Here is a 115343-nt window from a genome sequence, read left to right on the forward strand (position 1 = left end):
ATGACAGTAGACGAAGCCAACCACGCCAATACTGTCGGAAGTTCCTGGCGTCGGGTTGTGAGCCTGCTCGAGCAGGACGACCGCGTTTCACCACGGCAGCGGGGCTTTGTCATCCTGGCGCAGGCCCAGGGCCTGATCGGATCCACCCTCTTGGTGGCCGTTCCCAACGAACTGACCCGTGAAGTCCTTCAGACCCAGGTCAAGGACGCCCTGGACGACGCCCTGCATAACGTCTTCTCCGAAGACATCCGCTGTGCGATCGACGTTGACACCGACCTGGTGCCTATCCACGCAGAGCCGGAACCCGTCGTCGAGCCTTCCTACTCGCCGGACCAGCTCATCGAACAGAAGCCGCAGCCCATGCTGCCGAGCACTTCCCACGAATTCGGCCGGCTGAACCCCAAGTACGTCTTCGATACTTTTGTGATCGGTTCGTCCAACCGCTTTGCCCACGCAGCAGCCGTGGCCGTGGCCGAAGCACCCGCCAAGGCCTACAACCCGCTGTTCATCTACGGCGATTCCGGGCTGGGCAAGACCCACCTCCTGCACGCCATCGGCCACTATGCCCGCCGCCTGTACAGCGGAATCCGGGTCCGGTACGTGAACTCCGAAGAGTTCACCAACGACTTCATCAACTCCATCCGCGACGACGAAGGCGCCAGCTTCAAGACCACATACCGCAACGTGGATGTGCTGCTGATCGATGACATCCAGTTCCTGGCCGGCAAGGACCGGACGCTGGAGGAGTTCTTCCACACGTTCAACTCGCTGCACAACAACAACAAGCAGGTGGTCATCACCTCGGATCTGCCGCCCAAGCAGCTGGCAGGATTCGAGGACCGGATGAAGTCCCGCTTCGAGTGGGGCCTCCTCACCGACATCCAGCCGCCCGAGCTCGAGACCCGCATCGCCATCCTTCGGAAGAAGGCCCTCAGCGAAGGCCTCTCCGCCCCGGACGATGCCTTGGAATACATCGCTTCCAAGATCTCCAGCAATATCCGCGAGCTCGAAGGCGCACTGATCCGGGTGACGGCCTTCGCCAGCCTGAACCGCCAGCCGGTCGATGTTGCCTTGGCGGAGATGGTCCTGAAGGACCTCATCACGGACGACGGCGCCCAGGAAATCACGTCGAGCCAGATCCTGATCCAGACGGCCGAGTACTTCAAGCTCACCATGGAGGAACTCTGCAGCAAGTCCCGGACGCGCACGCTGGTCACCGCCCGGCAGATCGCCATGTACCTCTGCCGCGAGCTCACGGACATGTCCCTGCCGAAGATCGGCCAGGAGCTCGGCGGCCGCGACCACACCACGGTGATCCACGCAGACCGCAAGATCCGTGAGCTGATGGCTGAGCGTCGTGTGATCTACAACCAGGTCACCGAACTCACCAACCGGATCAAGCAGCAGCAGCGCAACTCCTGAGCCGCCGCCTCTATACCTTATTAACAGGTGCATGTGGATAACCCTGTGGATACTTAAGGGGACAACCGAGCTTAATGGGCTTAAAACCCTTAAGGCGCCTGTGGATCAGCGAAAACCCAAAAATTGTTATCCCCATCCACAGCCTGTTTAAAACCTGCATCGCCCACAATCCATGAACAGGGCTTAACCGCTGGATTCTGCGGCCGGATCGAGTTATCCACAGTATCCACAGCAGTTATTAACACTACTAATCCCAAGAAATTGATTTCCCTCAAATAACAATCTCGATCCCCACCCCGAACCGGCCCAGGCCCAAGGGCCTCCGGACCCCAGGCGTCCTGGCCGGGGATGGGTTAATCAGCGATCTTCCGGCTAAGCTGTCAGCAGCGCTCCCATCCTCGGGTTTCTTTGTGGTTCAGCACTCGACGAACCATGCAGGTTCCGTAGTTGGGGCGCCACTACTTTCGGGCTCCCTGTGGGAGTTTTCGGTTCAGACAAGGCAGCAGCAATGAAAGGCGGCACCCTTCCGTGAAGTTCAGAGTCGAACGGGACGTCCTGGCAGAAGCCGTCACCTGGACAGCCCGGTCGTTGTCTCCGCGGCCGCCGGTTCCCGTGCTGTCCGGCCTGCTCCTCAAGGCTGAAGCCGGCACGGTCAGCCTCTCAAGCTTTGACTACGAGACCTCCGCACGGCTGGAAATCCCCGCGGACATAACGGCTGAGGGAACCATCCTCGTTTCCGGCCGCCTCCTGGCGGACATTTGCCGAAGCCTTCCTTCCGCTCCGGTGGTCGTGGAGACCGATGGCAACAAAGTCACGCTCACCTGCCGCCGGAGCAGCTTCCACCTGGCCACCATGCCCGAGGCCGAATACCCGCCGCTGCCTGCGTTGCCCGCCATCAGCGGCACCGTCCCGGGCGACGCTTTTGCCCAGGCTGTGTCCCAGGTGATCATTGCGGCCAGCAAGGATGACACCCTTCCCATCCTGACCGGCGTCCGGATGGAGATCGAGGACGACCTCATCACGCTTCTGGCCACCGACCGCTACCGCCTGGCCATGCGCGAAGTGCCGTGGAAGCCCACCACCCCAGGGATTTCCACCAGTGCACTGGTCAAGGCAAAAACCCTCAACGAAGTGGCCAAAACCCTTGGCAACAGCGGCGACATCAACCTCGCCCTTGCCGACGATGACAGCCGCCTGATCGGATTCGAAAGCGGCGGCCGCACCACCACGTCGCTGCTCGTCGATGGCGATTACCCCAAGATCCGCTCGCTGTTCCCGGATTCCACACCCATCCACGCCACCGTCCAGACGCAGGAACTTGTGGAAGCCGTCCGCCGTGTGTCGCTGGTGGCCGAGCGCAACACACCGGTCCGCCTCGCCTTCACCGAAGGACTGTTGCACCTGGACGCCGGCACCGGCGAAGATGCCCAGGCCTCCGAAGAGCTCGAAGCCCAGCTCTCCGGTGAAGACATCACCGTCGCCTTCAACCCGCACTACCTGGTGGAGGGCCTGAGCGTCATCGAAACGAAGTACGTCAGGTTCTCCTTCACCACGGCGCCGAAGCCTGCGATGATCACGGCCCAAGCAGACGCCGACGGTGAGGATCAGGACGACTACCGTTACCTGGTCATGCCCGTCCGCCTCCCCAACTAGGTAGCAGAAAGTGTCGTTATGAGCGCTCATAGCGACAGTTAGTGCGACCTAGTTGGGCTGCCCCGTCCAGCAACAGCCAACCCCGCGCAGAAAAGAGACCCCGTGCACATTGGACTGATCGGCCTTGGCAAAATGGGTTTCAACATGCGCGAACGCCTGCGCAAAGGTGGCATTGAGGTCACGGGTTTTGACCGCAACCCGGAGGTCACCGACGTTGCCTCCGTGGATGAGCTCATCGCTGCCGTTCCGGCCCCGCGGCTCATCTGGGTCATGGTCCCGTCAGGCGCTATCACCGATGACGTCATCACCGAACTCGGGGACAAGCTCGACGCCGGCGACCTGGTGATCGACGGCGGCAACTCCCGCTTCACGGAAGACCAGAAACATGGTGCCGCGCTGGCAGGGAAGGGCATCCGTTTCGCGGACTGCGGTGTTTCCGGCGGAGTGTGGGGTCTCCAGAACGGCTATGGGCTGATGGCCGGCGGCGACGCTGCCGATATTGAGCGGGCCCTGCCGGTTTTTGACGTGCTCCGTCCTGAAGGCGAGCGGGCGGACAGCTTTGTCCACGTCGGTGGGATCGGTGCCGGACACTACGCCAAGATGGTCCATAACGGCATCGAATACGGCCTGATGCAGGCTTACGCCGAAGGCTACGAACTGCTGGCCGCCAAGGATATTGTTGACGACCTCCCCGGTACGTTCCGCGCCTGGCAAAAGGGCACCGTGGTCCGGTCCTGGCTGCTGGACCTGATGGTCAAGGCGCTGGACGAGGACCCAGGACTGGAATCCATCGATGACTATGTCGAAGACTCCGGTGAGGGACGCTGGACCGTTGAGGAAGCCATCGCCAACGCTGTTCCGGCACCGGCCATCACGGCTGCACTTTTCGCACGCTTTTCCTCCCGCGAAGAAAACTCGCCCGCGATGAAGATGGTTTCAGCGTTGCGCCACCAGTTCGGCGGGCATGCCACCCGTCCCGCCAAGTAACACCCACCCCGGGACCTGCGGGTTCCGAGAATTGTCGAACACCGCGTGTACCTAGAACACCTTTCGCTCACTGACTTCCGCAGCTACGCCCAGGTTGACCTTCCCCTCGAACCGGGTGTCACCGTGCTCGTCGGGGCAAACGGTATCGGCAAAACCAACCTCATGGAGGCCATCGGGTACCTGGCCACCCTCAGCTCGCACCGGGTCAGTTCCGACGCTCCGCTGCTGCGGTTCGGCACGGACCGTGCGCTGGTCCGGGCCCGCCTGGTCCGCGGCCGGCAGACCACGGTGTTGGAACTTGAGATCAACGCCAGCCGCGCCAACCGGGGGCGGATCAACCGCAGCAATCCCGTCCGCGCCAGGGATCTCCTGGGAATCTGCCAGACGGTGCTTTTCGCCCCGGAGGACCTGGCGCTGGTCAAGGGAGATCCGTCCAACCGCCGCCGGTTCCTCGACGAGCTGCTGGTCAGCCTCATGCCCCGGCACTCGGCGACGCGCACGGACTATGACCGTGTCCTGAAGCAGCGCAACGCCCTGCTCAAATCCGCCCGAACCGGAAAATTCACTGCCGGACACGAGGCCACGCTCGATGTTTGGGACCAGCACATGGCCCGGGCGGGCGCCGAGCTGCTGCACGCGCGGCTGGAATTGGTTGAACTGCTGCGCCCGCATCTGGCCAAGGCTTATGCCCAGCTGACGGATGGCTCCAAGGAAGCCAACGCCGTCTACCGGTCCACACTGCAAAACCTGATGGACGACGACGGCGGCGCGGCACCGGGTGCCGGCGGCGGTTCGTTGACGGATGGGTCCGCCGCTGCCGAAGATCTGCGGAACCTCACCGTTGAGGACCTCACCGGGCGCTATGTCCAGGCCTTTGCGGCCTCCCGCCGCAAGGAACTTGAGCGCGGAATTTCCTTGGTGGGGCCGCACCGGGATGAGCTGGAACTGATCCTCGGAGAAGCGCCCGCCAAAGGGTACGCCTCGCATGGCGAAACCTGGTCCATGTGCCTCTCCCTCCGGCTCGCTTCCTACTACGTCATGCTCGACGACTCGATGACCGGCGGGTCTGCCCCGATCCTTATCCTCGACGACGTTTTCGCCGAGCTGGATGTGCAACGGCGGCGTAAACTGGCGGCAATAGTCTCCGGCGCGGAACAGGTCCTGGTGACCGCCGCCGTCGACGCCGATATCCCGGAGGAACTCTCCGGCCGGCGGGTGAAGGTCATTCCGGGAGGAATCGATGAATAAGGATGAAAAGGGCGGGCTGCAGCCCGGCCGGGATCCTGACAACATCGACGCGCCGCAGGCTGCGCTGAACCGCATGCGTGAGGCCGCGGCCGCACGCGGCGAAATCCGCCGAAAGGCACCCCCCAAGGCCGGCGCCGCCAAGACAAAGGGCGGGATCCGGGATACCCGGGGCTTCAGCCAGTTCCACTCCACCGGCCGTGACCCGCTGGGGCTCGGCAAAGTGGTGGGACGCCTCGTGGCCGAACGTGGCTGGAGCTCGCCGGTAGCGGTGGGTTCGGTTATGGCAGAGTGGGCCACGCTGGTTGGCCCGGAGATTTCGGCGCACTGCACCCCGGAGAGCTTCACCGACACCACCCTTCACGTCCGCTGCGACTCCACGGCCTGGTCCACCCAGCTGCGTCTGCTCAGCAACAGCCTGCTGGAGAAATTCCGCACGGAGCTGGGCGATGGCGTGGTCACCAGCATCCAGGTACTCGGACCGTCGGCACCCAGCTGGCGCAAGGGCGGACGTACCGTCAACGGCCGCGGGCCGCGCGATACGTACGGCTAGCCGCCGCCGTCGGCTCTTGAATATTGGTCCGGGGGCGTGTAGGGCGGTCTAACGCCCTTGGGGCGTATAGGCACCCGGAGGCGGGACCACGAGGGCGCCCAAGGCGGGGTCAATGGCCTCGCATCGGCACATCCCGGTCCCGCGACGCCTGCCGGAATGCGGGTTTGCAGCCCTTTTCACGATAGAATCACATCAGATAACTGGGCGCCGGTGAAACGTTGACTGAGTCCGTTTTCCGCACGCTCTCCGCAGGCGGACTTCGGTCCCGCACGTCGACGTGTCCGTTGGCGCCATCAGCTTGTGCCTGTTGGCGGATGCTTTCCCCTGGAAGGTCGCCGCCGGCCATCATCGAAAAAGAGGAGTCGACAGCACCTGTGGCTAACGACAATACAGATACCCAGGCAGTGGAACGCGCAGCGGAGGATGTCCCTACCCCCGACACGCCGGCGGAAGCCGTGACACCCCGGGAATACGGCGCAAGCGACATCACCGTACTTGAAGGCCTCGAGGCTGTCCGGAAACGCCCGGGCATGTACATCGGCTCCACCGGGCCTCGCGGCCTGCACCACCTGGTTTATGAAGTGGTGGACAACTCTGTTGACGAGGCGCTGGCCGGGTACTGCACGCACATTGAGGTGGTCCTGCAGGCCGACGGCGGTGTCAAGGTTGTTGATGATGGCCGCGGAATCCCGGTAGACATGCATCCCACCGAGCACAAGCCCACCGTTGAAGTTGTTATGACCATCCTGCACGCCGGCGGCAAGTTCGGCGGCGGCGGGTACGCCGTCTCGGGCGGCCTCCACGGCGTGGGTATCTCCGTGGTGAACGCGCTCTCCAGCAGGGTGGACACCGAAGTACGGCGCCAGGGCAGCGTGTGGCGGATGTCCTTCGCCGACGGCGGCAAGCCCCAGGGCAGCCTGGTCAAGGGTGAAGAAAGCTCAACGACCGGCACCACCCAGACCTTCTATCCGGACGCCGGAATTTTCGAATCCACGGAATTTGATTTCGAAACCCTGCGGGCACGCTTCCAGCAGATGGCGTTCCTGAACAAGGGCCTGCGCATCACCCTCACGGACGAGCGCGCCGCAGCGGGAAGCGCGGACGCCGACGACGATCTTAACCTTGATGTTGTGGTCACCGAAGGTGAAGTCACCGCTGAGCACCGCACCGTGGTGTACCAGTACAACGACGGCCTCCTGGACTACGTGAAGCACCTTAATTCGGGCAAAAAGGTTGATGTTGTCCACGAGGACGTCATCTCCTTCGAAACCGAGGACACGGAACGGCACATCGCGCTGGAAATGGCCATGCAGTGGACCAACGCGTATTCCGAGAGCGTGCATACCTACGCCAACACCATCAACACCCACGAGGGCGGAACCCACGAAGAGGGTTTCCGCGCCGCGATGACCTCCCTCATCAACCGCTACGCGCGGGAGAAGAGCATCATCAAGGAAAAGGACGACAACCTCACCGGTGACGATATCCGTGAAGGCCTCACGGCGGTCATCTCGGTGAAGCTGGCCGAGCCGCAGTTCGAGGGCCAGACCAAGACCAAGCTCGGCAACTCCGAGGTCAAGGGCTTCGTCCAGCGCGTTGTCACCGACGGCCTGGGCGACTGGCTGGAACGCAACCCCGGCCCCGCCCGCGACGTCATCCGCAAGGCCATTTCCGCGGCCCAGGCCCGCATGGCCGCCCGGAAGGCCCGTGACAACGCACGCCGCAAGAGCCCGCTGGAGTCCTTCGGCATGCCCGGCAAGCTCTCGGACTGCTCCTCGAAGGACCCCGCCCGTTGCGAGGTGTACATCGTGGAGGGCGACTCCGCCGGCGGCTCCGCCAAGCGCGGCCGCAACCCTGAAACGCAGGCCATCCTGCCGCTCCGCGGCAAGATCCTGAACGTGGAGCGGGCCCGGCTGGACAAGGCCCTGGGCAACGCCGAGGTCCAGTCCATGATCACCGCGTTCGGCACCGGCATTGGCGAGGACTTCGACCTCGCCAAGCTCCGGTACCACAAGATCGTGCTGATGGCCGATGCTGACGTTGACGGCCAGCACATCACCACGCTGCTCATGACGCTTCTGTTCCGCTACATGCGCCCGCTGATCGAAAACGGCTACGTATACCTGGCACAGCCCCCGCTGTACCGGATCAAGTGGTCCAACGCGCCGCACGACTACGTCTTCAGTGACAAGCAGCGCGATGCCAAGCTCCTTTCCGGGCAGGCCGCCGGCCGCCGTATCCCCAAGGACAACGGCATCCAGCGCTACAAGGGCCTGGGCGAGATGGACTACTCCGAGCTCTGGGACACCACCATGGACCCGGACCACCGGACCCTCCTGCAGGTCACCATGGACGATGCCCTGGCAGCGGACCAGACCTTCTCCACCCTGATGGGCGAAGACGTGGAATCCCGCCGAAATTTCATCCAGCAGAACGCCAAGGACGTCAGGTTCCTGGATATCTGACCGGTTCACCGAGTAGATATTCCAAACCTGACATATACCTGAAACGGAAAATATAAACGATGAGTGACGAGACACCCGAGAACCCGGCGGAATCCGCCGATCTTCCGGAAACCGTTCTTGAAGGCGATGTGCTGGTTGACCGTGTGGAGCAGGTGGACCTGCAGACCGAAATGCAGCGATCGTACCTGGACTACGCCATGGCCGTTATTGTGGGCCGCGCCCTGCCCGACGTGCGTGACGGCCTCAAGCCCGTGCACCGCCGTGTGCTGTACGCGATGTTTGACGGCGGCTACCGGCCGGACCGTTCCTTCAACAAGTGCGCCCGTGTGGTGGGCGAGGTTATGGGCCAGTACCACCCGCACGGCGACACCGCGATCTACGATGCGCTGGTCCGCCTGATCCAGGACTGGACCATGCGCTACCCGCTCGCCCTGGGCCAGGGCAACTTCGGTTCGCCGGGCAACGACGGTGCCGCAGCCCCGCGGTACACCGAAACCAAAATGGCCCAGCTGGCCATGGAGATGGTCCGGGACATCGATGAGGAAACCGTCGACTTCCAGGACAACTACGATGGCAAGAACCAGGAACCCACCATCCTGCCGGCGCGGTTCCCCAACCTGCTGGTCAATGGCTCCTCAGGCATCGCCGTGGGCATGGCGACGAACATCCCGCCGCACAACCTGCGCGAAGTGGCCGACGGCGTCCAGTGGTACCTGGCCAACCCCGCAGCCAGCCGCGAGGAACTCCTCGAAGAGCTCCTGCTGCGCATCAAAGGCCCGGATTTCCCCACCGGCGCCACCATCCTGGGCCATAAGGGCATCGAGGATGCCTACCGCACGGGCCGTGGCTCCATCACGATGCGCGCCGTGGTCAACGTCGAGGAACTCCAGGGCCGCACCTGCCTGGTGGTCACCGAGCTGCCCTACCAGGCGAACCCGGACAACCTGGCCATCAAGATCGCCGAACTCGTCAAGGATGGCAAGATCTCGGGCATCGCCGACCTCCGGGATGAGACCTCCGGCCGCACCGGCCAGCGCCTGGTGATTGTGCTCAAGCGCGACGCCGTGGCAAAGGTGGTGCTGAACAACCTCTACAAGCACACGCAGCTGCAGGACAACTTCGCGGCCAACATGCTGGCAATCGTCGACGGTGTGCCCCGCACCCTGAGCCTTGATGCGTTCATCCGCCACTGGGTGACCCACCAGATGGACGTCATCGCACGCCGGACCCGCTACCGCCTCCGCAAGGCCGAGGAAGAGGCGCACATCCTGCGTGCGCTCCTGAAGGCACTGGATGCCCTGGATGAAGTCATTGCGCTCATCCGCGCGTCCAACACCACCGAAGCCGCGCGCGACGGCCTGATGCAGCTGCTTGACATCGATGAGCTGCAGGCACGGGCCATCCTGGACATGCAGCTGCGCCGTCTGGCCGCCTTGGAACGCCAGAAAATCCAGGACCGGCACGCCGAACTCGAGGCCCTGATCGCAGAGTACAACTCGATCCTCGCCTCCGAGCAGCGCCAACGCGAAATCATCAGCACCGAACTGGCCGAGATCGTGGCCAAGCACGGCGATGACCGCCGCACCAAGATCCTGATGGGCTTCGACGGCGACATGTCCATCGAAGACCTGATCCCCGAAGAGGAAATGGTTGTCACCATCACCCGCGGCGGCTACGTCAAACGCACCCGCAGCGACAACTACCGCTCGCAACAGCGCGGAGGCAAGGGCATCAAGGGCGCCCAGCTCCGCGGCGATGACGTGGTGGAGCACTTCTTCGTGACCACCACCCACCACTGGCTCCTGTTCTTCACCAACCTCGGCCGGGTCTACCGGGCGAAAGCATACGAACTGGTGGAGGCCGGCCGTGATGCCAAGGGCCAACACGTCGCCAACCTGCTGGCCTTCCAGCCGGACGAGCACATCGCCCAGGTTCTGGACATCACGGACTACGAGCAGGCTCCTTACCTGGTGCTGGCCACCAAGCGGGGCCTGGTCAAGAAGACCCGGCTGGAGGACTACGACACCAACCGCTCCGCCGGCGTCATCGCGATCAACCTGCGCGACGAGGACGAACTGGTTTCCGCCCAGCTGGTCTCCGAAACGGATGACCTCATGCTGGTCTCCCGCATGGGCCAGTCCATCCGCTTCACCGCCACCGACGATGCCCTGCGTCCCATGGGCCGGGCCACGTCCGGTGTCACGGGCATGAAGTTCCGCGAGGACGATCAACTGCTGGCGGCCGACGTCGTCACGGACGGTTCGTTCGTCTTTATCGTCACCGAGGGCGGGTACGCCAAACGGACCGCGGTGGAGGAATACCGCCTGCAGGGCCGCGGCGGCCTCGGCATCAAGGTGGGCAAGTACCAGGAGGAGCGGGGTCACCTCGTGGGAGCCCTGATCGTCCAGGAAGAGGACGAGGTCCTGGTGGTCATGGAAGGCGGCAAGGTGGTCCGTTCATCAGTGGCCGGCGTACCTGCCAAGGGCCGAGACACCATGGGCGTTATCTTCGCGAAGCCGGACAAGAACGACCGCATCATTGAAGTGGCCAGGAACAGCGAACGCGGCCTCGAGGGCGAAGAATCCGTGGACGATGACGTAACGTTGGCTGAAGAGGCCGGGTTCCCCGAGGGATCCGCAGGGTCAGCAACAACGGCAGAAACATCACCGGCTGTTGAGTCAGAGGACGCCTCCGGCGACGCTGAGCCGAACGAAGACTACACCGGAGGTAACGAGTGAGTAATCCCGACTCATATCCCACACCGAGCAGCAACGTCCCCGGCGGAACGCCGCCACCCGCGGCCGCACCCCGGGTCAACGCCCCCGTCCGTCCGCAGCAGCGCCCGTCCGTTCCCGGCCAGCGCCCCGCGCAGGATCGGGTTGCCGCAGGCCAGACCGGCCAGCGTGCCGGGCAGGGCAGGCTTCCGGCCGCACAGACCAGCCAGCGTCCAGTGCAGGGCCGGTCTGCGCAGGGCCAGCCCGGCCTGGTGAAGCCTGCGCCCAAGGCCAAGGTCCGGCGTGCACGGCTGCTGGTCAGCAAGGTGGATCCCTGGTCGGTCCTGAAAATGGCCTTCCTCCTGTCGGTGGCGCTCGGAATCGTCACCGTCGTGGCCGCCATCGTCCTATGGACTGTTCTGGACCTCACCGGAATCTTTGACCAGGTGGACAGCCTTCTGGGCACACTCGCAGGCTCCGAAGGCGGCGGGTTCGAACTGAAGAAGGTCGCATCCCTGGGCCAGGTAGCCTCATTTGCCACGATTATCGCCGTGGTGAACGTTGTCCTGCTGACGGCGCTGTCCATGCTGTCTGCGGTGCTTTACAACATCTCCGCGACGCTTGTTGGCGGCATCGGCGTCACCCTCACGGACGACTGAAAACCCATGATTTCACCGGAAATTCTCCGGCGAAATGCCTCGATTTGAGATCGGGCCGGGATGTGCTGTAAAGTCATGTCTCGGCCCGATGAGGCATCGGGGCGTATAGCTCAGGCGGTTAGAGCGCTTCGCTGATAACGAAGAGGTCCCAGGTTCAAGTCCTGGTACGCCCACGGAACCTGTGCAGGTTCTATGGAAGGTGAGGTTTGCTGAGAGGCAGACGGAGCCGGAACGGGGTGCATGTGAAGAAGTTGCTGGTACTTGCAGCTGCGATCGCAGGCGTCTTGCTCTACAGGAAAGCACAGGAATCCGAGGCCCGGAAAACAGTCTGGAGCCAGTCGACCGACAAGGTCGAATAGGCCGGATTCCCGGACCGGAGCTGGCAAAAGGCTCCATGGTTCTAGGGTATGATTGACGGGTTGCTTCTTATGGGGGCATGGCGCAATTGGTAGCGCACCTGCTTTGCAAGCAGGGGGTTCGGGGTTCGAGTCCCCGTGCCTCCACCATAAGAAAGTCCCGGACAGCCGAAAAGCTGTCCGGGATTTTTTCGTTAAGGCGACACAGTGTTAAAGCAGAACAGTAGGGTTGAACGGTGAACTTCCTTCTTGCCGCCGTTGGCGTCATGGGCGTGGCATCGTCCGGGCCGTTGATCGCCGCGACCCTCGGTGCCACCACCGTCAGTGCCCTCGCCATCGCCTTCTGGCGCAACGCCATCGGGGCTGCCGTGATGGCCACCCCTACCCTGGTCCGCGAACCCCGGCAGTTCGGCCGGATCACCGGACCCGAGTTCCGCTGGTCACTGCTCGCCGCCGTCGCCCTGGCCCTGCACTTTGCCTGCTTCATCACGTCCCTCCAGCTCACGTCCGTGGCTGCCGCCACCGCCCTGGTCTGCCTCCAGTCGGCCTGGATCGCGATCTTCCAGCTCTTCCGTGGCACCAGGCACCGCTGGCAGGTGCTGGCAGGGCTGGGGATCGCCTTCGGTGGCGTTGTCACCATCACCGGGTTCGACATGGGATCCTCGCCCGACGCGCTTCTGGGCGACCTGCTGGCCGTGGCCGGCGGGGCCCTGGCCGGCCTTTACACGCTTGCCGGCGGCAAGGCCCGCCAGACCATGACCACGGGAACGTACACCACGCTCTGCTACGGGATGTGCGCGGCTATTGTGGCGGTGCTGGCGCTCTTCAGCGGCCAGCCGCTGGTAGGGTTCGACGCCGTTGGCTGGGTTGGGATCCTGGCCATCACCGTGTGTGCCCAACTGGTGGGCCACACAGCCTTTAATCACCTGCTGGCCACGATGAGCCCGCTCTTGGTGTCGATGATCATCCTGCTGGAGATCCCCGGCGCAGCCGTGCTGGCCGCGGTCTTCCTGCACGAGACGCTGCCCGCCGGCACGTACGGCGGGCTGGGGCTCATCCTGGTGGGCCTCGCCGTCGTGGTTCTGGGACAGCGGTCAGGCTTCGGGAAGCGGCGCGAAGGCACCGGCGCGCGTGCGGATGAACCGCCGTCGGACCGTCTGGCTGAACTCGGAACCGACTGACGCCGGGCCGTGAGGCGGGCTTATTGTCCGCCGCGGCGGACAGGCTGGACGGTGTTGACCGTGTGGATCGCCCGCAGGAGTTTCGCCGGGAAGTAAACCGAGAAGAACACCACCATGGGTGCCTTGAGGGCCATTTTCTTGACGTTGTGCGCCTTGTACGTACGGTCGAAGCGGGTCACGTAATACCGGTAGTCCCGCGGTGAATCCTCGAGCCGGCGCGCGGACATCCCGGACACCATCTGGGGCCAGTACTGGACTTTGAGTTCGTGGTCGGCGAGGTGCAGGGAGAGATCGATGTCCTCGTGCATCTCGTCCTTCTCGTCACGGCAGGATTCATCCCGGATGGTTTCCCATGCCGTAGCGCGCAGGGCCATGTTGGAACCGAACAGGAAGTGGTACTGGTGCTTGGCGAGCTTGAGCATCAGCTGGCGCATCTTGTCGTCTGCCTTGAGCCCGAACCGCCGCATCGGCATGTCGTAGTAGACCACCGGTCCGGTGGCTGCCTGCACTGACGGGTCAAGAAAGGCCTTCTGGACCTGCTCCACCCAGTCCGGCTCGACAACCGAATCGGCGTCGATGCGTCCTAGGACGTCGCCGGTGGCGTGGTTGAGGCCAAAGTTTCGGGTGGGAATCAGGCCCTGGTCCCGGTCCTGGCTGAGCAGGATGATGGGGCTTTCCGGATACTCCAGCTGCATCTGCGCCACGATGGCGGCGGTGCGGTCAGTGGAGAGGTTGTCCACCACGATGATCTCGTGGGCCGGCACCGACTGGTACACCGCGGCGATGAGACACTGCCGGATGACACTTTCCTCGTTGTAAGCCGGAATGACAATGGACACGCACGGCAGCTGTGCTGCGTCGTTCAAGGCATCCCCAGAGGATTTATCGGCTGACATCAGTCCAAATTTAGCACCGATCGGGATTTGTCCTGCCCGCGACTGGGCCCCGTCCGGACAAACACTGGGAAAACATTGAAGGGGCCCCGCGCCAGGCGGAGCCCCTTCAATGCACGGCGCGACGGCGCCGGAAAATGCTAGCTGTTGCCCTTGTCCGCGGAACCGTTCATGTTGGCCGCTATGTTCTTGATGGCGGTCTTGGCATCGGTGCCCGACTTGGCTGCGGCGTCTGCCGATCCCTCGGCGACGTGCTTGGCCTTCTCGGCTGCGTCCTCCGCAGTGTCCTTCGCGTCCGCGGCAACATCTTCTGCCTGGTCAGCCGCAGCGTCAGCGGCCGAAGCTGTGGTGGCTGCAGCCTTGGTGGCTGCGTCCTCGGCCGTGTCCTTGGCGTCGTTCACGGTGGTGGCAGGAACGGGCGCCGGAGTGGGCGTGACAGGTGAGGGAGTCTTCCACGGATCCTCCACGGGCTTGGAGGCCTTCCATGCGGCGACGGCGGCGGCGACGGCTGCAGCGATGATGCCGAACACGAGCCAGCCGCGCTTCTTGGGCTTCTTCGGCTGGGCGATCTGGACCCCTACAGCCTTACCCGCCTCGTGCGCGGCGGCCTTGAGCTGCGTGCCGGCCGTCTGTGCCTGCTCCTGGAGGGAATGCACTACGCCGGAATCGGCAAGCCGCTGGGCGACGGCGTCAACGTGGGACGGCGCGTTCTCCAAGGTGCGGTGCACGGCGTCGGACGCGTGGCCGATCTGGTCCGAAAGGCGCGGCAGGTATTCCACCACCACGCGGTCCCGGGCGTTCTGGATGACCGGAGTGGCCTTGTCCAGGGCTTCGTGCAGGCGCGGAGTGGCGACCTCAACGGCGTCGTGGATTTTCGGGGCGAGCTGGGCCAACCCTTCCTGGATGCGCGGTGTCACTATTGCGACGCCGTCGGCAAGGTTGTGGGCCGCGGTCTTGAGCCCTTCCTGAATCCTGGGAGAAGCGGTGTCCAGGCCGTGCTGCAGGCGGGGAACTGCCCAATCCACGGCTGCTTCCACGCGGGGGGATGCCCAGTCCTTGGCGTTCTCAACCGCGCTGTTGACTGACTGTTCAAGGTCACGGGCAATACGATCCGATTTCTTCACAACTACCTCCCGATTAATGTGACGGTTCTGGTGTTAGCCTACGTGCCTTGACCTGCACCGGCTATTCTTCCCGCGGAATTCCAGCTGATTTCACCCAGCGCGGAACTGCCGGTCCAGCCCCTTCCACGTTGACCTGCCGTGGAAGAATGGGCGGTATGACTGCAATCGCAACTGCAAAAGCAACCATCCACACCAGCCTCGGCGACATCGTCGTTAGTCTCTTCGGCAACCATGCGCCGAAGACGGTCAAGAACTTCGTTGGCCTGGCCACCGGTGAGCAGGCCTGGACCCACCCCGAGACCGGTGAGGACAAGACTGGCACGCCGCTGTACGACGGCACCATCTTCCACCGCATCATCAAGGACTTCATGATCCAGGCCGGCGATCCGCTGGGCCGCGGCGTGGGCGGACCTGGCTACAAGTTCGACGACGAGATCCACCCCGAACTCAGCTTCAACGCACCCTACAAGCTGGCCATGGCCAACGCCGGCATCCAGGCGGGCAAGGGCACCAACGGCTCACAGTTCTTCATCACCACCATCCCCACCGACTGGCTGCAGGGCAAGCACAGCATCTTCGGCGAGGTCGCTGACGAGGACTCCAAGAAGGTCGTGGACGCCATCGAGGGCGTCCGCACCGGCATGGGCGACCGCCCGGTTGAGGACGTCACCATCAACAGCATCGACATCGAGCAGCTCTAACCCATCACATGAGCTACGGAATTCCGGCGGCTGAGCCGTCCGCGCAGGTTCCCGTGTGCCCCAGGCACCCGGACCGGCCCTCCTATGTGCGCTGCCAGCGCTGCGGGCGCCCGGCGTGCCCGGACTGCCAGCGGGCGGCCGCCGTCGGATTCCAGTGTGTTGACTGCGTCAACGAAACAAAGCGGACGACGCCGGCAGTCAAGACTGTCTACGGCGGCGCCGTGGCAACCGGCAAACCCGTGGTGACGTTTGGAATTATCGCCCTGTGTGCGGTGATGTACGTTCTGCAATGGGTGGTTCCCGGCGAGTGGATCTACCAGAACCTGGCGTTCGCCAATGTTTTTGCCACTCCCGAATTTGGTGAGTTCGAACCGTGGCGGATGCTGACGGCGGCTTTCCTGCACTCCCAGGGATTCATCCTCCACATTGTGCTGAACATGTACATGCTGTGGATTTTCGGCCAGGCACTCGAACCACTCCTGGGCCGGGTCCGCTTCCTGGCGTTGTACCTCATCTCTGCCATCGGCGGCTCCGTCGGCTACCTCTTGCTGACCCCCGGTTATGTGCCCGGCGTGCCTCTTGCCGGAGTGGTGGGTGCCTCGGGTGCGATCTTTGGACTCTTCGGGGCGATGCTGCTGGTCCAGCGGCACCGCGGCGGGGATACGCGGCAACTGTGGGTCCTGATCGCCATCAACGGCGTGATCGGATTTGTGGTTCCCCAGATCGCCTGGCAGGCGCACCTGGGCGGACTCGTCACGGGCGCCCTCTGCGCTGCCGTGATTGCTTACACGCCCCGGGGCCCACGGCAGAGCCTGCTTCACGCGGCCGGACTGGCCGCCGTCGTTCTCCTGCTGGCCCTTGCGAGCTGGCTCCGCGTCACGGCCGGCTGACCGCCCCGCTGGTGCGCTGACACCGGTACGGCTCAGCCACCGTCCGGACGCCAGTACCGCAGCCCGCCGCTTGTGGCGCCGTCGCGGGCGACGTCGACCACGGCGTACGGGAACGCCCGACGGTCCGACTGGTCAGGTCCGCGACCGCGGACGTCCGAACACCACGTGCCGGTGTTGACGTATCGGGTGGGGCACGCCTCGAGCGCCGACTCGAGGGCCCGGTGGGTGTGGCCCGAGACGTACCAGGCCACTCCGGAACCGTGCGCCTCGAGGGTACGTGCAAACCGGCCCGCTGCAGCAGGAGCCTTCTCGCCGGTGACCCTGCGCCCGGTGGCCGAGAGTACTATGCGCGTCGCGGCGACCGGGAGCGCCGACACCGTCCGGAACCGGGACAGGCGCGCCAGGTCCCGAACGGCCACCCCGTCGAGCGCGAGCCGCAGTGACTCGGTCTGCAACAGCTCGTCGTACGCGAGCTCCCGGACGCGGCGTTCCGCCCGCTCGGACGCCAGGCAGGCCCGGGCAACTGCCCCGGCACGGCTCAGGTGCGACCTCGATGGATCGGCGTTCCAGGCGGCGAGCGGTGGTAGGTCCAGCTCGTCGGTGCCGTTGACCGCCGCGCGGAGGACTTCGGGCATCCGGTGCAGCGCGTGGTGCTGGTGCCCGTGCTCGGCCACGAGCACGTGGGGCACGTGCAGGAACCACGGGTGCACCCGGACCCGCGTTGGGTCGGCGGGTGACAGCAGCGCCGACAGGCGGGCGGCAACCGAGGGCCGGGCCAGCTCCACGTCGTGGTTGCCGCACACGAAGTGCAGCTGCACGCCGCGCGCCGCACAGGCCTTCAGCGCCCGGAACGTGTCGGGGTGGCGGGCGAGGATGGACTCGAGCCGGGCCAGGCTCTCGTCCTCGGCGAACCCGACCAGCTCGAACGTGTCACCGACGAAGGCGACGTGCTGCTGCGGACCGGAGGCTGCGAGCACTTCGCGGCGCAGGAACTCGGGCAGCACGCTGCCGGGACACCGGGGGTCGTCGTCCAACACGCCCAGGTGGAGGTCGCTGAGGAGCCACCACCGCGCCGCGTGGCTCACACGAGTAGTCCCAGCACTCGTGGAACGAAGAGGAGCAGGTACATCGTCCACATGACGGCGACGACCCAGCGGCTCACAGTTCGGCTGAGGAGCCTCGGGCGTGTGGGCTGCCCGGTGTCTGGTCCGGCGCGCCGGACCTCGAGCGCGACGAGGGTGACCAGCAGGGCGGCAGTCGCGAGCAATCCCGCCAGATCGATCATGATGCGGCCTCCTGCCGTGCGCGTGCCATGCATGCGAGGATGGTGATAACGCCCATCGTGACGACGCACGCCTGCCAGGACCACACAGCGAGGTAGAACATCGCCGTGGACACCGCCGTGAGCGTGGCGAGGCCGAGCGCCAGGACGAGCAGCGCGCCGAGCGCGAGGTCGGTCACCTGCGTGAGTCGGGCCAGTGCCTGCCCCGGGAGCAGGACCAGGACAGCTATGGCGGCGACCGTCTGCAGCGGTGTCGGCAGCCCGACGAGCGTCACCACAGACAGCGCGACGGCCGCGAGACCGAGCGCCACGGTGAGCCGGCTGACGCCGCCGCCGCTCATGGCGTCACCCGGTACACGCGTGCGTCGACGTTGCTGAAAGCGAGCTCCACGCCGTCCTGCACGCTCAGCCACTTCTCCAGCTCGGCGAAGCCGCCCGCGCTGCTGGCGCCCTGCACCACGAGACTCGCCTCCGACGAGCGCGTGAGCAACACGACGGCACCGCCAGGGCTGTGTCGGGCGTAGTCGTAAACAAGTGGGCCGCACGTCGCCGTCGACAAGTCGGACCGGCACATGTCGTCGATCGTCCGGGCCCGGTGTTCGAGGTAGGCCTCGCTGCGCCACGGCGTCGGGTGGGCAGCCGAGATGATCGTCGAGCCGGGGGGTGCGAGACGCTGCACGGCGGCGACAGCGGCGATCTCATCGTCGGTAAAGACGTCATACTGGGCGTTCCCGAACCGGCCCGTCACGGTCAGCACGGCCAGCAGGAAGCAGGTGAGCGCAAGTCCCCCCGCGGCGCGGAAGGAGGGGCGTGTGCTGCTGTCCGTGGGAAGCAGGATCGAGCACGCCTGCACAGCGATGAAGGGCAGCGCGAACAGCGAGACGCGGATGAGCATCTCCCCGCCGTACAACTGCGCGGGGAAGAGCAGCAGTGGCGTGATGGCCAGGAGGACCACCCGGATGTCGAGACGTCCTCTGCGCCAGTCGCGCACCGCCCCCGCCGCGGCAAGCGCCCACAGCACGAGGGTGAGAACGATCCGGACCTGCACCACCAGCACGTGCCCAGCGGTCCCGTCGAGGCGGTCGATGACGTTCGCCTCGGTCGCGGCCTGCAGTCCTGCTTCCGCCAGGGGTGGGTTCCCGATGAGGTATGCACTCGCGGGGTAGGCGAGCCAGAGCGTCAGCACGACTACTGTGATCAGGGGCAGCCGGCTGGGCCAGACACGTCCGCTCAGGGTGAGAGCGGTGATGGCGATAAGCACCATGAACGGCGTCAGCTGATGGCTCGCGCAGATGACCGTGACGAGCAATAGGGTCAACACGAGCGCGCTCACCCGGTGCCCCGACCGGGGCTCGGCGGGCGACCGCCCTCGCCACCACGCCACCAGGTCGGCGCGTCGGTAGCCGCGGATCTCGGGAGCCCGCGCGGCCAACGGGCCGACGAGCAGCGCGACCACGACGAGGTACAGGAAGAAGCCGAAGGCCTGGGGAGACAGGTAGTCTTGGTCCTGCCAGCTGCCGAGGCAGAAGACCCAGAGCACGAGCCAGCGCCGTCGCGGATCGCGCGTCAGGTAGCCGGTCAGCACGCCCAGGGCAGCGAGCCACAGACCCATGTTGAGCACCGGTGCCCACAGGGCAACGGCCACCGGGTCAAGACCGGTCGCCCGGAGCAGCGTCGCCAGGAGCGCGAAGAAACCCGGCCAGTTGAAGTACCCGTCGATGTCCGGGTCGATCCCCTGGGTGCGCGAGAGGGCGTCGGCGACGCCGAGGTGACGGAACGCGACCTCACCCCGCGGTACGTCCGTCACGAAGGCTGCGGTCCCGAAGAGCACAAGCACGAGCACCACGACGAGCCATATCATGACCGGGCGGCGCGCCGGGCCCGCGGTATCCCCCCGCAGCGCCACGACGAAGGCGACGTTTAGAATCAGGACCCCCGCCCAGAACGGGTAGGGCAGCACGGCGACTAGCCCCAGGTCGCTGTTCACGGGCACGGTCACCGTGGAGGCGGCCCCCACGGCAAGCGCCAGCGACACGACTCCCGCCAGCGCGCACCACACGTCACGGGGCTTCCAGCGTGCCTCGGTGCGGCTGGCCGCTTCGAGCGCCCTGGTCATCGCGCGTCCCGCGTGACGCGCCGGAGAACGGCGACCAGCCGGAGGCCGACCGCCGCGGCTCCGATGGAGAGCACCACCAGCCACGCAAGGGCCATGGCGCTTGGGCCCCTGTCGGCGGCCAACAGCGCTGCGGCGCAGAGGGTGACTCCGAGCGTCACGCCGACTACGATCGCCTCCGCGTAGCGACCGCGCGCCCGGCACACGGCGTTGTAGGCCTGCAGCACCGCGTACGGCACTAGTCCGGCCGCCAACCACCGCAGAGCGTCGGCGGACGAGTCGGCGTACCGCTCCCCCAGCAGACTGAGCAGCGGGTGGGCGAGGAGGACGAGGACGGCGGCAGCCAGACCTCCTACGGCGAGCGACAAACGGAGACTCGCCCAAGTGGTCGACACCAGGCGGCCCGGGTCGCGGACACCCTCGGAGAACTGGACGATGCCCATCAGCATCGGAGCGGAGTAGGCGGCCCAGGCCATCATCCATGCGGGATACCAGTAGGCAGCTGCCTCCGGCGCCACCATGTGCGCGAGAAGGAGCGGCAGCACCAGCCCGGGGGCGCGCTCGGTGAGGGTGAGGAGCTGGTATGGAATGCCCAACGCCAGCAGTGGACGGCCGCGCGCGGAGCGCAACGACGGTCGCGGCCGGTAGCCGACCAGTCTTCGCAGCTGGACCGCACCGACAACGCACGCGACGGTCGTCCCGAGGGTCCAGCAGGCCATCAGCAAGTCGGCGGAGGCGCCGTGTGCCAGCCAGAACACGAGCGCTGCAGCCCCGAGTGAGACGCCTCCGCCCAACGCGTACCTCAAGGTCGCGCTGGAACCACGTCCCAACGCCACGAGCGCCTGGTCCAGCACGATGACCAGGGTGCCGGTGACGGCAGCCATGAGGAACGTGAGCCAGAAGAGAACCGATGCCGTGCCCGGCATCACGGCCGACTGCAGCACGAGGTAGCCGAGGGCCAGCACGGTGCCGGCGACCCCGACGATGGCGATCGCCGCGTCCAGCACCCGCGCGGGCGGCTCCCCTCGCCCCACCGCGACGATCACGGCTGACCCGGCGCCCAGCACCGCGAGCTGCGTGCAGATCATCACCGCCGCGACCGCGGCCATGGTGAGCCCGACCTCACGGTCGGACGTCGCGCGCGCGGCCACGACCCAAAAAGCGAAACCCGCGCCCGTCTGGGCGGCCTTGGCCACGACGAGGCCGAGCGAGCTGCGCAGCGGGGAGTGCCGCACGGTCGAAGCGTCCGTGACAGCGGTCCCTCGATCAGTGCTCATGACGCGACACCCCTTGCCAGGCCCACGTAGTTGTACCAGCAGAAGGCGACGTAGTAGCGCAGCCACTGAGGCTGGCCCGCGGCGAGGCTCAAGGCGCTGCCCCGGACTGCCGCGGCGGCGGGCAGCAGCGCCAACCTCGCACCGCGCCAGCCGTGCTTGCGGATCATCCGTCCCAGTCCCGTTCCGTCCATGAGGAACTGGTCGAGCGCGAATTCGAAGTCGTCTGCGGCGAAACGATGTTCGACGACGACCCGGCGTGACACCGCCGTTCGCAGCCCTGACTCCCGCATCCGCCAACGCAGTTCGATGTCCTCCCCCGACTTGAACGAGTCGTCGAAACCCACACCCAGCATCAGGTCCCGGTCGACGAGCGTCGCCACGAGCCCGAACCAGTTGCGGCTGCGGCCGGTGCGATGGTGATGTGCCAGCGCCTGCCCCCAGTAGCCGGGTCCAGCGACACTCTCCAGACCGGCCTGGAGGGCGTCGTAGCCGCCCTCGTCCAGCTCCGTGAGCAGGTCGGCGACCCCCCCGGGGCCGAACACAACGTCGGCGTCGACGAGGAGGACCCAAGGGGTGCTGCTGCTCTGCACACCGAGCGTTCGAGCCCATGGCAGGCCGCGCCCCTCGTCACTCAGGACCCGGGCACCGGCCGCGAGGGCGAAGTCGACGGTGCGGTCGGTGGAGCATCCGTCCACCACGATGATCTCGGCGACACCGGACTGGCGCAGGGCCTCCAGACAGCGCGGGAGCAGGTGCTCCGCGTTGCGGGCCGGAACGACCGCGGTGACCTCGCCAGTGCTGTGACTCACTGTGTCCGCCCCTCAGGCCTGCTCGTCGAGGACCGACGGCAGCAGCTGCTCAAGATACCGAACGATGTCGTCCGACGCCTCGTCCGCCGTGTACGCGGAGGGCACCTGCAGCAAGTGGCAGGGACGTCCGTCGAGCGCTTTGCTCAGCACGACCCCCTTCGCCGCGAAGTGCTCGCGCCACGGGACGACGGACGTGGCCGCCAGGCCGGTCACGACCCGCTGCGAGAAGCCTGCCATCTCGATGTGGAAGTTGCCGATCATGCGGTCGACCATCCACTCGGTCGTCCGCTCGACGATCCGAGACCGCGTGCCCTCGAAGCGCTCGATGTAGACGGCGGCCGCGAGCGGGGCCGAGGTTGTCACTTCTCGCCCCGGGAACGCGGTCCCCGCCTCGACCATGCGGTGCTCCGGCGACCATCGGCGGGAGAAGTCCGCGAGCCGCGGATAACGGATTACGTACGGGTGCACCACCGTGGTGAGACGGCCAACGCTCTGCGAGAGCCGCGAGGGGACGAGGGGCTTCCGGACACCTTCGAACAGGTGCGGGTAGATGGCACGGTGGTGCGGCTTGATGAACATCGGCTTCGCGTAGCCGAGCAGCGTGGCGTCCTCGGCCAGGAAGGCCCAGTCGTCGCCCATGAACGACCACCCCTCGCGCCGCATCAGCTTGGCGGCGGTGCTTGTCTTACCGGTCCCTCCGGCGGCGGGAAGCGCGATCGCGTGACCCCGGTACGCCATCGTTGCCGCGTGGATCATGGCGGCTCCACGACCGACCATCGCGGCATCGAGAACAGGGACCACGGAGGTCAACAGCTCGCCCGCCCCGTGAATGCGCCACTGCTCTGCGTCCCTCACGACCTGGACCCGATCGTCTTGGAAACGCACACTGTTCTCCGTGTACGCGAGCTCGTGCTCTAGCAGACCCGCATCCGGCATCGGCTCCGGCCGGTCATCGACGACGATGTCGGCCGGCCGTTCGGTGTCGGTGGCGAAACACGCCAACATGCTCTGGAGCTGGGTCGCAGCCGGTGCCTTTGCGTCGACGCGGAGCGTGACGCGGCCGTGGATGTCGAAGTGCAGTGCCTGGGTCTGCCAGGTGCGCATAGTCGTCCCCTGTCTTGGTGGTGTCGGCCGGATGGTGTCTCGGCCCCGGCGACCAATCCAGCCAGTGCCCCTAGACGGATTCGAAACCCCCGGCCGAGTGACCCTGCCCGTGAAGTGAGCATAGGGCCAGCCCGGCCACGTAAACACCAGTAATGAGTACTCGCTTTTGCAGCGCGTCCTACGTAGGGAATTTCGTGCTCCCGCCAGAACTAGGGTGGAGGGGCAGCGCCGAGTGCTCTGTTAGGTACATTGGGGGACTTATCCCATACGCGCGTCAGGTGGCAGGGGTACCCCTCCTGCGGTGAGCAGTCTCGACCAACGCCCGTGACCCAGGTGTAGTTATCCACAGGTGTTATCCACACTGTTGGTAACTTACACACGTGTAGTTCAGGAGTTCGATGTGCCCCTGCTCCCGCATGTCGGCCCTTTTCCCGGATCTGATGACTCCTGTTGTCCACAATTGTGGAAAACATCTGGGGATGCGCCTGTGGTTAAGTGGAAAAACACGCCATTGGAGCCCGTCCTGTGGATATCTTGGCCATTTCCCGCGTCAGGGGCCCACAGGAGGAGATCCTGGCTGCCCGTATCAACAGGGTTATTCACAGTGTTAATAACTTACAGACATGTAGTTAACCTTCACTGTTTCCCGGACTGGGGCAGCTGAGGGGTCCTCCTTGGCCGCCCTGTGGATTGTTGTCCACAACTGTGGATAAGTTGTGGGTAGTCCGGTGTTAGTAAGTGGAAAACCCTCGTGTATGCGAGGGTGTTCGTAGGCAGTACCGGACCCAACAATGCTTCCAGCCAGGAGGACCGCCTTGAGCGCCGCCGCAACAACCCAGCACATCTACCTCGACAAGCAGCACCCCGCCGTATGGCGTGCTCTCAACGGTCTGGGGCTGAAAGTGCGCGAAGCCGCTGACGCGGCGGGGATTGACCGCAAGATCATTGAGCTGCTCAACGTGCGGATCTCCCAGATCAACGGCTGCGCCTATTGCCTCGACGTGCACGTGCGGGACGCCGTGGAGACCGGGGTGAGCCACCAGCGGCTTGCTGTCCTGCCGGCATGGCGGGAGACCGCCCTGTTCACGAACAAGGAGCGGGCGGCCCTGGCCCTGGCCGAATGCATCACCGAATTACCGGACCACCGGGCCCGCGAGGTTGAAGAAGGATATGCCCGCCAGCACCTCAGCGCCGATGAATTTTCGGCGGTCAGCTGGCTGGTGATCACCATGAATGCCTTTAACCGGGTGTCCATCACCAGCCACCATCCGGTCCGCCGGGACCGCTGAGCGAGCCATTCCGTTCGGGTCGGTGTGAATTATCCACAGCCAATCCACACTGTTAATAAGTGTCCGTCTGAGCGCTTTGGATCCGGTCCCGTGCACTATGGCCTGCACGGGTGGCTGTCGCTTCCGGCGCCGGGAAAGTTATGCACATTGTGGATAACTTTCCCAACAGCTGTGGACAACCTGCCCGGGCGGAGCAGCCGGTCAGCTCCCCCCGGAGCACCCGGTCAGCCGGTCCAGACGCCTGAGGATCCGCGCCGGTGGCTGTCCAGAAGATGGGTGTCCACCATGCCGACGGCTTCCATCAGCGCGAACATGGTGGTGGGGCCAACGAACGAGAATCCCTGCTTCCGCAGTGCCTTGGACAGCGCCACCGATTCCGGTGACTGCGTGGGGATCTCCGCGTGCGTGACCGGCAGGGGAGTGGTTCGGGGCTGGAACCGCCAAACGAAGTCAACCAGGCCTTCCCGCTCGCGCATCGCGATGGTGGCCCGGGCATTGGCGATTGCGGCGCGGATCTTGAGCCGGTTGCGGACGATGCCGGGATCCTGGAGCAGGCGCTCAACATCCGCTTCCGTAAAAGCGGCAACAGCGTCCGGCTGGAAGTCGAGGAACGCCTGGCGGAAGGCAGGGCGCTTTCGGAGGATCGTTGCCCAGGAGAGACCTGCCTGGAAGCCCTCAAGGCAGATGCGCTCGTAGAGGCCCTGTTCGTCCCGGACAGGGAGGCCCCATTCGGTGTCGTAGTACTCGCGCAACAGCGGATCCACTGCCGCCCAGGGCGGGCGGGCTAAGCCGTCGTCGCCCAGAACGGTGTCGCCCAGGACGGTGTCGCCACGAATGATCCCCTCCACACCATGGTTCAGGGGCTGGGCGGCGGCCGCGGGAGTCATACGGGTCCCGAAACCGGGATCAGGAACGCCAGCGCGTGGTCATCAGGAAGCCGATGATGGCAATGCCGAAGCCGGCCACGATGTTCCACGACTCCCAGGCCTGGACAGGGAACCGGCCCTCGCTGATGTAGAACGTGATGATCCAGAAGAGCCCGATGATCATCAGGCCGAACATCACCGGCTTGAACCAGACAGCATTGGGCTTATACGTCTGCGCCCCGGAAGCGGGCTGCGCGGCGCTGGAAGTCTTCTTGCGAGGCTTTGACTCGGGCACGTGCTCTCCTTGGCGGACTGGAGCAAGCTCGGCGCCGCGGGCTTGATATCCTGCAAGAAGGAAGTTGCCAGCGGTCTGCGCGATCTTGGTCAAATCTGGATTCTTACTAGCAGTCAATTCTAGCCGTAGTTCTGGGCACTCAAACGCCCAGCGCGGCCACCCCGGGGGAGAACGCGTGGTAGTGCAGGAGAAGGCAAGGCGCGCCGCCAGGCGGCCCGCCCGTGTGGCGCCCGCCCGCGCTTCCATTCTGCGTGGGACCGTGCAGGTGATCGGCGAACTGCTCATTACGGCCGGCATTATTCTCCTGCTCTTTGTGGGCTGGCAGCTGTGGTGGACCAACATCGAATCCGACGCCAAGCAGAGCGCCGTCATCAAGGAATTCGCCCAAGGGCTGGGCGGTTCGGTGCCTGCAAGCCCGGGGCCGGACCCCACAGCAGCGCCCGTGGATTACGGCACGCCAGCCGTTTCCGCGGCACCAGGCCATGCCGGCACCATCGGCATTATGTACATCCCGCGGTTTGGCCCCAACTACACCCGGCCCATCGTGCAGGGAACCACCGGGGACGTCCTGGATACGCTGGGGCTCGGCCATTACGCCAACACGGCCATGCCCGGCGCCGTCGGGAACTTCGCGGTGGCCGGTCACCGGCAAACGCACGGTGCCGTCCTGGACAACATCCACACCCTTGTCCCGGGGGACAAGATCTACGTCCAGACCAAGGACGGCTACTACATCTACGTCTTCCGCAACAACCAGATTGTGATGCCGTCCCGGACCGATGTCCTGGAACCGGTCCCCACCCGCCCCGGTGTCACTCCCACCGAAAGTTTCCTCACCATGACCAGTTGCAATCCGCGCTTCGGCGCCGAGGAACGCATCATCGCTTATGCGCTGCTGGACAGTTGGCGGCCTGCTTCGGCGGGCCCGCCGGCAGAAATCGCCGCCCAGGTGGCCGCAGCGGTGGAAGGAAACTGAGTATGTACGGTTGGATTTTCCGCCACCTGCCGGGCCCCCTCTGGCTTCGGATTTTCACCTCGCTGGTGCTCATTGCCGGCGCACTGATCCTGATGGTTCAGTTCCTGTTCCCCTGGATGTCCGGGTTCACCGCATTCACCGACTCAACGATTGGTTCTGCAAGCCAGCCATGACCACAACCAAAATCCTGGTCGTAGACAACTACGACAGCTTCGTTTACACCCTGGTGGGCTACCTCCAGGAACTCGGCGCCGAGACCACCGTTGTCCGCAACGACGACGTGACCCTCGCTGAAGCCATCGAGCTGGCACAAACGCGCGACGGCGTCCTCATCTCACCCGGTCCGGGAAACCCCGCCGAGGCGGGGGTGTGCATTGAACTGATCAAGTGGTGCGGCGCGAACAACAAGCCGATGTTCGGTGTGTGCCTGGGTCATCAGGCCCTGGCCGAAGCCTATGGCGGCACAGTGACCCACGCGCCGGAGCTGATGCACGGCAAGACGTCGCTGGTGGAGCACAACGGCACCAGCGTCTTCGCCGGACTCCCCTCCCCTGTGACGGCGACGCGCTACCACTCGCTGGCAGCGGTAAGGGACACCATCCCCGACGTCCTGGAGATCACTGCCGAAACCGCGACCGGCGTCGTGATGGGCCTGCAGCACCGTACTGCACCGCTGTGCGGGGTGCAGTTCCACCCGGAGTCGGTCCTGACCGAAGGCGGCTACCAGATGCTGGGCAACTGGCTCGAGTCCCTGGGAATGGCGGGAGCCGCCGCCCGGGCGGCCACGCTGAGCCCGCTCATCCAGCACTGACGCTTATTAAGCGTTCACCGCAGGCTCAGCCCTTTGCTGGGTGAGGCACTGGGTGAGGCACTTGGTGTCGGCGACGGCGGCGGGGCCGGTTCCTTGGCCACCACAATATTGATCGTCTTGCCCTGATCGACGGCGGCGTTCACGGGGTCACTTTGATCCGTGACCCGGCCCGCCTCCACCTGGGAGTTCTCCACTTCCTGGACGTTCGGGACCAGGCCCAGCTCCTTCAGCGCCGTTTCCGCCTCGGCACGCGTGCGGCCGCGGAGTTCTGGCATGGCCACCTTGCCGGTGGAAACAACGATCTCCACGGTGGTGCCCACACCCACCATCTGGCCAGGCGCCGGGCTGGTGGTGATGACCCTGCCGCGGGGCACCGTGGCGCTGTTGGCTTCGGTTGTGGAGGGGGCTCCCACGAGTCCGGCCTGGCGCAGGATGTCCCGGGCCGCTGCCTCCGTCTGGCCCGGAAGGTTTTCCGGAATCTTGACGGCGCTGGGGCCTTCAGAGATGTTCAGGATCACCTCCGCATTGGGATCCAGTGACGCTCCGGCGGCCGGGTCTGTGCCGATGGCTATCCCCTTGGGCACGGTCTCGTGATTGTTGCGTTTGATCGCCGGACGGAGGTTGGCGCCCCACAGCTCCTGCAGGGCTGCTGACTCCGTCAGGGTCGCCACCGCCGGGACCTCCACCTTGGGTGGCGCGGCAGGGGGCTGGTTCATGATGTTGTAAAGCCAGAGACCGCCGCCGCCAAGGACCAGCAGTGTGAAGATCACCAGCGTGGCAATCCACGTACGACGACGGGACTTCTGCCGTGCGGTCCGCTCACGTTCCGGCGGGAGGCCGAGGGGCAGTTCGTCCCCGACCGACGGCACGCGGGCGGCCGCCGCCGTGATGGGTACGATCCCGTCAGTGCGGGTGTCGTCCGCGTCGCCCTGCCAGCTGGCAGGGGCATCGTCCAGGAAACCGGCACCCGTGATTCCGAACGCCTCGGTTACCGGCGGGCGTTCCGGCGTCGGGACGTGGTCGTTGGGATCGGTGGGGGCTTCGGCTGCGGCCAGCGCGGGCACGGAGACGCCCGCCCGGGCGGCGCGCAGTGCCCGCCGGAAGGCGGCCGCGTCCTGGAAACGGTCCGTCCGGTTTTTCTGCAAAGCCTTTGCCAGGACACTGTCCAGGGCGGCCGAGACCTCCGGGTTCACGCTGCTCGCGGGCTCCGGGATTTCCCGGACGTGCTGGTAAGCCACGGACACGGGACTGTCACCAATGAAGGGCGGGCGGGCGGTGAGCATTTCGTACAGCAGGCACGCTGCGGAGTACAGGTCGCTGCGCGCGTCCACTGTTTCGCCCCGGGCTTGCTCGGGCGAGAGGTACTGGGCGGTGCCCACCACCGCCTGGGTCTGCGTCATAGTGGCGGACGAATCGGCGATGGCCCGGGCAATCCCGAAGTCCATGACCTTCACGGAATTGGAGCCTTCGCAGTACATCACGTTGGCGGGTTTAATGTCCCGGTGGACGATGCCTGCCTTGTGGCTGTATTCAAGGGCAGAGAGCACACCCAGGCAGAAGTCGATGGCCTGGTCAATGCTGACTTCCTTGGCCCGGATCAGGTCGCGGATGGTCCTGCCCTCAACAAACTCCATCACGATGTAGGGCACCCGGACACTGTCCTCCGAGCCATCCGTAACCGTATGTTCGCCAGTGTCGTAGATGGCGACGATGGACGGGTGGTTCAGCGCCGCGACGGACTGTGCTTCCCGTTTGAAGCGAGCCTGGAACTGCGGATCCCTGGCCATGTCCGGGCGGAGAAGCTTGATAGCAACGGTCCGGCCGAGCCGGGTATCGACTCCGCGGTGGACATCCGCCATCCCCCCGCGGCCGATGATTCCACCGAGTTCGTAGCGGCCATTCAGGACACGCTGGTTATCCACCGGGAGGCTGTCCTCCCGGTGCAGAGGGGTGCGGGGCGAATCACTCACTGTCAATCCTGACCGCTACGGCTTGCAGGTAGCAGGCAGGCCCGGCAGCTGGCCGGGGTTGCAGTTGGGCAGGGCGGATCCGCCCGGCGCGGTCGGGGAGGTTGTCGGGGTCGGTGCGACCGAGGTCTGTGTGGGCGTGGGGGCAGGGGGTGCCACGGCGTAGGTAATGACCACTGGGGACCCAACCTCCACTCTCCCCGTCCGGGACAAAGCGATGACCGTGTTCGGCGCGGAGTTCGCGTCCACCTGCGATTGGATGGTGACATCAAGGTTCATGGCGGAGAGCTCCGACTGGACCGCCCGGTAGTCCTTGCCGAGATAAGCCTCTGGAATGATCGTCACCGTTTGGGTGGTCGGAGTGGGGGTGGCCCTGGGCTGTGTGGGCGTAGGCGTAGCGGATTCCGAGGTCCTTGTCGGGCTGGCGCTGGTGGACGGCGGGGTGCTGGACGCCGAGTCGGTGACGGTGCCGGCGGGGTTAAAAATCCCCTGCTGCGTCAGAAAGAACCCCACCAGCGCGAACAGGACCAGCACGATCAGCGCGACCAGAGGCCAGGTCCAGGGGCTGCGGCCGCGACGTTCGGGCTCGTCGGCCGGCTCGTCGTCGTACTTCTCTTCCTCCTGCACCCAGCTGCGCTCCGCAGCCAGGGCGTCCGCACGCGAAAGCGTGCTCCCGGCTCCAGTGGCTGCGCCCGCGGCTGCGGCGCCGGCTGCAGCTCCACCGGCAGCGGCACCCAGCACGGGCAGTGCGGACGTCGACGTCGTGTGGCTGTCCTTATGGGCGATAACGCCGGTGGGTGCCGTGGCAATGTCCACCGGCGCAGTGATGGGGCCGGTGGTCGCCTCGAAGAGCAGCATGCCGGGAACCGCCGCGTGCGCGGCGTCAATATCGCCGTTGCGGATGGCCTCGGCGGCTTCGGACAGCTTGATGGCGTTGGCCGGGCGGTTCTTGGGGTCCTTGGCCAGCATGGACATCAGGAGCGCGCGGACCGGTTTGGGCAGCGTGTCCGGAAGCGGCGGCGGGGCGTCGTTGACCTGGGCCAGTGCAATGGCGATCTGGGACTCGCCGGAGAAGGGCCGGTGCCCGGTGAGGCACTCGTAGCCGATCACGCCGAGTGAGTAGATGTCCGAGGCGCCGGTAGCGGTCTGGCCAGTGGCCTGCTCGGGGGCGAGGTACTGGGCGGTGCCCATTACCTGGCCCGTCTGGGTCAACGGGACCTGGTCGGCCAGGCGGGCGATGCCGAAGTCGGTGACCTTGACCCGGCCGTCGGGGGTGATCAGCAGGTTGCCCGGCTTGATGTCGCGGTGGACCAGCCCCTGGGCGTGGGCGACGGAAAGTGCGCGCGCGGTCTGCGCCATCATGGACAGCGTCCGGTCCGGGGACAGCACCTGCTCGTGCTCGATGATGCTGCTCAGCGGCTGGCCCGGAACGAGCTCCATGACCAGGTACGCGGACCCCTCCTCCTCGCCGTAGTCAAAGACGTTGGCGATGCCCACATGGTTCAGCAGTGCGGTGTGGCGTGCCTCGGCGCGGAACCTCTGGAGGAAACCGGGGTCCCCGGTGTATTCCTCCTTGAGCACCTTGATGGCGACAATGCGGCCCAGGACCTGGTCCTTGGCCTTCCAGACCTCTCCCATCCCGCCGATCGCGATCCGCGTGGTCAGCTGGAATCTGCCGCCGAGGGTGATTCCCGTTGTAGGCCTCACTTATTCAACACCGCCTCAAAAATCTTCTTCGCGTTCGGACTGGTTAGCTGTGCGCCGGTGGTGATGTCCACGCCCTCCATGACGATGGTGACACTCACCTCCGGGTTGTTCGCCGGGGCAAACCCGGTGAACCAGGAGTTGTTCAGGCCGTTGCCCAGTTCAGCGGTTCCGGTCTTGCCGGCCACCTGCACACCGGGGACAGCCGCGCCGCGGGCGATGCCCTGGCTCACCGCACTGGTCATCCATTCGGTGATCTGACGGGCAATCTCCGGGGTGGTGGACGTCCGGAGCGCTTCCGGCTGGGGCTCGTCAATAACCCGAAGGTCCGGGGACCGTACGGTCTTGACCAGGCTGGGGCTCATCTGGACGCCGTTGTTGGCGATGGCCGAGGTCATCAGGGCGATTTGCAGCGGAGTGGCGCGCACGTCCTTCTGGCCGATCGCCGACTGGGCCAGGCCTGGCCCGTCCAGGTCATCGGGGAAGCCGCTGCCTCTGGCGTAGGCGAGCTTCAGTTGGCCGCCCAGATCCTCGCCGAAGCCGAACTTTGCCGCCTGCTCGGCGATGGCGTCCCTGCCGAGATCCAGGGCAATGCTGGCGAACGGCGTATTGCAGGATTGCTGCAGGGCGAAGGCAAAACTGGCCGTGTTCTGGGTGTAGCATTTGCCCCCGGCGTAGTTCGGCAGTTTGTACTGGATCCCCGGGAAGGGCATTTCGGCCGGGTTGGGGAGCACGCTGTCCTTGTTGTACTTCCCGGAGGCGAGGGCCGCGGCGGTATCCACTAGCTTGAACACCGATCCCGGCGCGAGCAGCTCTCCCGTGGGGCCGCTGACATTCTGGTTCAGGTTGATCCCGGGGACCTTGACCAGCTCATTGATGTTGGTGGTTTCGGCGTCGCGGTCCTGGGTGGCGACGAGGTTGGGGTCATAGGACGGCTTGGACACCATGGCCAGGACGGCGCCGGTCCTGGGGTTGGTGACCACAATGGATCCCCGCTGGCCATCCGGGATGAGGTCGTAGGCGAGCCTCTGGATGGCCGGATCGATGGTGAGTTCCACCGAGGCACCCTTCGGCTGGTTGCCCAGGAACAGCTGTCCGATCCGGTCAAAGAACTGCTGGTCTGAGCTGCCGGTCAGCTGGTCGTTCATAGCCACTTCCAGGCCGGTGGCACCGTAGCTCTGCGAGAAGTAGCCGGTGAGGCCTGCATAAAGTGCGGGCTGTGGGTAGGTCCGCTGGAACTGGCAGACCTCCGAGGTGCCTTCCACGGATTCGGCCACAGGGTCCCCGCCCACGATGATGGAGCCGCGGTCGTTGCAGTAATTCTGCAAAATGGCGCGCTGGTTCAGGGGGTTGTCCTGGAGGTCATCTGCACCCACCACCTGAACGAAGCTGATTGCGCCGAAGATCAAGGCAAACATGGCGATCGCTGCCACCCAGGAATTACGGATTGCTTGGTTCACGCTTGTTTCACCGCCTCGGTGGGAGTATCAATTCCTGCAGGTTCCGCAGCGCCGCCGGGAGGAAGTGGGGTGGTGTCCACCGGTCCCCGCGCCGTGTGGGAGATCAGCAGGAGCAGGCCCACAATGATCCAGTTGGCCAGCAGCGACGAACCGCCGGCGGCGAGGAACGGTGTGGTCAAACCGGTCAGCGGGATAAGTCGTGTGACTCCACCGATCACCACGAAGCACTGAAGGGCGATGGCGAAGGAAAGCCCGCAGGCAAGCAGTTTCCCAAAGGCATCCCGGGTGCCGAGGGCCGCCCGGAAACCGCGGGTGAACAGCAGCAGGTACAACATAACGACGGCGAACAGTCCGATCAGGCCCAGCTCCTCGCCGATGGACGCGATGATCATGTCGCTGTTGGCGAAGGGGACCAGGTCCGGCCGGCCCTGGCCCAGGCCGGTACCCACCAGGCCGCCGTTGGCCATGCCGAAGAGTCCCTCGATGACCTGCCGGCTGCCGGTCTCGTACACGTCTGGGCTGAAGGCGTTCAGCCAGCCGTAGATGCGGACTTCGACATGGGAAAACACCTGGGCTGCCACGAAGCCGCCACCCAGGATGAGGCCCACGCCGATCACCACCCAGCTGATACGGCTGGTGGCCACGTAGATCATCACGATGAACAGGCCAAAGAACAGCACGGAAGACCCGAGGTCGCGCTGGAAGATCAACACGCCGATGCTCACCAGCCAGGCGGTGATCATCGGCCCCATGTCCTTGAACCGGGGGAACTGCAGCGGGCCGATCTTGCGGCCGGCCAGCAGAATGAGGTCGCGGTTGGAGGAAAGATACCCGGCGAAGAATATAGCGAGGGTGATCTTGGCGATCTCACCCGGCTGGAACGTCATGGGACCCACCCGGATCCAGACCCGGGCGCCCAGGATTTCGCCGGCCGAGATGCCGGGCACCAGCGGAAGAATCAGCAGGAGCGCGCTCACAGCCAGCGAGATGTAGGTGAAGCGGCGCAGCACCCGGTGGTCCTTGAGGAACCAGATCACGCCAATGGCCACGGCCATGGCGATCAGGGTCCAGCGCAGCTGGTTGTTGCCGGTGTCCTCCCCGGGGGCGTCAAGGCGGTGGATCATGGCAAGACCCAAGCCGTTAAGGGCAACGACCAAGGGAAGTATTACCGGATCGGCATATTTAGCCCGGATCCGCAGGACCACGTGAAAGACCAGGGCGGCCACCGCGAGGAGGCTGGACTGGAACCAGAAATCGGAGTCGAACGCCTTCGCCTGGTCAACGCCCACCAGCATGTTGGCGCCGATGCCCACAGACAGGGCGAGGATCAGCAGCAACAGTTCCACGTTGCGCCGGGGCTTGGGGATGGTGCTGAGCTGGCTCACTGGCCCCCCTCACAGACCGCAGTGGGGGTGGGTGAGGCGGCCGGGGCAGGTGCTGCCGCCGGAGCGGCTGGGTCCGGCGATGGGGCAGGCGCGGTGGGTGTTGCAGCGGGCGCAGTTGTTGGCGCCGGAGTGGGCGAGGGGGTCAAGCACTCATCCGGCGGAGCAATGGTGCCGGTGCCTTCGAGGTTCTTCACGATCCGCTGGGCGTCGTAGAGGTCACGCGCGGGAACTGTCTGCCGGACGCGCTGCTGGGAGAACTGGGGCAAGGAATCCATCCGGATCTCTGTTACGGCTTCGAGGGTTGAAAGCTGGAGGGGACCAAGCCGTTGCGACACACCGTTGAAGATGGCCACTCGGGAATCGAATTCCCCGATGTAGTATCGGGTCTGGGTCCAGGCATAGCCGAGCCAGAGGCCCACCGTCAGGACCAGCAGCACGGACGCGGCGATGGACATGGTGACCCAGCGGCGGGGTTTGGGCCGCCCCAGGACGTCATCTGCCTCCGCAACGGGCGCGTCGGCCTTGTGTGTCAGGACGGTGGCGGCCCGCCGGGCCACAGTGCGGCCAGCGATGGTGGGAATCGAGCCCGACTCGGCCGCGGTGGCCGCAGCGCCGACAAGTTCGTGCGGGCGCGATGCGAGTTCCTGCCGCAGGACTTCTGCCGAAAGGTGCTCGCCGAGGTGGGGGTCCGTGGACGGCGGCGGTTCCGCGGCAACTGGCTTTTCGGGGGCTTTGTCGGCGGCGGGCTTTTTGGCGCTGGGTTTTGTTTCGTCGGCCGCCTCGGGGTCCGGTGAAGCGCTGGCGGCGTCGCTGGCCGCGGCGCCGCCTGCGGCAGGGGCTGTGGTGACCGGCGGGGGATGGATGATGTCGACGGCGGCGGTACTGACGTCGTCGGGCGTTTCCTCGGTAATTTCCACCATGACCACGGTGACGTTGTCCGGTGAGCCGGCTTCAAGCGTGAGGTTGACCAGGGTTTCGACGCATTCGCGCAGGTCCTTGGTCTCGCGGACGGTCCGCTCCACCACATGCCCGGCCACATAATTGAGGCCGTCCGAGCACAGGAGCCAGCGCTCCCCGGGCTTGACGTCCAGGGTGTCCAGATCCAGCTCGGGGCTGGCGTCAACGTCGCCCAGGACGCGCATCAGGACGTTCTTGTGCGGGTGGGTTTCGGCCTCTTCGGGACGGAGCCGGCCCTCATCGATCAGCCGCTGGACAAACGTGTGGTCCACGCTGATCTGCTCAAACACGCCGTCGCGCAGGCGGTAGGCCCGGGAGTCGCCGATGTGCGCGAAGTGCAGCTTGCCCTCGGCGAGCAGCAGGGATGTGACGGTGGTGCCCATGCCGGCGAGCTTGGGGTTGATGTGCACCAGCTCGGAGAGCAGGGAGTTGGCCGTCTGGATTTCGTCGGCCAGGACGGTGCCGGCGTCGCCGTCGTAGTCGCCGTGGTCCAGGTGCAGCATGTCCAGCACGGTGGCGGCGGAGGCCACATCGCCGCCCGCGTGGCCGCCCATTCCGTCCGCGACCACTGCCAAATGGCGGCCGACGTACGCCGAGTCATCATTTTTGGCCCGGATGCGTCCTACATCCGACCGCGCCGCATAGCGCATGATGAGGGGCCGCTGGACGGGTGTGGCCCCGCCGGCGGGAAGGTCAGCGGCCATGGCTACGGCCTCAATTCGATGACCGTCTTGCCGATTCTCACGGGTACGCCAAGCTCAACGGGCAGTGCCCGGGTCAGTTGCTGGTCCGCCAGGTAGGTGCCGTTGGTGGAGCCAAGGTCCTCGATGAACCACCGGCTGCCTTGCGGGAACAGCCGCGCGTGCCGGCCCGAGGCGTAGTCGTCCTCCAGAACCAGCGTGGCTTCCTGGGCGCGGCCCAGCAGGATGGGGCTGGCGGCCAGGGGGACGGTGGTTCCCTTGAGGGGGCCTTCGGTGACCACCAGTTGGTGGGCCTGCTGCTTGAGGGGCGGCGGGGCAGCCTCGGCCAGTTCCGGGTTTTTGCGGACCTGCCGGGCGGTCGGGGTGCCGGCGGCGGCTTTGCGGCCCACCATGAGGTCCCGGCGCATGGCCGAAACGATGCTGAAGATGAGGACCCAGAGCAGGATCAGGAAGCCAAACCGCAGGGCAGTGATGGTCAGGTCGCTCATGGGCGGCCCCCAGGGTTGGCGGGAAGCAGGCGGAAGATGATCTTTGTCCGTCCCATCGTGATGGTGGAGCCGTCGGTCAGTTCGGTGCTGCCTGCCACTTTGTGGCCGTTGACGTAACTGCCGTTGGTGGAGCCGAGGTCCACAGCGCTGGTGACGCCGTTGGCGGTGCGGATCTCGAGGTGGCGGCGCGAGACGCCGGTGTCGTCAACCAGGATGTCGGCCTCGGAGGACCGGCCCAGGACGACGGAGGGGGCATTGAGGGAGTATCGCTGGCCGTCGATGTCCAGGACGGGCTGCAGCCGCACGGGAGGGCGGCTGGGGGCTGCCGGCATGTTGGGCCTGGCCGATGCGACACCGGGGCCGGCTTTGGACTTCTCGGTGGAGGAGACGATCTCGAAGTCGCCGGCGCGCAGCTCCTCGGACCGGCGGAAGGAGATCCGCACCGAGCCCTGCAGGGTGTAGCCCTGGCTGCGGACATGGTTGATGACGACGTCGCAGAGTTCTTCGGCCAGGGGAGTGCCCCAGTCCTGCGCCCTCCTGAAGTCGTCGTCACTGAGTTGGACGTCGAAGACATTGGGCGCCAGCGTGCGGCCGGCGGCAATGGTGAGGGCTTTGTTGTCCACCTCGCGGCGGAGCCGGCTGGCGATTTCCACCGGTTCTACCTGGGCGCGCGAACCGGTGGAGAAGACACCGCGGACGGCCTTTTCGATGCCGCGCTCGACCTTGTCCAGCAATCCCATGGTGCTTCTCCTTTCCCCCCGGCTGCGGGGCAGTTTTCGTTCCGGAACTCAACCAACAACGCAGTTCGGAACCCAGCGGCCTGCCTGGCAGTGGCAGGCACTACTACATCAGATACTACTGGGCAGGCCTGTGAATGACCTTAATCCACAACGGCCGGGCCCCCGGAAAAGTTCGCTGCGCGCTCCCCGCCGGCCCCCTCCCGGCGGGGAATTTGACCGCGTCCGGGGCTCAATTGGTGTTTTGCCGTCGATGTCCGTTATGCTTGATCTCGCTGCTTTTACAAGGTTGCGGATCCGGGAAACCGGCCGTAAATCATGGAAAAGAAGTTGCGCGCGAGTGGCGGAACGGCAGACGCGCTGGCTTCAGGTGCCAGTGTCCGAAAGGGCGTGGGGGTTCAAATCCCCCCTCGCGCACGCAATCAAGGGAACCCCGGTCTTCGGACCGGGGTTCCTTTCTTTAACACTGGGACTCTTTGACGCTGGGCCGGCCGAATCCGGTGTGCCCCTGCCGTCAGGGGCTTGTTCGCGATTCCTTGCCTTTAAGATCAGGTTTCGCCAACAAGCCTAGGACGGCGCTGAACAATGTGGGTGGGTTGAGGCGCGCCTGCTGGACTTCGGGTCGTGGTCGTTAAGACTGGGTACATGCAAGGTATTGAGGCGGCCCAGCGCGGGTATTTGGATGTGGAGGCACTGGCCGGGGAGTTGTTGGCTCCGGGCGGTGCCTACGCTTTTTTGGCGGAGCATCGGGGCCGGCTGTTTCCGGATTCGATGATGGAGGACCTGTTTCCCTCCCGGCGGGGCCGGCCCTCGATCCCGGCCTCGGTGATCGGCACGGTCCTGGTCCTGCAGGCCCTGGAAGGCTTGTCGGACCGGGCGGCCGCGGAGGCGTTGACGTACGATCTGCGCTGGAAGGCCGCCTGCGGGTACGGGCTGACGGAGGCCGCGTTCCACCCCACCGCCCTGGTCCATTGGCGCAACCGGCTGCGGACCAGCGAGAACCCGCACCGGATCATGGAGGCTGTCGCCCAGGTCATTACCGCCACCGGGGTCCTGGCCGGGCGGCACCGCCGGGCGGTGGACTCGACGGTCTTCCAGGACGCGGTGGCCCGCCAGGACACCATCACCCAGCTCATTGCCGTGATCCGGCGCTTCGGCAAGGCCATGGAGCACGGCGCGACACTCATGGCCGTCCACGCGACCTCCTATGACTACACGCGGGTGGGGAAGCCGGATATCGCCTGGGATGACAAGGAAGCAAAAGACGAACTGATTTCCGGGCTGGTCACTGACGCGCTGGCGCTGCTGGCCGCGGTGGACCCCGCCACCCTGGATGACAGGTCCCCGGAGTATCAGGCGTACGTGCTGCTGGCGCTGGTGGCGGGGCAGGACGTGGAGCCGGCCGAGGGCTCCGACGGCACCGACGGGAGGTGGCGGATCGCCCGGAAGGTCGCCCCGGACCGGATCGTTTCCACGGTGGACACCGAGGCCCGGCACGCGCACAAGTCCCGCTCGGTGATGATGGACGGCTTCAAGGGCCACATCGTCGCGGAGCCGGAGACCGGGCTGTACACCTCCGCGGTGATGACCCGGGCCGCCGGGCCCGGCTCCAGTGACGCGGACGCCGGAATCGTCCTGCTCGGCACGGACCCGACCATGAAAGACGACGCCGTGGACTACCAGGTGCTCGGGGACTCGGCCTACGGTTCCGGTCCCATGCTCGAGACCCTCGATACGGCCGGGCACCAGGGCCTGGTCAAGCCCAAGCCGTTGCGCCCGGCCGTGCCAGGCGGGTACGACCTGGACGACTTCACCCACGACGAAGCAAAGAACACGCTCAGCTGCCCGGCCGGGGAGGTCCGCACGATCAGCCCCCGGGGCAACGTGAACTTCGGCACCGCCTGCAAGGCGTGCCCGCTGCGGGATCAATGCACGAAGGCCAAGGGCGGGCGGAAAGTCGTTATCACCGTCCACCACGCCCGCCAGCGCGCCCACCGCGCCGCCGCCCGCCAGGAAGCATTCAGGCACGACTACCGGGCCTACCGGCCCCTGGTGGAAAGATCCATCGGCTGGCTGGTCGCCGGAGGCAACCGGCGCCTGCGATACCGGGGCGTGGAAAAGAACAACGCCTGGCTGCAGGTCCGCACAGCCGCACTGAACCTTCGGCGACTGCTGAAACTAGGCCTCACCGGCGAAAACGGGGCCTGGGCCCTGGGATAGCACCCAAAATGGGGGGCCGCCCCGGCCCCCGGCCCCGATCCGCGCCGACGGGAGCTATGGACGGCCCGGCAAGGCCCGCAAAATTCATGACCGGAATTCCGGCGCCCGGAATCGATGCCCCCAACGAGCCGCCCAAGGCCCCGGAACGAGTCCAAAAGCGAAACCTGCCGCTCCGAATTGTCCCTTGTTCAGCGCCGTCCTAGGATCCGTGCCGGGCGGCGGGTCAATGCTCGATTCCCGTCGGCTCTACTCCCGTAACGCCCCGAAGCCCGCAATAAGCGCCTCAAGCCCCAGGCTGAACGCCACGTCCGCAGGTTTCGCGTGTCCCTGCGCGGCCAGGCTCCGGACTGCACCCGTGAAGCTCGGCGTTGACTCCGCCATGCCGCCGGAATCGAAAATGTCGGCCGGGGCGGTGACGTCGTAAGCGGATCCGAAGATGAAGGATTCCAGGGCCACGATGGCGGACACGATCCGCTCCTCCGGGAATCCCGCCGCCCGGAATCCGGCGCTGACGGTCTCATACATGGCGAGGGTCTGCGGTGCGTCAGTCACAGGAAGGACTGCGATGACGGGAATCAGGGGCGTGTGCTCCGCGAAGACGTCCCGGTAACTCCAGGCCCACTTCCGCACCGCGGACTCCCAGGGTTCCGCCGCGAAGGCGGTCACGTCCACCAGGGCAGTCAAGTGGTCTTCCACGAGCAGGAGCACGTCCCGCTTGGATTCCACATGGTTGTAGAGGGCCGACGGCGCTACGTTCAGTGAGCGGGCCAGTGCGGCCATGGTGAGTCCGTCGTAGCCGTTCTTGCCGATGAGCCACAGGGCCGCTGCCGTGATGCCTGCCTGGTCCAGGATGGCAGCGGCGGGCCGCCCCGCGCGGCGACGTGCCGCACCGGTTTTTGGCGCGGGGTCACGCTGCCTGGTGCTGGGTGTATCGGCTGGTGATGCCGGCATTGCTGGCCTTTCTGCGGGCAGTATCCCCAGCATTATTCCACCGGCCTCTTCCTCGCGGGCCGCGGAAGAGCTATAGTTCTACTAAATGAACGGCATTCATTTAGTGGTTTGCATCACTTGAATGGCCACAGAGAGGACATCATGCTGAATCTTGACCGCGACGTTGTAATCGTTGGCGCCGGACCCTCCGGGCTCACCGCTGCCCGCGAGCTGACGAAGGCCGGCCTGAGCGTGGCAGTGCTGGAAGCGCGGGACCGCGTGGGCGGCCGAACCTGGACCGACACCATTGACGGGGCCATGCTGGAAATCGGTGGCCAGTGGGTCTCGCCGGACCAGACCGCGCTGCTGGAGCTCCTGGACGAGCTCGGCCTGAAGACCTACTCCCGCTACCGTGAGGGTGAATCCGTCTATGTCGGCGCCGACGGCAAGAAGACCCGCTACACCGGTGATTCCTTCCCGGTGAGTGCAGCCACCGGGGCGGAAATGGACAAGCTGATCGGCATTCTGGACGGCCTCGCCGCTGAAATCGGCGCCACCGAGCCCTGGGCGCACCCCAAAGCCCGTGAGCTGGACACCGTCTCCTTCCACCACTGGCTGCGCCGGAACTCCAGCGACGAGGAGGCCTGCAACAATATCGGCCTGTTCATCGCCGGCGGCATGCTCACCAAGCCAGCGCACGCGTTTTCGGCGCTGCAGGCGGTCCTCATGGCAGCCTCCGCCGGGTCCTTCAGCCACCTCACCGACGAGGACTTCATCCTGGACAAGCGGGTCATCGGCGGGATGCAGCAGGTGTCCCTGCTGCAGGCAGCGGAACTGGGTGCCGACGTCGTACTTAACAGTCCGGTGCGCACCATCCACTGGGAGGATGGCGGTGAAGGCGGGCACGGCGTCAGTGTTGTTTCGGAGCGTGCCACGGTGAACGCGCGTTTTGTGATCATGGCCGTGCCGCCGAACCTCTACTCGCGCGTCTCCTTTAACCCGCCGCTTCCGCGGCGCCAGCACCAGATGCACCAGCACCAGTCGCTGGGCCTGGTGATCAAAGTCCACGCTGTCTACAGCACGCCGTTCTGGCGTGAAGCCGGATTGTCCGGAACCGGTTTCGGTGCCGGGTCGCTGGTCCAGGAGGTCTACGACAACACCAACCACGGTGATTCACGTGGAACCCTGGTGGGCTTCGTGTCCGATGAAAAGGCCGACGCCGTCTTCGAGCTGGGTGCCGAGGACCGCCGCCGCGCCATCCTGGAATCGATCGCCGGGTTCCTGGGGGACACGGCCCTGGAGCCCGAGGTCTACTACGAATCCGACTGGGGCTCCGAGGAGTGGACCCGGGGCGCCTACGCGGCCAGTTACGATCTGGGCGGCCTGCACCGTTACGGCAAGGACCAGCACGCCCCTGTAGGCCCGATCTACTGGTGCTCCTCAGACCTCGCCGCCGAAGGCTACCAGCATGTTGACGGAGCCGTCCGCATGGGCCAGCGCACCGCGGCGCGCATCGTGGCTGCGGCGGGCATTGTGGCTGCGGCGGGCGAGGCCGCGGCCGCCGTCGGCTGAGCGCACCGGTCCAACCCCTTCAGCGTCGAATGAAAGAGAGGCAAGGCCATGAGTCCCAAAGAAGTGACAGCACAGCCACCCAGCGCCCCGGGCAATGGCCTGGCTGAAAAGGGCCTGAGCGGGAAGGGCCTGAAGGCCGGCGCGGTGGGGTTGCTGGGCGCCGTCGTGATCGGTGTCTCCTGCATCGCGCCGGCGTACACGCTGACCGCGGCGCTGGGGCCAACGGTTTCGGAAGTGGGCGTTCAGCTGCCGGCGATCTTCCTGGTGGGCTTTATCCCCATGATTCTGGTGGCGTTCGGCTACCGCGAACTGAACAATGCCATGCCCGACGCCGGCACCTCGTTTACGTGGGCATCGCGTGCCTTTGGTCCGTGGATCGGCTGGATGGGTGGCTGGGGGCTGATTGCGGCCACCATTATTGTGCTGTCCAACCTGGCGGCCGTCGCCGTCGACTTCTTCTACCTCATGCTTGCCCAGCTTTTCGGGAACCCGGACCTGGGCGAGCTGAGCAAGAACCTGCCGCTGAACATCGCAACCACCCTGGTGTTCATCGCCCTGGCTTGCTGGATTTCCTATCGGGGCATGGAGGCCACCAAAGGCGTGCAGTATGTATTGGTGGCGTTCCAGTTGCTCGTGCTGGGCTGGTTTGCCGTTGCGGCCTTCAGTCACGTGGCCAACGGCACCGCATTTGATGCGGCTGCCATTTCACCGGACTGGTTCAACCCGTTCGCGGTTGGATCCTTCTCAGCCTTTGCTGCCGGGGTTTCCCTCTCCATCTTCATTTACTGGGGCTGGGACGTCACTCTGACCATGAACGAGGAAACCAGGAATCCGGAGAAGACTCCGGGCCGGGCGGCGACCGTCACCGTAATCGTGATTGTGGCGATCTACATGACCGTTGCGCTGGCAACCCTGTCCTTTGCGGGCGTGGGCGAAACCGGCCTGGGCGCCGGGAATCCTGACAACCAGTCGAGCATCTTTGCTGTCCTTTCCGGGCCGGTCATGGGACCGTTCGCCATCTTGATGTCCCTCGCCATCCTCAGCAGTTCGGCCGCGTCGCTGCAGTCCACGTTTGTCTCACCCGCGCGGACCATGCTGTCGATGGGCCACTACAAGGCACTCCCGGGCCGCTTCGGAAAGGTCAGCCCGCGCTTCAAATCCCCGAGCTACGCCACGATCGCCGCGGGCGTTGCCGCCGCGGCCTTCTACGTGATCACCCGGACCACCTCCGAAAACGCGCTCTGGGACACCATCACGGCGCTGGGCATGATGATCTGCTTCTACTACGGCATCACCGCCCTGGCCTGCGTCTGGTTCTTCCGGGCACAGGCGTTCAGCAATGGCCGCGCCTTCTTCTTCAAGTTCCTGGCGCCACTGCTGGGCGGAGTCATCCTGCTGGTGATGTTCTTCAAGACCGCCGCCGATTCCATGGACCCCGAGTACGGCTCCGGATCATCGGTGGGCGGACTGGGGATGGTGTTCATCCTGGGCATGGGCGTGATCATGCTGGGCGTGGTGATCATGCTGGTGATGTCCCGGCTGCGGCCCGAGTTCTTCAAAGGGCAGGTGCTGGCCCGCGGGAACTGAGCGCCCTTGGGTGGCGCGGCGGGGCGGACGGCGTTCCGAGCGACTGCTTTTCCCCGCCCCGTGGTCTGATCCCCGGGTAACGCGGCGGGGAGAAGACCACCAAGTGGGGAAAACCTCGCTGGGCTGGTGTGTGGCTGGTTCCTAGCGACAGGCGGCCGGCTCCATGTGCTCCGCTGCGACCGGGGCCGCCGTCGGATCCAGGTCCGCCTCCCGATCAGGCCCAGGCGTGCTGCGCCGTTCCTTCAGGAAGTAAACCAGCCCCGCCGCCAGCGTGGATGCGGCGGCCAAAGCGAACAGGCCGGGCATCACACTGCCGGTGCCCTCCTTGATGAGGCCGAACCCGAAGGGGGCCACAAAGCCGCCCAGGTTGCCCAGCGAGTTGATGATGGCGATGGCCGGGGCAAGCACGAGCGGGTGGAGGCCGGACTGCGGGATGGTCCAGAACAGGGGCGAGGCGCTCTTGAACCCCATGGCGGCGATGGCCAGGAACACGAGAGCCAGCGCCGGCGTGGCAACGGCAGCAGCCAACGTGCCAAGTGCGGCGACCAGGAGGGCCACCACCAGCAGTGGCCGCCTGGACTTCGCCTTGTCCTGCATCTTGGCGGCGAAATACATCGCGACGACGGCGCACACCCACGGGATGGCGGACAGGAAGCCGACGCTCAAGTCGGTGGTGCCGGGGATCTGCCTCACGATAGTGGGAAGCCAGAACGTGTTGGCGTAAATGGAGAGCTGGATGGAGAAGTAGATGCCGCAGAGCAGCAGGATCTGCGGGTTCTGCAGCATCTTCCACCGGTTGATCTTCCCGCCGGACGTCGTGGCGTGCTGGGCGTCCTCCGCGGCAATGGCGTCCGCCAGTGCGGCCTTTTCGCCGGCGGAGAGCCACTTGGCATCCTGGATTTTCGCGTCCAGCAGGAAGAAGACCACGATGCCGACCACCACGGAGAGCAGGCCCTCAAAGCCGAACAGCCACTGCCAGCCGCGGATTCCGAGGACGTTGTGGAGGCTCAGCAGGATTCCGGCGATGGGTCCGGACAGCGCCGCCGCAATCGACGAGCCCGCAATGAAAATGGCAGTCGCCTTGCCGCGCTGGCCAGCGGGAACCCAGCGGGCGAAGTAGAAAATGACCGCCGGGAAGAACCCGGCTTCGGCGGCGCCCAGCAGGAACCGGAGCACGTAGAACATCGTGTCGTTCTGGACGAAAGCCATCAGGAACGAGACGAGGCCCCAGCTGACCATGATGCGGGACAGCCACACCTTGGCACCGCATTTCTCCATCATCATGTTGCTGGGAAGCTCGAAGATGGCGTACGCGATGAAGAAGAGCCCAGCTCCGAAGCCGTAAGCGGCAGCGCCGGTGCCCACGTCCGCCTCAAGATGCTCGTGAGCGTAGCCGATGTTGGAGCGGTTCAGCTGGTTGCACACCAGCATGACCAGCATGATGGGCAGCACCCGCTTGAAAAACTTCGTCGTGGCGAGGGCCACATCCGTGACGGCGGTGTCAGCAGACGGCATGGGGTTCCTTTTAAATCGGCGGGAGGGGCTTAAGCGGGCGGGCGTACCGAAGCCTTGAACCGCCGTCGGGAATTTGCGAGGTGGCTGCGCATGGCGGCCGACGCGGCGGTCTCATCGCCGTCGGCGATGGCGGCGGCGATGGAGCGGTGTTCGTGCACCACCTGGTCAAAGTGGTCGCGGGCGTAATGTTCGACGCCGGTGAGCAGCCGGGTGCGCGGCATCGCGATCATCGTCTGGCCGAGTGCGGCGAGGCAATCTGAGTAGAAAGGGTTGCCGGAGGCGGCCGCGATGGCCCGGTGGAACTCGAAGTCGGACTTCATGGCGTGGCCGGGGTGGTCAGCGCTGGCGGCGAACTGTTCCAGGGCAGCGTTGACCGCCCTGAGTTGGCGGTCGGAGTGGTTGCGGGCGGCCAGGGCCGCAGCCTCGGCCTCTACACCCATCCGGAATTCCAGCAGGTGGAGGCGGTCTTCGACGCTGGCCACGGGGCGGCTGCCGGGGACTGGCTGCGGGCCGTCGTCGGGCGGGGTCAGCGCGAAACTGCCCCGCCCGCGTTCGGTTTCCACGAGCCCTTCGGCCTGGAGGCGCGTCAGCGCCGAGCGCACCACGGTGCGGCTGACACCGAAGTCGCCCATCAGCGCGTTTTCGCTGGGAAGCTTGTCGCCGGGCTGGATGACGCCGTCAACGATGCGCGTGCGAAGCTCTGCGGTGAGGTCCGCGGTCAGGTTCCGGGTCATGCGTTCAAGATTACGCGCCGAACTCCACTGTCTCGGTGGTCCAGGCGCGCGCCTGGTCACTGAGGGTCACGCCCAGGCCCGGGCGGTCCGGGACCAGCATGCGGCCGTTTTTGGTTTCGAGGCGTTCGTTGAAGAGCGGATCCAGCCAGTCGAAGTGCTCCACCCACGGCTCCCGCGGATACGCAGCGGCGAGGTGCAGGTGGATCTCCATGGCGAAGTGCGGCGCCAGGCCAAGTCCGCGCTCGTCCGCGAGGGCGGCGAGGCGCAGGAACTGGGTGATGCCGCCGACACGCGGTGCGTCCGGCTGGATGATGTCGCAGCCGTTGGCGTTGATAAGGCCCTTGTGCTCGGCCACGGACGCCAGCATCTCGCCGGTGGCGATTGGCGTGTCCAGCACATTGGCCAGGTGCGCGTGACCCTCAAAGTCGTAGGCATCGAGCGGCTCTTCGATCCAGATGAGGTTGTACTGCTCCAGCTGGCGGCCCATGCGCAGGGCGGTGGCCCGGTCCCACTGCTGGTTGGCGTCCACCATCAGGGGAACATCCCAGCCGATGTGCTCGCGGATACCGGCGACGCGGCGCAGGTCCTCTTTGCTGTCGGGAAGGCCCACCTTGATTTTGATGCCTCCTATGCCTTCCTCCAGGAGGACGGTGGCCCGGGCCTTGACCTCTTCAAGGGAGGCGTTGAGGAAGCCGCCGGAGGTGTTGTAGGTCTGGACTGAATCCCGGTAGGCGCCCAGGAACTTGGCCAGGGATAGGCCGGCGCGCTTGGACTTGAGGTCGTACAGGGCGACGTCGATCGCGGCCAGGGCCTGCGTGGCTACGCCCGAGCGGCCAACGGATGCTCCGGCCCAGAGCAGCTTGGTGTAGATCTTGCCGATATCGTTGGGGTCCTCGCCGATGAGGCCCTGGGCAACCTCCTTGGCGTGCGCGTACTGGGCGGGACCGCCGGCGCGCTTCGAGTAGCTGAAGCCCAGGCCAGTGTGGCCGAGTTCGGTGGTGATCTCCGCGAACAGGAACACCACTTCGGTCATCGGCTTCTGGCGGCCGGTGAACACCTTTGCGTCACTGATGGGGACGGCCAGCGGGAGCCGTGCGGTGGAAAGTTTGACGTGCCGGATGAAGTCGACGGTACTCATTGATGCTCCTCAAAAGCGGGCTGTCCGGGCTGCATCGCCCTCCTACTTAGGATACAAGCAAGTAACTTGTATTACAAGCGGCTTCAGTGGCGCCGCTGTGGGGCAAGGATCGTGCGGTCGCCCAATTTTGGCGTGGCGCAGGTATCGGCCATGGGGGAAGCCCTCGCCCGTGAAGACCAGGCGCTCTTCGACACACTCCACGCGCAACTTTTGCTGGTAAGAGTTTGGACGAGTGAGCGCAGGCCATCCAAGGCTTCGGGCGAGCCGGTCCATGCTTTGGACCACCACAGCGTCTTCGACCCGCAGTTCGGCCAGTTGTGGCCTGGCAATGTCCCGGCCGGAGGCCGTGTCGCTGAAGGCCCTATCCAGGGCCTCACTGTCGAGCTGGCGCTTGTCGTTCTGGTCCAGGGTGCTGACCCTTGTATAACCGATCCTTTGACCTGCCGCTGAAATCTCGTGTGCCGAAGGTGTCGGGATGATGGCTCGAATAGTTCGAAATCGAATATGCACGCGTACCAGTAATCGCCGCGGCGGCCACGGACTTGGCGGCCGTGGCCGATAGGGGAGCGATTCACATCGGCTTGGCACAGCGAAGGTACTGGCATGTGGTCTCCGTGCTGACCTTTGATACGGGCTAGGAGGGCTTTCGGAGCACCCTGCCGGCGCGCCTTTCCCGGTCGGCCCGCCCGTGTTCCGGCTGGAGGTCTTTTGCGCCCTTTGCAGGCCCTGCGCGGCTTGGCCAGGGCGATTCCTTCCGCTGGTGTTCCCTAATGAAGCTTGAGACTGCCATGGGGGAGTCCTCTCCCGTAAGGACCGGGGGCAACACTGGCGAATTGCTGACCTAAGTGCAGAATCCCCGTAAGTCTCCTCGTCTGACGGGAAGAATTATGGGATAACCCTTGACTTGTTGCTACTACAGGAAATAAGTTGTTGTATGACCAACGGTGATCTGGATCATATGTGCGACGCATTGCCCCAGTGGCTAGGCTGAAAGTGAAGCACCTCGCGGTCTTGGCGCCATCCCCTGAATGGAGACAACATGGAACGCGACCTTGCAGATAATTCCCTGGAGAAGGTGAGTCCTGAGCGCCTGCGTAAGGTGGTGCGGGCCTCTTTTGCGGGGACGGTGGTGGAGTGGTTTGACTTTGCCATCTACGGCTACATGGCAACACATATTGCCGCGACCTTCTTCTCGTCCACGGATCCGGTAACGGGTCTGCTGGAGACGTTCGCCGTGTTCGCTGTCGCGTTCGCGCTGCGGCCCTTAGGCGGGATCTTCTTCGGACGCTTGGGCGATCGCCTTGGACGTAAAAAGATCCTGGTGCTGACCGTCCTGCTCATGTCCGGGTCTACGGCCGCAATCGGACTCATCCCAAGCCACGAGACGATCGGCATCTGGGCCGCCGTTCTGCTGGTGCTTGCCCGGTGTTTGCAGGGCTTTTCTGCCGGCGGCGAATACGCGGGCGCTACCATCTACGTCGTCGAGCACAGCCCCGACGGCCATAGGGCCCGCTACTCGTCCGCCATGTCCGCGGCGACGTTCTCCTCATTCGCCCTCGCCGCTGGACTCGGAGCGCTGCTCAGCTTCTTCCTGCCGGCGGCGGCCATGGGCGATTGGGGCTGGCGCATCCTCTTCCTGCTGTCAGTACCGATGGGCCTGATTGCCTTCTACATTCGCGCCAAACTCCACGAGTCCCCCGAGTTCCAAGCGATGATCGATGATTCCGCCGCCCGCCCCGCCCCGTCTTTGGGAGCCGTCTTCCGCACCCAGTGGCCCGCGATGCTGCGCCTGGGCGGGTTCGTGATGCTCACGGCGCTCTCCTTTTACATTTACTCCACGTACATGTCGACCTTCTTGATCAAGGTGGTCGGCCTGCCCCCGCACCTTGCCCTGTTCTCGAGCTTGATCTCGCTGACCCTTGCAACGGCGCTGGCCCCCGTCATGGGCCGTGTCTCGGATCGCATAGGGCGCCGCCGCACCATGCAGACCGCCGCCGGTCTCCTGGCCATCCTCACCATTCCGGCGTACATGATCGCCGAACAGGGAACGTTCGCAACCGCCGTTGTCAGCCAACTGCTCATAGGACTCGGCGCCGTGACCGCTAACGTGGTGACCTCGGTCCTGATGTCGGAAATGTTCTCGACCGACGTGCGCTTCGCGGCATCAGGCGCCTGTTACAACATCACCTACGCGGTATTCGGCGGTACCGCACCCTTCCTGGCAACGTGGCTTGTCGCGGGAACCGGATACTCGCTCTCCCCGGCGATCTACGTCGCAACCATCGCCGTCGCATCATTCCTCGTCGCCACCTTCCTCATGCCCGAGACCGCAGGACGGCCTCTGCGCCGCTACCACGACGACCCCGTGCCCGCAAAACGTGCGCACGCCGTGGCCTCAAGATCGTTGCCCGGCGCCTGAGGCCCCAGGGCAAGTAAAATGCTCGGCCGCCGTCCGGACCTGTGTAGGTCCGGACAGTGGCTGGCCATGCCGCGGCCGATCGCGATGGCACAGATCCGCCGGTGGATGAAAGGGACGGTTTGAGGAAACCTGGCCTTCCTCATTGCCGCCTTATTCAACTCTCTCGGGCCCCTTAGAGGCCCTGCTCTGGCAACCGTGAACCGACGGGCGTAGCGTTCGAATAGAACGACGGCGGCGGTCGCAGCCTGACCAAGGACCGGCACGCAGCCGTACTGTGCCAATCCGCTCAAGGAGCCGGAAATGGCTGGATGGAACTCCGATACGGAGGCCGGGCCGCTGGGCGCCGGGACAATCACGTTGGTGGAAGGTTCATCCTTCTGCATCTCGCTGCCGAATGGGGACATCCAACCCGAACTCCCGCACGGGGTCTTCTTCCAGGACACGCGCATCCTGTCCCGCTGGAACCTCACCGTCAACGGCCAGCTGCTGGAGCCGTTGGCGGCGGAAACGAAGGAACCCTACCGGGCGTTGTTTGCCGGCCGTGTTGCCCGTTCTGACGGGTATGCGGACAGCCCGCTGCTGGTGGAGCGGCTGCGCGAGGTGGGTGTCGGCATCACAGAGAAGATTACGGTACGAAACTACTCGCTGGGACGAAACCCGGCAGCGGGACGCGGGTTCGCTGACGATCCGGGGCACTTGGCAGGATGCCCGCAAGGGGATCGTCATCAACGCCGACGGCGCCGATCATGTTGGTGTGGACGCCTTGACATATCGCACAGTTGTCCCGCCGCATGGCCACTGGAGCACCGTGCTGAGCGTGGTGCCTGCCGTGGACGGAACCGGCCCGGCTGCACCGTTTGTTCATCCGGCACCGGGAGATATGTCTCCGCGGGACCGGCGCCGGATGGAGTGGGTGGCGAGGATTCCGGTGCTGCAGATGGGAAACCGTTCCATCGAACGGACCCTGCAGCGCAGCTACGACGATCTGGGCGCGCTCAGGATCGAGGACCCGGCACATCCGGACAGGGTGGTGGTCGCCGCCGGGGCGCCGTGGTTCATGACCCTGTTCGGCCGCGATTCACTCTGGGCCTCGGAGATGGCTCTGCCGGTGGACCCGTCCCTGGCCCTGGGCACGCTGCAGACGCTGGCCGACCGCCAGGGCCAGGTCTTGGACCCGATGAGCGAGGAGGAACCGGGGAAGATCCTGCACGAGGTCCGGCTCGGCGTCTCCAGCGGTCTGTCCTTGGGCGGTAAGCCGGAATATTATGGCAGCGTCGATGCGACCCCGCTGTTTGTGAGTGTGCTCGGGGCCGTCAGCCGCTGGGGGTTCGACAAGGGGACCATTGCCGCCCTGCTGCCCAACGCGGACCGGGCACTGGACTGGGTCCGGGACTACGGGGACCGCGACGGCGATGGCTTCGTCGAATATGGCCGCCTGAATGATCAGGGGCTGATCAACCAGGGGTGGAAGGATTCCTGGGACGGGATCAACTTCGCGGACGGCACCCTGGCGGAATCGCCGATCGCCCTGTGCGAGGTCCAAGCCTACGTCTACGCAGCGTACATGGCGCGCGCGTGGATGGCCTACGACACCGGCGACATGGCAGTGGGTGACGAGCTCACCGACCGGGCGGCAGAGCTGAAAAAACGGTTCAACGAACAGTTCTGGCTGCCCGATCGCGGGTACTACGCGATCGCGTTGGATAAGGATAAGCGCCCGGTGGACGCGTGCGCCTCTAATATGGGCCACTGCCTCTGGTTCGGTCTCGTGGATGAGGACAAGGCGCCGCTGGTAGCCGAGAAGCTGATGTCCCCGCAGATGTTCTCCGGCTGGGGCGTTCGCACCCTGGCTTCCGACATGGGGGCTTACAACCCTGCGAGCTACCATAACGGCTCGGTGTGGCCGCACGACAACGCCATTATTGCGGCCGGCCTGGTGCGCTACGGTTTCGTGGAAGAAGCCCAGCGGATCGCCACGGCCCTGCTGGAGGCCGCACAGTACTCGGACGGCCGGCTGCCCGAGCTGTTCTGCGGCTTTGACCGGGAACGGTTCAGCCAGCCCGTGCCGTACCCGACGGCGTGTTCGCCGCAGGCCTGGGCGGCGACGGCGCCGATCCTGCTGGTGACCAGCCTGATGCGCTACGACGCGCATGTATCCCGTGGTGGTCTGTGGCTGGACCCGGTACTGCCGGAGGCCTACGGCGACCTGCACATCACCAACGCCCCCATGGCCGGCGGCCGGATTACCATCGACATTTCCGGTTCCACCACCTCCGTCCAAGGGCTGCCCGAGGGCATGGTGCTCCACCGCGGGCACCGGCCGTGGATGACCGAGCTGGTGGAGCAGGCCAAGCTGCGCAAGGAAGCTTAGCGGAACGAGCGGCCCGTCAGCCCTCTTCGGCAACCTCGGCATGCCCACCTCCTGCTCAGCCAGACGGGGAAGAGGTGCAGCAGCAAACCCGCTGTAGCGGTAGATGACGGGGGTGCATTCATGGTTCAGGCGGTGTCAGCGCCAGTGCTTGAGGGCGGTGAGGACCTGCCTTATTAAAGTCATCGGCACGGCGGGAACTCTCTGATGTTCAGGGAGTTCCCGCCGTGCCGATGGTGTTGTGGTGCGGGTTCGTCCTTGTCAGTCCGTGCGGACCTTGCTGGGGTCCACGTTCCGGGCGGCAAAGATCAGCAGGCCGGAGGCCAGGATAGGGATGACACCCCACCAGAGGGTGGCGTTGATCCAGCCGGCGCCGGCGGCGAGCGTGGCGGTGATCAGCAGGCCGCCGATGATCGCCCCGACCTGACCGGAGGCGTTGATGATGGAGGCGCCCGTTGCCCGGGTGTGGACGGGGAAGCTTTCGCCGGTGAAGAACAGCAGGGCCGAGAAGGGGCCGATGAGGAAGAACAGTCCAGCGCTGTACAGCCCGATGATGAGCGGGAAGTTCCCGTTCGGTGCCTGGAGCATGGTGAAGAAGGAGACGGCGCACAGGATCCAGCCGATTCCGATCGCGTTGCGGCGCCCGATCCGGTCGCCGAGCCAGCCGTGGAACAGGTAGCCGGCGAAGGCCGTGGCGTTGGAGATGATGAGGACCAGCAGTGCGTTGTCGAACTCGATGTTCTTGCCATCCGGTGCCGTAAGCAGCGACGTGCCGAGGATCGCGAATGCAAGGACGCCGAGCCAGTTCAGGAGGAAGGCTCCGCCGATCGTCAGGGTGGACCTCAGCGATTCCCCGCGGAAGACGGAGACGAGTGGGCTGGCTTTCTCCGAGACGTCGATTCCGTATTTGTTACCGAGTTGCTGTGCCTCTTCCACCCGACCGTCCTTGATCATCTTGTCGATCTGGTGACGGTGGGCGAACTGGGGGCTCTCCTTGAGCCAACGTCCGGCGAGGACGATGAAGATGGCGGGGAGGGCGGCCACGACGAAGCAGAGCGCCCACCCGCCGATGGGGAACAGCAGGTAGACGGACCCGGCAGCCAGGACGGAGCCCACCGGCCAGCCGGATTGGACGAGTGAGTAGATGAGACCGCGGCGGCGGGCCTTGGCGGGATCGCTCTGGTGGGCAAACATCTCGTTGAGATACGCCGCGTTGATGGCTTGCTCGGCGTAGCCGAGGCCGGCCAGTGAACGCACGAGGATCAGGAAGACGATTCCCAGGCCGGCAGCGATGCCCACAACCCAGCCGACAGTGGCGGTCAGCAGGGAGGCGACGGCGGCACCGACGACGGCGATCAGGATCCCCTTGCGGCGGCCGATCCGGTCCACGATCGGGCCGATCGCGAAGGCCACGAGGGCAGTGCCGGCGGTCACCCAGGTATTGATCCCCGTGGACTGGGCCGCGCTCCAGCCCAGGTCTGCGGCCAGCACCGGCAGGAGGTTGCCAAACAGGACGAAGTCATAGACGGCGAAGGTCCAGGCGAAGAAGCATATCCAGGTGGCCAGCCGGACGTCTTTGGGGGTGACGTCTGACTCGACGAATCTGGAGAGTGGGGCAGTGGACATAGCGGTTCCTAATTCACGGGGATGGGTGGGTGGTGTGATGAGGATGTAATGCGTACTGAAAGAGGGGACGGTCTGCAGGCCAGATTCGCAAACCTGGCCTGCAGACGCCCCCTCAATGCAGGTGTTCGTAGATCAGCTCACGGTGCTGAGCTCGGAAACCGAGATCTCACGGCGTCCGGCGGTGGCCTCCAGGTCGACCGTGAGCTTGCCGTTTACCTCTTTGAGGACCACGCCGTAGTCCCGGTCGGCTGCCTCGGCGGTTGTGAAACCGTCCAAAACGTCCTCGAGGACCTTCAACGGGTCCCGCTTGTGCGGGTCACCGAAGCCGCCACCGCTTGGCACGGTGATCTGGAGGGAGTCGCCGGCCAGCAGCTGACGACCGGTGACCTTGGACGGCCAGGACTCCTCCCCCGCCCGGCCGACGTTCTTCACCAGCGAGCCGTTGAGGCCCTCATGGCCGCCGAAGGCGCCCCACGGAACGTCCGACTCGTGGCGTTCACCCTCACAGGTGATCGCGGTGTCGGTCAGGAACGTGTTCTCCCGGACGATGCCGATGCCGCCGCGGAACTCGCCGGCCGCCCCCGGCTCGGAACGCAATTCGTAACGGTCCGTGCGCATCGGGAACCGCCACTCGAGTTCCTCGATCGGGTTGTTGCGGGTGTTGGCGATGAGGTTGTCCACTGAGTCCGGCCCGTCGCTGGTGGCGCGGGCGCCGTAGGCGCCCTCGTTGACCTCGAGGTAGACCCAGTACTCGCCCTGTTTCTCGTCCCATCCTGAGTAGGAGATGAAGTGAATGTGGGCGGAGTTGCCGGCCGTGACGCGTTCGGGGATGACGGGGGCGAGGGCCCGCAGGGCCAGGTCGACGGCCCGCTGTACCTGGGAGAACCGCGAGAAGGTCGCCGCCGGGTACTTCGGGTTGAAGATGGTGCCCTCCGGTGCGATCACCTTCAGCGGCTTGAGCATGCCCTCGTTCTGGGGTACGAACACCGGGAAGGCGACCTCATCCAGGAACATCATGCGCGTGATGAACGTGAACGCCGAGACTGTCGTTCCCTCGAAAGCGCAGTTGTAGGCGGTGGGTACTTGTTCGGACGACCCGGTGAGGTCGTAGGTGATCTCGTCACCCTCGACGATCACCTTCACAACGATTGGCAGCTTCTTGCCGTAGTTGCGTCCATCGTCATCCAGGTAGCCGACCTCCGTCTCGTAGACGCCGTCGGGGATCTTGGCGATCTCCTGGCGCAGCATCCGCTCCGAGTAATCGATCCAGCTCTGGCCGGCGTCGCGCACCGCGCCGAAACCGTACCGCTCGATGAGGGCGGTGTAGCGCGTTTTGGCCAGCTCGCAGGCGGCGATCATGGCCTGGAAGTCGCCCTCGTTGGAAGTGGGTGTCCGGGTGTTGTTGAGGATGTGCCGGATCAGCGATTCCTGGCGGACGCCTTTCTCGTAGACCTTCACCGCCCGGAAAATGGTGCCTTCGGACTGGATGTCCTGGATGTCAACCATCAACCCGGAGTATGCCCCGCCGTTGTCGATCAGCTGGCCGGAGGCGCCGGCGAAGCCGACGAGTTCCCCGTCGTGGAAGATCGGTTCGATGATCGCCACGTCGGGAGAGTGCGTGGCGCCCAGATACGGGTCATTGTGCAGGATGACGTCACCGTCGTGGATGTCATCGCCGAGGACCGAGATCACGCCCTTGACGATCTTGGGCATGGAGCCCATGAACATTGGTGTGGAGTCGGACTCGGCCAGCACGTTGCCGTCCTTGTCGAACAGGCCTGCACCGAGGTCCTCGGACTCGCGGATGATCGAGGAGTAGGCCATCCGGAACAGCACCGAAGCCATTTCCTTGGCTGCGGAGTTCAGGGCACCGCCGATCACGCGCATCAGGATCGGGGTGGCCAGTTTCTCGGCGCTCTGGGCGGCGGCCGGGCAGTCGACGACGAGGTTGCCGGCCGGGTCCACCGTTCCGGAGAATCCCGGCGGAATGACGACGGTGGAGTCGTACTGCTCGATGATGGCGGGGCCGGCGAAGGTGGTTCCCACGCCCATCCTGTCGCGGTCATAGAAGCCGGTGTCCAGGGTGACCGGCTTGCCATCCTGTTCGAAGGTCACCGGGCGGGTTTCGACCAGGGCGTCCTTGAGGGAACCGGACTTGATCGCTTCCGGCGTGGGCAGGTCATCCATCACCGCGCTGGCCTCGACACGGATGTTGATGACCTCCACGGTGCCGTTCTTGAAGCGGTGGCCGTACTCCTCAAAGTGGGCGTCGTGGAAGGCTGCCTCGGCCTTTTCCAGCCAGACCTGGTTGACCGGTCCGGCGGGGGCGGTGAAGCGAATCTCGTATCCCTGGCCCTCGTAGCGGGCGTCGGCGAGCCAGTCAAGCTTGCGGCGTTCGGCCGGGACGTCCTCGGCATCGAGCTGGGCGTTGGCCTCGCGCTCCAGCTGTTCGTAGGAGCCCTGGATGGCGGCAGGGTCCGCGTTGGCGAACGTGAACCGCCGGGTCGCGACGAACTCATACTTCTCGTCGGTAGCCAGCAGGCCGGTGGCGGCCATGATGCCGGGGTGGGCCGGGATCAGCACCTTCGGGACCTCCAGCTCCGCAGCGATCTCGCAGGCGAACAGTGCGCCGGCGCCGCCGGCGGCGACGAGGGTGAAGTCGCGCGGGTCGTAGCCGCGGCGTACGGAGTTCTGCTCGATCGCCTGGGTCATGCCGAACTTCTGGATCTGCAGCGCGCCGAGGGCTGCCTGGTCCACGGACATGCTGAGCTTTTCTGCGAGCCCTTCCATGGCCTTTCGGGCGCCCTCGAGATCCATGTCCATTCCTGAGCCTGCCAGGACGCGGTCAGGGCGCATGCGGCCCAGCAGCACCTGGGCGTCAGTTGATGTCGGCTCCGTGCCGCCGCGGCCGTAGCAGACCGGTCCAGGGACGGCGCCGGCCGACTGGGGACCGACGCGGAAGACCCCGCCGGCGTCGACGTAGGCGATGGAGCCGCCGCCGGCACCAATGGTGTCGATGTCCACCATGGGGACCATGGCCTGGTGATCGCCGATCTTGGTATCCAGCAGGTGACGCATGCGCAGCTCACCCTGGTAGGCCACACCGATGTCCGCCGAGGTACCACCGATATCCAGGGTGACGACGTTCTCGAATCCGGACTGGCGACCGGCCCACATGCCGCCGATCAGACCGCCGACTGGTCCGGACATCATCAAGGTGACGGGCCGCTTGGCAGCCTCCTTGATCGGAACCATGCCGCCGGAGGACTGCATCAGCAGGATCTCCCGCTTGTATCCCAATCCTTCTGCCTGCTCCTGCAGACGGTATAGGTATTTCGAGACCCGGGGCCCGACATAGGCATTCAGCGCGGTGGTGGAGAATCGCTCATACTCCCGGTACAGGGGCACGATTTCGCTGGACAGGGACAGGTACGCCTCGGGGAATTCTTCCGCGACGATCTCCCCGATCCGCTTCTCGTGGGCCGGGTTCAGGTACGAGTGCAGCAGGCAGACCGCGATGGCCTCGACTCCGGCCGCCTTCAGCTCGAGGACGCGCTCACGGACCTCGTCCTCGTTCAGGGCAACCAGCACGTCGCCGTTCGGAGCAGTGATGCGCTCCTTGACCGTGAGCCGATGACGGCGCTTGATCAGAGGCTTGGTCTGCCACGGCAGCTCCTGCTGGAGGGAGAAGTTGTACGGCTTCTTATGACGGGCGATGTGCAGGATATCCCGGAAACCCTCGGTAGTGATCATCCCGACCTCCGCACCTGTATGCGTCAGCGCGGTATTCGTAGCCACCGTGGTCCCGTGCACCAGCTGGTCGATCTCCGCAAGCGAGACACCGGCCTTCTCACAGAGCTTCTTGATGCCGTTGATCACGGCCTCAGACGGGTCGTGCGGGGTGGACGGAACCTTCTCCACAACGGCGATGCGCTGGGCGTCGTCTGAAAAATACAAGTCGGTAAAGGTGCCGCCGACGTCTACTCCGATGCGCTTCATACTGGGGTCCTTTCGGAAGTGAGGCTCAGGACTGCGTTGAAGGGGAAAGCCTGCGTGGGCCTCGCGGCCATTCGGCCACCCCCATCTGGAGTCCGCTGGGGTTAGACCGCAAATCTATGTGCCATAGGTCACAAAGTTGCTTAGTAAGCAATGTAGTTCCCGTGGAAGCAACGCGCAATGGCTAGCGGCTCTTTTTTTCAGGCGCCCCCCCTTCCCCGGCAGACCGGATGCTGCAAGTAGTCAAAGGTTGACCCCCACCCGCTTTTGGATAAACCGCCTTGCTCCGAGTTCATGCTTTCTGGAAGACGGCCCTGGATCACTCGGGTGACGCGGGGCCTGGAAGCGAATTCCGGCAAACCTCAGAAAAAAGGTTGTGCGTTGCGCAAACAGCAACTACTGTGATGGGACAGCAACAAAATGCGGACAGGAAAAAGCCCGGTCCCCGAGAGAGTGGAGACAGCCATGACCACAGAGACGTTCAACGACATCGAAGCCCGTCTTGCAGCAGTGCTTGAGGAGGCGTTCGAAGCCGGAACCAGCATCTACAACGAGCGAGGCTTCAAGCGTCGGATCGGCTACGGCAACCGCCCCGCCGTCATCCACATTGACCTCGCGAACGCTTGGACCCGTCCGGGCCACCCGTTCAGCTGCCCGGGCATGGAGACCATCATCCCGAACGTCCAGCGGATCAACGAGGCCGCGCGCGCCAAGGGCGTCCCGGTCTTCTACACCACGAACGTGTACCGCAACCGCGACGCCACCTCCGGGACGAACGACATGGGCCTGTGGTACTCAAAGATCCCCACGGAGACCCTTCCGGCAGATTCCTACTGGGCGCAGATCGACGACCGCATTGCACCCGCAGAGGGCGAGGTCGTGATTCAGAAGAATCGCGCCTCGGCGTTCCCCGGGACGAACCTCGAACTCTTCCTGACCTCCAACCGCATCGACACCCTGATCGTGACCGGCGCGACCGCGGCCGGGTGCGTGCGCCACACCGTCGAGGACGCGATCGCGAAGGGCTTCCGCCCGATCATCCCCCGGGAGACCATCGGCGACCGCGTCCCGGGCGTCGTGCAGTGGAACCTCTACGACATCGACAACAAGTTCGGTGACGTGGAGTCCACGGATTCGGTGGTGGAGTACCTGAACAACCTCCCGCAGTTCGAGGACACGGTCCCGAAGACCCTCTCCGATCCCCAGCCCGAGGTGGCGTGCCCCGCGGATCCGGCCTGAGCCGCACCACACGCTCGGATCCCCGCGGCCCGGCATCCCCAGGCCGACCCGACGACAGCCGGCACCCCTCAGCGGGTGCCGGCTGTCGCCGTGGACGTCGAGCCGCTGGAGAACGTCATCCAGTACCTCAACAACCTGCCCAACTTCGCCGACACTGTTCCGACCTCGGCGATCCCGGTCAAGACCCCGTGAGCTAAGCGGATCCTCTCACCACGGCGCGGTCCCGGATCTCCTGGGCCGTGCCGCGGCGGGCCCGCAGCGGCCGGCGGCCAGGCCTCCGGCCAGAGGCGGAAAGGGCATCGTACGATGACTGATACGGGTGACTTCCACTAGCGCCCGAAAAGGGAGAACTCATGCTGGAGCCACAAACCACCGCCGACAAACCGCAAGGGGCGGCAGCATCGCTGCTCAACGGTCTTACCGTGCTCGAAGCCTTCTCCGTCGCCAAGCGGTCGCTCCTGGGCGTCACGGAGATCTCCGAACTCGTCGGCCTGCATAAGAGCACCGTCTCCCGGATGCTCACCGGCCTGGACGAAGCCGGATACGTGCAGCGCGACGAAGACACGGGACGATACCGCCTCGGACTCGGGATGATCGGCCTGGCAGGACCGCTGCTGGCCGAACTCGGCGTCCGCCGTGCCGCCCTGCCCCACCTCGAAGAACTCACACAGGCCACCGGCGAGACGGCCGCGATCGCCGTCTGGAACGGCACTAACGCGATCGTTGTGGAACAGACGGCGAGCCCCCACCAGGTCAAGCACAGCGCGGCGATCGGCACGCGCTATAACAAGCTCGCCAGTTCCTCGGTCCGTGTGTTCCTCGCCGAACTGCCGCCCGAGGAGACGGACCGCCTTCTGGCCGGCCGGACAGTGCTGCAAGACGGCTATCGGGGACTCGAGGACCGTGCCCACGAACAACTGGCCGAGGTCCGGGACCAGGGCTTCGCCGTCAACGACGGCGAGACCACGTACGAGGAATACGGCGTATCCGCCCCCGTGCGGGATTACCGGGGTGCAGTCGTCGGCTGCATCACAGCCAGCGCACCCCGGGCCCGAGTGCAGCACCAGCAGAGTCAGTCGATCCTGCGCGAAGCTGTGGTACAGGCCGCCGAGCGCGTATCGACACGGCTGGGAAGCCTGCCGGGGGAAACAAACCCAGTGCGCTGACGGCCCAACCAGCTCCTCCGGGCAGGACCCGATGGCTCTGCGCGCCGTTTTCTTCTTGGATTGCCAGAACACCGACCGGACTTCAAGCAGGGCCACCCCCGGCAGGTGACAGCTGCTCCCTCACGGAATACTTCTTCCCCAGGCAACAGCGCGGTCGCCTCTCGACCCGAAATGCCGTCGGGTACCCGATGTTGCTGACGCTCGCCTAGCTGCATGGATGAATCAGCCAGGAAGCGAAGCCGACCAGCCCAAGCGGGTGGATACTTCCGAGGCAGCAAGCTGTACGGCCTGAACCAGAGCGTCCCTTGTGGCGTGCTTGTGCACCCGGGAACGCGGAGCGGATGCAGTAATGCAACCCACCACCTTGCCCCGGTAATCCCGAACCGGAGCGGAGACCCCGAACTCCTCCTCCGTCGTCGAACCATCGTTAACGGCGTATGCCAGACGGGCGACTTCCTGCAGGTGGGCAGTGTGGTCCAACGGCAAACCATCTCCCGCCGTGCGTAGTATCTTCCCGGATCCGATCAATTCGGTCGCGAGAGCCGGCGCCAGCTCCGCCAGGAAGACCCGCACCGAAGAGCTCTCGAATTTGTTGTACCGGGTTCCGATGGTGGCAGTATGTTTGACCTGATATGGGCTGGCCACCTGCTCCACGACGATCGCCTCGTGACCATTCCAGACCGAGATAGCGCTGGTCTCCTGGGTACTCTCGGTCAACTGCTCCAAATACGGAACCGCAGCACGGCGGACATCCAGATCCGCCAGCAAAGGAGCGGACAACGCCAGGAGGCCCAGCCCGAGCCGATACCGTCCCGTCTCCTCATCCCGCTGGACATATCCAGCTTCCGTCAAACCTCCAAGAATGCGCGAGACCGTGCTCTTGTGAAGGCCAACACGCTGAGCAACCTCGGTCACACCCAGAACCGGATTTTGAACGGAAAAGGCTTCTAATACAGCAAGCCCATTCAACAGCGACGCCGCAGCTCCCTGAACCTGCCCGTTCTCCTGCCTCGGCCTGCCTGCCACCTTCATCCTTCCGCATTGCGTGGCTAACCCGCCACTCTTTTGGCCATCATATGCCGCAATCCAGGCGCGGATACGGAAGATGCGGTCGCATGGGCGCGCCTGCTCAAATCAGGTGTGGACGCGGGCTCGCAGACGAAACCCGCTCGGAAACGGTGGTGAGCCACTCGGCAGCCGCGAAATGAGTCCACACGACGGAGATCGCGACGGTAGCGCTTGTTGTCGGGTGAGAGGGTGGGATGCCGCACCGGCGGTGAACCGGGCTTGAGGTAGCACTGGGCGCGGCAATGGCGTTTGTCGCTCGGCTGACTCTATGGTCACGAGTCCTAAAGAGGACAGCAGCGCGAACGCGGTTCAGGCACGTAGAAGCCCGCCGATGGGGGAGCGGCAGGGCTGTCAGACCCCCCACACTACTTGGCGGCGCTGGACACCTCAGCGGGAAGGCCTGCCAGCCTATGCCTTGGCGATGAAAAGAGATGCACGAAGGTCAGTATGGCGTCGACTCCGAATTGGCCCCTATAGTGCCCTGCCGCACAGGCATCAGGAAGACTCTAAAAACTGATATGGACGAACCGGCGATTCCCTTTCTGTACTTTCTGACATGGCTGGACCGGAACTCGGTTCGCCACCAGCCCGTTAGGGACCGTCGGCCTTCCCGTGAGCTGGGAGTTTCTAGCTCGCACGCATACCTCGCGGAAAACATGCCGGAAAAGTCCAGGTCGAAGTCATTCTTCTGGGTGTTCCTCGCGCATTGACGAAAGGCCGATAAAGGACCTTCCGTCACGTTACGGCCGGCCCGGCTACGAAACATTGGCGAGGCCGGCAGGGGAGCGGTTCACTCCAGCTTGGCGTGGCGTAGGTACTGATAGACGGTCTCCCGGCTGATCCCGTAGTCGCGGGCACGGACGGCTTTCGGACTCCGCTGCCGGCGCTCTGGACCAGTTCGGCGGCCCGTTCCGGTGTGAGGGTCTTTTTCCGTCCTTTGTAGGCGCCGCGTTGCTTGGCCAAGGCGATGCCTTCGCTTTGGCGTTCCCGGAAAGAGGGAACGTTCGAATTCGGCGAAGGCACACATGACGGAGCACATCAGACTGGCCATGGGGGAGTCCTCCCCGCTGAACTCCAGGCTCACCTTGACGAACTCCACCCGCACCCCTTCGGGTCAGGCCCTGGTCGAAAGCGCGCAGGTCATCGAGGTTCCGCGTTCGTCCTTTCGTTGTTAAGTCGGGGAGCCTACGGCTTCCTTAACAGCGGCCAGAAGAGTTTGGACATCGGTTTCCGTGGTGTCCCAGGAGCACATCCACCGGACTTCGCCGCGTGCTTGGTCCCAGTCATAGAAGCGGAAAGATTCCCGGACTTTCGCGGCTGCGTGGGGTGGAAGGACGGCAAAGACGCCATTCGATTGTGTGGCTTGCGTCAGGGATACACCGTCAATGGCGGAGATCCCTGCGCTGAGACGTTTCGCCATCTCGTTGGCGTGGCTGGCGGAGCGCAGCCACAACCCATCTGTTAGCAGGGCTATCAGTTGCGCAGAGACAAACCGCATTTTTGAGGCCAGCTGCATGTTCATCTTGCGCAGGTAGCTCATTCCCGGGTCCGACTGTGGGTTGAGCCAGATGACGGCTTCGCCGAACAGCAGCCCGTTTTTAGTGCCACCAAAGGACAGGACGTCGACACCGACGTCGGTGGTGAACGCCCGCAAAGGAAGCCCGAGATGTGCGGCAGCGTTGGCCAGTCTTGCCCCGTCCAGGTGCAGTTTCATGCCCTTGGCATGGACGTGTTCAGCGATCCGTTGAATTTCACCGGGCGTGTAACAGGTCCCGAGTTCGGTGGTCTGGGTGATCGATACGACCAGCGGTTGCGCCCGATGCTCGTCTCCCCACCCCCAGGCTTCGGCGTCGATCAATTCAGGGGTGAGTTTGCCATCGGGTGTGGGGATCGAGAGGAGCTTTATACCGCCGATGCGTTCCGGGGCGCCGTTTTCGTCCGTATTGATGTGCGCTGTTGCTGCGCAGATGACAGCGCCCCAGCGGGGGAGCAGGGCTTGCAGGGCAAGGACGTTGGCCCCGGTGCCATTGAAGACTGGGTATGCGGTGGCAGCTGTCCCGAAGTGGGACCGGACGAGCTCTTGAAGCGCGGCTGTATAAACATCTTCGCCGTATGCGGTGACATGGCCCTCGTTGGCTGCCTGAACTGCTTCGATGACTTCGGGGTGAGCCCCGGCGTAGTTGTCCGAAGCAAAGCCCCGGTAGGCCGGGTCGTGCAGGCGCGCCGACAGTCCCTGCGGGAGGCCTGTTTTGGAATCAACGCTGACGCTCATGCCGGTAAACCCACGAGCTGGCCGGCAGCGAGGGACAAGCGCTGCCCGTTGATCTGCTCTGCCTCTACGTCGAAGATCTGCTGAACAGCGTCGGCAAGGACACTGACATCGGTGAAACCCGGGAATTTCCGTTCCGGCTGCGCTGCTCGCATCCGGTCATCGACGAGAGCCTTGACGACGAAGATCAGGGCGGCCGAGTGCTGCGCGGAGGGAGGGCTTTCCTTTCCGCCCTGCAGGTGCCGGAAGCCGTCAGCCACGGCCAGGGTCCATGCCTCCGCCGCGGACTTGACGGCGGCATAAGCGGCGCCGTCCGCTGTCGGGGAGGAAGCGGACTGTGCGGAAACGATGGCCAGGCGTCCCACAGGGGAGATAGCTAAGTCATCGTAGAACGCGCGGCTGGTGTTCCTCAGGGTGGTGAGGACGCTGGTGTGCAGGAAGGCCCAGTCTTCATCCGCCTGGCCACTAATGCCGGCGCCGCCTCGCCACCCTCCTACAAGGTGGATAAGGCCGTCAACGGGACCCAGATCGTTCCGGACCGAGGTTGCCAAGTCCTCAACGGCCTGCAGGTCCGCGAGGTTGCAGACATAGCCCGCGACGTTCGCGTACGCTCCCGAGAGCTCCTGCACCCGGTCCTCAAGAATGTCCACCGCGGCTACGCGTGCCCCTGCCTGCGAAAGGGTGCGGACTACTGCGACGCCGGCTGCGCTTGTCGAACCGGCGACAACGACCGTACGCCCCGAGAGATCCCGACTCATTCGCCCGCCTCGCCCTCAGTCTTGACAGGGCTCTTACCGGTGATTCCTGCTGTTGAGTCAATAACAGGGCGCATCTTCTTCTCCAGTGCCTCGTAGAACATCGACAGGGGGAATTCGTCATCAAGGATCTGGTCCGTTAGACCCCGGGGCGGGCCGTCCAGCGGAAGGGCCTCTGGTCCCTTGGCCCATACGGAGGCCGGGTGGGGGGTGAGGGTTTCCGAGACGAGCTCGTAGGCAGCCAGCCAGTGTGCCGTCTTCGGCCGGTCGATTGAACGCCAGTAGAGTTCCTCGATGCGGAGACCCAGCTCGACGACCACGCCGGCGACGTCCTTCCAGTCGATGCTCAACTTTCCATCGGTCCAGTGCAGGACCCGGTGCTGGTGCATCCAGGCGAACAGCAATTGGCCGCCCACGGCGTCGTAGTTACGGACCCGGTTCCCGGTAATCGCGAAGCGGAAAATGCGGTCGAAGATCACGGCGTACTGGACCAGCTTGGCGTGCTTGCGGGCGTCCTCGGAAGCCGTTTCGTCCCGCTCGATGAGGACTGATTCGCGGAAGGCGGTCAGGTCACAGCGGAGCTCCTCCAGGGAGTACAGGAAATACGGCATCCGCTGCTTGATCATGAACGGGTCAAAGGGCAGGTCACCGCGCATGTGGGTCCGGTCATGGATCAGATCCCACATCACGAAGGTCTTCTCCGTGAGGTGCTGGTCTTCGATGAATTCCGCGGCGTCAGCCGGCAGGTCCAAGGAAGTGATGTCGGCAGCAGCTTTCAGGACGCGACGGAACCGGGCAGCTTCGCGGTCCGCGAAAATGCCTCCCCAAGTGAAGGAGGGGGTGCTCCGGACCGCTACGCTCTCGGGGAAGAGAACTGCGGAGTTCGTGTCATAGCCGGGCGTGAAATCGACGAAGCTGATGGGGACGAACAGCTTGTTGGAGTAGTTTGCTGCCTCCAGTTCAGCGACGAAAGAAGGCCAAATGACCTCGATGAGGACGGCCTCGAAGTAGCGGTTGGTGCTGCCGTTCTGCGTGTACATGGGGAACACAACCAGGTGCGCCAACCCATCGATGCGCCACTGCTCGGGGTGGAAGGCTACCAATGAGTCGAGGAAATCCGGTACGACGAAGCCCTCGGACGCCCACCGCTGGAAGTCCTGCACGAGCAGTTCCAGGTATTCGCTGTCGTGGGGAAGGTGAGCGCGCAGGTCGTTGATGGAGTCAGTGATGATGCTGACATTCTGGCGGGCCTGGTCACGGTCAACGGGTTCCGGAACGGAACCGTCCTGGACCTGAACCTGCTGCAGCCCGATGACGGCGGCCTTCAGAGCCTGCCATGCCGGGAGCGTCTTAAGGTCTTCTGCCTGGGTGGCTGTCACTTCGAGGTTTGCAATTACAGACATGCTCGTTCCTTCCGTTCAGGGATTCCTGAAGAACGTAGCAATGCATAAGCAGGGGTGAAAGCCGGATCCCTTATGCGTAAGGGATTCTGTTGCTAGGCGAGGTTCCTTCGCCGCTATGCATGAGAAGGGCCTTACTGTCGCATATCTCAAGGCATTCCAGAAACGTCGGCCTCGCGGTTCCAATAGAACCGAATTCCCGCCGATACTGCCAGCGCGGCCACAGCGTCCACCCGTTCGTGACCCATGCTCACGCCCCGCGTAAGGAGAGGCTCAGTGCGTTTAGTCATGCAGTGATCCTGAAAATTGCTGTGACACTTCTTGCTGCGTCTTACCCCCCCGGCTTTTTCGTTTGATGCCAATCGCCTGCCGTAGCAGCCCATCAGCGCTGCTTACTCACTGTGCGAGCCAAATCAGCAATTCTTACGCTCAGCGCGGGTAATGCCTGCCTTTTCGTAAGGACTTGGCGCGTTCGACGTGCAACATTCGCCTCGCCAGAGGTCGCCTCCTTCTCATGTGTTAGCTTGATCACCTTCCTTCCCGGCCCGGGGCGCCGGAAAGCTTTTCTTAACCGCAGCTACCTTTTCGGAGGCATCATGGGACTTGGCTCCCACACGCAAACAAATGATCGGGCCTTTGCTCCCGGCACCCCTGTAAACGGTCTGTGTTCCCGTTCAGGCCTGTACCTCAGCGCGGGGCCCACCGCGCAGGCAGGACCCCGAGGGAACGGTTCGGCCTACCCGCTCGGAACGGCAAGCGAAGATGCCTGCACCGGTCGAGCCACTGGCAGTACGGGGAACCTGAGCCGGAGCGCGCTGATGCCCTTCGGGGGTGTTGCATGACGCTAACGAACGGAACTTCCGCAGATATCAAGCCAGATAAAGTGGCGCAACATGGTTCTTCCCTTGCGACAGGGGCAGATCGTAGCTCCGGCGAAACCGCCAACGAGCTCAAGCGCGGATTAAGCAGCCGCCACCTGCAGATGATTGCCATTGGCGGTGCGATCGGTACCGGGCTGTTTGTTGCCTCGGGCGGCACCATTTCACAGGCGGGTCCCGGCGGTGCGTTAGCCGCCTACGCGCTGGTCGGGCTGATGGTATTCCTGCTGATGCAGTCACTGGGCGAAATGTCGGCCAAAATCCCGGTCGCCGGTTCCTTCCAGTCCTTTGCCACCCGTTTCGTCTCCCCGTCCTTTGGGTTCGCGATCGGCTGGAACTATTGGTTCAACTGGGCCATCACCGTGGCCGCCGAGCTGGTCGCGGCCGGAATCATCATGGATTTCTGGTTCCCGGGGGTTCCCGGCTGGGTATGGGCCGGGATCTTCCTGCTGGTGTTGACCGGGCTCAACGCCCTCTCAGCGAAGGCCTTCGGTGAGTCGGAGTTCTGGCTTTCCCTGATCAAGGTCAGCGCAGTGGTGATCTTCCTGATCGCCGGCGTGCTGATGATCTTCGGCATCCTCGGCAATTCCTCCCCAGGACTAAGCAACTGGGAAAACCGCGAAGATGTATTCCACGGGGGTTGGGTCTCGATCATCTCGGTCTTCATGATTGCCGGGTTCTCGTTCCAAGGCACCGAGCTGGTGGGTGTCGCAGCAGGCGAAGCCAAGAACCCACGACGCGAAGTGCCAAAGGCTATCCGCACTGTCTTCTGGCGCATAATGCTTTTCTACATCGGTGCCATCTTCATCATCGGCTGCCTGATCCCATTCACCGATCCGAGCCTGCTGGCATCCGGCGAAGCCGATATCGCAACATCCCCGTTCACCCTGGTCTTCTCACGCGCAGGGATCGCCTTTGCAGCGGCCTTGATGAACGCGGTGATCCTGACCGCCATCCTGTCCGCTGGCAACTCCGGACTATATGCCTCCACCCGGATGCTTTACGCCATGGCCCATGACGGCATGGCCCCGAAGATCTTCGGCCGAACCAATACGCGTGGAGTGCCGATCCCGGCCCTGCTGGCTACCGCGTCCGTGGGACTCTTCGGGTTCCTCTCCGCGATCATCGGCCAGGGCGCGGCTTACTCCTGGCTGCTGAACATGTCAGGCCTGTGCGGCTTCATCGTCTGGGCGGGAATCGCCATCTCCCACTACCGTTTCAGGCGCGGCTTCCTCGCCCAGGGAAATAAAGTCAGCGACCTGCCGTACAAAGCATCCCTGTTCCCCGTCGGCCCACTGTTGGCCTTCGCCTTGCTGATCCTGGTAATCGCAGGACAGAACTACGAGGCAGTGCTTGCCGGACGGACTCTGGAGGTGCTTTCCTCCTACATCGGACTGCCGATCTTCATCGCCCTATGGCTGACTCACCGCTTCATCACCAAATCAAAAGTCGTGCCGCTGCTCGAGATGGACCTCACAGGACCAAAGGACCTCGAGGACGAACCTCGGGGCGGCACCCAATAACCATGCTGCTGCGCGGCTACCCTTTACAGCGCAAGGGCCGCGCGGCAGGGCGGTGCCTTCCCTCTGGCTTTCCCTGATGAGGGAGCGTTCGAATTCGGCGAAGGCACCCATGACGGAGAGCATGAGGTTGGCCATGGGGGAGTCCTCCCCAGTGAAGACCAAGCCCTCCTTGACGAACTCCACCCGCACGCCCTTGCGCGTCAGGCCCTGCACCAGGTTGGTCCGGGTTGCAATTTCGTATCGCAGCGCACAATGGGGCGACACATTCGGCGCGGGGAAGCTTGCCTTGAATGATTTTCCCAGCCTCTTCCAGCCCCGTCTTAGTTCTTCGCGTTGCAGGGGGCCCGGGCACTGTCCCGGCACCCGCCTTAGGCGGTTACTTGGCCAGCGTGGCCGCACAACTCCGCGAGGTTGAGGACACCGAAGATCCGTTCTTTGCCTTCCTGGTGTGTGCGGCGTCGCCTGGACTTGCAGACGGAGCCAGCGCCTTTCTCAAAATCCTTGGGATTGAACTGGTGGAGGGAATGCGTGGCCACCTTGTTGCCGGTGACATTGATGGGCACGTTCCGGGTGGCGTCGCGGCGCCGCTCGCGTACGCCGTGTGGGATAATCCGTACTAGTGGTCATTACCGGACCGCTCCACGATTAGAGGGGCCGCATTGCGAGCGACAGCGACAGCCGGAAGCGCTCGGCAGGCTATTGGTGCCATCAGCAACTCTCAGGTTCCCAAGCACGAGCAGCTGCGGGTGATTATCCTCAAGTTGGTCAAGGAGGAACTGGAGCCGGGGGCGCGGCTTCCCAGTGAGCGAACGCTCATGGATTCTTATGGCGTCAGCCGGATTACGGTCCGCGCGGCCATTGGCCGCCTTGTCCATGAAGGGCATTTGGTGCGGGTTCCGGCCAAGGGTACCTTCGTGGCGGATTCCCCTGTTCAATCCACCCTGCATTTGGCCTCCTTCACGCAGGAGATGGAGGCCATGGGTCATGTTCCCAGCACTGTGGTGCTGGTGGCTGAGGCCGCTGACGCTCCCGATGCCATCGTTGAGGCATTGGGTCTGGGGCCGGGGTCCGAAGCCATCCATCTGCGTCGGCTTCGTCTGGCGGACGGTCGGCCGGTGAGCGTTGATGACGCCTGGTATAACCCTGACTATGCGGGTGGCCTGCTGGACATTGACTTGACCGGTTCTGTCTATAGGGCCCTTGCCGCACAGTTCGGCTACCAGATCGACCGGGCCCGGCAAAGCGTCCGCTCGGAGGGCGCGCCAGCGGATGTGGGGGCGCTTCTGGGCACAGGCACGGGGGCACCGGTGCTGGTGTTTGACCGTGTTTCATTCTCGGGAAACCTGGCGATCGAGCATTCCCGCTCGTGGTATCGGTCCGACCGGTACTCACTGACCATGGAAGTGCGGCTTTAGGGCCGCACTTCCACAACCGGGCATTAGTCCATGGAGAACAGGCCGACGCCGGCAGTCACCGCTCCGGAGGCCATGAGTGTGGCTGTGTCCGGCTTGGTGTCCAACACGACGACGGGACTCACCATTGAGTAACCGGCTGCAAGGGCAGCCGTAGGGTCCACGTGCATGATCGGAGCACCGGCACTCACGGTGTCACCTTGGGTGACCAACAGCGTGAAGCCTTCGCCCTTGAGCTTCACGGTGTCGATGCCTACGTGCGTCAGGACGCCACGGCCGGAATCCTCCACCACCACGAAGGCGTGCGGCAGGAGCTTGACCAACTTCCCGGCCACGGGCGAGACAACGTCGAAAGCTTCCCCTGCGGACGGCTCCACTGCTGCGCCCGACCCCACCATCTGACCGGCAAAAACGGGGTCCGGCACCTGATTGAGGGGAATGACAGATCCGCTCAGTGGCGCGTGGACAACTAACTGCCTCGCCACTAGAGGAGGTCCTCGATATCCTCGGCGAGAGTGTCAGCTTCAGGGCCGACGACCACCTGGACGGCGGTGCCTGACGAGAACACTCCGTGCGCTCCGGCAGCCTTCAGTGAGGCTTCGTTCACGAGCGAGGAATCCTTCACTTCCGTGCGGAGGCGGGTAATGCACGCTTCCACCTCGACGATGTTCCCGGCTCCGCCAAGCCCTTCTACGATCTTTTCTGCTTTGGACATAACACTGCCCTTCCTGACGGTGCCTCCAGAGGCACGTTCCTGAACACCCCGGTCGGCGACCACGGTGGGACTAATTCTGCGCGTCATCGTCGGCACTTTCACCGCCTGGCCGGGCGGATTCCTACCTTGACAGGCGGTCGTGGGATGAATCACACTGAACTGGTCATAACCAGACAGTACCGGTTGGAGCCGTCACTCCACAAGCCCCACTCAATCCGCAGAGGTGCAAACATGTCATCATCCGAGATCGCCGCCCTGGCTCCAGAGAAGAAGCCGAACAGGGCCTTTGCCAACCTGCAGCGCCTTGGCCGCTGCCTGATGCTTCCCATCGCAGTACTTCCCGCAGCTGGCCTCCTCCTGCGCATCGGACAGGCTGACCTGCTGGGCGCCATTCCCGGATTCGAAGGAGGCGCTGCCGTGATCTCCGCCGCCGGCAACGCCGTCTTCACGTGGCTGCCGCTGATCTTCGCAGTGGGCATTGCCATCGGCTGGGCAAAAAAGTCAGACGGATCCACGGCACTGGCAGCCGTGGTGGGATACATGGTGATTGACGGCGTGTTCAAAGCCATGTCCCCGCTGGTACTGGCAGGCCAGGTTGACCCTGCCGGAAAACCCGCGCTGATCAACTACGGCGTCCTGGCCGGCATAGTGGTAGGCCTGCTTTCCGCAAATCTGTGGCAGCGGTTCTACCGCACGAAGTTGCCGGACTTCCTGGGATTCTTCAGCGGCCGACGCCTGGTGCCCATACTGACGTCCGCTTCCAGCCTCGTGGCCGGCGTCGTCCTTGCCCTCGTTTACCCCTTCTTCAACGCGGGACTCTCCGCCGTAGGCGAGGCAGTAGCCGGTAACGCCGTGGCCGGCGGCGGCATTTACGGTTTCGCCAACCGCATGCTCATCCCAGCAGGCCTGCACCACATCCTGAACTCCGCTGTCTGGTTCCTGATCGGCGACTACACCGACGCTTCGGGGCAGTTGGTCCGCGGCGACCTCAACCGGTTCTTCGCCGGCGATCCCACTGCAGGCGTGTTCATGACCGGCTTCTTCCCCATCATGATGTTCGGACTTCCCGCCGCCGCCCTGGCCATCTGGCGCCACGCTAAGCCGTCCCAGAAGAAGGTGGTGGGCGGCATCATGCTCTCCACAGCCCTCACCGCATTTTTCACCGGCATCACCGAACCGCTCGAGTACTCCTTCATGTTCGTTGCCTTCCCGCTCTACATCGTCCACGCGGCACTGACCGGAAGCTCCATGGCGCTGGTAAATGCTCTGGACATCCACCACGGCTTCACGTTCTCGGCCGGGCTGATCGACTTCATCCTGAACTTCGGCAAAGCCCAGAACGCCTGGTTGCTTATTCCCATCGGACTGGGCTATGCGGTGATCTACTACTTCCTCTTCTCCTTCGTGATCAAGCGCTGGAACCTGCGCACCCCGGGCCGGGAGGACGACGAAGTCACGGTCGAAACCGACGCAGCAAAATAACACCGCACCTCCCTTTCCCACCCCACAACTGCAACCGAAAGCATTCCTTCCCTATGGAAATCGTTATCCTTCCCACGGGCGCCGACGTGGCCCGCACGGCAGCAGACGCCATTGAGCAACAAGTCCGCATCGGCCCCTCGATCCTTGGCCTGGCCACCGGGTCCACTCCCTTGGGCACGTACCGGGAACTAATAAAGCGCCACCGCAGCGGCGGGCTGAGCTTCGCCACAGTACAGGCCTTCCTCCTCGATGAATACTTGGGCCTGGCCAGCACCCACCCGCAGTCCTACCATTCGGTGATACGTGCGGAGTTCACGGACAGTGTGGACTTCGGGGCGGATGCGGTGCACGGCCTGGACGGGACGGCAAAAGATCCGGGCACTGAGGCCCTGCGCTATGAGGCCAGCATCGAGGCAGCGGGAGGAGTGGATGTCCAGATCCTGGGGATTGGGACCGACGGCCATATCGGTTTCAACGAGCCGATGTCCTCCCTGGCCTCCCGGACCCGGATCAAGACGCTGACCCGGCAGACCCGACAGGACAACGCGCGCTTCTTCGAGAATCCGGCGGACGTTCCGGACCATGTGCTGACTCAGGGGCTGGGCACCATCGGTGAGGCACGGCACATCCTGCTGCTGGCCATGGGTGAGTCCAAAGCTGAGTCCATTACGGCAGCCGTGGAGGGTCCCGTGGCGGCGATGTGCCCTGCCTCAGCCCTCCAGCTCCACCCCCATGTCACGGTTTTGGTGGACGAAGCGGCTGCCTCCAAACTGGCCCACCGGGACTATTATCACGACACGTTCGGGCGGAAACCTGAGTGGCAGGGACTCTAAGCGTGGCGGAGAAGCGGGTCATGGCAGGCAGGCACAGTGTGGGGCATGGTTTCCAGCGGGCCTCCACCTCCATGTCGCCGCAGCTCGAACTGGCGGTGGAAGATGGCAGCGGCGTTCGCCTTGCAGCATCCGTGGGCGCTGCAAGGGTGGAACTCTGCGCGGCCCTGGCCGAAACGGATGGCATCACGCCAAGCATCGGAACCATTGAGCAGGCATGCCAGATGGACCTGCCGGTCCACGTACTGATCCGCCCCCGCCCGGGAAACTTCACCTACACCGGTGAGGAGATTGAGGTGCTGGAGCGCGACGTCGTTGCGGCCTTGGATGCCGGGGCCGCCGGCGTCGTGGTGGGCATACTGGCGGCCGACGGCGGCCCGGACGTTGTAGCGCTGCGCCGGATTTCCGGGATCGCCCGCCAACAGCATCCCTCCGCGGAGGTAACGTTCCACCGGGCCTTCGATGCTGCTTTGGCCGCGGGCATAGATCCCGCTGAGGCCCTGGCCAGGCTCGAACACGCAGGGGTTGACCGGGTGCTGACCAGCGGAGGCAGACCCGACTGCACCGCCGGCCTGCAGATGCTGATCCGGTTGGTGGAAATGGGACGGACCCACGCTCCCTCTGTACAGATCATGGCGGGAGGCGGTGTAAGGCTTGAACTCGTGCCCGCGCTCCTGAAAAGTGGGGTCCACGCTGTCCATTCCTCTGCCCGGACGCAAGACCCTACCACTGGGACCAAGGCAAGCGCGGCCGATCCCCTGCTCGCTGCCAGCATGGCCGCGGCACTGGCAGCGGGAGGCTAACGAATGATGGACAAGGCACAGGTACTGCGAGGCCGGATCGTGTCCAGCACCATGGACATCAATGACGGGCTCATCGCCGTGGACGGGGGCCACATCACGTACGCCGGACCGGCATCAGGGTTTCGCGGGGACCCAGATGCTGGTGACATCTCCAGTGCTGGCGTCAAATCTGGTCCAGCCGGCCGCATCCTGCTTCCGGGCCTGGTGGACCTGCACTGCCACGGCGCCAATGGCTCGGATTTCTCCGAAGGTTCGGTGGAGGGCGCCCGTTCTGCTGCCCGCTACCTTCACAGCCGCGGAACGACCACGCTTCTCGCCAGCCTGGTCACTGCAGCGCCGACGGATTTGCTGCGGAACCTCAAAGCGCTGCGGTCGGTGGAGGAGGAAGGGCTGATTGCAGGCTCACACTTGGAAGGCCCCTTTCTCTCGGCCGGACAGTGCGGCGCGCACGACCCTGCGTTGTTGCTGGAACCGGACACCGGTCTGATGGGCGAACTGTTCGAAGCGGCCGGCCCGTCCCTGGCCTCCATGACTCTGGCCGCAGAACTCCCGGGCGCGCCCAGGCTCGTGGACCTGCTCACCGCCCAAGGGGCACTTCCCTCATTGGGACATACGGCAGCGGATCACCCAGCCGCCGCCGCGTTTTTGGAACGTGCCGCTGCGGGACTTGCCAAAGCCCCGAACGCCCTGATGGGGCGGCGCCCAACGGTGACCCATCTGTTCAATGCAATGCCCGGACTGCACCACCGCTCTCCCGGCCCCGTCTCGGCCTGCCTCAGCGCAGCACGCGCCGGGAACGCCGTAGTGGAGCTGATTGCCGACGGGGTCCATCTCGCCCCGGAAACGGTCAAAACAGTTTTCGAACTGGTGGGAGCGGAAAACATCGCGCTTGCCACGGATTCCATGGCTGCGACCGGCCTGCGGGATGGCCAATACCGGCTGGGCGCACTGGCAGTGACCGTGGATAGAGGCGTAGCCCGTGTGGACGACACCGGGGCCATCGCCGGTGGAACAGCCACATTGCTGGACGTCGTCCGTGCCGCCGTCGCTGCAGGTGTTTCCTTGGGCGACGCCGTCACCTCCGCGAGTGCCGTGCCGGCAGCAGTCCTTGGACGTTCATCGCAGGCGGGCGACCTCCGTGCAGGGATGCCTGCCGACATCGTCGTGGTTGATCCGGACCTGAACCTCGCTGGCGTGCTGCGGGGCGGAGAATGGATGGCACCACCCCGACAGAACTGCTCCTAACCGGTGCGTAAGGAATACTGAAGCGAACCGGGCGAGGATGTCACAGGCGAGGCCACCGGCGGCTTATCCCACCAGCCAGGCAACAACCACCAGCGCGCCCACGCTTAGCACCGTGGTGCACAGGATGACGTCGCGGGCCACGGTCATGCCGCGGCCGTAGGGGGAGGCGAAGAGGAAGACGTTCTGGGCGGTGGGGAGCGCGGCCATGATCACGCTGGCCAGCAGGTGCTGCCCTTCGAGCCCAAAGACAAACCGGCCCAGCACCCACACAATGACCGGCATGCCGGCAATCTTGAGGAACGTGGCCACAAAGGTTTCGGTGCGGCCATCGCCCTTTTGCAGGGGAGCCCGGCCGGCGAGGGACAATCCGAAGGCCAGCAGGACCATGGGCACGGCCCCGGCGGCGAGCATGTCGATGGGTTTCTGCACCAGGTCCGGCGCGTTCCAGCCGGTCAGTGCGACGGTGGCTCCCAGTGCCGAGGCGATGATCATGGGATTCGCGAACGGCGTGAGCAGCATCTTCTTCCACGAGACTTTGGACCCGGAGGCCAACCCCATCACCGTGAGGTAGAACGGCGCCATCACCAGGAGCTGGACCAGCAGCACCGGGGCTACGTGCTGTGCCGTGCCCACGGCGTACAGCGAGACCGGGATGCCGATGTTGTTGGCATTGGCGTAGCTGCTGGCCATGGCCCCGACGGCGGTCTCCGCCACTGGACGCCGGAAGAAGAGGAAGCTCGCCAGGCAATAGAGAAGCCCCACTATCGCTGCTGAAAGCAGCGCCAGAGGGGCATCGGTTCCGAGCGCGGCACGGATATCACTGCCGGCCACCACGGTGAACAGCAATGCCGGGTTGGTGATGTAGTAGGCGGTACGCGTCAGGGCGCCCTGGACTTCCGGCCCCAGGATCCGCAGCCGGGCGGCGACGTAGCCTACGGCAATGACGGCGGAGACGATCAGGATTCCGGAAACAACGCCGCCCACAGATGTGCCCTTCTATTTAGCTGTCTGGCTGTTAACTATCGGGCATGGGATTCCGCACGGCCGTCTCCTGTTGCGGGAAAAGACGGCCGGGCGGAAGCTGAGTGCCCGGCCCTACCGGACCAGGCAGGGCCGCTTCGGGTCGAAGGACCAGCCGTCGACGTAGTACTGCATGCCGACGCTGTCGTCCCGGGCGTCGAGCCCGTACTTCAGGTACAGCTCATGGGCCTTGTCCAGGGCTGCGCGGTCCAGCTCAATGCCGAGGCCGGGCGCATCGGGCACCGAAATAGCCCCGTCGCGGATCTGCAGCGGGTTCTTGGTGAGCCCCTGCCCGTCCTGCCAGATCCAGTGCGTGTCCAGCGCGGTGATCTCACCCGGAGCAGCAGCACCGGTATGCGTGAACATGGCCAGGGAAATATCGAAGTGGTTGTTCGAGTGCGATCCCCAGGTCAGGCCGAATTCCTTGCACAGCTGCGCCACACGGACCGAGCCGGACATGGTCCAGAAGTGGGGGTCCGCCAGGGGAATGTCCACGGCGTTGCTGCGGATGGCGTGGGACATTTCCCGCCAGTCGGTGGCGATCATGTTGGTGGCGGTTTTCAGGCCGGTGGCGCGGCGGAACTCGGCCATCACCTCCCGGCCGGAGAACCGGCCTTCCGCGCCACACGGATCTTCGGCGTAGGCCACCACGCCCTGCATCCGTTTGCCCAGGCGGATAGCCTCCTCCAGGGGCCAGCCGCCGTTCGGGTCCAGGGTTACCCGCGCCTCGGGGAAACGCTTGTGCAGCGCGGTGACCACATCCACTTCGTCATCCCCGGACAGCACACCGCCCTTGAGCTTGAAGTCGGTGAAGCCGTAGCGTTCCTGCGCGGCTTCGGCCAGGGCAACCACTGCCTCGGGGGTCATGGCCTCCTGCCGGCGCAGCTTCTCCCAGCGGTCCGACGGCGCGTCCTCCACCAGGTAGGGAAGGTCCGTGCGCGCATGGTCGCCAATAAAGAACAGGTACCCGAGCATGGGCACCGACGTGCGCTGCTGCCCGTCGCCGAGCAGTTCGGCCACGGGAACGCCGAGGAACTGGCCGTGCAGGTCCAGCAAGGCGGATTCGACGGCGGTGACAGCGTGGACCGTGGTGCGCAGGTCGAAGGTCTGCAGGCCCCGGCCACCGGCGTCGCGGTCCGCGAACTCTGCCGCAATCTCCCGCAGCATGGAGCGGTACCGGGCCACGGGCTGTCCGGCGATAAGCGTCCCGGCTTCCTCGATGGTGGCCTTGATTTTCTCGCCGCCGGGAACCTCGCCCAGGCCCGTGCGGCCATCAGAGTCTGTCACGATGACCACGTTGCGGGTAAAGAACGGGCCGTGCGCGCCGCTGAGATTCATCAGCATGCTGTCGTGCCCGGCTACCGGCACCACTTCCACGCGGGCAATGGTTGGCTGGTTAGTCATGCGTTGACCCTATCTTTTGCGTCGGTTGCGGCTTCAACGGTGCCGTCGACCCGCCGGTTGAGCTGCCACGGGTTGCTGTCCTGCAGTGCGGCGGGCAACAGTTCCTGGGGCAGGTTCTGGTACGCGACCGGCCGCAGGAACCTGTTGATGGCGAGGGTTCCCACCGAGGTGGTCCGTGAATCCGAGGTGGCTGGGAACGGTCCGCCGTGGACCATGGCGTAGCCTACTTCGACGCCGGTGGGCCAGCCGTTGACGATGATGCGTCCCACCTTCTGTTCGAGGGCGGGGAGCAGCTGCGCCGCCGTCGGGTAGTCCTCTTCGGTGAGCTGCAGTGACGCGGTGAGCTGGCCCTCGAGCCGGCCGATGGCTTCGAGGAGTTCCCCGGTGGAGGCGTAGCGGATCACCAGGGACGCGGCACCGAAGATTTCCTCGTGCAGCACGTGGTTGGTCACGAAATCCCTGACCTGCGTACCGAAGATGGTGGGGGCGGGGGCGTTTTCAGTGGGCCCAACGGTGCCCTGCCCGACGACGGTGACGCCGTCCGCGGAGCCCAGCGCCTCGGCGCCGGCGTTCCAGGACCCGGCGATGCCCTCGGTGAGCATCGTCTGTCCCGCGCAGGTGGAGATGGCGCGGCCGACGGCGGCGGCGAGTTTGTCGCCTAGCTCGCCTGCCGGGGCGAAGAGGAGCCCGGGGGAGGTGCAGAGCTGTCCTGAGCTGCCCGTGACCGCGGTGACGTAGGCGGCGGCGAGGGCGTCGACGTCACCCTTGAGCGCGCCCTGGAAGACGAACACCGGGTTCAACGAGGACATTTCGGCGTAGACGGGGATGGGTTCCGGGCGCCCCGCGGCGGTGCGCATCAGCGCGATGCCCGCGGCCTGGGAGCCGGTGAAGCCCACGGCCTTGATGGCGGGATCGGCCACAAGAGCCTGGCCAATGCTGGATCCGGGACCGTAAATCAGCGAGAAGACACCGGGGTGGAGGCCGGCATCGGCCACTGCCTTGGCAATCGCCTGGCCCACCAGTTCGCTGGTGCCGGGGTGGGCGTTGTGGGCCTTGAAAACCACGGGGCAACCGGCGGCGAGGGCCGAGGCGGTGTCTCCGCCCGCCGTCGAGAACGCCAGCGGGAAGTTGCTGGCACCGAAGACGGCAACTGGGCCGAGCGGGATCTGGCGCTGGCGGATGTCAGTGCGCGGCAGGGGAGCGCGGTCCGGGATGGCGGGGTCGATGCGGACGCCGCGGAAGTCGCCCTGGCGGACAACATTCGCGAAGAGGCGCAGCTGACCGGTGGTGCGGGCACGTTCGCCCTGCAGCCGCGCCGCGGGCAGGCCGGTTTCCAGGCCCGCGCGGATGATCAGCTCCTCGCCGATGGCCTCGATATTGTCCGCGATGGCGTCCAGGAACGCCGCATGGGCTGCGGGGTCCAGCGTGCTGAAGGATGGATAGGCTGCCGCGGCGGCGGAGGTCGCCGTCGTCAACTGCTCTTCGGTGATCAGCGAATACGCGGGATCGAGCTGTTCGTTCGTGGCGGGGTTGAAGCCAAAGGCTGTTTTACCGCCGCCGCCGACGGGCCGGCCGGCGATCAGGGAATGTCCGGTGAGTGTCACTGTGGTTACTCCTTGGAGAGGGTGGGTCAGGAGATGCTGGCGATGAGGGCTTTGAGGTCAGCAAGGTCCTGGGGTGCCAGGTTCTGCAGCGGGGGGCGGACTCCGCCGACCGAGCGGCCGATCGCGTCCAGGCCACCCTTGACGATGGAAACAGAGTAGCCCTTCACGCGGTCGCGGATGTCCAGGTAGGGGATGACGAACTCATTGAGCTTCTTGTTCACGGCGACGCGGTCGTTGTTGCGGACGTCCTGGTAGAAGTCCAGCGCGAACTGCGGGACGAAGTTGTACATGGCGCTCGAGTACGTGCTCATCCCGAGCTGCAGCAGCGGGAGGGCGAAGGTTTCGGCCGTGGGGAGGCCGCCGAGGTAGAACAGGCGGTCGCCGAGCTTGGCGTAGACGCGGGCATCGTGTTCGAGGTCGCCCACGCCGTCTTTGAAGCCGATGAGGTTTTCGTGGCGGTCGGCAAGGGTGGCCACCGTGGTGTCTTTGTAGATGGCGTTGGCGCGGTTGTAGATGATGACGCCGAGTGAGGTGGAGCTACAGATGGCGCTGACGTGGTCAACGAGGCCGTCCTGGTCTGCTTCGGTCAGGTACGGCGGGAGGAGCAGGAGGCCGTCGGCGCCGGCTGCTTCGGCAGCCTGCGCGTTCTCGATGGCCTGGGCCGTGGAGCCTCCGGCCGAGGCTAGGACGGGGACAATGCTGCCTACTTCATCGACGGCGGCGCGGACCACGCGCTCTGATTCCGCCGGCGTGAGGGAGAAGCCCTCGCCGGTGCCGCCTGCTGCAAAGAGGCCGGCTACCGGGAAGCTGGCCTGCCAGGCGAGGTGCTTGCGGTAGCTTTCCTCGTCGAACTGCAGGTTGGCGTCGAAAGCGGTCACCGGGAAGGACAGCAGGCCTTCCTTGAGGGTGTCTGCCAGTTCCTGCGGGGTGTACTTTGCCACGATGTTGTCCTCTGTGTGAGCGCCGCGTGGTGCATGCCGCGGGCGGCTGGTGTTGGTTCCCGTTCAGAGTAGGCAGGCCGCGTGATGCCTGTCTAAGGCCCTTTTCGTATTGATTGATGCTCTGAAGGCATCGTCGGCACACGCGTCTCGACGGGCTCGACCACCGAGGCTACTCCGTCCTGAATTCCAGGTCCTGCAGGAGCCGCCGCAGGGCCGGGTTGGCCACCTTGCGTTTCCAGATGGCGTGGAGTTCAACCGGGTCCTCGCTGCTGGGGCCGGCCAGCGGCAGGAATTCGACCCCCTTGATCGCCAGGAGCGTGGCTGAATGCGGGACAAACGCCACACCCCGCTTGGCCGCAACCAGGGAGACCATGGTGAGGATCTGGCTCACGGTATGCACGACGTTCCCGTGGTGGATGGCGTGCAGGCGGACCACCAGGTCGTAGAAGTAGGCGGCTTTCGACGGCGAATGCATGATCAGCGGTTCGTCCCGGATATCGGCGTCCTCCACGGGCCGGGTCAGGTCCGCCAAACTGTGGCCTGTTGGCACGGCCAGCGCCAGGGATTCCCGGTACAGCAGGTGCGAATCGAAGATGGCGCGGTCAAAGGGCGGCCGGGCCAGGCCAAGGTCGAGTTCACCCGTCAGCAGTCCCTGGATCTGTTCGCCGGTGACGAGCTCCTGCAGGTCGATGTCGACGTCGGGAAGGATTGACGCGATCTCCTCCAGGAGCGGACCCAGGATGCTGAACCCGCTGGCCGCGGTAAAGCCCACCCGGAGGACGCCTGAGCGGCCGGTGGCGATCCGGCGGGCCGTCACCGGCGCCCGGTTGGCCAGGGCCATAAGCCTCTTGGCCTCGTCGAGGAACGCGCGCCCGGCCGGCGTGAGCTCCACCTTGCGGTTGTCGCGCTCCAGCAGCTCCGTGCCGATGCTCTTCTCCAGTTTCTGGATCTGGCGGCTGAGCGGCGGCTGGGTCATGTTCAGCTTTTCCGCGGCCCGTCCGAAGTGGAGTTCCTCCGCGACCGCGATGAATCCGGCCAGTTGGTCGAAAGTGAACATGATGCCTTTCGGGTATTACTCGATGCATATTCGGGCTTAGACATGCATCATAGCTCCTCCCTATAGTCGTTGAGCGAGCCAGAAGTGATTCGGTTCACAGCGACGACCGGGCCTCGCCCCGAATCTCTACGAGGAGTTCCAATGATGCACTTCCCCACACGCCGCACGATCCTGGGAGCGGCTTCCGCCGTCACGCTGCTGGCACTGACTGCCTGCGGCAACGTCGCAGGCGGCGCCACCGATTCAGCGAAATACCCCAACGGGCCGGTCAACCTCACGGTGGGGCAGGCCGCCGGCGGCAGCACGGACCTGATCGCCAGGGCCCTCGCTGAAGGTGCTTCCAAGACCCTAGGCCAGCCTGTGCCTGTTGTGAACAAGCCGGGTGCCAACGGCGCCCTTGCCACCAAGGAAGTTGCCGGCAAGCCCGCCGATGGCCAGGAACTGGTCCTGCTCACCGCATCCCTGATCACCATTACTCCGCTCGCTGTCACCAAGGACGAAGCCGTGAACATCGATGACCTGGACATCATTGCCGGGTTGTCCCAGGACGACTACGTCCTGGTGGCCAGCCCCGGGTCCGGCTTCAAGACCTTCAAGGACGTGACCGGCGCGGGCCGCAACGTCACGTTCGGAACGACGGGCGTCGGTACCGGCAGCCAGCTCGCCCAGACCGTGCTCTTCAAGCAGGCAGAGGTCAAGGGCACCGACATTCCCTTTGACAGCGGCAAGCCCGCCCTGACGGCAGTCCTCGGCAACCAGGTGGAACTGGCCACCATCCAGCTCGGCGAAGCGATGCCGCAGATCACGGCCGGAAAGGTCACGCCGCTCCTGGTCTTCTCCGGGGACAGGAACAGCTTCCTGCCGGACACCCCCACTGCCAAGGAAGCCGGTTACGACGTTCCGGTGGCGCAGTACCGTGCAGTCGCGGCGCCCAAGGGCACCTCGCAGGCAGCCAAGGACAAGCTGCTCGCTGCATTCCAGGAGACATTCAAGTCGGAGGCCTACAAGGAGTTCAACAAAAAGAACATGCTGACGCCCAAGGAGATCTCCGGTGCGGAAGTCGTCACCGAGTGGAAGGCTTACGCAGCGAAATACAAGGAGCTGGTGGAGAAGTACGACATCAGCCTCAGCGGAACAAAGTGACTCCGTGAAGGAAGCGTCAACGGACCCGATCTCGACAAGCTCGATCACCGGCGATGACCTGACCCCGGAACAGCTCGCGGCCCAGTGGGAGGAGGACAAGTCTCCTGCGGCCGGAGCCCTGGCCAACGCGGCCTCGTCCCTGGTGGTCATGGGGGTGGGCCTCGGCGCGGTGATCCTGTCCCTGGCGATGGGACTGGGAACCCCTGACAAACCGCAGCCCGGGCTGTGGCCGTTCATGATCAGCTGTGTCATGGCGGCTCTCGGGCTGTTCCAGCTGATCGCCGGCCGGCACAACCGGGACGCGGAGAAGTTCACCCGTATGTCGAGTGCGCCGCTGACCGGCCTGGTGACCCTGGCCGCCATGGTGGCCCTCATGCCGCTCATCGGCTTTGAGCTGCCGGCCCTGGTGCTGTGCATCGTCTGGATGCGCTTCCTGGGCGGCGAAACGTGGCGCTCCACGCTGGTGGTCAGTGCCGCCGTCGTGATTGCCTTCTACGCCATCTTCGTCCTCGCGCTCCAAACCTCCATCCCCCATCTCTTCTAGGAGACCCCCGTGGATTTTCTGAATCCCGTCATCAACGGATTTGCCGTTGTCCTGGAGCCGACCAACCTCCTGTACTGCCTGCTCGGGGTGGTGATCGGCATGCTGATCGGTGTGCTGCCCGGCCTGGGGCCCGCGGCAACCATCGCCATCCTGCTTCCGCTCACCTACAACGTGGAGCCCGTCACCGCGATCATCATGCTTGCCGGTATCTTCTACGGCGCCCAGTACGGCGGCACCATCACCTCGGTGCTCCTGCGGCTCCCCGGCGAGGCGTCCTCCGTGGTGACCGTGTTCGACGGCTACCAAATGGCGAAACAGGGCAAGGCCGGCACGGCGCTGGGCCTGGCGTCCATCGGCTCGTTCATCGGCGGAACCGCCGCCATCATCGGCCTGACGTTCCTGGCACCCCTCGTGGCGAGCTTCGCGCTGGACTTCGGCCCGCCCGAATACACCGCCCTGGCGATGCTCGGCATCCTCCTGGTGGCCACCATCAGCAGCGGATCGAAAGCCAAAGCGCTCATCGCCGCGGCCCTTGGACTCCTGCTCGCCACCGTTGGCCGGGACATCTTCACCGGCGAAAGCCGCTTCACGTTCGGCAGCCTGCAACTGGCCGACGGCATCGACTTTGTGCCGATCGCCATGGGCATCTTTGGCCTCGGTGAGATCCTCTACAACCTGGAGGAACGGCACCGGGCCGCGAAGGCGCCGTCGAAGGTCACCAACGTCTGGCCCTCCCGGCAGGACCTGAAGCAGGCCTCCGGTGCGATCGGCCGCGGCTCTGTCCTGGGCTTCTTCCTCGGTATCCTCCCGGGCGGGGGCGCCACCATCGCCTCGATGGCTTCCTACGCCATGGAGAAAAAGCGGGCCAAGCAGCCCGAACGCTTCGGCAAGGGCGCACCCGAAGGTGTGGCCGGACCGGAAACAGCGAACAACGCGGCCGCCACCTCGTCCTTTATCCCGCTGCTGACCCTCGGGATCCCCGCCAACGCCACCATGGCGCTGATGTTCGGCGCGCTGCTGATCCAGGGCGTAACCCCCGGCCCGCAGCTGGTGGAACAGAACCCGGAGCTGTTCTGGGGCGTGGTGAACTCCATGTACATCGGCAACATCCTGCTGCTGATCATGAGCCTGCCGCTGGTGGGAATCTTCGTGAAGATCCTCCGCGTCCGCGCCGCCATCCTGGCACCTGTCACTGCCCTGATCACGCTGCTGGGTGCGTACACCATCAACAACAGCATGTTCGATGTCACCCTGGTGGTTGTCTTCGGCATCGTCGGCTATCTGATGAAGAAGTTCGGCTTCGAACCTGGCCCCTTGGTGCTGGCGTTTGTGCTGGGTGAACTGCTGGAAAGCTCCATGCGCCGCTCGCTGCTGGTTTTCGGCGGCGATCCGACAGGCTTCTTCGGCCGCCCGATTTCGGCCACGCTGCTGCTGGTCTTTGTCCTGGTAGCGGTTCTCCCGGCCATCCGCGGTGGCATCGCCAAGCGCAAGTCCCTGGCCGTCCCGGCTGCCACGCCGTCTATCAAGGAGAAAGTATGAGCATCGTCGTCGGATTCGTCCCAACACCCGCAGGAGAGGCCGCGCTGACGGCCGGCATCGCCGAAGCCAGGCTCCGCAACGAGAACCTGGTGATCGTCAACTCCGCGAGGGAGGGTGCGTTGGTGGACAAGTCCGTGGCACCGGACGACGTCCTTGCACAGGCTGCCCGACGGGCCACCGAAGCCGGCGTGGAGGCCACCGTCATCCAGCCGCCGTACCTGAACGATCTTGCCGACGAGTTCCTGGAATTCGCCCGGGAGGCCGATGCGTCCCTGATCGTTATCGGCCTGCGCCACCGTACGCAGGTGGGCAAGTTCATCCTGGGCAGCCACGCGCAACGGATCCTGATGCAGGCGGACCGGCCGGTCCTTGCGGTCAAGGCCGGTACCTCAGGGTTCTAAATACTAGCGTGCTACTGTGCGGGTTTCAGCGCGGCCAGGACGGCCGGCAGCAGCACGTCGTTGCGGCCCCAGACCGGATCCAGGATTTCCACGTACCAGGAGTCGGCAAGCAGGAGCGCCAGCGTTTCGTTGGTTTCCTCCGCCCAGTCCTGGATCTGCGCTTCCTGCACCGGAGTCTCGCTGGAGCCGAGGACGGTAACTACCTCGCCGCCGTCGAGCGTTACCGGGATGGCGGCGCTGCTGGCCTCGCCCGGGGCATGGGCCACCGTCACCAGCTCAGTCCGGGTGGAGAGGGCCAGGAGTTCCGCGGCCGCCTCCGCACTGCAGAAGCCGGTCACGTACTGGCGCTGGACGTTGCCGGTGTCCCGCAGTCCTGGCTGGGATTCCTTGGTGAACAGGCCGTTCCGGTTTAACGCGGCCAGCTCGGCGGCGATGGGTCCGGTTTCGGCGTCGTAGCGGACCGTAAAGGTAGCCGCCTGGTACTCGCTTTTGCCCTCCAGCCAGCGCGCCGTCAGCTCCCCGGCCGCTGCAAGGGTGATGGCCTGCCGCCAGGCCCCCTTATCCTCCAGGCCCCTGCCGAACTGGTCACGGATTTCCGCTTCTGTGGGTTCCATCCTCGGATGCTACGGCGCCCCGCCGCCGGACTCCAGCGGCGGCGACACAGCAGTTAACGTCCGACGGCGGGAAGTCCGGCAGGGATCCCGGCAGCCCGTTCCGCCTCTGCGAGGGCAAGGCCAAAGCGGGCGACGGCGGGAGCGTAGCCTTGGTGCGGCACTGCCCGGAGCTGTTCCGCCTCCCTCATGGCCCGGATCAGCGCGGACGTCTCGGGCCGCCGGACGTCCGTCATGGCCGGGTAGTCGATGCAGCAGGCAGGATCCAGTTCGTAGCGGCTCCACCGGGTCAGGAGTGCGTCATGTTCGGCCTGCGCCGCGGCGTGAACGGGCCGGTCCTGCCGCAGCTGCCGGCGGCGTTCCTGCCAGGCCAGGATCCGCGGACTGCCACGGTAGGCGGCCACGCCAGCACCTGTGCCCAGCGCGGTGAGGACCACACCAAGCCAGGGCGACGCGAGTGTGGGAATAAGGATCGCCGGGAGGGCCACGGCAGATCCCATAAACACGTCCCAGAACACAGGGTCCGGGGCGCGGACGGCGGGGTCCGGCGTCGAATGGTGGCGGACAGCCAGGACTGTGGCAGCGACTGCGCACATCAGCACCGCACCCCAGAACAGCAGCTGCAACGCTCCAAACAGGACGGATTCTGCAAATGCCGGCACTGCGGCACCTCCCCGCGTCAGGCCCCGGCCCAGGATTCCGGGTTGCTACTTCCATTGCAACCCCTCCGCGCACTGGGGTCAATGACGGGACCGGCTGCACCGGCTCGGCTTCCGGCTTGGAGGTTCCCGCGCCGGCTGCGGGCCGGGTAGCTTGGGACCATGAGACTGAAAATGTGCAGCATCCATGTCCAGGATCCGGCCGCCGCCCACACGTTCTACACCGGGACCCTCGGGTTCGAGACGCTGATGGCGATGCCCGAACACAACCTTTTCATCATCAAGGATCCGGGCGCCGACGCCGGGTCCGTGGGGCTGCTGCTGGAGCCCAGCGACAACCCGATCGGTGCCAATTACATGAACGCCCTGCACGAAGCCGGTCTCCCGGCCATCGTGTTCGGCGTACCGGATGTGCGGGCCGAGTATGAGCGGCTGGTGGCTGCCGGCGTCCAGTTCAAGGGCGAGCCGTCAGAGGATCCGTCCGGGATCAGTGCAGTGTTCGACGACGGTTGCGGCAATTTCGTGCAGCTGCACCAGGACTGAGTTCCTCAGCAGCCTACTCCGAGAATTTCCACCACATCGTCGACCAACTCGAAATCCCTGGCGTTGCGTGTCATCAACGGGATGCCGAGCGAGTGGGCTTGGGCGGCGATCATGATGTCCTTACTTCTGGCGTGCTGGGGCCGCAATCGCTTGACCCGCGCGGCCAGCTCGCCATAGCTCTCGGCGGCATGCTCGTCAAAGAGAATCCAGTCCATTAGCTCCCGCCAGACGGCAAGTCGGTGCACCCTGTTGCGGCGGATCTCCTCAGATGCTGAGGATCTGATGCCGAATTGGAGCTCCGCCAGCGAGATGATGCTCGAGCCGAGCACGGCGCCGGCCGGCCAGACGGCAGGTGGTGTAATTAGGACATTGGTGTCAAGCAGGATCACGGCCTAGTCCACGGATCAACCACAGGATCGGTATCCCTGGATTCTTCGTGTTCCTCGAGCCACCCGGTCTGGTCTGGGCCGAGCCCGGCAAGCTTGAGGGCAATTGCCACTTCAGCGGCTGAACTCCACTTCTTACGATGCGTTACAGGTGATATCACTGCAACCGCACGGCCCTGGAGGGTTATCTCCAGAGTGGCTCCGTGCTCGACCCGCTCAAGGACCGCTCTCGGATTTTGTTTGAGTTCCCGAACCCCTACCTTGTCCATGGATTAATTCTACGCTTGATGTAGCCCTTGTTCTACGGATGGCATGCCCGGAAACAACAGAGGCTTGTCCGTGGATCCGAACCTTCAAGGTTCGGATCCACGGACAAGCCTATGAAGAGCGCAGGTAACTCTGAAGGCGGAGGCTACTCGGCCTGGGCGCGGGCTTTCTTGGCGTCCTTCTTGGCGGCTTCTTCTTTGACGCGCTGGGCTTCGGTGCGGACGGCGGCATGGGTGGACCGCTCGGTGACCAGCCACGCCGGGGGAGCCTGCAGCAGCGCGGTGATTTCCGCCGTCGTCAGCGCTTCCTCAACACCGCCGCGGGCCAGGCCGCTGATGGAGACGTTCAGCTTCTGGGCCACCACCGGGCGGGGGTGCGGGCCGTTGCGGCGGAGTTCCGCGAGCCACTCCGGCGGGTTGGCCTGGAGTTCGGCGAAATCGGCGCGGCTGATGGTTGAATCCTGGAACTCCTGCGGTGTTGCCGGCAGGTAGATGCCGAGTTTCTTGGCAACGGTGGCCGGCTTCATGGACTGGGAGTTTGCAGAGGTCATGGTTCAAGGGTATCCGGCTGCTTGCCCGAAGGGCACCAATACAGCACCAGCTCCGTGCCAGTTCCGGCATCGCGGGGCCGTGCGGGCGGTACTGTGAAGACGTGCCCGCAGACAATGAATCCCCCCAGAACGCCAGCCCCGACGAATCGCCGGAGCATGAGGCGCCCCGTGTGCTCCGCTTCGCCTACGTGGCCGGTGTGACCCCGGGCAAGTGGATCCGCCGCTGGGAAGAGCGTGTGCTGGACATCCCGCTGGAGTCGTTTATGTCCGACGACGGCGCGCAGCTGTCCGTGCTGAGCGACGGTTCCGCGGACCTCAGCTTCGTCCGGCTTCCGGTGGAGCGTGAAGGCCTCAACGTGATCCCCCTGTATGAGGAGCAGCCCGTGGTGGTGGCGCCGAAGGGGCACGAGATTTCGGTGTTTGAGGAAGTGGCGCTGGAGGACCTGGCCGCAGAGACGTTCCTGGACGTCGCCGAACTGGGCGGTCCGGAAACGGCCATGCAGGTGGTGGCGTCCGGCGCGGGCCTGGTGGTCCTGCCGATGTCCGTGGCCCGGCACTTCAACGTCAAGGACACCGTGGCCCGTCGTCTGACAGGGGCCCCGGCCACGGAGATCGCGCTCGCCTGGCCCAACGATTCCACGGACGACATCATTGAGGAGTTCATCGGGATTGTCCGCGGCCGCACCGCGGCGAGTTCCCGGCAGCCGTCGGCCCAGCAGGAAAAGCCCAAAAGGGAACCGAAGCCGGACCGGCGCGGCCCCGCGGTCAAGAAGCCGAAGGTGGCCCAGCGCTACGCCCCGAATCCGGACAAGGGCCGAGGCAAGGGCTCACGAAAAAAGGGCAACCGCTAGGCCTGGGCGGTCCTGGCCTCGGATTGTGACGACGCGAATGCTGCACGGTTCAGCGCCGCTCTTGGTTTGCCGGAGCTGTCCCTCACACTGCGCCGACCTCCACGTCTGGCGGGCAGGCCGTGCTCGGTGCTGTGAGATATTGTCGCGCGCGTTGGCAACGCGAAGAAGGCCTGAGGTTGGCGCGCTGAACCGCCATTCAGCCCTCCTCTCAAAAGTGTCAGCTAGGAATTAAAGGGCTTTCACAAGCGTGTGTCCAGAGTACGCACAACGGACCCTATTCTGACGCACCAATTGACCGCAACCCTGACGTCAGGTTTGGGTGTGCTTCATCTGCACGGGAGGGCCGAGCACCAATTGACAGCCAACAAACCTAACGCGAGGTAATTCAGCTCAACACAGTGAGGTTGTTCGCCGAACTGCTGGCCCAGCCTTAGGTCCGCGGAGTCGACGAACGCGCTGCTTACGCTTGGAGCGGGCAGTGGTATAAGGGGTGGCTTGTGAAAAAGTGAAATATCCGACGCTAAGGTTTGCCGAGCACTTTCCGACAGACGCGTTCCTCGTACAGCGTCTGGTGGTGTGCCGCGTTGATCCTGGGAGGTGTCGGATCCGCCGCCCACCTCTTCGACGGAAACCATTCACCCAACGACGGGCCAAGCCATTGGGAAGCGCCTTGCTCGTGATGGGTCCGCCGCCGTGTGGGCCGGTGCACGGTCGTTGAGGACGGTACGCCTGAAGGAGTGGCTGCTGACGGCCGGTCCGGGCATTACCGTCGTGGCTTCCCTTCTGGGCCATCCGGCCTCCAACGAACTGTGGCTCATGGAACCCAGCTCCTCCCGGATCCAACGGCCGATGGCCGTCCCCTCAGGACTCCTCGCCGCCTCCTACTCCTGCCGCTGGATAGTGTTCGTGGCCGAGGGCCCCGGAGCCCGTATTCGCCTACGTTGGTTTGGCCGTTACCACTCTGGACATCATGGCGCTTCCGGTGGTTGTGTCCTTCAGCATGGCTGCGCTGAGCAACGAACAGCTCACCAGTGACCTCAGCGCGCCACTCGGGACGGCCTGACGGGGCTCCTCAACCGCGCCGAGTTCCTCCGTCAGGCAACCGCTGAGCTGCGCCGCCACAGCCGCGGAGGAGCAAAACCCAAGGGCCGAAACCGCGCAGTCTGGTGGACCAGTGGCTTCGATATGGAACCGCAGCCCGGGGAAATACCCCTCTACTAGCGGCTGACCAAGGCCCGCAACAGTTTGACCGCAACGGACAATGCTGCAATGTCCACCGGGCCCGGCTTGATGGCCTCCTTGATGGTTTCCTGGATCCTGCCGAGTTGTTCGATGTTTTCGCGCTCCCAGGCGATGATGCGCTCCACTGGATCGGCTCCGCGGGCGGGACGTGGGGTATTCCGCACCACAGCCTTCGTCATGCCTGCAAGGACCAAATACAAGTCGTCCCGAAGTGCCGCCCGCGCGAGGGCCTGCCAGTGGGTTTCCCGCGGCAACGCCGTGATGTGTTCAAGAATGGGGACCGCCGAGATCCGCTCGAAGACGGCAAAGTACACTTCGGCCACGGTGTCCGCGGGCTCTTGGAGTTCTTCCGATATGGCGGAGATGTCCAGAAGACCGTAGCTGACCAGGATCTCGGCGGCGCGCACGCCCAATTCATGGGGCAGGCCGACGGCGTCGTTGTGGGCCAGGCGGGTCACCGTATGCTGCAGATTCACGCCGTGAAGGAAGCTGCTGAACTTTGGGCGCAGAAGCGACATGGGGGGCTCGAGCCGGGCCATTGCTTCGGTGATTGGCTTGTCCCGGAACTCGTGGTTGACATACCACCGTGTCGAGCGGTCCAGCGTGCGGCGCATGTCCAGCGCCACGGCACACCCGTGCTCGCTGGGGATGCTTGCCGGCAGCTGTGCGAGGGCTTCGGTGATTGAGTCAAAGTCCCAGATCTTGCGCATGACCACGAACCCGCGGGCCACGGCGGCCGCCGATACCGTGGTCTCCTCCATTGCCCGGAAGGCGAAGGCAATGCCCCCCAGATTGATCATGTCGTTGGCAACAACAGTGGCCACGATCTGCCGCCGCAGCGGATGCGTGAACAGCTCCTCCCCGAACCGCTCCGATAGCTGGCGCGGAAAGTAGTCACGCAGCGTCTGGGAGAACCAAGGGTCATCGGCCAGTCCGCTTAGTGTGAGTTCCCTGGCCAGCGCGATCTTGGCATACGCGGCCAGCACGGAGAGCTCCGGAGATGTCAGCCCGACTCCGGCCTGCAGACGGGTGTGCAGTTGCTCCGTGCTGGGCAGGCATTCAAGGTTCCTGTCCAGGTCCGTCACGGCGTCCAGCCAGTCCATGGTCCGCTCAAAGCTCGGGCTCCAGTGAAGCACCAGCTGGCGGTCGTTGAGGAGGAGCACGTTCTGGTCCACATTGGTTTTCAAGACCAAGCGTCCGACTTCCTCCTGAAGGGAGTGCAGGAAGCCTGTCCTTTCGTCCGGGGACATCCTTCCCGCGGCGATCATCCGGTCGAGGAAGATCTTGATGTTCACCTCGTGGTCCGAACAGTCCACACCGGCGGAGTTGTCGATTGCGTCGGTGTTCAGCAGCACCCCACCCAGCGCCGCCTCTATCCTGCCTCGCTGGGTGACGCCCAGGTTGCCGCCCTCGGCGATGATCCTGGTCCTCAGCTGAATGGCGTTGACACGGATGGCATCGTTGGCCTTGTCTCCCACGTCCCCGTGGGTCTCGGTGGAGGCCTTGACGTACGTGCCGATGCCTCCGTTGTAGAGCAGGTCCACAGGGGCCAGGAGGACGGCCCTGAGCAGCTCCGGTGGGCTCATCGCCGTCGTTCCCGGCTCCAGCCCCAGTGCAAGGCGCACCGCCTCAGTGATCTCGATCGACTTCTCCAGCCGCGAGAACACGCCGCCGCCCGCGCTGATTTTCGAGACGTCGTAGTCGGCCCAGGAGGAACGGGGAAGCCCGAACAGCCGCTGCCGCTCCGCATAGGAGGCGGCCGGATCGGGGGTTGGATCGAGGAAGATGTGTCGGTGGTCGAACGCCGCCACCAGCAGGATGTGGCGGGAGAGCAGCATTCCGTTGCCGAACACGTCACCGCTCATGTCGCCGATGCCCACTACCGTGAAGTCCTGGGCCGTGGAGTCGATGAGCAGCTCGCTGAAATGGTGCCGGACCGACTCCCAGGCCCCGCGTGCCGTGATGCCCATCTGCTTGTGGTCATAGCCCACCGAGCCGCCCGAGGCGAAGGCATCGCCGAGCCAGAATCCGTACTTGAGGGCCAAGGCATTGGCGATGTCCGAGAACGCGGCCGTCCCCTTGTCGGCGGCAACAACCAGATAGTAGTCATCGCCGTCGTGCCGGACCACCCGCTCGGGCGGTACAACCAGCTCGGTGGACCCGTGGGCGCCGTCGAGGGATGTGAGTAGATTGTCGGTGATGTCCAGCATGCCGCGGATGAAGATCCGGTAGCTCTCCTGGCCTTCCGCCAGCCAGGCTGCACGGTCCGTGGCGGCGTTGGGCAGCCGCTTCGGATAGAAACCACCCTTGGCACCCGTTGGCACGATGACGGCGTTCTTGACAGTCTGCGCTTTCACCAGTCCCAGGATCTCCGTCCGGAAGTCCTCCCGGCGGTCGGACCAGCGAAGCCCGCCTCGGGCAATGGCGCCAAAGCGCAGATGCACCCCTTCGACCCGGGGCGAATAGACCCAGATTTCGTATTTTGGCCGCGGGGCAGGTGCGACGGGGACGCCGGAGAGGTTGAGCTTGAAGCTGAGGTAGGGCTTGTCCAGGAAGTAATTGGTGCGCAGGGTGGCCTCGACAAGACTCGCGAAGGAACGCAGCAGCCGGTCGGCGTCCAGGACCGGCACGGCGTCGATGGCAGCCGTCAGCTCGCTTCTGGCGGAGTCCATGTCACGGAGGCGGGTTGGCTGGTCGAGATCCGGATCAAACTTTGCCTCGAACAATGCAAGGAGTGCGCGCGTGGCCCGGACATTCGCCCGCAGCGTGTCCGCCATGAAGCCGTAGGAGTTGGTGGTCCCGAGCTGCTGCAGGTATTTCGCGTAGCCGCGCAGGATGGCCGTCTGACGCCATCCGATTCCTTCCCTGATCACCAGTGCGTCAAAGGTGTCGGACTCGATGTCTCCTCTCATGGCGGCGCAAAACGAGTCGGCAAGCAGCTCGCTGGTGCCCAGGGGGTCCACGCCGGAGGGGTATTTCAGCCCGAGGTCGTACAGGAAGAAGGTGCGGCCATCGGCCCGCCGGACGTCGAAGGGCCGTTGGTCGAGTACCTCGAGCCCCAGGTTGTGGAAGAACGGCAGAATCTGCGTCAGGCTCTGCGGCCGTGTCAGATAGAGGCGGATCCGGGCGTCCTCGGCCAGCACCGCAGTCCCCGGGCGTGCGTAGACGGAAAGCAGCGGGTCATCGCGGTTCCTGCCGCCCGGTCCGTCAAGGCTTTCGAATTTGATGATGTCCTCGACGGCATCCTCCACCTCGTAGTCAGCCTTGTAGCTTGCCGGAAACGCCCGGGCCCACTGCATGGACAGCCGGGCTGCGTCGCCAGCGGGGAATCTGGCCTGCAGCGCCTCGTCCAAGCCCTCGGCCCATGACCTCGTGGCAGCAATGATGCGCAGTTCTAGTGCTGAGGCGTCGACGGCGGCACGTCCTCCGCCCGGAAGCAGGATCCGGAAAAACACGCGGGCCATGGCCGACTCGCTGAGCCGAAGTTCGAACTCGACGGCTTTCGAGTTGAAGGCCTCGCGCAGTTCCCGCTCGATGTTGAGCCTGACCGCCGTGCTGTAGCGGCGGCGGGGGAGGAAAACCAAGGCGGACATGAAGCGTCCATAGGAATCGGGCCTGAGGAACAGCCGGGTGCTGTGGCGTTCCTGGAGGCGCAGGATTTCGCGTGCCTGGCTGGCCAGATCGTCCGCGTCGATGTGGAATAGCTCGTCACGCGGATAGGCCTCGATGGCGGCCAGCAGTTCCTTGCCGGCATGGGACCGGGGCGGGAATCCGAAGCGGTCCAGCACCGAGGCCACCTTGTCCCGGATGACCGGGGTCTGTTGCACGGACCGGCTTGCAGCGCTGGGGGCGAAAAGGCCAACAAAGCACGCTTCGCCGGTGGGGTTGCCGGCCATGTCAAACGTCAGGACGCTGACTTCGTCCAAGTAGGCGTCCCGGAGGACTGTGGAACGGATGCCGGCCTTCGTGAGGGCCAGGGCCGGACCCGGGACCCCCGGCATGGCGGAACCCTGCAGCGGCCGGCTCTGCTCCCGGTGCCGGAGGAGCCCGAGCCCGGACCCCGGCCGCGCCGCGAGGACCGGCAGACCATGGTCGTCGGCCAGGCCATAGCCGCGGTACCCGAGAAACACGAAGTTGCCGTCGTCCAGCCAGAGCAGCAAGTCCTTGGTCTCCTGCACGATTGCGTCGGCAGCCGCAGCGGCATTGGCATCCAGGACGGCAACTTCCGCGGCCAGGTGCCGATGGATGGCTGCGGAATCCTCGGCGGCCGCCCGAACATCGGCCAGGACCGCCTGGAGATTCAGAATGAGCCGGTCGGCGCTGGGCTGATCCGGCAGACTGGCGATTTCGACGGCGATCCACGCCTCCGTGCGGCTCAAATCTCCATTGGATTCAGGCCGCGACGGCATCGCGGAAGGCTCGTTCCCCACCGGCAAAGCAGTGCGCAGCGGTACCGGCTGGATGTCCACGAGGTTGTTCGTCCCGGGGGCCCTGGCAACGGTGAAGGTGGGGTGGACCAGCAAGCGTATGGCGGCATGGTCACGGGCCAGTGCCGCCGTGATGGAGGGAAGCAGATAGGGCATGTCCTCAGCCACGATTGCCACTATGCTGGCGTCCGTTTCACTCTGCACTCCGACGACGGCCTGGCCCGGGCCCCGGGTTGCGGCCAGCGAGCGATGGTATTGTGCACGGTTCAGGAGCGATTCGGCAGTGTAGTTCCGCAGGTCGTCGTCGGACACATGCTCGTAGTAGTCCGTCAGGAACGTGTCCGTGTCAGCGGAGGGGTCCGCCGGGGCGTGGTCTGCAGGGCCGGTTCTTGGGGACATTGCGCTGCGCCTCCATCGCGCAAGGAGTGGCCGTGTTGCTGCGGTCGCCGGAACCTCGCGCCTGCTTTCATGATGGCTTGCGCGGGGGAGGCAGTCCACCCTGCGGGGACAAGCAAACGCGCCAGAACAGCGGCATGAACACCCATCACGGCAGAAAATTCACCACGAACCGTGAAGAGATACAAGCCGATTAACGTCCTGAAGGGTACCGCGGTCGGATCGGGGGAGAGGCAAGTTTCTACCCGCATAATAATCAGGAGAAATTTTTTAGTGCAGCGGTCAAGAGTTTTGCGGGGGAGCCGAGACGAAGGTGAAAGCCGGCTGCTGCCACTGGCTCTCCGTTGATTACTACCTTGGTGACGTCGGCTGCTGTTGCGGTCATGGGCAGTTGGCCGGGTGCTGATCCGGCGGTGCGGACCGAGGCGGAATTGATGGCAACGAGGTCGCAGACAGCGCCGACCTGAATTGACGCAGGTGCGATGGGTGTGGCCATTGAGCTGGTGGCTCCTTCGGTTGCTGCGAGAAGCATTTCATCGGGGGAGAACCGTCCTCGTTTTCCAGAGTGAAGCCGCTCACCGTATTCCAGTGCGCGCATTTCCAGCCACGGGTCTATGACTGCGTGTTGGTCCGTTCCGAGCGCGATGCAAGCACCGGCGTCGGCCAAGGCCCGGGCAGGACCGATGCCGTCTGCCAGGTCGGCTTCCGTGGTGGGGCACATAACTATCGTTGCGGCTGCACTCCCCAGCGCCGAGATGTCCTCCTCTGTGAGGTGAGTGCAATGAACTGCCGAGAGGCGGGGGCTGAGGAGTCCGTGTCGCGCCAGGAGGCCTGTGGGAGTCAAACCGTAAGCGTCATGGCACGCCGCGTTCTCGGCGGGCTGTTCACTCAAATGGATGTGCAGCGGTATGTCCAGCGGCAGTTTCTGGGCCACTACGGCGAGGTCTGCTTCAGGCACCCCGCGGACGGAGTGTAGGGCTGCGCCGACGTTGACCATGTCGCTGGGGAAGGTCTTGTTGATTTCCTGCCGCAGGGAGTCCAGCCTGTCGAGCCAGGTGTGGACGTCGGGGTCGCCAAAGCGGGTTTGTTCCGGTCCGAGGGGCTGGCCGATCCCTCCGGCGAGGTAGAGAGTGTCAAGGAGGGTTAATCTGATCCCCGCAGCTTGGGCGGCCCGGGCAAGGGCGAGTTCCATGGCGTGCCGTTGCGGATACGGGGCGCCTCCGGGCTGGTGGTGCACATAGTGGAACTCGGCCACGCTGCCGAACCCGGAAACTACCATTTCCGTGAAGACAGCTGTGGCCAGCTGCTCGTACGCGTCGGGTGTCAGCTCGGAGGCGCTCCTGTACATGTGCTCCCGCCAGACCCAGAAGTCACCGCGGTCATGATGAGTGCGCCCGCGCAGGATTCGGTGGAACGCGTGCGAGTGCGCGTTTGCCGCCGCCGGAAAGACCACGCCCTGCAGAACATGCGCATCGGGCGCGGCCTCCACGCCGAGGGTGATTTCGGTGATCCTGCCTTCCGTGGTTCGGATTTCCACACCCTCGGCCATTACCGGACTGTGCGGGCGGCCGTTAACAAGCGCGGCCTCACACCAATAGAGCTTCACAGCAGGCCTGCCAGAACGTCGGCGAGTGCAAGGGCGCCGGCGTCGGCGTCCTGGTCGGTCACATGTTCCTCCGGAGAGTGGGAGATCCCGCTGGGGTTGCGCACGAAAAGCATGGCAGAGGGCACGAACCCGGCCAGCACGCCGGCGTCATGGCCAGCACCGGTGGCCAGCATGGGTGCGTCCGGCAGCATCGCCCCGATCCGCGCGGTCAGCGACGCATCGAAGTGCACGGTGTTGCTGAACGATTCTTCGGTGAGCGTGACCGTGCACCCTTCTTCAGCAGCTACCCGCTGCGCCCGGCCGTGGATTTCTTCTACCAGATGTGCGGTGACCGCGTCGTCGGGATGACGGGCATCCAGCCACATGTCCACACGGGAGGCGATGACGTTTGTACCGCCGGGGACCGGGATGATGCGTCCAACGGTGGCACGTGCATCTGGTTGCCGCGCTGCGGTGTTACGGACGGCCATGATGATCTGGGCAGCTGCGACCATGGGGTCCGCTCGGTCTGACATCAGTGTGGTGCCGGCGTGATTGCCCTGGCCGTGGATGCTCAGTTTCCAGCGGCCGTGCCCCAGAACCGAACTGCCAACAGCGATACCCGGGCCCTCGGCCCCCATGCCTATACCCTGTTCCACGTGCAGCTCCACAAAGTCACCGATCCTTGCCAGCGCGTCCGGATCGGGGCCGACGTGACGGGGGTCAAGTCCGTTGGAGCGCGCAACGTCCGCGAAGGTGTCCCCGTCACTGTCCCTGAGGCGAAGCGCCCTGTCCGCTTCGATGGCCCCTGTCAGGAGCCGCGACCCCAGGCAGGCCACGCCGAACCTTGATCCTTCCTCCTCGGGAAACACGGTTATGGCCAGTGACCGGGCGGGCTTGATACCGCGGGCCTTGAGGAGATCGACGGCAGCCAGGGCGGAGGCCACTCCGAGCGGCCCGTCATATGCCCCTCCTCCGGGCACGGAGTCCAGATGGCTGCCGGTCACCAGGGCTCCATCTTGCTGAGGCCCCCACCAGGCCCAGATAATGCCGTTGCGGTCTGTTTCAACTTCAAGTCCCCGCCGCTGGGCCTGCTCTCTGAACCAGGTCCGCAGATCGAGTTCAGCAGTTGAGTAGACCGGCCGTGAGTAGCCTCCTCGGACGGGGTCCTGCCCCACGTGGGTGAGTGAGCGCAACATCTGACTGACAGTTTCCAACAGGAACCTCCAAAGGTGAAGAACCAGCACTATGTCCTGGCGTAGCGGACTGGGGCTGTTCGTTTAGGGGCAGCCGGGAAGAAGGCACTGGCACCAACCAGCGGCGATCAGATCGCCGCAATCCTGTGGGGTTGATGCGATGCGCGCATACCTCTCGACGCCCCGCCAAGATGCTGGCTTTGCGCTCGACGCATCCTTGGTGTGTTGCACAAAACGGGCGGAACATCTGTTAGTCCGTTTCCGGTCCATTGCAGTAGGGGCAGTTTTCGGGACAACTGGGTTGGGTGGCATCCGCGCGTGCAGGGACCTGCAGGAAAACGTGTGAAGGCAGCCTACGAGTCGCGGACCGGGACTCAGCGCGGCCCGGATATCGTGCGGATCGTGTTTTCGCATTTGGCAGGGTTCCGGAGTGAACCCGTCCTCGATGCGGAGACCGTGTGAGGTTTCGCTGCATATCTTTCTCCTTGTTTCGGCTAGAAGTGCGTTGGGGTGGATTGAGACTCAAGGGTTGTCAGTCGAGGGTTGGATCGGCTGAGGTGGTGAAGTCGTGGGTTTGCCCTGGCCCTGTCCACTCCCATCGAGGTGAGACGTGCGTTGGCGAGTGGACAGGTCCAATCGCACACCGTTTCCTTGGATCACTGTGATGAGTCGCTGCATGCCCACGAATCTCGAGAATGGGCCGTCGACACCGATGTCGGCCACAGAAAGACGCCAGACGTACTCTTCTCTTGGTCCGCCGCGGAGTAGTTCTGTTGTCTGCCCGCCACCGTTCTTCCACGGCATTCGGGTAAAGTCCGTGGGCGCATAGCTGACTGTTCGGAGCATGACTTGTCACTCCTGAGGGTGGGGGATGCCGTAGGGAATCGCGTAGCAACCCCTACGGCATCTCCTGGCAGTCGCTGGACTCAATCTTGTTTGGATTCAGTCATGGGGATGCGGACGCCGCGTTCTTTGGCGACGTCGAGGGCGCGGTCGTAGCCGGCGTCGGCGTGGCGGATGACGCCCATGCCGGGGTCGTTGGTGAGGAGGCGTTCGAGCTTCTGCGCGGCGAGGTCGGTGCCGTCCGCGACGGAAACCTGGCCCGCGTGGATGGAGCGGCCGATGCCGACCCCGCCGCCGTGGTGGAGGGAAACCCAGGTGGCGCCGGATGCTGTGTTGAGCAGCGCGTTGAGCAGCGGCCAGTCGGCGATCGCGTCCGAGCCGTCGGCCATGGCCTCGGTCTCGCGGTACGGGGAGGCGACCGAGCCGGAGTCCAGGTGGTCGCGGCCGATCACGATGGGGGCTTTGACCTTGCCTTCCTTGACGAGCTGGTTGAAGAGCAGGCCTGCTTTGGCGCGGTCGCCGTAGCCCAGCCAGCAGATCCGGGCCGGCAGGCCTTCGAACTCCACGCGTTCCTGCGCGGCGTCGATCCAGCGGTGCAGGTGCTTGTTCTCGGGGAAGAGTTCCTTGATGGCCTCATCGGTGACGCGGATGTCCTCCGGGTCGCCGGAGAGCGCCACCCAGCGGAACGGTCCGAGGCCCTCGCAGAACAGCGGCCGGATGTAGGCCGGGACGAAGCCCGGGAATTCGAAGGCGCGGGTGTAGCCGCCCTTGCGGGCCTCGTCGCGGATGGAGTTGCCGTAGTCAAAGACTTCGGCGCCGGCGTCCTGGAACTCGACCATGGCCTGGACGTGCCGGGCCATCGAGGCCTGGGCCTTCTTGGTGAAGCCTTCCGGGTCCGCGGCGGCCTCTGCGTGCCATTCCTCGACCGTGATGCCCTCGGGGAGGTAGGACAGCGGATCGTGGGCGGAGGTCTGGTCCGTGACGATGTCCACCGTCAGCTCCCCGGCGTTGTGGCGGCGCAGGATCTCGGGGAACACCTCGGCGGCGTTGCCGACGTAGCCCACGGACCAGCCGCGGCGCTCTTCCCTGGCTTTGAGTACTTTGGCGATGGCGGTGTCGAGGTCGGTTTCGACCTCGTCGAGGTAGCGTTTGCCGGCGCGGCGGCGCAGGCGGGTCTCGTCGACGTCAACGATCAGGCAGGCGCCGTCGTTCAGGGTGACGGCCAGCGGCTGGGCCCCGCCCATGCCGCCGCAGCCGCCGGTGAGGGTCAGGGTGCCGGCGAGGGTGCCGTTCTCGTCCCCGGTGAGCTTGCGGGCGATCGCGGCGAAGGTCTCGAAGGTGCCCTGCAGGATGCCCTGGGTGCCGATGTAGATCCACGATCCGGCGGTCATCTGGCCGTACATCATCAGGCCCTCGGCCTCGAGCCGGCGGAATTCGGGCCAGTTCGCCCAGTCCCCCACAAGGTTGGAGTTCGCCAGCAGCACCCGCGGCGCCCACTCGTTCGTACGGAACACGCCCACCGGCTTGCCGGACTGGACCAGGAGGGTCTCGTCCTTTTCCATGGTCTCGAGGGTGCGGGTGATGGCGTCGAACGCGGCCCAGGACCGGACGGCACGGCCGGTGCCGCCGTAGACCACCAGGTCATCGGGGCGTTCAGCCACCTCGGGGTCCAGGTTGTTCATCAGCATGCGCAGCGGGGCTTCGGTCTGCCAGCTCTTGGCGGTGAGCTCGGTGCCGCGGGCTGCTTTGACCGGGCGGGCACCGGTGGTGAAATCGGCGGGTGCCATGGGGGCTCCTTCGTGGGTTTGCAGTATTTAGGGCTTGCTTGGTGTTTACCTTGCGGCGGCTGCGGGGCGGTGGCCTGCCTTCGCCAGCTGGATTTGCTCGTATACGTGGTGGCGCAGTTCGGTGAAGCGGGGCAGGGACCGGGTGTTAAGCTGGTCGCGTTCGGCGGGGAGGTCGATGACCAGGTCCTCCTGGATGACCGTTGGTGAGGACGAGAGGATGATGACCCGCTCCCCGAGGTAGACGGATTCGTCGATGTCGTGGGTGACAAACAGGATGGTGACCCCGAGCTTTTTCCATACCGTGCGGATCAGATCTTCCAGGTCTGCGCGGGTCTGGGCGTCGACGGCGGCGAACGGTTCGTCCATCAGCAGGACTTCCGGCTGGTAGGCAACGGCGCGGGCGATGGCTACGCGTTGTTGCATGCCGCCGGAGAGCTGCCAGGGGTAGGACATTGGAACGTGGGAAAGGCCCACAGCTTCGAGCGCTTCATCCACGAGCCTGTCGCGTTCAGCCTTCGGTACACGCTGGTTCTTCAGGGGCAGTTCCACGTTCTCACGCACCCGCATCCAAGGAAACAGGGAGCGGCCGTACTCCTGGAAGACTACGGCCATCTTCTTGGGCGGACCGGAAACCTCCACCCCGTCCAGCATCACCTGCCCCTCGGTCGGAGCCATCAACCCTGAGATGCACTTGAGGAGCGTCGTCTTGCCCGACCCGGACGGGCCAACCAGGCATGCAAGCTCTCCTGCGCGGAGATCGAAGGTCAGGTTCCGGACCGCTTCAATGGGTCCCCCGTCGGTTTGGTAGACCTTCTTCAGGCCACGGACCGAAAGCATGGCGTCATTGCTTTGCGGGGTTTTTCCGGCCGTGGCATGGTGGGCCAAAGTGTTCTTATCGGTGGTTTCAGACGGCATTTTCTACCTCTCGCAGGCCGTGGTACCAGCGCAGAATACGGCGCTCGGTGAATTGGAAGATGAATGACATTGCAACTCCGATCAGACCCAGGATCACGATGCCGGACCACATTTCGGGGATGGCGAAGGAGCGCTGGAACTGAACGATAGTGAAGCCCAGCCCGGAGGAGGAGGCGAACATTTCGGAGATGACCATCAGGATCAGCCCGATGGACAGGCACTGGCGAACTCCCGCCATGATCTGCGGGCCAGCGCTGGGTAGCACAAGGTGGCGGATCCGGGCGCGCCCGGTGATCCCGTAGGTGTGTGCGGAATCGGACAGTACCCCGTCGATGGCCCGTACCCCTTCGATGGTGTTCAGCAGCACCGGCCAGATGCAGCCGGAGATGATGACCACCACTTTCATGGAGTCCGTGATGCCCATGAGCAGCATGAGCACGGGCACCAGGACCGGCGGCGGGATGGCCCGGAAGAACTCCAGGACCGGTTCCGTCAGGTCCCGAAGCCACTTCACGGAGCCAATCAGCAATCCCGCCCCGATCCCAATGATGATGGCGGCGGTCACGCCGACGATGAGCCTGCCGATGCTGGGCAGCACATCGGAGAGGATCCTGTCCCCGAACCAGGTCTCTGCAAAGGTGGCCAACAGCGTGCCTGGCGTGGGGACGAAGAAGTTCGTCTCCCCGGCGGTGGCCACCGCCCAAAACAGGACCAGGATTGTAGGCAAACCGACCGCATAGCCGATACCTTTCAGAATTTTCATACGATCACTTCCGCACGGACCGAGGAGTGCCAGGACAGGGTCTTGCGCTCCACGAAGCGCATGACGAGGTTGATCAAAACCCCGATGAGGCCGGTGGCCAGCACCAGGGCGTACATGCCTGCGATGGCTCCACCGGATTGGGCCAGTGCAATTTCACGGCCCAACCCTGGGGAGCCGATCACCAGTTCGGCAGTGATCGCCAGAATCAACGCGACTGACGCTGCCAGACGGACCCCGGTCATCAGGTAGGGCAGCGCTGTTGGAAAGACCACATAGCGGATCCTCGCCAACTGTCCCAGTCCATAGCTCTTGGCTGTATTCATGGCGACGTTATCCACATCGGCGACTCCGTATAGAACTTGGATGAAGACCTGCCAGAACGAGGCGTAGATGATGAGCATCAGTGATGACTCCATCTTGACGCCGAACAGCAGAACAGCCAGGGGGATCAGCGCCACCGAAGGGATGGGCCGGAGGAACTCCACTGTGGAGTTGGTGAAGCTGCGCAGGAAGGCGGAGGAACCTATGATGAAGCCCAACAGGGTCGCGGCAAGAACCGCAATGACCAAGCCGATGAGCCACGCGAGCATTGTTTCACCAACGGCTAGCCAGAACGCCGACAAGCCGAAGTCACGGACCAAGGCCAGGATCACCTCCGATGCCGGCGACAGGAACCGGGCGTCCACGATGCCGACACTGGGAATCACTTCCCAGACCAGCAGAAATCCTATGATCCCGGCGATGCCCAGCAACTCCTTGGTCGGCCGTCGTCGGGCCGTCGTTGTGTTGTCCATTTTTCTTCCTGAAGGATCGAGTGCAGGAACTGCCATGAGGTTTTTGAAGGGCTACTTGGCGATCAGTGCGTCGTAGTCCGGGTCCTTCTTCAGGACGTCATATTTCTGAGCGGCAGTGCCCAGCTTCGTGAGGGCGTCCATGTTGACATCCTTGTACCACTTGGACATCACGATACTTTCGGCGAGTTCCGGTGTGACTTTGGCGTAGTCCTGGATGATGGTGCGGACTTTGTCCTCGTTCTTCATGGCGAAATCAAACGATTTCTCCAGGGCCCGGCGGAAGCGCTCCACGAGTTCGGGGTTCTTTTCCAGGGTCTGCTTAGACGTGAAATAGAAGGCCGAGTCAAAGTTTTCGGCCATGTCCGTCATAGGGCTGGTAACAATTTTTCCGCCTGCTTGAAGGATCTGGGTGCGGAAGGGCTCGGTTGTCCACGCTGCATCCACATCTCCGCGTTCCAGGGCGGCCGGCATGTTCGGGTATGGCATCTCCACGAATTTCACGCCCTTGGGGTCCCCGCCTGCCTGTTCGATGGAGTTGCGGATGGTGATGTCGGCGAAGTTGTTCAGGGCATTGACTGCAACTGTCTTGCCCACCAGGTCGGCTGCGTTCCCGATGCCGCTGTCCGGCATGGCTGCCACCTCTGTCGTGTCGCTCCCGGGCTCGTTTGTTGAGGTGGAGCCGTTGGACACCACTGTTATAGGGAGACCCTTGTCCTGGGCAACCAGCAGCGAGACGACGTTTGAGTATCCGAACTGGTAGTCCCCGGTCATCACTGCAGGGACGATGGCCGCGCCGCCCTGCGCCAGCTGGACGTCAAGCTCCAGGCCCTCCTCTTCGAAGTAACCCTCCTGCACGCCCAGGTAAACGGGGGCGACGTCGGTGATTGGAATCAAACCAACACTTACCTTTTCCAGGTTGCCGCCCGCCTTGTCACCCTGGGGCGTTGCGGCCGTTCCTGACGAGGACGGGCTGCCCGCACCGCACCCGGTCAAGGTAAGTATTCCGGCAAGTACTGCCGATGCGGCTGTGACAACAGCCCGCCGGCCAGGAACGGATACGGGAAGGGATTTTGCTGACATGGGGATTCTCCAGGAGGTTCCGGACTCAGATGATTTCGAACAGTAAAATGTAACTGCCGTCACATGAAACTACGCCATGCTGCGGGCTGGAGTCAATGGTTTTTGCGCACTAATTTGCCGTAGAGTGAAATGTGAGTTTCAGAGTTGCGCCGTCCCGCCCTTACTGCACGAATGAGGAACAATGACAGTTCGCCCCACCCAGGACCCTACGACCCGGGCCGCGGACCGAGCGCTGGGGTTGTTGCGCGCCGTGTGTGAAAACGATGGCGTAAAGCTCGTCGACGCCGCCAAGGCTGTCGACCTGTCCGCCAGCACAGCACTGCGCCTCCTTCGCACCCTTGAAGCCAACGGTTTCGCGGCGAAAACGGAGGACGGCCTTTACCGCCCGGGATTCCGGATGGTCCAGCTCGGGGTCCAGGCACTGAGCCATGAGTCCCTCGTAGCTACGAGCCGCTCCGCACTGCAGGTCCTCGTCGAGCAGACAGGCGAATCCGCGTACTTGAGCGTCCCGGTAGGCAACAACGTGCATGGGTTGTATTTGGCGATCGAGGAGGGAACTCACACCGTGCGCCATATCAACTGGGTGGGCAGGACGTTCCCACTTCAAGGAAGCGCCGCCGGTGCGGTCTTGCTGGGGCAAGTGGAGCCCGGATCGTTTACCGTCGTTGCCGACGGCGTGGAGCCGGATGTAACTGCCGTTGCAGCACCGGTCATGGTGGGCTCAAAAGTCGCTGCAGCCCTCAGTATTGTGGCGCCCAGCTATCGGACCACGGCGGAGGCTGCCCAGGAGCTGGGCGCCCTGATTGCCGGCGAGGCCACAAGGCTCTTTGCGACACCCGGAAGCGGGGCGGCCGTCCTGGCCTCCCCGCAAGCTTCTTAGCGCTACTCGCAGCCCACTTCACCCAGCATCCGCGGCCTGGCGTGTTGCCGATTGCCCATAGCCCATTGCCAGGAGTTTGAAGGGGTTTTCCCGCTACAGATGCTGGTCGATTCCTGCTGATGGTCAGAATCAGCGATTCGGCGCGGCTACCTGCGACACAAGACGGGCAACGCGTCAGCGCAGGCCCGCCCGCCTACGACAGTACGCGGAGTCCATCCACGGCTGCTGACTGAAGAGCGACTCCCGGGCTGGACCGCCTGAACATGCAAAAAGGGGACGTGATCCGTCAGGATCACGTCCCCTTTTTGCATGCTCGTAAGCGGACCAGTTGAGGTTGTTAGGCCCCGTGGACGAGGCTGTTGTTCTTGGTCTCGCGCATGAGTATGCCGGTGACGAGCGTTATCCCGGCAACTGCCACCAGGTAGAAGAGGAACCAGTCCTGGTGCCCAGCCTGTCCCAGCGCGGCATTCACGTAGGGAGCAGTTCCGCCGAAAATTGCGGTGGCGAAGGACAGGGGCCCGGCTACGCCTGCTGCCCGGACTCTAGTGGGAAATACTTCTGCCCAGACTGCGCCGTTGACGCCGAACAGCAGCGCCAATGCTGTCAGTGCGGCGAGCATGGCCACGAGCAAGGTTCCGAAGGTTCCGTCCACCAGGTTGTAGATCGGGATGGTCAGGAGGACAAATGCGACTCCGAAGGCGATGACCATGGGCTTGCGTCCGATGCGGTCGCCCAGCCACCCTGCGCCCAGGACGGCTCCGAGGAAGAAGACCTGCGCGATCAGGCTGGCCACCAGCGTGCTGGATGGATCCTGCTTGAAATGAAGTTGGGCATACGTGGGCATGAAGATCAGCCACGTGTAGAACATCACCGAACCGCCGGCCGACAGGCCGAACACGATCAGCACTGACCGCCAGTAATGCAGCAGCCCTCGTTTTGCAGGAAGGGCGGAGACGTGTTGGGTGGGGTGATGTTCGGCGGCAGCAGTCTGGGGTTCGTCCGTGTGTGTGGCTTGTTCGAATGCGTCGGTTTCAGTGAGGCGCCGCCGGAGGTAGAGGGCGTAAAGGCCGAGGACGCCGCCGATGCCGAAGGCGATGCGCCATCCCCAGGCTTTCATGTCCTCGGAGGGAAGGCTGGATGTCAGGATGAGGCCGGTAACGGTGGCGAGGATGGTTCCGAGGACGACGCTGACCCAGGATGTGCTGCCGAAGAGTGCGCGGCGGCCGTGGGGGGCGCGTTCGACCAGGTAGGTGACTGAGGTGCCCATTTCGCCGCCGTGTGCCAGGCCCTGCAGCAGGCGGGCGGTGAGAAGGAGTACCGATGCCAGGACGCCGACAGAGCCGTAAGTTGGCGCAATGGCGATGGCAATACTGCCGAAGGCTGTGAGCATCATGGCGACGGTGAGGCTCTTGCGGCGGCCCGCCCTGTCCGCATAAGCCCCGAACAGGAAGCCGCCCAGCGGGCGGGTGACGAACCCTACGGCGAAGACGGCCAGGGTCGAGAGGAGCGCGGACGTTGGGTTATCCGGCTTGAAGAACTGGACGGCGAAGTAGGGGGCGAAGATCGAGTAGATGGTCCAGTCGTACCATTCCAGGGTGTTGCCGAAGTTTACTGCGATGAGGTCCCGGATCCTCTTGCTCTTGTCGGCTGCGTTATTTTTCGCTGGTGCCGTCGTCGTGGTTTGGGCTGCGTTGTGGTTGCTCATGCTGCTCGTCCTTCCAGACCCATCTGGGCGTCTTCGTCGGCGCCAGGTACCCGCATTTCAAATGTCTCACGCACCACGGTGTAATCGAAGTAGCCAAGTCGCGCGATGGGTTCGATCTTCTTGATGTCCAGCCGCCCATCGACGGTGATGACTTCGTCATCGATATGCACTGTCTCTACGGTCGCGAAGATGATGTCCACAGTCCCCACTGCAGAAGCCCCGGGAATGCGGTGAGTGGAATGGTACTTGCATTCGAACTTGACCGGACTTTCCTGCACCATCGGTACCGGGAAGTTCTCAGCGTAGGCGCGCGTGAGTCCCAGATGCTCAAACTCACTTTCCTCCGGCCCCAACGCCATGGCGCTCTTGTTCACCGCTTCGCGCAGCGGGTAAGTGGCCATGTTCCAGACGAACCAGCCAGTGGACTCGGCGTTGATGACCGTGTCCTTCCTGCGCCCGTCAGGGTACTGGTTCGCGGAGAACATCACCATCGGCGGGTCGAAGGTCAGGTTCTGCCACTGGCTGTAAGGGGCGATGTTTTCCACGCCGCTGGTGCTCACGCTGGACAGCTGTTAGGCGTCGCGTTATTTGACGATGGCGGCGTCGGTTTTTGTGACGATGGGCCGTGCACGAAAACGCCCCGCGGGCTGTTTCCGGCGGGGCGTTCGTCGTCGGCCTGACGTGGTGGCCGTCATTGGTGACGGCGGGTTTTACTCGCTGTTCTCGGTGATCGCGGACTGCGTGGCGGAGAGGTCCACGATGGCCTTGTTGCCGGCATAGGTCGCGATCAGGGCGGAAACGGCGAGGTTGTTGACCGCCCGCGGGTAGCCGCGTGATGCCTGGTGGATCGCGGCGACGGCGTCGTCGGAGAACAGGGTGTCGGATCTGCCGGCGAATTTGAGGTGGTGGCGGATGTAGTCCGCGGTCTCGGCCAGGTCCATGCCGTTGATCGCGAACCTGGTGGAGATCCTTTGGTCCAGGGCGGCCAGGACCGCGAGTTTGAGCCGGCGGCGCAGGGTGGGCTGGCCGACGAGCAGCAGCGCGAAGTGCGAGCCGGTGTCCATCCCGGTATTGGTGAGCATCCGCAGGGACTCCAGCTCGGTGTTGCCGAGCAGGTGCGCCTCGTCGATCACGACCACGGGCAGGCGGGCGCGTTCGTCCAGTTCCCCGGCGAGCAGGGACGCGGTCTGGTGCGCGAGGACTCCGGAGTAGAACGCTGGCTGCCCGCCCAGGGCGGTGACGATCTGGGACTGGATGCCGCGCATGCCGATCGTGGGGTCCGCGATGTAGATGACCTGGTGGCGGGATGCTTCGAGTTGTGCCAGGGCTGCTCTGACGGCGACGGTCTTGCCGGCGCCGACCTCGCCGGTGACCACGCCCATCTGGCGCTGGGCGACGCACCATTGGATCCGGGCGACCGCCTCGCGGTGCCCGGGGTGGGGGTGCAGTGCCTGGACCGGGATGGAGCGGCCGAAGGGCATGGCTGTGAAGCCGTAGTGGGATTGCAGGTTTGAGATGCTCATTGGGGTCCTCCATTGGTTCCGGTCGCGCCGACGCCGGCGGCCATTTTCTCGAAGCTGATCGGGGCGCCGGTCAGGGTGGTTTTGTGGCGGGTTTCGACCAGGCGCAGGTAGTCGATCCCGGAGCCTGCGTTCCTCGCGCCGGTGTCGGCGTCTTTGGCGGCGTTGACGGCTTTGGGGTGGACGTGTCGGCGGATCTCGAGCAGGACCGCTTCCCCGGCAGGGATCCCGCCGGCGGCGGTCACCGCGACCGGGCCGGTCAGATCGAACGGGTCATAGACCAGCTCGATGCGGGTGCCGGCGAGCATGGGGTCGACCTGGTAGGTGTTGCCCTGCAGGGACACCGTCGCGGTCTTGGTGACCTTGCGGGTCACGGACCAGCGGAACGCTTCGGCGATCACGTCCGGATCCCGGCGGTCCGGGCGCCGGTTTTCCCAGCCCGCGTCCCAGCGGGCCAGCGGCGTCATTCCGGTGGTGGAGTGAACGGTGCGGTGGTAGACCATCTGCACCCAGGAGATGAATAAGGCGTTCAGCTCCGCCAACGAGGTGATCGCGGTCCCGTCGGGATCCTCTCCGGGGTTCCCGACCGGGCCGGTGCCCGGAACTTTCGTCTGGACCGGGGCGTCGATCACGGTGATCTCGGAGAGGAACTGGGAGCTCACGGTGTTGAAGAAGCGCTCGATCTTGCCCCTGCCCTGGGGCCGGTAAGGCCGGGAATGGATCAGCTTCATGCCCAGCCGGGCGCAGATCCTCGCCAGTGACGCGTCGACAAAGGCAGACCCGTTGTCGACATTGTGCCGACGTCGGCACAATGTCGATTATGCCGACCTTCGCGTTATGCCAACGTTTTCTCGTTGTCCCTGTTCAGCGAGGTGAGAGGGGCGGATTTGTCGGCATAATCAGAGGGCCTCGAGGAAGGCCAGGATCGGGTCCGGAGGACGATAGCGGCCCGGGGCGGTGTCCGCTGGCGTGACGCGGGCGATGGCTCGTTCCTTTTGCGACATGTCCGCGTGCAGGTAGGCGTTGGTCGAGGAGACTTGCGAGTGGCCCAGCCAGAGCGCTATGACCGTGACGTCCACCCCGGCGAGGAGAAGCCGCATGGCCGCCGTATGGCGCAGGGTGTGGGCGCTCACGTGCTTCGTCCTCATCGATAGGCAAGTTGTTCCTGCCGTGGCGGCGTAACGGGTGATCCGATGTTCGATGGCGTCACGGCTGAGTTTCCTGCCGGTGCTTGCGGGGAAGAGCGGATCCGCAGGCGACCCTCCGCGTTCACGCAGCCACGCCCGAAGAACACTAACGGTGGAGGGCACGAGCGGGGTGCGCCGCTCTTTCCGTCCCTTCCCGATGCAGTGGATGTTCGCCCCGGCACCCAGAGACGCATCGGCGCAGGTGAGCCCGGCGAGTTCCGAGATCCGCAACCCGGTCTGGATGGCCAGCAGGATCATGGCGTGGTCGCGCCGCCCGGTCCAGGTGTCCTTGCTGCACGAGTCCAGGAGTGCGTCGACCTCGGCTTCGTTGAGGAAGGTCACCAGGTTCCGGTCGAAGCGTTTGGGCCCGATAGCGAGCACACGTTGGATTGAGGCTGCGTGCTCCGGGTGCCGCAGGGCCGCATAGGTGAAGAGCGAATGGATGGCGGCCAACCGGTTGTTGCGGGTCCGCACGCTGTTGTGCCGGTCCGCTTCCAGATGGGTCAGGAAGGCGGCCACGAGAGGGGCGTCGAGGTCGCCGATATCGAGTCCGCTGGGTGGTTTATGTAGCTTATCGCTGGCGTAGCGGAGCAGGAGCCGGAAGCTCGTTCGGTAGGCATCAATGGTGTGGGGGCTGGCGCCACGCTGGCCAAGGAGCCGGTCGGTGAAGAAGGCCTGCAGGGTGGGGGCCAGCGCGGTCATGACCGCGCCCCGAATCGTCGGTCCAGCCGTTCGGCGGCCAACACCATCAGTTCCGGGGCGGCTGAGAGGTACCAGTAGGTCCCCGCTGGGCTGACATGGCCGAGATAGGTCGACAAAACAGCCATGCCGGCGCCAACATCGGCTCCGGCCCGGTGCCAATCGATCAGGGTTTGGACGGCGAAACTGTGCCTTAGATCGTGGATGCGTGGCTTCACGGTGGCGGTACGCAGCCCGATCCCGGTCATGATGTCGTTGAAGGTGTGCTCAACGCTGCTTGTGCTCAGACCGGTTCCCGCCGGCGTGAGGAAGAATGCCGCGGTCCGGGGCGTGGGGCAGAGCCTGTCCCGGCGTTGGGCGTAGGAGGCCAGAGCTGCCGTGGTGCTCGGATGCAGCGGAACCAGCCTTGCCCATTCGAATTTGGCATGCCTGATCGTGAGCACGCCGGTGCTGAGGTTGACGTCCTCGCGGTTGAGCCCGAGCGCTTCCCCGAGCCGTATCCCCGTCACGGCAATGAGACCGAACAGGGTTTCGTGCGTAACGGCCCGCAGTTCCGGGCGGAGCTGCCCCGCCCCGTCCAGCAGGGCACCAATCTCCTCGGCTGACCAAAGGTATGGGGTGGGCCGTTGCTGGCGGGCACCGAACACATCCAGTGGCGGGATTTCCGTTGCAGGGTCGATGCTTTTCAAGTAGCGAGCGAACCCGCGGACAGAGCCGAGCCGGTGGGCCCAGGTGATGGGCTGGACGCCCTGGCAGTCCCGCGCCCAGGCAATGGCCAACTCGCTCGTTAACACGGTGGCGCCGGACGCCTCGAGGAAGGCCACGAACCGGGGCAGGTCATAGCCTTCCTGCCTGAGCTTGTAGCCCAGATCCCGCCGGAGTCTGAGGTAGTCATTGGCATGGCCGAGGAGCTCTCCCATCACCGTTCACCTCCCGGCCATGGCCGGGCCAGGGCCCGGAGCCCATCAATATCCAGACGGGCGTAGAGGGCGGTGCTCGTCAGGCTCCCATGCCGGAGCACCTGGGCGATCTCGGGCAGGGGAACGCCGGAGTTGACCATCTCACAGGCCAGGGTATGGCGCAGACGGTGTGAACCGACCGGGGCGAGTCCGGCCCGGTGGCAGGCTCGGCGCACAACCAACGAGATCCCGCCCCGGCCCAGGGCCTCAACGGGCGCCAACGATCGCAGGAAGACCGCCCGATGAGAGGTTCGCGGGCGTCCCCGCCGGAGATAGCAGGTAATCGCCTGGCCCACATCAACGGGGATCGGGAGCCGGTCATCACGGCGGCCCTTTCCATGGACCACGACCAGCCCCGCGCGCCAGTCGATGTCCTCGAGGCTCAGCGCGGCGACCTCACTGGCCCGCAGGCCCAGGCGGAGGAGGATGACCAGGATGGCATAGTCCCGCCGGCCCTCGTTTTCCCGCCGGTCACAGGAATCCAGGAGCCTTCGGGCATCCGCGGCGCTGATTCCCGCAGCCAACGGTGAACGGCGGCGTCCGGTAATGGCAAGGGCAGCTCCCGAGAGGTCGGTGGAGACCAGTCCTTCGGTGAAACAAAAGCGCAGGAACGAGCGCACGGCCACTACGAAGAACTGGGTGGAACCGACCGAGACCTTCGCGGCTTCGGTGCGCACGGCATCGGTCACATCCTTGGTCCTCAGATCGGCCAGGGCGCCCGCTGGCGTCTGCTGGGCTAGGAATCGGCGGGCCCGCAGCACGTAGGCGGCCGCCGTGCACTGGGCCAGTCCCCGCTCGGAGAGCAGGAACTTCTCGAACGAGGACAGGAGCACATCGATCGGCGATCCCGGCACAGGCGCCTCGATCTCGGCCTGGACCACGCCTTGTTCAACGAGGACCTCGATCATGGTGTTGAAAACGCGGGGCGGATACGGCGAAATGCGCCCCGCGAAGTGTCTGGCCGCGACGAACTGGCGGACGCACCCGCCCGTCACATCCACAGCTGTCATTGACCGTTCCTGAAGCCAGCGGCTCCAGTCGGCCACCATCCTCAGTTCACTGGCGATCGTTAACGGCGTGTAGCCCAGGTCCTTCAACTTGGATCTGAAAGCAGACGCGAACGGGGCCAACGGCCCCGTCATTCGGACCTTGCTGACCTTGGTTGCAGGCATGGCCATGACTTCCTCCTTCATCCGGATATCGATGCAAGAAGGATCGCGCAGACCTCGCGATTATGCCGACAATTCCCGAAATCTCACCCCGCTGAACAGGGACAACGAGAAAACATCGGCATAACGCGAAGGTCGGCATAATCGACATAGGCCGCGTCGGGGATTCCGTGGGTCTGCAGGGCCGGGCGCAGCGCGGCCGAGAGCCGGACGGCGTCTTCGGCGAACGCCCAGCGGGCCGCGGTGACCAGGCGGGAGTGGTCGTCCAGGAACGCGAACAGGTAGGTTTTCCGGCCTCCGATCCGGGGCCCGTGGAGCCCGTCACCGACCCAGATCTCGTTCGGCCGGGTTGCTTCGAACCGGCCGGTGGCCTGCGCGGGCGTGCCGGTGGGGATCTCCAGGGTGCGGAAGTGGCGCAGCAGTGTCGACTCGGACGGCGCGTCGCCGAGGGTCTCGGTCATGATCCGCCGCACCTGGGCCGCGGTGCGGTGCGGACGCTCCAGCTTCAGCGTCGCTGCCAGTGACAGCACGGTCTCCGGGGTCACCGGGCCGGCGGCCCTTTCCCGCGGCTTGAGTCCGTCGAATCCCTCGCGCTGCCAGGCGCTGATCCACCGGTCCAGGGTCTCGCGGGAGTAGCGCACGGCCTGCCCGGACGGGCCGGTGTGCTCTGCGGCGGCCAGGGCACGGACCATGGGCCCGCGCTGGCGGGAAGTCAGCGACGTGTCCGCGGCATCGCGGATGAGCTGATAGCGGAACAACGCGATCTTTTCCGCCCGGTCCTTGCGGGCCAGGGGACCGCGCTGCGGCTCGGATTCCGTCATGGGTCATTGTCCTTTTCAAGAGGTCAGGAAACGATGGCCCCGGCAGGATCAGCCGGCGCTCCTCCCACCCTTGCCGCCCGGGGAACCAGGCATAAGGGCCAGCTCGTGTTGCTCCCGGTCCTGCCATCGGCCGGCGCTGAAGAAGAACGGACCCGCAACGGCGAGCCCTGCCGTTTGCCACGCCACGGTGGCGACGGAAAACCGGGCCGCGAGCACGCCCGCATACGCCGCCACCGCAGCCAGCGCCCGGCCGGCCGGTGCCGGGGCGGCCGCGGGCCAGAGTCCGGCCGCGTCCGCGCCGTCACGGTGGGAAAGGGCGGTGAACACTTCGGCGATCGGGCCGGCGGAAGCGGCGAATGCGCGCAGCCAGCCGCGCACCGTGGACGCCGGTCGGCCCAGCCGCGCCGCGATCACCCGGTGCCCTGCCCCGCTGACAGCCTTGGCCTCGATGGCGGAGGCGATCACTTCGGCCGTATCGGCCCGCCGGGCCGCCAGATCCACGCCCAACAGCACATGCGTGGCCGAACAATCCGCGCATCGCCCCCGGCGCGGACGCCCGCGCACCAGGGCCAGGTCCGTGCCGGTGCCGTGCCGGATCAGTCGTTCCCGTGCCCAGCCCCACGGCCGCAGCCTGCCCCTGCACCCCGGACAGGCCAACCGCCCGCCAGCCAGATCCGACTCGACAGAGACAGCCTCATGACTTACCGTGAGCATCGGCGCGGCCTTTACGCGTCAGAACGGCCGGCGTGGTGCTTCGAAACTCCCACACCGGCCGTTCGCCTTATCCGGACATCGTCAGCCTGACGCCGCCGACGGCACTAAATCAAGACACCACCGGAAAAACCTGCATCGTCATCGCCAGAGACGCCCCCACCGCCAAACACTGCGACGCGCAACAGACAGCCAGCCGATGGGGCGGGGGACGGTGCAGCTCTTAAATGGCGAGTAGGGCAAGGGGCTGGGCTCGGTTGCTGGGTTGTACTTCACGACATTCTCCATGTGGTGGGGATCACTGCGACATGCTCAGCGTAAAGCATATACGCAGAATATATCAAGGGTATGCGGCCATCTATTGTGTAGCCTGTACTCGAAGGGAAGTGGAATGACTAAGGCTGACGAGGCGTATCTGTTACTCGCCGAGATGATTGAAACGGGGCGGCTGGAGCCGGGGACCTTTCTCACAGAGGTTGGCCTCGTCGAGGAGGTGGGACTGGGACGGACGCCGTTGCGGGAAGCCGTCCAGCGCCTGGACCGTGATCACCTGGTCCGCATCAGGCCCGGTCGCGGGATCGAAATCCCCTCAAACTCTGTGGATGAACAGCTGCGGCGGCTGGAAGTGCGGCGGGCAATGGAGGCTCTTGCTGTGGCTTTGGCCTGCGAAAGGGCAACGGCAGGGCAGCTTGCCGGCATCCAGGCGCTCAGCGAAGAGCTCGAAGACATCACCGAGTTGGAAGATTACGTTCGGGCGGTACGCGAGACGCACGGCATATTATGCGAGGCAGCGCACAATGAGTATCTGGCCGACGCGATGACACCGCTGCAGGGCCTGTCCCGGCGGTTTTGGCTGGCGCATGTCATCGACCCCGCTGAAGAGGTCCGATCGGGTAAAAACCTGCATTTGCAGCTCTTACGGTCTATTTTGACCCGCGACTCCGAGACCGCCCAACAGGCGTCGATTCAGCTCAACGACTACCTGGTCCGCTTTGCGCTAGGTGTCGCGACCCGAAGTGCGAGGTTGGGACGTCTGGGGGCACCCCAGTACTAGACGATATGACCCAGTGCTGGGGCGGACGACGTCGCCCCAGCCCCACCTAGTGATTGTCCTGGCAGGGAGTTGGGGCTTCACAATCATATGAACTGGAAGAGAAGCGTGACGAAGCCCTGTCGGTGTTCCGGCGCACATTCATCATTCCCGAAGGTGGGGTCACCGCCGAGGGCTTAACCCCGGGATATTTCACGGGCACAACGACTCACGTCCGGAATCCATACACGCGCCAGGTCTTCAATGCGTATAGCCCGTTCCTCGGGTGTTTCATCCACTTGGTTCTGGCGCGCCCCACCGGAAGGGAACGCGCGGTTGGACACTTTCAACGCCACGCTGGCTACCGGGTACTGTCGATCTGAACGCTTGGAACCTGCCATTTCTTGACATCACGCAAGGCTGCCGCCAGCGAGCGGCCAGCCGCACGCTGCGCGGCTGGCCAGCGAAGCCTAAGCCGCGCACGCATCCTTCAGCGCCGTGACTGACCCGGCCGGCACCTGGTCTCCGGCCTCGGCGATCTGGCCCAGCGGCGTCGTAATTTCGGCAGGCACGCCGGCGGCGTCCGCAGCGGACACGAGTCCGCCCAGCAGGGCCTTGTCCGAGACGCTGACCAGGCCGTCCTCAACTACGGTGCAGACCTGCTTCCGGACCTCGTCGGCGGCTGCGGTGGCCACCTTCGAGGCGGCGTCGTTCGCGGCGTTTTCGGCGACTTCCTGGACTGAGCCACAGCCGGCAATAAAGAGAAGTAGGGGGACGGCGGACAGGGCGGCAAGGCGGCGTTTCATCACTTCACCCTACCGGCTCAGTCTGTTCCGGTTTCCCCATGGACTTCACTGAGGTTGTCCTCGGAGCGGTCCAGATACGCCAGGAGAAGGTCAGCCGCACGGTCCAGTTCCCCGGCTTCCAGGGCCAGGCAGATCGCCTCGTTGTCCGGCAGGTAGTGCTGGTAAAACTGCGCGTCCACGGTGGCTTTGTGGAAGAACAGGCGCATCTCGGCCAGGACCTGGCCCATGATGCTGTTCAGCCGAGGGCTTCCGGCCATGGCCACAATGGCGCCGTGGAAGTGCTGGTTGGCGGTGCCCAGGGCTTCGTCGTCGCCGGTTGCCGCGGCGCGCTTTCCTTCGTCGACGGCGGCCCTGACGGCGGCCACATCCTCCGGGCTGCCTCCGGCGCGCAGGGCGCTGACCTCGATGGCACGGCGGACCGTATAGACGTCGTGGACGTCCCCCGCCTCCAGGCTTGCCACAAAGACGCCGCGGTTGGGATGGCGGACCACCAGGCGTTCGCTGGCAAGTTCAACGAAGGCCTCGCGCACCGTGTTGCGGGAGACGCCCAAATCCTCGGCGATGGTGGATTCGGTGAGCCGCGTTCCCGGGAGCAGTGCCCCTTCCGCCAGCTGCTGGCGGAGATCATCCGCCACCCGTTCCGCCACGGACGGAACCGCCACGCGCAGGCGGCCGGCAGCGGTCCGGGCCGCGGTGCCATTCAAAGGAACGCGGGATGAGGAGAAGAGCGGGTCTGAAGAGGCCATACTCGAGAATTTACACGATCGTCACATTGTCGAATCGAAGGATCGTTGAACAATCTGTAAATTTAGTGCATCCTAGTAGGACCACTCCATGAGACGGGAATCACAAATGGCAACGATTGACCTGAACAGCGACGTCGGCGAATCGTTCGGACGCTGGAGCCTCGGCGATGACCTGGCGATGTTCGGCTCGGTTTCGAGCGCGAACGTGGCCTGCGGATTCCACGCCGGCGATCCCAGTGTCATCCGCTACACCTGCAAAAAAGCAGCTGCTGCAGGCGTTGTCATCGGTGCCCACGTCGGCTACCGCGACCTCGCCGGGTTCGGCCGCCGTTTTATTGACATCAGCCCCACGGAACTGGCCGACGATGTGGTGTACCAGATCGGCGCCCTGCAGGCTTTGGCCGCTGCCGAGGGAACGAAGGTCCGCTACGTGAAGCCGCACGGCGGACTGTACAACGCCATCGTGACGCATACCGCGCAGGCCCAGGCCGTCGTCGACGCCGTGAAATCGGTTGACCCCAACCTGCCGATCCTCGGCCTCCCGGGCTCGGAAGTCCTGCGGCTTGCAGAAGAAGCCGGCCTCCGGGCCGTCACGGAAGCGTTCGCGG

Annotated in this window: 98 protein-coding genes, 3 tRNA genes and 5 pseudogenes (1 of these 106 running past the window's edge); 42 read left to right on the plus strand and 64 right to left on the minus strand. The window is 64.8% G+C overall.

Features of this window, described 5'->3' with window-relative positions; all coding sequences use genetic code 11:
* From dnaA to AC3IT0_RS00060, 12 genes are all read left to right on the plus strand, one after another.
* Positions 1-1422 (plus strand): chromosomal replication initiator protein DnaA, encoded by a 1422-nt coding sequence (dnaA, locus tag AC3IT0_RS00005; RefSeq protein ID WP_489321812.1) that lies wholly within the window; start codon positions 1-3, stop codon positions 1420-1422.
* A 528-nt stretch (positions 1423-1950) separates the two neighbouring features.
* A complete protein-coding gene (gene dnaN / locus AC3IT0_RS00010) occupies positions 1951-3075 on the plus strand; it encodes a DNA polymerase III subunit beta (RefSeq protein WP_489321813.1) in 1125 nt (374 codons plus the stop codon).
* A gap of 102 nt (positions 3076-3177) precedes the next feature.
* Entirely contained in the window at positions 3178-4062 is an 885-nt protein-coding gene (gene gnd / locus AC3IT0_RS00015; protein WP_489321814.1) for a phosphogluconate dehydrogenase (NAD(+)-dependent, decarboxylating), read from the plus strand.
* A 45-nt stretch (positions 4063-4107) separates the two neighbouring features.
* Positions 4108-5310 carry a DNA replication/repair protein RecF gene (gene recF / locus AC3IT0_RS00020; protein ID WP_489321815.1) on the plus strand — a complete coding sequence of 401 codons (1203 nt, stop codon included), beginning with the start codon at positions 4108-4110 and terminating at the stop codon, positions 5308-5310.
* Positions 5303-5860: a DciA family protein gene (locus tag AC3IT0_RS00025; RefSeq protein ID WP_056342749.1), complete on the plus strand. Its 558-nt coding sequence runs from the start codon at positions 5303-5305 to the stop codon at positions 5858-5860. Before recF ends, AC3IT0_RS00025 begins: the two co-directional genes overlap by 8 nt.
* A gap of 374 nt (positions 5861-6234) precedes the next feature.
* Positions 6235-8325 carry a DNA topoisomerase (ATP-hydrolyzing) subunit B gene (gyrB, locus tag AC3IT0_RS00030; RefSeq protein WP_489321816.1) on the plus strand — a complete coding sequence of 697 codons (2091 nt, stop codon included), beginning with the start codon at positions 6235-6237 and terminating at the stop codon, positions 8323-8325.
* Positions 8326-8384: 59 nt separating this feature from the next.
* Positions 8385-11063 carry a DNA gyrase subunit A gene (gyrA, locus tag AC3IT0_RS00035; RefSeq protein WP_489321817.1) on the plus strand — a complete coding sequence of 893 codons (2679 nt, stop codon included), beginning with the start codon at positions 8385-8387 and terminating at the stop codon, positions 11061-11063.
* Positions 11060-11698, plus strand: coding sequence for a DUF3566 domain-containing protein (locus AC3IT0_RS00040; RefSeq protein WP_489321818.1), 639 nt, complete (start codon positions 11060-11062; stop codon positions 11696-11698). The genes gyrA and AC3IT0_RS00040 overlap by 4 nt, the downstream gene beginning before the upstream one ends.
* 99 nt (positions 11699-11797) lie before the next feature.
* A tRNA-Ile gene (locus tag AC3IT0_RS00045) sits at positions 11798-11871 on the plus strand.
* A gap of 69 nt (positions 11872-11940) precedes the next feature.
* A complete protein-coding gene (locus AC3IT0_RS00050) occupies positions 11941-12057 on the plus strand; it encodes a DLW-39 family protein (RefSeq protein WP_210412373.1) in 117 nt (38 codons plus the stop codon).
* A 71-nt stretch (positions 12058-12128) separates the two neighbouring features.
* Positions 12129-12204 (plus strand) — tRNA-Ala (locus AC3IT0_RS00055).
* 86 nt (positions 12205-12290) lie between these two features.
* On the plus strand, positions 12291-13235 hold the full coding sequence (locus tag AC3IT0_RS00060) for a DMT family transporter (RefSeq protein ID WP_489321819.1): 945 nt from the start codon (positions 12291-12293) through the stop codon (positions 13233-13235).
* A gap of 20 nt (positions 13236-13255) precedes the next feature.
* On the opposite strand, the gene AC3IT0_RS00065 is transcribed toward AC3IT0_RS00060, so the two are convergent.
* Positions 13256-14131: a glycosyltransferase family 2 protein gene (locus tag AC3IT0_RS00065; protein ID WP_489321820.1), complete on the minus strand. Its 876-nt coding sequence runs from the start codon at positions 14129-14131 to the stop codon at positions 13256-13258.
* Positions 14132-14268: 137 nt separating this feature from the next.
* On the minus strand, positions 14269-15252 hold the full coding sequence (locus AC3IT0_RS00070; RefSeq protein ID WP_489321821.1) for a hypothetical protein: 984 nt from the start codon (positions 15250-15252) through the stop codon (positions 14269-14271).
* A 155-nt stretch (positions 15253-15407) separates the two neighbouring features.
* Between AC3IT0_RS00070 and AC3IT0_RS00075 the strand changes: the two genes are divergently transcribed.
* Both AC3IT0_RS00075 and AC3IT0_RS00080 read left to right on the plus strand, forming a co-directional pair.
* Entirely contained in the window at positions 15408-15953 is a 546-nt protein-coding gene (locus tag AC3IT0_RS00075) for a peptidylprolyl isomerase (RefSeq protein WP_489321822.1), read from the plus strand.
* A gap of 8 nt (positions 15954-15961) precedes the next feature.
* Positions 15962-16843 (plus strand): rhomboid family intramembrane serine protease, encoded by an 882-nt coding sequence (locus AC3IT0_RS00080; protein WP_489321823.1) that lies wholly within the window; start codon positions 15962-15964, stop codon positions 16841-16843.
* 32 nt (positions 16844-16875) lie between these two features.
* Here AC3IT0_RS00080 and AC3IT0_RS00085 read toward each other — a convergent pair whose 3' ends face one another.
* From AC3IT0_RS00085 to AC3IT0_RS00115, 7 genes are all read right to left on the minus strand, one after another.
* Positions 16876-17928, minus strand: coding sequence for a hypothetical protein (locus AC3IT0_RS00085; protein WP_489321824.1), 1053 nt, complete (start codon positions 17926-17928; stop codon positions 16876-16878).
* Entirely contained in the window at positions 17925-18161 is a 237-nt protein-coding gene (locus AC3IT0_RS00090) for a hypothetical protein (RefSeq protein WP_489321825.1), read from the minus strand. The genes AC3IT0_RS00085 and AC3IT0_RS00090 overlap by 4 nt, the downstream gene beginning before the upstream one ends.
* The gene (locus AC3IT0_RS00095) at positions 18125-18466 is read right to left on the minus strand and encodes a hypothetical protein (protein ID WP_489321826.1); all 342 of its coding nucleotides are present in this window, start codon (positions 18464-18466) and stop codon (positions 18125-18127) included. The genes AC3IT0_RS00090 and AC3IT0_RS00095 overlap by 37 nt, the downstream gene beginning before the upstream one ends.
* Positions 18463-20241, minus strand: coding sequence for a glycosyltransferase (locus AC3IT0_RS00100; protein ID WP_489321827.1), 1779 nt, complete (start codon positions 20239-20241; stop codon positions 18463-18465). Before AC3IT0_RS00100 ends, AC3IT0_RS00095 begins: the two co-directional genes overlap by 4 nt.
* Entirely contained in the window at positions 20238-21272 is a 1035-nt protein-coding gene (locus AC3IT0_RS00105) for a lipopolysaccharide biosynthesis protein (protein WP_489321828.1), read from the minus strand. Before AC3IT0_RS00105 ends, AC3IT0_RS00100 begins: the two co-directional genes overlap by 4 nt.
* 239 nt (positions 21273-21511) lie before the next feature.
* Positions 21512-22324, minus strand: coding sequence for a glycosyltransferase family 2 protein (locus AC3IT0_RS00110; RefSeq protein WP_489321829.1), 813 nt, complete (start codon positions 22322-22324; stop codon positions 21512-21514).
* A 12-nt stretch (positions 22325-22336) separates the two neighbouring features.
* Positions 22337-23428 carry a hypothetical protein gene (locus tag AC3IT0_RS00115; protein WP_489321830.1) on the minus strand — a complete coding sequence of 364 codons (1092 nt, stop codon included), beginning with the start codon at positions 23426-23428 and terminating at the stop codon, positions 22337-22339.
* Positions 23429-24243: 815 nt separating this feature from the next.
* Between AC3IT0_RS00115 and AC3IT0_RS00120 the strand changes: the two genes are divergently transcribed.
* Complete coding sequence (locus tag AC3IT0_RS00120; protein WP_489321831.1) at positions 24244-24717, plus strand: carboxymuconolactone decarboxylase family protein; 474 nt, start codon at positions 24244-24246, stop codon at positions 24715-24717.
* A 224-nt stretch (positions 24718-24941) separates the two neighbouring features.
* Here the strand turns inward: AC3IT0_RS00120 and AC3IT0_RS00125 are convergent, their stop codons facing one another.
* Both AC3IT0_RS00125 and AC3IT0_RS00130 read right to left on the minus strand, forming a co-directional pair.
* Positions 24942-25604 (minus strand): DNA-3-methyladenine glycosylase I, encoded by a 663-nt coding sequence (locus AC3IT0_RS00125; RefSeq protein ID WP_489321832.1) that lies wholly within the window; start codon positions 25602-25604, stop codon positions 24942-24944.
* A gap of 19 nt (positions 25605-25623) precedes the next feature.
* Positions 25624-25878 carry a cell division protein CrgA gene (locus AC3IT0_RS00130; RefSeq protein ID WP_354252055.1) on the minus strand — a complete coding sequence of 85 codons (255 nt, stop codon included), beginning with the start codon at positions 25876-25878 and terminating at the stop codon, positions 25624-25626.
* A 175-nt stretch (positions 25879-26053) separates the two neighbouring features.
* Here AC3IT0_RS00130 and AC3IT0_RS00135 point away from each other — a divergent pair, with 175 nt between their 5' ends.
* The 3 genes from AC3IT0_RS00135 to AC3IT0_RS00145 are packed head-to-tail and all read left to right on the plus strand — an operon-like array spanning position 26054 to position 27665.
* Entirely contained in the window at positions 26054-26854 is an 801-nt protein-coding gene (locus AC3IT0_RS00135; protein ID WP_489321833.1) for a class E sortase, read from the plus strand.
* Between the two features lie 2 nt (positions 26855-26856).
* Positions 26857-27027, plus strand: a complete 171-nt coding sequence (locus AC3IT0_RS00140; RefSeq protein ID WP_181577402.1) for a hypothetical protein — start codon at positions 26857-26859, stop codon at positions 27025-27027.
* Positions 27024-27665 (plus strand): aminodeoxychorismate/anthranilate synthase component II, encoded by a 642-nt coding sequence (locus tag AC3IT0_RS00145; RefSeq protein WP_489321834.1) that lies wholly within the window; start codon positions 27024-27026, stop codon positions 27663-27665. Before AC3IT0_RS00140 ends, AC3IT0_RS00145 begins: the two co-directional genes overlap by 4 nt.
* A gap of 14 nt (positions 27666-27679) precedes the next feature.
* Here AC3IT0_RS00145 and pknB read toward each other — a convergent pair whose 3' ends face one another.
* Genes pknB through AC3IT0_RS00180 form a run of 7 tightly spaced genes read right to left on the minus strand, consistent with a single transcriptional unit; the run spans position 27680 to position 37067 of the window.
* A complete protein-coding gene (gene pknB, locus AC3IT0_RS00150; protein WP_489321835.1) occupies positions 27680-29635 on the minus strand; it encodes a Stk1 family PASTA domain-containing Ser/Thr kinase in 1956 nt (651 codons plus the stop codon).
* Between the two features lie 15 nt (positions 29636-29650).
* Positions 29651-31339, minus strand: a complete 1689-nt coding sequence (locus tag AC3IT0_RS00155) for a protein kinase domain-containing protein (protein ID WP_489321836.1) — start codon at positions 31337-31339, stop codon at positions 29651-29653.
* A complete protein-coding gene (locus AC3IT0_RS00160) occupies positions 31336-32796 on the minus strand; it encodes a peptidoglycan D,D-transpeptidase FtsI family protein (protein WP_489321837.1) in 1461 nt (486 codons plus the stop codon). The genes AC3IT0_RS00155 and AC3IT0_RS00160 overlap by 4 nt, the downstream gene beginning before the upstream one ends.
* Positions 32793-34181, minus strand: a complete 1389-nt coding sequence (locus tag AC3IT0_RS00165; protein WP_489321838.1) for an FtsW/RodA/SpoVE family cell cycle protein — start codon at positions 34179-34181, stop codon at positions 32793-32795. Before AC3IT0_RS00165 ends, AC3IT0_RS00160 begins: the two co-directional genes overlap by 4 nt.
* Positions 34178-35842 carry a PP2C family protein-serine/threonine phosphatase gene (locus tag AC3IT0_RS00170; RefSeq protein WP_489321839.1) on the minus strand — a complete coding sequence of 555 codons (1665 nt, stop codon included), beginning with the start codon at positions 35840-35842 and terminating at the stop codon, positions 34178-34180. The genes AC3IT0_RS00165 and AC3IT0_RS00170 overlap by 4 nt, the downstream gene beginning before the upstream one ends.
* A 2-nt stretch (positions 35843-35844) precedes the next feature.
* The gene (locus AC3IT0_RS00175) at positions 35845-36327 is read right to left on the minus strand and encodes an FHA domain-containing protein FhaB/FipA (protein ID WP_489321840.1); all 483 of its coding nucleotides are present in this window, start codon (positions 36325-36327) and stop codon (positions 35845-35847) included.
* Positions 36324-37067, minus strand: coding sequence for an FHA domain-containing protein (locus AC3IT0_RS00180; protein ID WP_489321841.1), 744 nt, complete (start codon positions 37065-37067; stop codon positions 36324-36326). The genes AC3IT0_RS00175 and AC3IT0_RS00180 overlap by 4 nt, the downstream gene beginning before the upstream one ends.
* 331 nt (positions 37068-37398) lie before the next feature.
* Between AC3IT0_RS00180 and AC3IT0_RS00185 the strand changes: the two genes are divergently transcribed.
* Together AC3IT0_RS00185 and AC3IT0_RS00190 are read left to right on the plus strand one after the other, a co-directional pair.
* Positions 37399-37481: transfer RNA gene (locus AC3IT0_RS00185), tRNA-Leu, on the plus strand.
* A gap of 228 nt (positions 37482-37709) precedes the next feature.
* On the plus strand, positions 37710-39284 hold the full coding sequence (locus tag AC3IT0_RS00190) for an IS1182 family transposase (protein ID WP_489319853.1): 1575 nt from the start codon (positions 37710-37712) through the stop codon (positions 39282-39284).
* A gap of 246 nt (positions 39285-39530) precedes the next feature.
* Here AC3IT0_RS00190 and AC3IT0_RS00195 read toward each other — a convergent pair whose 3' ends face one another.
* The gene (locus AC3IT0_RS00195) at positions 39531-40268 is read right to left on the minus strand and encodes a TetR/AcrR family transcriptional regulator (protein WP_489321842.1); all 738 of its coding nucleotides are present in this window, start codon (positions 40266-40268) and stop codon (positions 39531-39533) included.
* 108 nt (positions 40269-40376) lie between these two features.
* Between AC3IT0_RS00195 and AC3IT0_RS00200 the strand changes: the two genes are divergently transcribed.
* Entirely contained in the window at positions 40377-41786 is a 1410-nt protein-coding gene (locus AC3IT0_RS00200; RefSeq protein ID WP_489321843.1) for a flavin monoamine oxidase family protein, read from the plus strand.
* Between the two features lie 48 nt (positions 41787-41834).
* The gene (locus AC3IT0_RS00205; protein ID WP_489321844.1) at positions 41835-43373 is read left to right on the plus strand and encodes an APC family permease; all 1539 of its coding nucleotides are present in this window, start codon (positions 41835-41837) and stop codon (positions 43371-43373) included.
* Between the two features lie 141 nt (positions 43374-43514).
* Here the strand turns inward: AC3IT0_RS00205 and AC3IT0_RS00210 are convergent, their stop codons facing one another.
* From AC3IT0_RS00210 to AC3IT0_RS00225, 4 genes and pseudogenes are all read right to left on the minus strand, one after another.
* Complete coding sequence (locus AC3IT0_RS00210; RefSeq protein WP_489321845.1) at positions 43515-44888, minus strand: MFS transporter; 1374 nt, start codon at positions 44886-44888, stop codon at positions 43515-43517.
* A gap of 29 nt (positions 44889-44917) precedes the next feature.
* Positions 44918-45622, minus strand: a complete 705-nt coding sequence (locus AC3IT0_RS00215; protein WP_489321846.1) for a FadR/GntR family transcriptional regulator — start codon at positions 45620-45622, stop codon at positions 44918-44920.
* A 10-nt stretch (positions 45623-45632) separates the two neighbouring features.
* The gene (locus AC3IT0_RS00220; RefSeq protein ID WP_489321847.1) at positions 45633-46760 is read right to left on the minus strand and encodes an L-talarate/galactarate dehydratase; all 1128 of its coding nucleotides are present in this window, start codon (positions 46758-46760) and stop codon (positions 45633-45635) included.
* 153 nt (positions 46761-46913) lie between these two features.
* Positions 46914-47213: pseudogene (locus AC3IT0_RS00225) on the minus strand (recombinase family protein); the annotation flags it as partial.
* Between the two features lie 586 nt (positions 47214-47799).
* On the opposite strand from AC3IT0_RS00225, the gene AC3IT0_RS00230 reads away from it, so the two are divergent.
* Entirely contained in the window at positions 47800-49179 is a 1380-nt protein-coding gene (locus AC3IT0_RS00230; RefSeq protein WP_489321848.1) for an MFS transporter, read from the plus strand.
* Positions 49180-49479: 300 nt separating this feature from the next.
* Positions 49480-51550: pseudogene (locus AC3IT0_RS00235) on the plus strand (amylo-alpha-1,6-glucosidase).
* 258 nt (positions 51551-51808) lie between these two features.
* On the opposite strand, the gene AC3IT0_RS00240 reads toward AC3IT0_RS00235, so the two are convergent.
* Both AC3IT0_RS00240 and AC3IT0_RS00245 read right to left on the minus strand, forming a co-directional pair.
* Complete coding sequence (locus tag AC3IT0_RS00240; RefSeq protein ID WP_489321849.1) at positions 51809-53173, minus strand: MFS transporter; 1365 nt, start codon at positions 53171-53173, stop codon at positions 51809-51811.
* A 132-nt stretch (positions 53174-53305) separates the two neighbouring features.
* Positions 53306-57172: a hydantoinase B/oxoprolinase family protein gene (locus AC3IT0_RS00245; protein WP_489321850.1), complete on the minus strand. Its 3867-nt coding sequence runs from the start codon at positions 57170-57172 to the stop codon at positions 53306-53308.
* A 462-nt stretch (positions 57173-57634) separates the two neighbouring features.
* Between AC3IT0_RS00245 and AC3IT0_RS00250 the strand changes: the two genes are divergently transcribed.
* Both AC3IT0_RS00250 and AC3IT0_RS00255 read left to right on the plus strand, forming a co-directional pair.
* Complete coding sequence (locus AC3IT0_RS00250; protein ID WP_489321851.1) at positions 57635-58408, plus strand: N-carbamoylsarcosine amidohydrolase; 774 nt, start codon at positions 57635-57637, stop codon at positions 58406-58408.
* 353 nt (positions 58409-58761) lie between these two features.
* Positions 58762-59574, plus strand: coding sequence for an IclR family transcriptional regulator (locus tag AC3IT0_RS00255; RefSeq protein ID WP_489321852.1), 813 nt, complete (start codon positions 58762-58764; stop codon positions 59572-59574).
* Positions 59575-59796: 222 nt separating this feature from the next.
* On the opposite strand, the gene AC3IT0_RS00260 is transcribed toward AC3IT0_RS00255, so the two are convergent.
* The 5 genes and pseudogenes from AC3IT0_RS00260 to AC3IT0_RS00280 form a co-directional block, all read right to left on the minus strand.
* Positions 59797-60600, minus strand: coding sequence for an IclR family transcriptional regulator (locus AC3IT0_RS00260; protein ID WP_489321853.1), 804 nt, complete (start codon positions 60598-60600; stop codon positions 59797-59799).
* Positions 60601-61432: 832 nt separating this feature from the next.
* A pseudogene (locus AC3IT0_RS00265) lies at positions 61433-61796 on the minus strand (recombinase family protein); the annotation flags it as partial.
* Between the two features lie 17 nt (positions 61797-61813).
* On the minus strand, positions 61814-62914 hold the full coding sequence (locus AC3IT0_RS00270; protein WP_489321854.1) for a threonine aldolase family protein: 1101 nt from the start codon (positions 62912-62914) through the stop codon (positions 61814-61816).
* Positions 62911-63669 (minus strand): SDR family NAD(P)-dependent oxidoreductase, encoded by a 759-nt coding sequence (locus AC3IT0_RS00275; RefSeq protein ID WP_489321855.1) that lies wholly within the window; start codon positions 63667-63669, stop codon positions 62911-62913. The genes AC3IT0_RS00270 and AC3IT0_RS00275 overlap by 4 nt, the downstream gene beginning before the upstream one ends.
* Positions 63666-65069, minus strand: a complete 1404-nt coding sequence (locus AC3IT0_RS00280) for a DUF6421 family protein (protein WP_489321856.1) — start codon at positions 65067-65069, stop codon at positions 63666-63668. Before AC3IT0_RS00280 ends, AC3IT0_RS00275 begins: the two co-directional genes overlap by 4 nt.
* A gap of 979 nt (positions 65070-66048) precedes the next feature.
* Here AC3IT0_RS00280 and AC3IT0_RS00285 point away from each other — a divergent pair.
* Positions 66049-67467: an amino acid permease gene (locus tag AC3IT0_RS00285; protein ID WP_489321857.1), complete on the plus strand. Its 1419-nt coding sequence runs from the start codon at positions 66049-66051 to the stop codon at positions 67465-67467.
* A gap of 12 nt (positions 67468-67479) precedes the next feature.
* On the opposite strand, the pseudogene AC3IT0_RS00290 reads toward AC3IT0_RS00285, so the two are convergent.
* Positions 67480-67683: pseudogene (locus AC3IT0_RS00290) on the minus strand (recombinase family protein); the annotation flags it as partial.
* A 164-nt stretch (positions 67684-67847) separates the two neighbouring features.
* Between AC3IT0_RS00290 and AC3IT0_RS00295 the strand changes: the two are divergent.
* Both AC3IT0_RS00295 and AC3IT0_RS00300 read left to right on the plus strand, forming a co-directional pair.
* Positions 67848-68087 carry a hypothetical protein gene (locus AC3IT0_RS00295; protein ID WP_489321858.1) on the plus strand — a complete coding sequence of 80 codons (240 nt, stop codon included), beginning with the start codon at positions 67848-67850 and terminating at the stop codon, positions 68085-68087.
* Positions 68088-68213: 126 nt separating this feature from the next.
* On the plus strand, positions 68214-68882 hold the full coding sequence (locus AC3IT0_RS00300; protein WP_489321859.1) for a GntR family transcriptional regulator: 669 nt from the start codon (positions 68214-68216) through the stop codon (positions 68880-68882).
* Between the two features lie 23 nt (positions 68883-68905).
* Here the strand turns inward: AC3IT0_RS00300 and AC3IT0_RS00305 are convergent, their stop codons facing one another.
* On the minus strand, positions 68906-69304 hold the full coding sequence (locus AC3IT0_RS00305) for a PTS sugar transporter subunit IIA (RefSeq protein ID WP_489321860.1): 399 nt from the start codon (positions 69302-69304) through the stop codon (positions 68906-68908).
* 59 nt (positions 69305-69363) lie between these two features.
* Positions 69364-69594: a PTS sugar transporter subunit IIB gene (locus AC3IT0_RS00310; RefSeq protein WP_309814029.1), complete on the minus strand. Its 231-nt coding sequence runs from the start codon at positions 69592-69594 to the stop codon at positions 69364-69366.
* A gap of 231 nt (positions 69595-69825) precedes the next feature.
* Between AC3IT0_RS00310 and AC3IT0_RS00315 the strand changes: the two genes are divergently transcribed.
* Genes AC3IT0_RS00315 through AC3IT0_RS00330 form a run of 4 tightly spaced genes read left to right on the plus strand, consistent with a single transcriptional unit; the run spans position 69826 to position 73954 of the window.
* Complete coding sequence (locus AC3IT0_RS00315; protein WP_489321861.1) at positions 69826-71076, plus strand: PTS transporter subunit EIIC; 1251 nt, start codon at positions 69826-69828, stop codon at positions 71074-71076.
* A gap of 53 nt (positions 71077-71129) precedes the next feature.
* Positions 71130-71909, plus strand: coding sequence for a glucosamine-6-phosphate deaminase (gene nagB, locus AC3IT0_RS00320; RefSeq protein ID WP_489321862.1), 780 nt, complete (start codon positions 71130-71132; stop codon positions 71907-71909).
* A gap of 2 nt (positions 71910-71911) precedes the next feature.
* Entirely contained in the window at positions 71912-72709 is a 798-nt protein-coding gene (locus AC3IT0_RS00325; protein ID WP_489321863.1) for a copper homeostasis protein CutC, read from the plus strand.
* Between the two features lie 6 nt (positions 72710-72715).
* The gene (locus tag AC3IT0_RS00330; RefSeq protein ID WP_489323874.1) at positions 72716-73954 is read left to right on the plus strand and encodes an N-acetylglucosamine-6-phosphate deacetylase; all 1239 of its coding nucleotides are present in this window, start codon (positions 72716-72718) and stop codon (positions 73952-73954) included.
* A 63-nt stretch (positions 73955-74017) separates the two neighbouring features.
* Here the strand turns inward: AC3IT0_RS00330 and AC3IT0_RS00335 are convergent, their stop codons facing one another.
* The 5 genes from AC3IT0_RS00335 to AC3IT0_RS00355 all read right to left on the minus strand — a co-directional run bounded on the left by AC3IT0_RS00335 (position 74018) and on the right by AC3IT0_RS00355 (position 79980).
* Positions 74018-74938, minus strand: coding sequence for an AEC family transporter (locus tag AC3IT0_RS00335; RefSeq protein ID WP_489321864.1), 921 nt, complete (start codon positions 74936-74938; stop codon positions 74018-74020).
* 111 nt (positions 74939-75049) lie between these two features.
* Positions 75050-76378: an enolase C-terminal domain-like protein gene (locus AC3IT0_RS00340; RefSeq protein ID WP_489321865.1), complete on the minus strand. Its 1329-nt coding sequence runs from the start codon at positions 76376-76378 to the stop codon at positions 75050-75052.
* Positions 76375-77982 (minus strand): aldehyde dehydrogenase (NADP(+)), encoded by a 1608-nt coding sequence (locus tag AC3IT0_RS00345; RefSeq protein ID WP_489321866.1) that lies wholly within the window; start codon positions 77980-77982, stop codon positions 76375-76377. Before AC3IT0_RS00345 ends, AC3IT0_RS00340 begins: the two co-directional genes overlap by 4 nt.
* A 26-nt stretch (positions 77983-78008) precedes the next feature.
* Positions 78009-78923 carry a 5-dehydro-4-deoxyglucarate dehydratase gene (gene kdgD / locus AC3IT0_RS00350; RefSeq protein WP_489321867.1) on the minus strand — a complete coding sequence of 305 codons (915 nt, stop codon included), beginning with the start codon at positions 78921-78923 and terminating at the stop codon, positions 78009-78011.
* 169 nt (positions 78924-79092) lie between these two features.
* The gene (locus AC3IT0_RS00355; protein ID WP_489321868.1) at positions 79093-79980 is read right to left on the minus strand and encodes a LysR substrate-binding domain-containing protein; all 888 of its coding nucleotides are present in this window, start codon (positions 79978-79980) and stop codon (positions 79093-79095) included.
* 141 nt (positions 79981-80121) lie between these two features.
* Between AC3IT0_RS00355 and AC3IT0_RS00360 the strand changes: the two genes are divergently transcribed.
* Genes AC3IT0_RS00360 through AC3IT0_RS00375 form a run of 4 tightly spaced genes read left to right on the plus strand, consistent with a single transcriptional unit; the run spans position 80122 to position 83607 of the window.
* Positions 80122-81123 carry a Bug family tripartite tricarboxylate transporter substrate binding protein gene (locus AC3IT0_RS00360; RefSeq protein WP_489321869.1) on the plus strand — a complete coding sequence of 334 codons (1002 nt, stop codon included), beginning with the start codon at positions 80122-80124 and terminating at the stop codon, positions 81121-81123.
* A gap of 4 nt (positions 81124-81127) precedes the next feature.
* Positions 81128-81667 (plus strand): tripartite tricarboxylate transporter TctB family protein, encoded by a 540-nt coding sequence (locus tag AC3IT0_RS00365; RefSeq protein ID WP_489321870.1) that lies wholly within the window; start codon positions 81128-81130, stop codon positions 81665-81667.
* Positions 81668-81676: 9 nt separating this feature from the next.
* A complete protein-coding gene (locus AC3IT0_RS00370) occupies positions 81677-83206 on the plus strand; it encodes a tripartite tricarboxylate transporter permease (RefSeq protein WP_489321871.1) in 1530 nt (509 codons plus the stop codon).
* Positions 83203-83607: a universal stress protein gene (locus AC3IT0_RS00375; RefSeq protein ID WP_489321872.1), complete on the plus strand. Its 405-nt coding sequence runs from the start codon at positions 83203-83205 to the stop codon at positions 83605-83607. The genes AC3IT0_RS00370 and AC3IT0_RS00375 overlap by 4 nt, the downstream gene beginning before the upstream one ends.
* Before the next feature lie 11 nt (positions 83608-83618).
* Here the strand turns inward: AC3IT0_RS00375 and AC3IT0_RS00380 are convergent, their stop codons facing one another.
* A complete protein-coding gene (locus tag AC3IT0_RS00380; RefSeq protein WP_489321873.1) occupies positions 83619-84221 on the minus strand; it encodes a DUF6919 domain-containing protein in 603 nt (200 codons plus the stop codon).
* 53 nt (positions 84222-84274) lie between these two features.
* Positions 84275-84880, minus strand: coding sequence for a hypothetical protein (locus AC3IT0_RS00385; RefSeq protein WP_489321874.1), 606 nt, complete (start codon positions 84878-84880; stop codon positions 84275-84277).
* 159 nt (positions 84881-85039) lie between these two features.
* Between AC3IT0_RS00385 and AC3IT0_RS00390 the strand changes: the two genes are divergently transcribed.
* Positions 85040-85420 carry a VOC family protein gene (locus AC3IT0_RS00390; protein WP_489321875.1) on the plus strand — a complete coding sequence of 127 codons (381 nt, stop codon included), beginning with the start codon at positions 85040-85042 and terminating at the stop codon, positions 85418-85420.
* Between the two features lie 5 nt (positions 85421-85425).
* On the opposite strand, the gene AC3IT0_RS00395 is transcribed toward AC3IT0_RS00390, so the two are convergent.
* From AC3IT0_RS00395 to AC3IT0_RS00405, 3 genes are all read right to left on the minus strand, one after another.
* Positions 85426-85809, minus strand: coding sequence for a PIN domain-containing protein (locus tag AC3IT0_RS00395; protein WP_489321876.1), 384 nt, complete (start codon positions 85807-85809; stop codon positions 85426-85428).
* On the minus strand, positions 85806-86075 hold the full coding sequence (locus tag AC3IT0_RS00400) for a type II toxin-antitoxin system Phd/YefM family antitoxin (RefSeq protein WP_489321877.1): 270 nt from the start codon (positions 86073-86075) through the stop codon (positions 85806-85808). Before AC3IT0_RS00400 ends, AC3IT0_RS00395 begins: the two co-directional genes overlap by 4 nt.
* Before the next feature lie 143 nt (positions 86076-86218).
* The gene (locus AC3IT0_RS00405; protein ID WP_489321878.1) at positions 86219-86623 is read right to left on the minus strand and encodes a DUF5997 family protein; all 405 of its coding nucleotides are present in this window, start codon (positions 86621-86623) and stop codon (positions 86219-86221) included.
* A 101-nt stretch (positions 86624-86724) separates the two neighbouring features.
* Here AC3IT0_RS00405 and AC3IT0_RS00410 point away from each other — a divergent pair, with 101 nt between their 5' ends.
* Positions 86725-87474, plus strand: coding sequence for a LysR substrate-binding domain-containing protein (locus AC3IT0_RS00410; RefSeq protein WP_489321879.1), 750 nt, complete (start codon positions 86725-86727; stop codon positions 87472-87474).
* 1217 nt (positions 87475-88691) lie between these two features.
* Here the strand turns inward: AC3IT0_RS00410 and AC3IT0_RS00415 are convergent.
* From AC3IT0_RS00415 to AC3IT0_RS00455, 9 genes are all read right to left on the minus strand, one after another.
* Positions 88692-93542 carry an NAD-glutamate dehydrogenase gene (locus AC3IT0_RS00415; RefSeq protein ID WP_489321880.1) on the minus strand — a complete coding sequence of 1617 codons (4851 nt, stop codon included), beginning with the start codon at positions 93540-93542 and terminating at the stop codon, positions 88692-88694.
* 253 nt (positions 93543-93795) lie between these two features.
* The gene (locus AC3IT0_RS00420) at positions 93796-95088 is read right to left on the minus strand and encodes a formimidoylglutamate deiminase (RefSeq protein ID WP_489321881.1); all 1293 of its coding nucleotides are present in this window, start codon (positions 95086-95088) and stop codon (positions 93796-93798) included.
* 53 nt (positions 95089-95141) lie between these two features.
* Positions 95142-96341 carry an allantoate amidohydrolase gene (locus AC3IT0_RS00425; protein ID WP_489321882.1) on the minus strand — a complete coding sequence of 400 codons (1200 nt, stop codon included), beginning with the start codon at positions 96339-96341 and terminating at the stop codon, positions 95142-95144.
* A 501-nt stretch (positions 96342-96842) separates the two neighbouring features.
* Positions 96843-97166 (minus strand): HutD family protein, encoded by a 324-nt coding sequence (locus tag AC3IT0_RS00430; protein WP_489321883.1) that lies wholly within the window; start codon positions 97164-97166, stop codon positions 96843-96845.
* 80 nt (positions 97167-97246) lie between these two features.
* Entirely contained in the window at positions 97247-98950 is a 1704-nt protein-coding gene (gene hutU / locus AC3IT0_RS00435) for a urocanate hydratase (RefSeq protein ID WP_489321884.1), read from the minus strand.
* Between the two features lie 45 nt (positions 98951-98995).
* Positions 98996-99865 carry an ABC transporter ATP-binding protein gene (locus AC3IT0_RS00440; RefSeq protein ID WP_489321885.1) on the minus strand — a complete coding sequence of 290 codons (870 nt, stop codon included), beginning with the start codon at positions 99863-99865 and terminating at the stop codon, positions 98996-98998.
* Complete coding sequence (locus AC3IT0_RS00445; protein ID WP_489321886.1) at positions 99855-100628, minus strand: ABC transporter permease; 774 nt, start codon at positions 100626-100628, stop codon at positions 99855-99857. Before AC3IT0_RS00445 ends, AC3IT0_RS00440 begins: the two co-directional genes overlap by 11 nt.
* Positions 100625-101422, minus strand: a complete 798-nt coding sequence (locus AC3IT0_RS00450) for an ABC transporter permease (protein ID WP_489321887.1) — start codon at positions 101420-101422, stop codon at positions 100625-100627. Before AC3IT0_RS00450 ends, AC3IT0_RS00445 begins: the two co-directional genes overlap by 4 nt.
* A 51-nt stretch (positions 101423-101473) precedes the next feature.
* On the minus strand, positions 101474-102316 hold the full coding sequence (locus AC3IT0_RS00455; RefSeq protein ID WP_489321888.1) for an ABC transporter substrate-binding protein: 843 nt from the start codon (positions 102314-102316) through the stop codon (positions 101474-101476).
* 367 nt (positions 102317-102683) lie between these two features.
* Between AC3IT0_RS00455 and AC3IT0_RS00460 the strand changes: the two genes are divergently transcribed.
* Positions 102684-103382, plus strand: a complete 699-nt coding sequence (locus AC3IT0_RS00460; RefSeq protein WP_489321889.1) for an IclR family transcriptional regulator — start codon at positions 102684-102686, stop codon at positions 103380-103382.
* 337 nt (positions 103383-103719) lie between these two features.
* Here the strand turns inward: AC3IT0_RS00460 and AC3IT0_RS00465 are convergent, their stop codons facing one another.
* The 10 genes and pseudogenes from AC3IT0_RS00465 to AC3IT0_RS00510 form a co-directional block, all read right to left on the minus strand.
* Positions 103720-105087 (minus strand): MFS transporter, encoded by a 1368-nt coding sequence (locus AC3IT0_RS00465; protein ID WP_489321890.1) that lies wholly within the window; start codon positions 105085-105087, stop codon positions 103720-103722.
* Positions 105084-105647, minus strand: coding sequence for a flavin reductase family protein (locus AC3IT0_RS00470; RefSeq protein ID WP_489321891.1), 564 nt, complete (start codon positions 105645-105647; stop codon positions 105084-105086). The genes AC3IT0_RS00465 and AC3IT0_RS00470 overlap by 4 nt, the downstream gene beginning before the upstream one ends.
* A 150-nt stretch (positions 105648-105797) precedes the next feature.
* Complete coding sequence (locus AC3IT0_RS00475) at positions 105798-106610, minus strand: ExeA family protein (protein WP_489321636.1); 813 nt, start codon at positions 106608-106610, stop codon at positions 105798-105800.
* Positions 106607-107419: a Mu transposase C-terminal domain-containing protein gene (locus AC3IT0_RS00480; RefSeq protein ID WP_489321892.1), complete on the minus strand. Its 813-nt coding sequence runs from the start codon at positions 107417-107419 to the stop codon at positions 106607-106609. The genes AC3IT0_RS00475 and AC3IT0_RS00480 overlap by 4 nt, the downstream gene beginning before the upstream one ends.
* A gap of 87 nt (positions 107420-107506) precedes the next feature.
* A complete protein-coding gene (locus AC3IT0_RS00485) occupies positions 107507-108496 on the minus strand; it encodes a tyrosine-type recombinase/integrase (RefSeq protein ID WP_489321638.1) in 990 nt (329 codons plus the stop codon).
* The gene (locus AC3IT0_RS00490) at positions 108493-109413 is read right to left on the minus strand and encodes a tyrosine-type recombinase/integrase (protein ID WP_489321639.1); all 921 of its coding nucleotides are present in this window, start codon (positions 109411-109413) and stop codon (positions 108493-108495) included. Before AC3IT0_RS00490 ends, AC3IT0_RS00485 begins: the two co-directional genes overlap by 4 nt.
* Positions 109413-110630: a site-specific integrase gene (locus tag AC3IT0_RS00495; protein ID WP_489321640.1), complete on the minus strand. Its 1218-nt coding sequence runs from the start codon at positions 110628-110630 to the stop codon at positions 109413-109415. The genes AC3IT0_RS00490 and AC3IT0_RS00495 overlap by 1 nt, the downstream gene beginning before the upstream one ends.
* Positions 110631-110707: 77 nt before the next feature.
* Entirely contained in the window at positions 110708-111442 is a 735-nt protein-coding gene (locus AC3IT0_RS00500) for a DDE-type integrase/transposase/recombinase (protein WP_489321641.1), read from the minus strand.
* A gap of 48 nt (positions 111443-111490) precedes the next feature.
* Positions 111491-111955 carry a hypothetical protein gene (locus tag AC3IT0_RS00505; protein WP_489321642.1) on the minus strand — a complete coding sequence of 155 codons (465 nt, stop codon included), beginning with the start codon at positions 111953-111955 and terminating at the stop codon, positions 111491-111493.
* A gap of 384 nt (positions 111956-112339) precedes the next feature.
* Positions 112340-112441, minus strand: a pseudogene (locus AC3IT0_RS00510) (flavin reductase family protein); the annotation flags it as partial.
* Positions 112442-112544: 103 nt separating this feature from the next.
* Here AC3IT0_RS00510 and AC3IT0_RS00515 point away from each other — a divergent pair.
* Positions 112545-113207: a GntR family transcriptional regulator gene (locus AC3IT0_RS00515; RefSeq protein ID WP_489321893.1), complete on the plus strand. Its 663-nt coding sequence runs from the start codon at positions 112545-112547 to the stop codon at positions 113205-113207.
* A 446-nt stretch (positions 113208-113653) separates the two neighbouring features.
* On the opposite strand, the gene AC3IT0_RS00520 is transcribed toward AC3IT0_RS00515, so the two are convergent.
* Positions 113654-113989 (minus strand): hypothetical protein, encoded by a 336-nt coding sequence (locus AC3IT0_RS00520; RefSeq protein WP_489321894.1) that lies wholly within the window; start codon positions 113987-113989, stop codon positions 113654-113656.
* 17 nt (positions 113990-114006) lie between these two features.
* Positions 114007-114735, minus strand: a complete 729-nt coding sequence (locus AC3IT0_RS00525; RefSeq protein WP_489321895.1) for a GntR family transcriptional regulator — start codon at positions 114733-114735, stop codon at positions 114007-114009.
* Between the two features lie 106 nt (positions 114736-114841).
* Between AC3IT0_RS00525 and AC3IT0_RS00530 the strand changes: the two genes are divergently transcribed.
* On the plus strand, positions 114842-115343 hold the 5' portion of the coding sequence (locus AC3IT0_RS00530) for a LamB/YcsF family protein (protein ID WP_489321896.1). It continues 257 nt past the right edge of the window; only the first 502 of its 759 coding nucleotides appear in the window; it begins with the start codon at positions 114842-114844; its stop codon lies off the right edge, out of view.

This window comes from Pseudarthrobacter sp. KH_020_B (assembly GCF_057840185.1).

Coding starts and splice junctions, on each gene's coding strand:
- AC3IT0_RS00475 (WP_489321636.1), bottom strand. CDS start 106,610: ATGAGCATCTCAAACCTGCAATCCCACTACGGCTTCACAGCCATGCCC.
- AC3IT0_RS00445 (WP_489321886.1), bottom strand. CDS start 100,628: ATGAAAATTCTGAAAGGTATCGGCTATGCGGTCGGTTTGCCTACAATC.
- AC3IT0_RS00180 (WP_489321841.1), bottom strand. CDS start 37,067: ATGGGATTGCTGGACAAGGTCGAGCGCGGCATCGAAAAGGCCGTCCGC.
- AC3IT0_RS00285 (WP_489321857.1), top strand. CDS start 66,049: ATGATTGCCATTGGCGGTGCGATCGGTACCGGGCTGTTTGTTGCCTCG.
- AC3IT0_RS00520 (WP_489321894.1), bottom strand. CDS start 113,989: ATGAAACGCCGCCTTGCCGCCCTGTCCGCCGTCCCCCTACTTCTCTTT.
- AC3IT0_RS00430 (WP_489321883.1), bottom strand. CDS start 97,166: ATGCTCCGAACAGTCAGCTATGCGCCCACGGACTTTACCCGAATGCCG.
- AC3IT0_RS00275 (WP_489321855.1), bottom strand. CDS start 63,669: ATGAGTCGGGATCTCTCGGGGCGTACGGTCGTTGTCGCCGGTTCGACA.
- gyrA (WP_489321817.1), top strand. CDS start 8,385: ATGAGTGACGAGACACCCGAGAACCCGGCGGAATCCGCCGATCTTCCG.
- AC3IT0_RS00280 (WP_489321856.1), bottom strand. CDS start 65,069: ATGTCTGTAATTGCAAACCTCGAAGTGACAGCCACCCAGGCAGAAGAC.
- AC3IT0_RS00500 (WP_489321641.1), bottom strand. CDS start 111,442: ATGACGGAATCCGAGCCGCAGCGCGGTCCCCTGGCCCGCAAGGACCGG.
- AC3IT0_RS00360 (WP_489321869.1), top strand. CDS start 80,122: ATGATGCACTTCCCCACACGCCGCACGATCCTGGGAGCGGCTTCCGCC.
- AC3IT0_RS00065 (WP_489321820.1), bottom strand. CDS start 14,131: ATGTCAGCCGATAAATCCTCTGGGGATGCCTTGAACGACGCAGCACAG.
- nagB (WP_489321862.1), top strand. CDS start 71,130: ATGGAAATCGTTATCCTTCCCACGGGCGCCGACGTGGCCCGCACGGCA.
- AC3IT0_RS00400 (WP_489321877.1), bottom strand. CDS start 86,075: ATGGACAAGGTAGGGGTTCGGGAACTCAAACAAAATCCGAGAGCGGTC.
- AC3IT0_RS00465 (WP_489321890.1), bottom strand. CDS start 105,087: ATGAGCAACCACAACGCAGCCCAAACCACGACGACGGCACCAGCGAAA.
- AC3IT0_RS00405 (WP_489321878.1), bottom strand. CDS start 86,623: ATGACCTCTGCAAACTCCCAGTCCATGAAGCCGGCCACCGTTGCCAAG.
- AC3IT0_RS00200 (WP_489321843.1), top strand. CDS start 40,377: ATGCTGAATCTTGACCGCGACGTTGTAATCGTTGGCGCCGGACCCTCC.
- AC3IT0_RS00240 (WP_489321849.1), bottom strand. CDS start 53,173: ATGTCCACTGCCCCACTCTCCAGATTCGTCGAGTCAGACGTCACCCCC.
- AC3IT0_RS00270 (WP_489321854.1), bottom strand. CDS start 62,914: ATGAGCGTCAGCGTTGATTCCAAAACAGGCCTCCCGCAGGGACTGTCG.
- AC3IT0_RS00175 (WP_489321840.1), bottom strand. CDS start 36,327: ATGAGCGACCTGACCATCACTGCCCTGCGGTTTGGCTTCCTGATCCTG.
- AC3IT0_RS00140 (WP_181577402.1), top strand. CDS start 26,857: ATGTACGGTTGGATTTTCCGCCACCTGCCGGGCCCCCTCTGGCTTCGG.
- AC3IT0_RS00340 (WP_489321865.1), bottom strand. CDS start 76,378: ATGACTAACCAGCCAACCATTGCCCGCGTGGAAGTGGTGCCGGTAGCC.
- AC3IT0_RS00355 (WP_489321868.1), bottom strand. CDS start 79,980: ATGTTCACTTTCGACCAACTGGCCGGATTCATCGCGGTCGCGGAGGAA.
- AC3IT0_RS00220 (WP_489321847.1), bottom strand. CDS start 46,760: ATGAGTACCGTCGACTTCATCCGGCACGTCAAACTTTCCACCGCACGG.
- AC3IT0_RS00460 (WP_489321889.1), top strand. CDS start 102,684: ATGACAGTTCGCCCCACCCAGGACCCTACGACCCGGGCCGCGGACCGA.
- AC3IT0_RS00440 (WP_489321885.1), bottom strand. CDS start 99,865: ATGCCGTCTGAAACCACCGATAAGAACACTTTGGCCCACCATGCCACG.
- AC3IT0_RS00330 (WP_489323874.1), top strand. CDS start 72,716: ATGGACAAGGCACAGGTACTGCGAGGCCGGATCGTGTCCAGCACCATG.
- AC3IT0_RS00230 (WP_489321848.1), top strand. CDS start 47,800: ATGGAACGCGACCTTGCAGATAATTCCCTGGAGAAGGTGAGTCCTGAG.
- AC3IT0_RS00525 (WP_489321895.1), bottom strand. CDS start 114,735: ATGGCCTCTTCAGACCCGCTCTTCTCCTCATCCCGCGTTCCTTTGAAT.
- AC3IT0_RS00190 (WP_489319853.1), top strand. CDS start 37,710: ATGCAAGGTATTGAGGCGGCCCAGCGCGGGTATTTGGATGTGGAGGCA.
- dnaA (WP_489321812.1), top strand. CDS start 1: ATGACAGTAGACGAAGCCAACCACGCCAATACTGTCGGAAGTTCCTGG.
- AC3IT0_RS00075 (WP_489321822.1), top strand. CDS start 15,408: ATGACTGCAATCGCAACTGCAAAAGCAACCATCCACACCAGCCTCGGC.
- AC3IT0_RS00375 (WP_489321872.1), top strand. CDS start 83,203: ATGAGCATCGTCGTCGGATTCGTCCCAACACCCGCAGGAGAGGCCGCG.
- AC3IT0_RS00490 (WP_489321639.1), bottom strand. CDS start 109,413: ATGGGAGAGCTCCTCGGCCATGCCAATGACTACCTCAGACTCCGGCGG.
- AC3IT0_RS00195 (WP_489321842.1), bottom strand. CDS start 40,268: ATGCTGGGGATACTGCCCGCAGAAAGGCCAGCAATGCCGGCATCACCA.
- AC3IT0_RS00450 (WP_489321887.1), bottom strand. CDS start 101,422: ATGGACAACACAACGACGGCCCGACGACGGCCGACCAAGGAGTTGCTG.
- AC3IT0_RS00515 (WP_489321893.1), top strand. CDS start 112,545: ATGACTAAGGCTGACGAGGCGTATCTGTTACTCGCCGAGATGATTGAA.
- AC3IT0_RS00095 (WP_489321826.1), bottom strand. CDS start 18,466: ATGAGCGGCGGCGGCGTCAGCCGGCTCACCGTGGCGCTCGGTCTCGCG.
- AC3IT0_RS00390 (WP_489321875.1), top strand. CDS start 85,040: ATGAGACTGAAAATGTGCAGCATCCATGTCCAGGATCCGGCCGCCGCC.
- AC3IT0_RS00485 (WP_489321638.1), bottom strand. CDS start 108,496: ATGACCGCGCTGGCCCCCACCCTGCAGGCCTTCTTCACCGACCGGCTC.
- AC3IT0_RS00205 (WP_489321844.1), top strand. CDS start 41,835: ATGAGTCCCAAAGAAGTGACAGCACAGCCACCCAGCGCCCCGGGCAAT.
- AC3IT0_RS00125 (WP_489321832.1), bottom strand. CDS start 25,604: ATGACTCCCGCGGCCGCCGCCCAGCCCCTGAACCATGGTGTGGAGGGG.
- AC3IT0_RS00090 (WP_489321825.1), bottom strand. CDS start 18,161: ATGCATGGCACGCGCACGGCAGGAGGCCGCATCATGATCGATCTGGCG.
- AC3IT0_RS00170 (WP_489321839.1), bottom strand. CDS start 35,842: ATGGCCGCTGACCTTCCCGCCGGCGGGGCCACACCCGTCCAGCGGCCC.
- AC3IT0_RS00080 (WP_489321823.1), top strand. CDS start 15,962: ATGAGCTACGGAATTCCGGCGGCTGAGCCGTCCGCGCAGGTTCCCGTG.
- AC3IT0_RS00420 (WP_489321881.1), bottom strand. CDS start 95,088: ATGGCCGAGGGTGTGGAAATCCGAACCACGGAAGGCAGGATCACCGAA.
- hutU (WP_489321884.1), bottom strand. CDS start 98,950: ATGGCACCCGCCGATTTCACCACCGGTGCCCGCCCGGTCAAAGCAGCC.
- AC3IT0_RS00215 (WP_489321846.1), bottom strand. CDS start 45,622: ATGACCCGGAACCTGACCGCGGACCTCACCGCAGAGCTTCGCACGCGC.
- AC3IT0_RS00145 (WP_489321834.1), top strand. CDS start 27,024: ATGACCACAACCAAAATCCTGGTCGTAGACAACTACGACAGCTTCGTT.
- AC3IT0_RS00115 (WP_489321830.1), bottom strand. CDS start 23,428: ATGCGCACCTGGCAGACCCAGGCACTGCACTTCGACATCCACGGCCGC.
- AC3IT0_RS00255 (WP_489321852.1), top strand. CDS start 58,762: ATGCTGGAGCCACAAACCACCGCCGACAAACCGCAAGGGGCGGCAGCA.
- AC3IT0_RS00495 (WP_489321640.1), bottom strand. CDS start 110,630: ATGGCCATGCCTGCAACCAAGGTCAGCAAGGTCCGAATGACGGGGCCG.
- AC3IT0_RS00210 (WP_489321845.1), bottom strand. CDS start 44,888: ATGCCGTCTGCTGACACCGCCGTCACGGATGTGGCCCTCGCCACGACG.
- AC3IT0_RS00250 (WP_489321851.1), top strand. CDS start 57,635: ATGACCACAGAGACGTTCAACGACATCGAAGCCCGTCTTGCAGCAGTG.
- AC3IT0_RS00025 (WP_056342749.1), top strand. CDS start 5,303: ATGAATAAGGATGAAAAGGGCGGGCTGCAGCCCGGCCGGGATCCTGAC.
- AC3IT0_RS00310 (WP_309814029.1), bottom strand. CDS start 69,594: ATGTCCAAAGCAGAAAAGATCGTAGAAGGGCTTGGCGGAGCCGGGAAC.
- AC3IT0_RS00380 (WP_489321873.1), bottom strand. CDS start 84,221: ATGGAACCCACAGAAGCGGAAATCCGTGACCAGTTCGGCAGGGGCCTG.
- AC3IT0_RS00245 (WP_489321850.1), bottom strand. CDS start 57,172: ATGAAGCGCATCGGAGTAGACGTCGGCGGCACCTTTACCGACTTGTAT.
- AC3IT0_RS00415 (WP_489321880.1), bottom strand. CDS start 93,542: ATGTCCCCAAGAACCGGCCCTGCAGACCACGCCCCGGCGGACCCCTCC.
- AC3IT0_RS00315 (WP_489321861.1), top strand. CDS start 69,826: ATGTCATCATCCGAGATCGCCGCCCTGGCTCCAGAGAAGAAGCCGAAC.
- AC3IT0_RS00100 (WP_489321827.1), bottom strand. CDS start 20,241: ATGACCAGGGCGCTCGAAGCGGCCAGCCGCACCGAGGCACGCTGGAAG.